The organism is Dictyoglomus sp. DH (assembly GCF_055181375.1).
In genome coordinates this window covers 230,686-346,028 of record NZ_CM143706.1, presented here as the reverse complement: position 1 = coordinate 346,028, position 115,343 = coordinate 230,686, and the positions used below count along the sequence as shown (strand labels likewise).

At 31.8% G+C, this 115,343-nt stretch carries 99 protein-coding genes and 1 pseudogene (2 of these 100 only partly in view); 34 read left to right on the top strand and 66 right to left on the bottom strand.

The features are described 5' to 3' along the window. Positions 1-2 carry a 2-nt sliver of a carbohydrate ABC transporter permease gene (locus ACY3JJ_RS01580; RefSeq protein ID WP_463083046.1) on the top strand. It extends 889 nt beyond the left edge of the window, so a 2-nt sliver of its 891-nt coding sequence is all that appears in the window; its start codon lies off the left edge, out of view; only part of the stop codon is in view: it crosses the left edge, with 2 bases visible at positions 1-2. Positions 3-82: 80 nt separating this feature from the next. Further along, the gene (locus ACY3JJ_RS01575) at positions 83-1,783 is read left to right on the top strand and encodes an ABC transporter substrate-binding protein (protein ID WP_463092059.1); all 1,701 of its coding nucleotides are present in this window, start codon (positions 83-85) and stop codon (positions 1,781-1,783) included. Positions 1,784-1,820: 37 nt separating this feature from the next. On the opposite strand, the gene ACY3JJ_RS01570 is transcribed toward ACY3JJ_RS01575, so the two are convergent. Both ACY3JJ_RS01570 and purC read right to left on the bottom strand, forming a co-directional pair. Then, a complete protein-coding gene (locus ACY3JJ_RS01570; RefSeq protein ID WP_463083044.1) occupies positions 1,821-2,465 on the bottom strand; it encodes an MgtC/SapB family protein in 645 nt (214 codons plus the stop codon). A gap of 604 nt (positions 2,466-3,069) precedes the next feature. Then, positions 3,070-4,089: a phosphoribosylaminoimidazolesuccinocarboxamide synthase gene (gene purC / locus ACY3JJ_RS01565; RefSeq protein ID WP_463092058.1), complete on the bottom strand. Its 1,020-nt coding sequence runs from the start codon at positions 4,087-4,089 to the stop codon at positions 3,070-3,072. Between the two features lie 220 nt (positions 4,090-4,309). On the opposite strand from purC, the gene ACY3JJ_RS01560 reads away from it, so the two are divergent. Both ACY3JJ_RS01560 and ACY3JJ_RS01555 read left to right on the top strand, forming a co-directional pair. Beyond that, positions 4,310-5,668, top strand: a complete 1,359-nt coding sequence (locus tag ACY3JJ_RS01560) for a TrkH family potassium uptake protein (RefSeq protein ID WP_463092057.1) — start codon at positions 4,310-4,312, stop codon at positions 5,666-5,668. 3 nt (positions 5,669-5,671) lie between these two features. Then, positions 5,672-6,373: a potassium channel family protein gene (locus ACY3JJ_RS01555; RefSeq protein WP_463092056.1), complete on the top strand. Its 702-nt coding sequence runs from the start codon at positions 5,672-5,674 to the stop codon at positions 6,371-6,373. A 50-nt stretch (positions 6,374-6,423) separates the two neighbouring features. On the opposite strand, the gene ACY3JJ_RS01550 is transcribed toward ACY3JJ_RS01555, so the two are convergent. Next, positions 6,424-7,548: an oxygen-binding di-iron domain-containing protein gene (locus ACY3JJ_RS01550; protein ID WP_463092055.1), complete on the bottom strand. Its 1,125-nt coding sequence runs from the start codon at positions 7,546-7,548 to the stop codon at positions 6,424-6,426. Positions 7,549-7,730: 182 nt separating this feature from the next. On the opposite strand from ACY3JJ_RS01550, the gene ACY3JJ_RS01545 reads away from it, so the two are divergent. Continuing rightward, positions 7,731-8,717, top strand: a complete 987-nt coding sequence (locus tag ACY3JJ_RS01545; protein WP_463092054.1) for an acetylxylan esterase — start codon at positions 7,731-7,733, stop codon at positions 8,715-8,717. Here the strand turns inward: ACY3JJ_RS01545 and ACY3JJ_RS01540 are convergent. The 10 genes from ACY3JJ_RS01540 to ACY3JJ_RS01495 all read right to left on the bottom strand — a co-directional run bounded on the left by ACY3JJ_RS01540 (position 8,714) and on the right by ACY3JJ_RS01495 (position 19,433). After that, positions 8,714-9,583 carry a deoxyribonuclease IV gene (locus ACY3JJ_RS01540; protein WP_463092053.1) on the bottom strand — a complete coding sequence of 290 codons (870 nt, stop codon included), beginning with the start codon at positions 9,581-9,583 and terminating at the stop codon, positions 8,714-8,716. The genes ACY3JJ_RS01545 and ACY3JJ_RS01540 overlap by 4 nt on opposite strands. 2 nt (positions 9,584-9,585) lie before the next feature. Beyond that, positions 9,586-10,521 carry a thiamine pyrophosphate-dependent enzyme gene (locus ACY3JJ_RS01535; protein WP_463092052.1) on the bottom strand — a complete coding sequence of 312 codons (936 nt, stop codon included), beginning with the start codon at positions 10,519-10,521 and terminating at the stop codon, positions 9,586-9,588. 12 nt (positions 10,522-10,533) lie between these two features. Beyond that, a complete protein-coding gene (locus ACY3JJ_RS01530) occupies positions 10,534-11,721 on the bottom strand; it encodes a transketolase C-terminal domain-containing protein (RefSeq protein WP_463092051.1) in 1,188 nt (395 codons plus the stop codon). A 13-nt stretch (positions 11,722-11,734) separates the two neighbouring features. Continuing rightward, positions 11,735-12,013, bottom strand: a complete 279-nt coding sequence (locus tag ACY3JJ_RS01525) for a 4Fe-4S binding protein (protein ID WP_463092050.1) — start codon at positions 12,011-12,013, stop codon at positions 11,735-11,737. After that, complete coding sequence (locus ACY3JJ_RS01520; RefSeq protein ID WP_463083034.1) at positions 12,010-12,582, bottom strand: 2-oxoacid:acceptor oxidoreductase family protein; 573 nt, start codon at positions 12,580-12,582, stop codon at positions 12,010-12,012. The genes ACY3JJ_RS01525 and ACY3JJ_RS01520 overlap by 4 nt, the downstream gene beginning before the upstream one ends. 17 nt (positions 12,583-12,599) lie before the next feature. Then, on the bottom strand, positions 12,600-13,208 hold the full coding sequence (recR, locus tag ACY3JJ_RS01515; RefSeq protein ID WP_463092049.1) for a recombination mediator RecR: 609 nt from the start codon (positions 13,206-13,208) through the stop codon (positions 12,600-12,602). Between the two features lie 3 nt (positions 13,209-13,211). Then, entirely contained in the window at positions 13,212-13,529 is a 318-nt protein-coding gene (locus ACY3JJ_RS01510) for a YbaB/EbfC family nucleoid-associated protein (RefSeq protein ID WP_463092048.1), read from the bottom strand. Positions 13,530-13,539: 10 nt separating this feature from the next. After that, a complete protein-coding gene (gene dnaX / locus ACY3JJ_RS01505; protein ID WP_463092047.1) occupies positions 13,540-15,090 on the bottom strand; it encodes a DNA polymerase III subunit gamma/tau in 1,551 nt (516 codons plus the stop codon). Position 15,091: 1 nt separating this feature from the next. Next, positions 15,092-16,972: a methionine--tRNA ligase gene (metG, locus tag ACY3JJ_RS01500; protein ID WP_463092046.1), complete on the bottom strand. Its 1,881-nt coding sequence runs from the start codon at positions 16,970-16,972 to the stop codon at positions 15,092-15,094. Positions 16,973-17,042: 70 nt separating this feature from the next. Then, entirely contained in the window at positions 17,043-19,433 is a 2,391-nt protein-coding gene (locus ACY3JJ_RS01495) for a hypothetical protein (RefSeq protein ID WP_463092045.1), read from the bottom strand. 58 nt (positions 19,434-19,491) lie between these two features. Here ACY3JJ_RS01495 and ACY3JJ_RS01490 point away from each other — a divergent pair, with 58 nt between their 5' ends. After that, positions 19,492-20,019: a PAS domain S-box protein gene (locus ACY3JJ_RS01490; protein WP_463092044.1), complete on the top strand. Its 528-nt coding sequence runs from the start codon at positions 19,492-19,494 to the stop codon at positions 20,017-20,019. A gap of 66 nt (positions 20,020-20,085) precedes the next feature. Further along, complete coding sequence (locus ACY3JJ_RS01485; RefSeq protein WP_463092043.1) at positions 20,086-20,808, top strand: HD-GYP domain-containing protein; 723 nt, start codon at positions 20,086-20,088, stop codon at positions 20,806-20,808. On the opposite strand, the gene ACY3JJ_RS01480 is transcribed toward ACY3JJ_RS01485, so the two are convergent. Continuing rightward, positions 20,795-21,706, bottom strand: coding sequence for a response regulator (locus tag ACY3JJ_RS01480; protein WP_463092042.1), 912 nt, complete (start codon positions 21,704-21,706; stop codon positions 20,795-20,797). The two genes, ACY3JJ_RS01485 and ACY3JJ_RS01480, sit on opposite strands and share 14 nt — an antisense overlap. A 152-nt stretch (positions 21,707-21,858) precedes the next feature. Here ACY3JJ_RS01480 and ACY3JJ_RS01475 point away from each other — a divergent pair, with 152 nt between their 5' ends. Further along, on the top strand, positions 21,859-23,010 hold the full coding sequence (locus tag ACY3JJ_RS01475; protein ID WP_463092041.1) for a glycoside hydrolase family 18 protein: 1,152 nt from the start codon (positions 21,859-21,861) through the stop codon (positions 23,008-23,010). 1 nt (position 23,011) lies between these two features. Here the strand turns inward: ACY3JJ_RS01475 and ACY3JJ_RS01470 are convergent, their stop codons facing one another. From ACY3JJ_RS01470 to ACY3JJ_RS01385, 18 genes are all read right to left on the bottom strand, one after another. Continuing rightward, on the bottom strand, positions 23,012-24,019 hold the full coding sequence (locus tag ACY3JJ_RS01470) for a spore photoproduct lyase family protein (RefSeq protein ID WP_463092040.1): 1,008 nt from the start codon (positions 24,017-24,019) through the stop codon (positions 23,012-23,014). Then, on the bottom strand, positions 23,988-24,818 hold the full coding sequence (locus ACY3JJ_RS01465; RefSeq protein WP_463092039.1) for a 5'-methylthioadenosine/S-adenosylhomocysteine nucleosidase family protein: 831 nt from the start codon (positions 24,816-24,818) through the stop codon (positions 23,988-23,990). Before ACY3JJ_RS01465 ends, ACY3JJ_RS01470 begins: the two co-directional genes overlap by 32 nt. A gap of 54 nt (positions 24,819-24,872) precedes the next feature. Next, positions 24,873-26,924: a beta-galactosidase gene (locus ACY3JJ_RS01460; protein WP_463092038.1), complete on the bottom strand. Its 2,052-nt coding sequence runs from the start codon at positions 26,922-26,924 to the stop codon at positions 24,873-24,875. A 53-nt stretch (positions 26,925-26,977) separates the two neighbouring features. Next, positions 26,978-28,840, bottom strand: a complete 1,863-nt coding sequence (locus tag ACY3JJ_RS01455) for a polysaccharide deacetylase family protein (RefSeq protein ID WP_463092037.1) — start codon at positions 28,838-28,840, stop codon at positions 26,978-26,980. Continuing rightward, positions 28,837-29,697, bottom strand: coding sequence for a bactofilin family protein (locus tag ACY3JJ_RS01450; RefSeq protein ID WP_463092036.1), 861 nt, complete (start codon positions 29,695-29,697; stop codon positions 28,837-28,839). Before ACY3JJ_RS01450 ends, ACY3JJ_RS01455 begins: the two co-directional genes overlap by 4 nt. Further along, positions 29,582-30,739: a glycosyltransferase family 2 protein gene (locus ACY3JJ_RS01445; protein ID WP_463092035.1), complete on the bottom strand. Its 1,158-nt coding sequence runs from the start codon at positions 30,737-30,739 to the stop codon at positions 29,582-29,584. Before ACY3JJ_RS01445 ends, ACY3JJ_RS01450 begins: the two co-directional genes overlap by 116 nt. A 41-nt stretch (positions 30,740-30,780) precedes the next feature. Continuing rightward, the gene (locus ACY3JJ_RS01440; protein WP_463092034.1) at positions 30,781-31,563 is read right to left on the bottom strand and encodes a hypothetical protein; all 783 of its coding nucleotides are present in this window, start codon (positions 31,561-31,563) and stop codon (positions 30,781-30,783) included. Positions 31,564-31,657: 94 nt separating this feature from the next. Further along, positions 31,658-32,056, bottom strand: a complete 399-nt coding sequence (locus ACY3JJ_RS01435; RefSeq protein WP_463092033.1) for a DUF1284 domain-containing protein — start codon at positions 32,054-32,056, stop codon at positions 31,658-31,660. A 26-nt stretch (positions 32,057-32,082) separates the two neighbouring features. Next, a complete protein-coding gene (pabB, locus tag ACY3JJ_RS01430) occupies positions 32,083-34,023 on the bottom strand; it encodes an aminodeoxychorismate synthase component I (RefSeq protein ID WP_463092032.1) in 1,941 nt (646 codons plus the stop codon). Between the two features lie 57 nt (positions 34,024-34,080). Continuing rightward, on the bottom strand, positions 34,081-35,382 hold the full coding sequence (locus ACY3JJ_RS01425) for a UDP-glucose dehydrogenase family protein (RefSeq protein WP_463092031.1): 1,302 nt from the start codon (positions 35,380-35,382) through the stop codon (positions 34,081-34,083). 9 nt (positions 35,383-35,391) lie between these two features. Then, complete coding sequence (locus ACY3JJ_RS01420) at positions 35,392-37,674, bottom strand: flippase-like domain-containing protein (protein WP_463092030.1); 2,283 nt, start codon at positions 37,672-37,674, stop codon at positions 35,392-35,394. Further along, positions 37,643-39,253: a prenyltransferase/squalene oxidase repeat-containing protein gene (locus tag ACY3JJ_RS01415; RefSeq protein WP_463092029.1), complete on the bottom strand. Its 1,611-nt coding sequence runs from the start codon at positions 39,251-39,253 to the stop codon at positions 37,643-37,645. The genes ACY3JJ_RS01420 and ACY3JJ_RS01415 overlap by 32 nt, the downstream gene beginning before the upstream one ends. Continuing rightward, a complete protein-coding gene (locus tag ACY3JJ_RS01410) occupies positions 39,246-40,187 on the bottom strand; it encodes a glycosyltransferase family 2 protein (protein WP_463092028.1) in 942 nt (313 codons plus the stop codon). The genes ACY3JJ_RS01415 and ACY3JJ_RS01410 overlap by 8 nt, the downstream gene beginning before the upstream one ends. Positions 40,188-40,250: 63 nt before the next feature. Further along, complete coding sequence (gene ugpE / locus ACY3JJ_RS01405; protein WP_463092027.1) at positions 40,251-41,114, bottom strand: sn-glycerol-3-phosphate ABC transporter permease UgpE; 864 nt, start codon at positions 41,112-41,114, stop codon at positions 40,251-40,253. Between the two features lie 28 nt (positions 41,115-41,142). After that, positions 41,143-42,030: a sn-glycerol-3-phosphate ABC transporter permease UgpA gene (gene ugpA, locus ACY3JJ_RS01400; protein ID WP_463092026.1), complete on the bottom strand. Its 888-nt coding sequence runs from the start codon at positions 42,028-42,030 to the stop codon at positions 41,143-41,145. 61 nt (positions 42,031-42,091) lie between these two features. Next, complete coding sequence (gene ugpB / locus ACY3JJ_RS01395) at positions 42,092-43,423, bottom strand: sn-glycerol-3-phosphate ABC transporter substrate-binding protein UgpB (RefSeq protein WP_463092025.1); 1,332 nt, start codon at positions 43,421-43,423, stop codon at positions 42,092-42,094. Between the two features lie 173 nt (positions 43,424-43,596). Then, positions 43,597-45,318 (bottom strand): hypothetical protein, encoded by a 1,722-nt coding sequence (locus ACY3JJ_RS01390; RefSeq protein ID WP_463092024.1) that lies wholly within the window; start codon positions 45,316-45,318, stop codon positions 43,597-43,599. 165 nt (positions 45,319-45,483) lie between these two features. Continuing rightward, positions 45,484-46,095, bottom strand: coding sequence for a hypothetical protein (locus ACY3JJ_RS01385; RefSeq protein WP_463092023.1), 612 nt, complete (start codon positions 46,093-46,095; stop codon positions 45,484-45,486). A gap of 91 nt (positions 46,096-46,186) precedes the next feature. On the opposite strand from ACY3JJ_RS01385, the gene ACY3JJ_RS01380 reads away from it, so the two are divergent. From ACY3JJ_RS01380 to ACY3JJ_RS01355, 6 genes are all read left to right on the top strand, one after another. After that, positions 46,187-49,507 carry a helicase-related protein gene (locus ACY3JJ_RS01380; RefSeq protein ID WP_463092022.1) on the top strand — a complete coding sequence of 1,107 codons (3,321 nt, stop codon included), beginning with the start codon at positions 46,187-46,189 and terminating at the stop codon, positions 49,505-49,507. 16 nt (positions 49,508-49,523) lie between these two features. Continuing rightward, a complete protein-coding gene (locus ACY3JJ_RS01375; RefSeq protein ID WP_463092021.1) occupies positions 49,524-51,020 on the top strand; it encodes a DUF1156 domain-containing protein in 1,497 nt (498 codons plus the stop codon). A 65-nt stretch (positions 51,021-51,085) separates the two neighbouring features. After that, complete coding sequence (locus ACY3JJ_RS01370) at positions 51,086-51,307, top strand: nucleotidyltransferase family protein (protein WP_463092020.1); 222 nt, start codon at positions 51,086-51,088, stop codon at positions 51,305-51,307. A 51-nt stretch (positions 51,308-51,358) separates the two neighbouring features. Continuing rightward, complete coding sequence (locus ACY3JJ_RS01365; RefSeq protein WP_463092019.1) at positions 51,359-52,600, top strand: hypothetical protein; 1,242 nt, start codon at positions 51,359-51,361, stop codon at positions 52,598-52,600. A gap of 17 nt (positions 52,601-52,617) precedes the next feature. Then, a complete protein-coding gene (locus tag ACY3JJ_RS01360; RefSeq protein ID WP_463092018.1) occupies positions 52,618-55,164 on the top strand; it encodes a DUF499 domain-containing protein in 2,547 nt (848 codons plus the stop codon). A gap of 351 nt (positions 55,165-55,515) precedes the next feature. Next, positions 55,516-56,700, top strand: coding sequence for a hypothetical protein (locus ACY3JJ_RS01355; RefSeq protein ID WP_463092017.1), 1,185 nt, complete (start codon positions 55,516-55,518; stop codon positions 56,698-56,700). A gap of 52 nt (positions 56,701-56,752) precedes the next feature. Here ACY3JJ_RS01355 and ACY3JJ_RS01350 read toward each other — a convergent pair whose 3' ends face one another. From ACY3JJ_RS01350 to ACY3JJ_RS01320, 7 genes are all read right to left on the bottom strand, one after another. Beyond that, positions 56,753-57,301 carry a DOMON domain-containing protein gene (locus ACY3JJ_RS01350; protein WP_463092016.1) on the bottom strand — a complete coding sequence of 183 codons (549 nt, stop codon included), beginning with the start codon at positions 57,299-57,301 and terminating at the stop codon, positions 56,753-56,755. 92 nt (positions 57,302-57,393) lie between these two features. Next, positions 57,394-58,053 carry a hypothetical protein gene (locus tag ACY3JJ_RS01345; protein WP_463092015.1) on the bottom strand — a complete coding sequence of 220 codons (660 nt, stop codon included), beginning with the start codon at positions 58,051-58,053 and terminating at the stop codon, positions 57,394-57,396. 16 nt (positions 58,054-58,069) lie between these two features. After that, positions 58,070-59,428 (bottom strand): hypothetical protein, encoded by a 1,359-nt coding sequence (locus ACY3JJ_RS01340; RefSeq protein ID WP_463092014.1) that lies wholly within the window; start codon positions 59,426-59,428, stop codon positions 58,070-58,072. Positions 59,429-59,505: 77 nt separating this feature from the next. Next, a complete protein-coding gene (locus tag ACY3JJ_RS01335) occupies positions 59,506-61,041 on the bottom strand; it encodes a hypothetical protein (RefSeq protein WP_463092013.1) in 1,536 nt (511 codons plus the stop codon). A gap of 158 nt (positions 61,042-61,199) precedes the next feature. Further along, a complete protein-coding gene (locus ACY3JJ_RS01330) occupies positions 61,200-62,483 on the bottom strand; it encodes a Y-family DNA polymerase (RefSeq protein ID WP_463092012.1) in 1,284 nt (427 codons plus the stop codon). After that, positions 62,480-62,926 (bottom strand): LexA family protein, encoded by a 447-nt coding sequence (locus tag ACY3JJ_RS01325; protein WP_463092011.1) that lies wholly within the window; start codon positions 62,924-62,926, stop codon positions 62,480-62,482. The genes ACY3JJ_RS01330 and ACY3JJ_RS01325 overlap by 4 nt, the downstream gene beginning before the upstream one ends. Positions 62,927-62,941: 15 nt before the next feature. After that, positions 62,942-63,274, bottom strand: a complete 333-nt coding sequence (locus tag ACY3JJ_RS01320) for a cupin domain-containing protein (protein ID WP_463082999.1) — start codon at positions 63,272-63,274, stop codon at positions 62,942-62,944. A gap of 142 nt (positions 63,275-63,416) precedes the next feature. Here ACY3JJ_RS01320 and ACY3JJ_RS01315 point away from each other — a divergent pair, with 142 nt between their 5' ends. From ACY3JJ_RS01315 to ACY3JJ_RS01295, 5 genes and pseudogenes are all read left to right on the top strand, one after another. Continuing rightward, positions 63,417-64,532 (top strand): iron ABC transporter substrate-binding protein, encoded by a 1,116-nt coding sequence (locus tag ACY3JJ_RS01315; RefSeq protein ID WP_463092010.1) that lies wholly within the window; start codon positions 63,417-63,419, stop codon positions 64,530-64,532. Positions 64,533-64,536: 4 nt separating this feature from the next. After that, a complete protein-coding gene (locus ACY3JJ_RS01310) occupies positions 64,537-65,559 on the top strand; it encodes a FecCD family ABC transporter permease (RefSeq protein WP_463092009.1) in 1,023 nt (340 codons plus the stop codon). Then, positions 65,556-66,308 carry an ABC transporter ATP-binding protein gene (locus ACY3JJ_RS01305; protein WP_463092008.1) on the top strand — a complete coding sequence of 251 codons (753 nt, stop codon included), beginning with the start codon at positions 65,556-65,558 and terminating at the stop codon, positions 66,306-66,308. Before ACY3JJ_RS01310 ends, ACY3JJ_RS01305 begins: the two co-directional genes overlap by 4 nt. Positions 66,309-66,318: 10 nt before the next feature. Next, positions 66,319-66,708, top strand: a pseudogene (gene tsaA / locus ACY3JJ_RS01300) (tRNA (N6-threonylcarbamoyladenosine(37)-N6)-methyltransferase TrmO); the annotation flags it as partial. Positions 66,709-66,735: 27 nt separating this feature from the next. Continuing rightward, positions 66,736-67,275 (top strand): FmdE family protein, encoded by a 540-nt coding sequence (locus ACY3JJ_RS01295; RefSeq protein ID WP_463092612.1) that lies wholly within the window; start codon positions 66,736-66,738, stop codon positions 67,273-67,275. 22 nt (positions 67,276-67,297) lie between these two features. On the opposite strand, the gene hepT is transcribed toward ACY3JJ_RS01295, so the two are convergent. Together hepT and ACY3JJ_RS01285 are read right to left on the bottom strand one after the other, a co-directional pair. Next, a complete protein-coding gene (gene hepT, locus ACY3JJ_RS01290) occupies positions 67,298-68,149 on the bottom strand; it encodes a type VII toxin-antitoxin system HepT family RNase toxin (protein WP_463092007.1) in 852 nt (283 codons plus the stop codon). A 41-nt stretch (positions 68,150-68,190) separates the two neighbouring features. Continuing rightward, positions 68,191-69,258, bottom strand: coding sequence for an alpha/beta hydrolase family protein (locus ACY3JJ_RS01285; protein WP_463092006.1), 1,068 nt, complete (start codon positions 69,256-69,258; stop codon positions 68,191-68,193). Between the two features lie 568 nt (positions 69,259-69,826). On the opposite strand from ACY3JJ_RS01285, the gene ACY3JJ_RS01280 reads away from it, so the two are divergent. The 4 genes from ACY3JJ_RS01280 to ACY3JJ_RS01265 all read left to right on the top strand — a co-directional run bounded on the left by ACY3JJ_RS01280 (position 69,827) and on the right by ACY3JJ_RS01265 (position 73,829). Beyond that, the gene (locus ACY3JJ_RS01280) at positions 69,827-70,930 is read left to right on the top strand and encodes a glycoside hydrolase family 172 protein (protein WP_463092005.1); all 1,104 of its coding nucleotides are present in this window, start codon (positions 69,827-69,829) and stop codon (positions 70,928-70,930) included. Between the two features lie 207 nt (positions 70,931-71,137). Beyond that, positions 71,138-71,761, top strand: a complete 624-nt coding sequence (locus tag ACY3JJ_RS01275; RefSeq protein ID WP_463092004.1) for a hypothetical protein — start codon at positions 71,138-71,140, stop codon at positions 71,759-71,761. Between the two features lie 37 nt (positions 71,762-71,798). Further along, complete coding sequence (locus tag ACY3JJ_RS01270) at positions 71,799-73,061, top strand: PHP domain-containing protein (protein WP_463092003.1); 1,263 nt, start codon at positions 71,799-71,801, stop codon at positions 73,059-73,061. Between the two features lie 48 nt (positions 73,062-73,109). Continuing rightward, on the top strand, positions 73,110-73,829 hold the full coding sequence (locus ACY3JJ_RS01265; protein ID WP_463092002.1) for an SIMPL domain-containing protein: 720 nt from the start codon (positions 73,110-73,112) through the stop codon (positions 73,827-73,829). Between the two features lie 2 nt (positions 73,830-73,831). Here ACY3JJ_RS01265 and ACY3JJ_RS01260 read toward each other — a convergent pair whose 3' ends face one another. From ACY3JJ_RS01260 to ACY3JJ_RS01230, 7 genes are all read right to left on the bottom strand, one after another. Beyond that, entirely contained in the window at positions 73,832-76,498 is a 2,667-nt protein-coding gene (locus ACY3JJ_RS01260) for a VWA domain-containing protein (protein ID WP_463092001.1), read from the bottom strand. Next, a complete protein-coding gene (locus tag ACY3JJ_RS01255; protein WP_463092000.1) occupies positions 76,495-78,168 on the bottom strand; it encodes a vWA domain-containing protein in 1,674 nt (557 codons plus the stop codon). Before ACY3JJ_RS01255 ends, ACY3JJ_RS01260 begins: the two co-directional genes overlap by 4 nt. Next, positions 78,165-79,034 carry a DUF58 domain-containing protein gene (locus ACY3JJ_RS01250; RefSeq protein ID WP_463082985.1) on the bottom strand — a complete coding sequence of 290 codons (870 nt, stop codon included), beginning with the start codon at positions 79,032-79,034 and terminating at the stop codon, positions 78,165-78,167. The genes ACY3JJ_RS01255 and ACY3JJ_RS01250 overlap by 4 nt, the downstream gene beginning before the upstream one ends. A gap of 2 nt (positions 79,035-79,036) precedes the next feature. Further along, complete coding sequence (locus tag ACY3JJ_RS01245; RefSeq protein ID WP_463091999.1) at positions 79,037-80,011, bottom strand: AAA family ATPase; 975 nt, start codon at positions 80,009-80,011, stop codon at positions 79,037-79,039. Positions 80,012-80,026: 15 nt separating this feature from the next. After that, positions 80,027-81,151, bottom strand: a complete 1,125-nt coding sequence (locus ACY3JJ_RS01240; RefSeq protein ID WP_463091998.1) for a hypothetical protein — start codon at positions 81,149-81,151, stop codon at positions 80,027-80,029. A gap of 120 nt (positions 81,152-81,271) precedes the next feature. Continuing rightward, the gene (locus ACY3JJ_RS01235) at positions 81,272-82,012 is read right to left on the bottom strand and encodes a hypothetical protein (RefSeq protein ID WP_463091997.1); all 741 of its coding nucleotides are present in this window, start codon (positions 82,010-82,012) and stop codon (positions 81,272-81,274) included. 9 nt (positions 82,013-82,021) lie between these two features. Beyond that, positions 82,022-83,530: a hypothetical protein gene (locus tag ACY3JJ_RS01230; protein ID WP_463091996.1), complete on the bottom strand. Its 1,509-nt coding sequence runs from the start codon at positions 83,528-83,530 to the stop codon at positions 82,022-82,024. A 39-nt stretch (positions 83,531-83,569) separates the two neighbouring features. Between ACY3JJ_RS01230 and ACY3JJ_RS01225 the strand changes: the two genes are divergently transcribed. From ACY3JJ_RS01225 to ACY3JJ_RS01215, 3 genes are read left to right on the top strand one after another with little or no spacing between them, the layout of a single operon-like run. After that, a complete protein-coding gene (locus ACY3JJ_RS01225) occupies positions 83,570-84,421 on the top strand; it encodes a DMT family transporter (RefSeq protein ID WP_463091995.1) in 852 nt (283 codons plus the stop codon). 4 nt (positions 84,422-84,425) lie between these two features. Continuing rightward, positions 84,426-85,496 carry an alanine/ornithine racemase family PLP-dependent enzyme gene (locus ACY3JJ_RS01220; RefSeq protein ID WP_463091994.1) on the top strand — a complete coding sequence of 357 codons (1,071 nt, stop codon included), beginning with the start codon at positions 84,426-84,428 and terminating at the stop codon, positions 85,494-85,496. Between the two features lie 17 nt (positions 85,497-85,513). Beyond that, entirely contained in the window at positions 85,514-86,827 is a 1,314-nt protein-coding gene (locus ACY3JJ_RS01215) for a cyclic 2,3-diphosphoglycerate synthase (RefSeq protein WP_463091993.1), read from the top strand. On the opposite strand, the gene ACY3JJ_RS01210 is transcribed toward ACY3JJ_RS01215, so the two are convergent. Then, positions 86,824-89,115, bottom strand: a complete 2,292-nt coding sequence (locus ACY3JJ_RS01210) for an HD domain-containing phosphohydrolase (RefSeq protein ID WP_463091992.1) — start codon at positions 89,113-89,115, stop codon at positions 86,824-86,826. The two genes, ACY3JJ_RS01215 and ACY3JJ_RS01210, sit on opposite strands and share 4 nt — an antisense overlap. 64 nt (positions 89,116-89,179) lie before the next feature. After that, positions 89,180-89,320, bottom strand: coding sequence for a hypothetical protein (locus ACY3JJ_RS01205; RefSeq protein ID WP_463091991.1), 141 nt, complete (start codon positions 89,318-89,320; stop codon positions 89,180-89,182). A gap of 181 nt (positions 89,321-89,501) precedes the next feature. Here ACY3JJ_RS01205 and ACY3JJ_RS01200 point away from each other — a divergent pair, with 181 nt between their 5' ends. Genes ACY3JJ_RS01200 through nagA form a run of 3 tightly spaced genes read left to right on the top strand, consistent with a single transcriptional unit; the run spans position 89,502 to position 93,057 of the window. Next, on the top strand, positions 89,502-91,148 hold the full coding sequence (locus ACY3JJ_RS01200) for a hypothetical protein (protein ID WP_463091990.1): 1,647 nt from the start codon (positions 89,502-89,504) through the stop codon (positions 91,146-91,148). A gap of 33 nt (positions 91,149-91,181) precedes the next feature. Further along, positions 91,182-91,904, top strand: coding sequence for a sugar isomerase domain-containing protein (locus ACY3JJ_RS01195; protein ID WP_463091989.1), 723 nt, complete (start codon positions 91,182-91,184; stop codon positions 91,902-91,904). A gap of 1 nt (position 91,905) precedes the next feature. Next, positions 91,906-93,057, top strand: coding sequence for an N-acetylglucosamine-6-phosphate deacetylase (gene nagA, locus ACY3JJ_RS01190; RefSeq protein WP_463091988.1), 1,152 nt, complete (start codon positions 91,906-91,908; stop codon positions 93,055-93,057). Here nagA and ACY3JJ_RS01185 read toward each other — a convergent pair. The 9 genes from ACY3JJ_RS01185 to ACY3JJ_RS01145 all read right to left on the bottom strand — a co-directional run bounded on the left by ACY3JJ_RS01185 (position 93,054) and on the right by ACY3JJ_RS01145 (position 104,920). Next, positions 93,054-94,760, bottom strand: a complete 1,707-nt coding sequence (locus tag ACY3JJ_RS01185) for a beta-N-acetylhexosaminidase (protein WP_463091987.1) — start codon at positions 94,758-94,760, stop codon at positions 93,054-93,056. The two genes, nagA and ACY3JJ_RS01185, sit on opposite strands and share 4 nt — an antisense overlap. A 13-nt stretch (positions 94,761-94,773) precedes the next feature. Beyond that, positions 94,774-95,178 carry a hypothetical protein gene (locus tag ACY3JJ_RS01180; RefSeq protein WP_463091986.1) on the bottom strand — a complete coding sequence of 135 codons (405 nt, stop codon included), beginning with the start codon at positions 95,176-95,178 and terminating at the stop codon, positions 94,774-94,776. Between the two features lie 31 nt (positions 95,179-95,209). Further along, positions 95,210-97,459 (bottom strand): glycoside hydrolase family 3 C-terminal domain-containing protein, encoded by a 2,250-nt coding sequence (locus tag ACY3JJ_RS01175; protein WP_463091985.1) that lies wholly within the window; start codon positions 97,457-97,459, stop codon positions 95,210-95,212. Between the two features lie 149 nt (positions 97,460-97,608). Next, positions 97,609-98,433, bottom strand: a complete 825-nt coding sequence (locus ACY3JJ_RS01170) for an ABC transporter ATP-binding protein (protein ID WP_463091984.1) — start codon at positions 98,431-98,433, stop codon at positions 97,609-97,611. 11 nt (positions 98,434-98,444) lie between these two features. Beyond that, positions 98,445-99,440, bottom strand: coding sequence for an ABC transporter ATP-binding protein (locus tag ACY3JJ_RS01165; RefSeq protein WP_463091983.1), 996 nt, complete (start codon positions 99,438-99,440; stop codon positions 98,445-98,447). 5 nt (positions 99,441-99,445) lie between these two features. Next, the gene (locus ACY3JJ_RS01160) at positions 99,446-100,288 is read right to left on the bottom strand and encodes an ABC transporter permease (protein WP_463091982.1); all 843 of its coding nucleotides are present in this window, start codon (positions 100,286-100,288) and stop codon (positions 99,446-99,448) included. A 1-nt stretch (position 100,289) separates the two neighbouring features. Beyond that, positions 100,290-101,321: an ABC transporter permease gene (locus ACY3JJ_RS01155; protein ID WP_463091981.1), complete on the bottom strand. Its 1,032-nt coding sequence runs from the start codon at positions 101,319-101,321 to the stop codon at positions 100,290-100,292. Positions 101,322-101,468: 147 nt separating this feature from the next. Then, a complete protein-coding gene (locus ACY3JJ_RS01150) occupies positions 101,469-103,298 on the bottom strand; it encodes an ABC transporter substrate-binding protein (protein WP_463091980.1) in 1,830 nt (609 codons plus the stop codon). A gap of 161 nt (positions 103,299-103,459) precedes the next feature. After that, entirely contained in the window at positions 103,460-104,920 is a 1,461-nt protein-coding gene (locus tag ACY3JJ_RS01145) for a hypothetical protein (protein ID WP_463091979.1), read from the bottom strand. Between the two features lie 126 nt (positions 104,921-105,046). Here ACY3JJ_RS01145 and ACY3JJ_RS01140 point away from each other — a divergent pair, with 126 nt between their 5' ends. Beyond that, complete coding sequence (locus ACY3JJ_RS01140) at positions 105,047-106,201, top strand: NADP-dependent isocitrate dehydrogenase (protein ID WP_463092611.1); 1,155 nt, start codon at positions 105,047-105,049, stop codon at positions 106,199-106,201. Here the strand turns inward: ACY3JJ_RS01140 and ACY3JJ_RS01135 are convergent. Genes ACY3JJ_RS01135 through ACY3JJ_RS01115 form a run of 5 tightly spaced genes read right to left on the bottom strand, consistent with a single transcriptional unit; the run spans position 106,190 to position 110,165 of the window. Beyond that, a complete protein-coding gene (locus ACY3JJ_RS01135; protein WP_463091978.1) occupies positions 106,190-106,831 on the bottom strand; it encodes an HAD family hydrolase in 642 nt (213 codons plus the stop codon). The two genes, ACY3JJ_RS01140 and ACY3JJ_RS01135, sit on opposite strands and share 12 nt — an antisense overlap. A gap of 3 nt (positions 106,832-106,834) precedes the next feature. Next, the gene (locus ACY3JJ_RS01130; RefSeq protein WP_463091977.1) at positions 106,835-108,232 is read right to left on the bottom strand and encodes a bifunctional diguanylate cyclase/phosphohydrolase; all 1,398 of its coding nucleotides are present in this window, start codon (positions 108,230-108,232) and stop codon (positions 106,835-106,837) included. Positions 108,233-108,235: 3 nt separating this feature from the next. Further along, entirely contained in the window at positions 108,236-109,057 is an 822-nt protein-coding gene (locus tag ACY3JJ_RS01125) for a ParB/RepB/Spo0J family partition protein (protein ID WP_463091976.1), read from the bottom strand. Beyond that, complete coding sequence (locus ACY3JJ_RS01120; protein WP_463091975.1) at positions 109,047-109,823, bottom strand: ParA family protein; 777 nt, start codon at positions 109,821-109,823, stop codon at positions 109,047-109,049. Before ACY3JJ_RS01120 ends, ACY3JJ_RS01125 begins: the two co-directional genes overlap by 11 nt. 36 nt (positions 109,824-109,859) lie before the next feature. Next, the gene (locus ACY3JJ_RS01115) at positions 109,860-110,165 is read right to left on the bottom strand and encodes a ferritin family protein (RefSeq protein WP_463091974.1); all 306 of its coding nucleotides are present in this window, start codon (positions 110,163-110,165) and stop codon (positions 109,860-109,862) included. 217 nt (positions 110,166-110,382) lie between these two features. Between ACY3JJ_RS01115 and pstS the strand changes: the two genes are divergently transcribed. From pstS to ACY3JJ_RS01100, 3 genes are all read left to right on the top strand, one after another. Then, complete coding sequence (gene pstS / locus ACY3JJ_RS01110; RefSeq protein WP_463091973.1) at positions 110,383-111,408, top strand: phosphate ABC transporter substrate-binding protein PstS; 1,026 nt, start codon at positions 110,383-110,385, stop codon at positions 111,406-111,408. Between the two features lie 84 nt (positions 111,409-111,492). Then, the gene (gene sfsA / locus ACY3JJ_RS01105) at positions 111,493-112,149 is read left to right on the top strand and encodes a DNA/RNA nuclease SfsA (protein WP_463091972.1); all 657 of its coding nucleotides are present in this window, start codon (positions 111,493-111,495) and stop codon (positions 112,147-112,149) included. Beyond that, on the top strand, positions 112,136-112,771 hold the full coding sequence (locus tag ACY3JJ_RS01100; protein ID WP_463091971.1) for an N-glycosylase/DNA lyase: 636 nt from the start codon (positions 112,136-112,138) through the stop codon (positions 112,769-112,771). Before sfsA ends, ACY3JJ_RS01100 begins: the two co-directional genes overlap by 14 nt. 1 nt (position 112,772) lies before the next feature. Here the strand turns inward: ACY3JJ_RS01100 and ACY3JJ_RS01095 are convergent, their stop codons facing one another. Beyond that, on the bottom strand, positions 112,773-113,741 hold the full coding sequence (locus ACY3JJ_RS01095) for a glycerophosphodiester phosphodiesterase (protein ID WP_463091970.1): 969 nt from the start codon (positions 113,739-113,741) through the stop codon (positions 112,773-112,775). Continuing rightward, the gene (locus ACY3JJ_RS01090; RefSeq protein WP_463091969.1) at positions 113,722-114,978 is read right to left on the bottom strand and encodes an SLC45 family MFS transporter; all 1,257 of its coding nucleotides are present in this window, start codon (positions 114,976-114,978) and stop codon (positions 113,722-113,724) included. The genes ACY3JJ_RS01095 and ACY3JJ_RS01090 overlap by 20 nt, the downstream gene beginning before the upstream one ends. Before the next feature lie 88 nt (positions 114,979-115,066). Between ACY3JJ_RS01090 and ACY3JJ_RS01085 the strand changes: the two genes are divergently transcribed. Then, positions 115,067-115,343 carry the start of a CehA/McbA family metallohydrolase gene (locus ACY3JJ_RS01085; RefSeq protein ID WP_463091968.1) on the top strand. Its footprint extends 1,160 nt past the window's final position, so 277 of the gene's 1,437 nt are visible here — the first part of the coding sequence; it begins with the start codon at positions 115,067-115,069; its stop codon lies off the right edge, out of view.

The following is a 115,343-nucleotide window of genomic DNA, read 5'->3' as shown; positions in this document are numbered from 1 at the left end:
AAGAAAGGAGGTGTTTAAAAAGAGTAATTTACAATTAAAAAATACTCTATGAAAATTAACTCTAAAGGGGGGAAAGAATTTTATGAGGAGGACAGAAAAATTATTAGGATGGTTTTTTGCTATAGTATTAGTAATTAGCCTCATTTTCAGTGTAAGCATAAGAGAAGTAAATGCTCAAGCAAAATTATTTAAGCCCATGAATCCTACACCCGAAGCAAATAAGCCTATAACATTTAAAGTATATATAGGAGAAGTTAATCCCAATGATGACCAATTCAAAAGTCCAGTAGCCCAAAAGATAAAGGAACTCACTGGTGTAACCTTAGATATAGAATACGCACCTAACCAGGCTGCTGTAAGAGAAAAAATACAAATTATGGCAGCAAGCGGAGATTATCCAGATTTAATATATGCTAAAGGAGATCTTTCTCTTTTGAAGGATGCAGGAGCATTAATACCCCTTGATGATTTAATAGAAAAGTACGCCCCAAATATTAAAAAAGCTTATGGGGAAAACTTAAAGAGATTAAAATGGAGTAAGGAAGATCCTCATATTTACTGTCTTGGTTTAACCACAGATAATGACAGAACTCTTGATGTAAATGGTGGGTTCATGCTTCAACACAGAGTAGTTATGGAACTTGGATATCCGAGAATTAGAACTCTAAAAGATTTTGAGAATGCAATAAAAACATATTACAAAAAACATCCAACTACAGACGGACTTCCAACTATACCACTTACCTTATGTGCTGATGATTGGAGAACAGTAATAAGTGTAACAAATCCAGCATTTCAAGCTACGGGAGCTCCTGATGATGGAGAATTATATGTAGATCCTAAAACTTTAAAATGTACTTTCCATTATAAGAGAGCTATAGAGAAGGAATATTTTAGATGGCTAAATCATATGTGGAATGAAGGTCTATTAGACAAAGAAACATTCATACAAAAAGAAGATACTTATAAGGCAAAAATAGCAAGTGGAAGAGTTTTAGCACTAATTGATGCAGGATGGGCAGTAGGAGAACCATTTACAGCTTTAAGAAGATCAGGAAAATATGAATATATGTATGGATATTATCCTGTTACTGTAAGCGAGAGAATAAAACAGGCTCCACCTGATGTAAGAGTTGGATACACCGGTGGATGGGGTATAGCTATCACTAAAAGCTGTAAAGATCCTGTAAGAGCTATAAAATTTCTTGATTGGCTATGTACAGAAGATGCTAATATTTTGAGGCAATGGGGAATAGAAGGAGTACATCATACATATGTAAATGGAAAGAGACAATTCCTACCCGATGTGGATCAAGCAAGAAGAACAGATCCCTACTTCGGAAGAAAGACTGGAATAGGAGTATATGTATATCCATGGCCAAGACTTCCTAATTACTATATTGATTCTACAGGAAATCCAGTAGTTCCTGATACCACAAAAGAAGATATAAGAAAGAATTATACAGAAGTAGAAAAGAAAGTTCTTGCAGCATATAAGGTAGAAATATGGAAAGATCTATTCCCAAAAGCTGACGAATATCCTGTAAAAACATGGGGATATCTATGGATGTATCCAACACCAGATGAAGATATGAGAGCCATTGGAAATAAGCTCTTCGATTATGTAATTAAAAATATTCCAAAGGTAGTAATGGCACCTAAAAAAGATTTTGATAAAGTATGGGTTGAATTCTTAAAAGGCTTAGATGATTTAGGAGCAAAGAAATATGAAGAATATAAAACAAAACAAATAAGAGAAATGGTCGAATTTTGGAAGAAATAAAATAATGAAGGGGAGGGACTTTTTGTCTCTCCCCTTTCTAAATGATATCTATTTCTTTTACTGAGGATAATTTTGAAAGCTTTTCTACAATCTCTTCCATTTTAATCTTAGATGGCAATCTCAAAATTAAATTTAATTCTGCTATATTTTCATTTATAGAGTTTAAACCTATTTGTTTTATATTAACCTTAAGTTCCCCAAGAATAGTTCCAATTTCTCCTATAACCCCTGGCTTATCTTCTATTTTACATTTTAATATTAAATCTCTATGGGAACCTATAAATACTTTCTCAAGTTTTGTTGCTAATATGAGAACAGCTAATATAAACAAAGTAGTAAAAAAAGCAGGAAAATAAAGTCCTGCACCAACAGCCATACCTATACCTGAGACAGCCCATATACTTGCTGCTGTTGTTAAACCTTTTACAGAATGTTCATTTCTTAAAATAGTACCTGCACCTATAAAACCTATACCAGTAACCACCTGAGCAGCTATACGAGTTGGATCAGTATTTGGAAAAGCATAAGCTGAAACAATCATAAAAAGAGTAGCTCCCAGAGAAACCAGAATATGTGTTCTAAATCCAGCTGGTTTCTCTTCCTTTTCCCTTTCCCATCCTATTATGCCAGATAGTATTAAAGAAAAAATAAGTCTTTTTATAATCTCAAATTCCTGGATCATATTAAAAATTATATCATACTTTTAAAATAAATCGTTTTTCTCTGAAACTTTTTTATAGATATGAAAATTTTATTCTTTTATATGATCTATTAAAATAACTCGTGTTACTTATAGTAGTATTAAAACTTTTTTATATTATTGCATAAATTCAAAAAATAAGTTATAATTTTTTTGAAAGAAACAAAGCCCAGTCAGAATTTCCTTTCTCAAAGAGAGCCCCCTAATTAGGGGGCTTTTTTACATCATCGTGATTTTATCCACAGCCTACTGTAACAAATACAAAGGATGTTTTAAAAAATAAAAAACCTTGTTGTAGTAGTTAGGGGTGTGGATATTGTGGATAAGTTATAAGGAGTTAAGAAATGTATGTTTTTTGGCTGTGGATAAGTTTTCCAAAGTTTTCCACATAATCCACAATTAACATTCTATCCACAAAGTTATCCACAGATTTATAAAGTTATCCACAGAGTTATCCACAACCTATCCACAAAGTTATCCACAGTTGTGGATAAAGTTAGGACAATAAAAGATGGAACTCTTTAAAAAGTGGTTATGTTATAAAGTTTACAAACATTTAAAAGGGGACTTTGTGGAAATTAAGTAGCTACTGAAGAAGTTCTTGGAGTCGATTTAAAAGATCCTTCATAGGGGGAGCATCAAACCATTCTCTTTGGGTTATTTCGTTAGCATAAGCTTTGTATATAGAGGATATAAGGTCTTTAAGTTCTATTGGAAGATGAGGTGGGGATCCTACCATACTTTTCCAATTAAATCTGTCTTTCTTTTTTGCTTCTTCTATTTCCTTATACCATTCAGTTTTTCTGTAATATATTCTTGCTATTTCCTTACTTATAGGTATTCCATTATATGTAAATCTGCATTCATCGAGGGTTCCTAAGGCATCTACTACCATGAAATTTCTCTCTGCATCAAAAGCATATTCAAATTTTCCATCCTCATTTATTAAGTTTATTTTTTCTGCCTCATGGGTTATAAGATCATCTATAAAAAGGGTAATATTTATAAGTTTTTCAAATTCTTCCATAGTGAGTCCACTTATTTTTTGAGCTTCTTCTTTTGATAGATATCTATCATTTACCTCTAATTTTGTGGAAAAGTCTACTATTGGTTTTTCAAGTTTTTCTCCTGGGTTTGGTATCTTGTTAAGTCCAAGATCTTCAATTTTTAAACTTCCATCTTTTAATCTTCTAAATACAGAAGAACCTTCTGGAAGGGAGTTTCTATATATAACCTCTAAGGGAATGAGAAAATTATTTTTAAGGCTTTGGAAAATAGAATAGTCATAAATATTATCTTTTAATTCAGGTTTCACTGCTCTTACCATTTTAAATTCAAGAATATTGGATGGATTTTTTAGCTCAGAAAGGGATTTTACTTTATTCTCTTCTACTACTCCTATATAATGGGTTTTAATTCCCAGATTTTCTAGTTTTTCAAAGAAAAAAGATGTGACTATACATATAGCTTTACCCTTATCTTCTATGAGGTCTGGCATTTCTCCATAATCAAATACAGAATATCTATCAGAAAAGATGAATCTACCTCTACCAAGGGAATTTTCAGATGGATTCTCCAAAATTATTAAATCCTTTACACTGCCCATAAATCTCAAAACCTCTTTTAAGAGTTTTATTTTGTTTAATTATAAATATTATGTTCTTAAGTTTCAATTAAAAATGTGTTAAATTAATAACCTTATATGATATCTATATCATGGCTTCTAATTGATTTTATAAATTTGACTCATAAATGCTTTAGATATAGAATACTTAGATGTTAAGAAAAAGATTTATTTGAAAAGAGGTGTATTTTTTCTAGCTTTTATGATTGATGGTGAAATTGTTTCTAAAAAAAGAGGGTTAAATCCTGCTTTATTTTTGATTTTAAGTTTTGGAGCAGTAATTCTTGCAGGTACATTACTTTTAATGTTACCATTGTCTTCTGCAGAAGGTAAGTTTACTGATTTTCTTACTGCCTTATTCACAGCAACATCTGCTACTTGTGTAACAGGACTTGTAGTTGTTGATACAGGTACTTATTGGTCCCATTTTGGCCACTTAGTGATTCTTCTCTTAATTCAAATAGGTGGGTTAAGTTATGCTGTAATTGCAACAGGCATGATGCTTCTTTTAAATAGAAAGATACAACTTAAAGAAAGATTGTTTTTGCAGTATTCGTTAAATACTACGTCTCTTAGAGGAATTGTTTCTTTTTTAAAAAGTGTACTTATTATAGTATTTATATTTGAGTTATTGGGAGCTATTTCTTTGTTTTTTGTCTTTATTAAAGATCATTCTTTCTTAAAGAGCTTAAAATTTGCCATATTTCATTCAGTTTCTGCTTTTTGTAATGCAGGCTTTGATCTTTTAGGGGGTTTTAAAAGTTTTACAGGGTATGTTTCTAATTCTCATTTAGTTTTTACAATAACATCTCTTATTGTAATTGGAGGTATAGGCTTTATTGTCATTTACGATTTTATCCAGAAATTTACTAAAAGGAAGCTACATCTTTCTCTGCATAGTAAGATGGCAATTATTACAACAGTATTTTTAATTATTATAGGTACTATCTTTATCTTTATGCTTGAATATAATAATCCAAAGACATTGAAACCTTTAAATCTATGGTCAAAGTTTTTAGCGTCCTTTTTTCAATCTGTTACCCCAAGAACAGCTGGTTTTAGTACTTTGGATATTGGAAAATTAAACCCTTCTACTCTTCTTTTTTTGATAGTTCTTATGTTTATTGGTGCATCTCCAGGTGGAACAGGTGGTGGTATAAAGACAGTAACTTTTTTAGTTCTTTGGTTGAGTGTAGTAGCAGTAATTTTAGAAAGGAAAAATCTTCACTTTAAAGATAGAACTATTACTTGGGATAATGTGAAAAGAGCTTACACTGTATTTTTACTGTCCATTACTCTTGTAATTTTAGGATGGTTTATTCTTCTTATAACAGAGCGGTTTCCTCCTCTTTCCATCCTATTTGAAGTAGTATCTGCTTTTGGTACTGTGGGGCTTTCTACAGGTATAACTCCTTATCTTTCTCCTTTTGCTAAATTGGCTATTATTTTTATCATGTTTTTAGGAAGAGTTGGTACTGTTACTGCAGGTATGGCAATTTTGGTTCCTGTATCAAAGAGATCTCATATTGAGTACCCAACTGAGGAGGTGAGTATAGGTTAATTTATGAAGTCTTTAGCTTATAGTCTAAAGAAAGTAGGTCTTGATAAGACAAAGCTCACAAGTTTTGCAGTGATAGGTTTAGGAAGGTTTGGAGTATCAGTGGCTTTAACCCTTGAAAGAATGGGATATTCGGTGATAGCTATAGATAAAGATGAAAGTAAGGTTGAGGAAATCAAAGATTATGTGTCTTTTGCAAGGGTTTTAGACTCAACAAACATAAATGCTTTAAGAGAGGCTGGAGTACAAAATGTAGATGTGGCCATAGTTGCTATAGCTCATGATGTGGAATCAAGCGTACTTACAGCTCTTTTGGTTAAAGAACTTGGTGTGCAATTTGTTATTGCAAGGGCTATAAGTGAGCCACATGAAAAGATTCTTGAGAAGATTGGTGTGGATTTTATTGTATATCCTGAGAGGGATATGGGAATAAGACTTGCACAAAGGTTGGTGGCTCCAAACATTATTGATTATATGGATTTTTCTGCTGATATTAAGATTTTTGAGATAGAGCCTCCTGAATCAATCATAGGAAAGGCAGTTGAAGAATTGGACTTGAGACGTAAATATAATTTATCAATTTTTGCTATTCAAAGAGAAGGTAGAGTTATAGGGAATATAAGTCCAACTGATAAGATTCAGAGGGGAGATATATTGTATATTATCGGCACTTTTGAAGATATGAATGCCTTTTTGCAGAAGGTGTAGAAAAATATGAATGTTATGCCCTCCAAATAAAATTGGAGGGCTGGTATTTTTTATTTTCTTATTAAATTAAAAATTTTTCTGAAATTGTCTATAAAGGATCTTCTATTTTCTTGTAATAATTCTTCTGGGACCTCTAAATCGTATTTATTGAATGTTGCAATGGATTGAAGTCTTATATCTTCTTTTTCTTTATCGGAGAGATCTTCAGTAAATAAATCATATATAAACACAAATGCCGTGGCTGCAGGTACATAAATCTCTGAAATTACTCCATTTTCTATTCTTATTATCTCTGGAAAGTTAGACATTTGCATACTTATCTTGTTTAATTTATTTATTACTGCGTTTTCTCCATATTTAATCTTTGCGTAGTCCAGCATATCATTAAAGACTCTCATGTAGAATTCTTTTTCTCTTTTTTCTTTATTTATATAATCTAATCCAACCTCAATATCATTTAATCTTTTTAAAAACTCTGTTATTAATTCTCCTTTTATAATGTCGCCGTGTTGAGGAAGGATAAGTTCGGGAAGAGGATCTAACCTTCCAATTTGATCTATGGCAAGCTTTAAGGCTTCCTTTGTGGGCATATAAACTTCATGGAAAAGCTTAATACCAATCCACGAATCTTTATCTGCATATATTCCATCAGTTTTTTTTGTAGAGGCTCCCCCAAGAAGATCTCCTGTAAAAAGAACTTTTAGTTTAGGATAATATACTGCGTAAGCACCTCTAAAGTGACAAAATGGGGTAGGAATAAATTGAAGACAGTCATCAGTATCTTTACTAAACTTTAATTTTCTATTGGGAAGTATTTCAATAGGTTGAAACCTATCAGGATCAATATTGTATCCACTTACAAGTCTCCATGTATCCTGAGAAGTAAGGTATAATGCTTTTCCGGAGAGATCAAGAAGAGCAGGAACAGAAGATGTAAGATCTGGATCTTGATGATTTGTATAAATGATGTCGATGTTTTCTACCCCTATTAGATCGTCAACAGCTTTTACGAAATCTTTAAAACATCTTAAAGGTAGAGGATCAAAAAGGATATTTAATTTTGCCTTTTCATCCACAGGGCATGTTAAAAGATAACTATTAAAGTTAAAGAAGATATTTGGATTTTTAATAAGATATAATCCTTCTTTTATCTCATATGTTCTGATAGCTACCATTTTGCTTTCCCTCCTTGGATTACTTAATTATATATAATTATAATTATAATAATAACGTATGAAAACAGCAATAAGAAAGATTCTTTGCAGATGGATTTAGATTATATGATTTAACAAACGCTATTACCATCTTTTTTATAAGGTAGTATAATTATTTACAAAAACTATTGAGGAGGTGTTTTATGGCGCTTTTTGATTTGCCACTTTCAGAGCTTTGGAAATATTTACCTGAAAGGGAAGAGCCGGAAGATTTTGATGATTTTTGGAAGGAGACCCTTGAAGAATCAAGAAAATATTCTTTAGATCCTGTTTTTGAGAAGATAGATTTTGGGCTTGAACTGGTGGAGACATATGATGTTACTTTTTCTGGCTATAAGGGTCAGAGAATAAAAGGATGGCTTATCGTGCCAAAGGATAGGAAAGATAAGCTTCCTGGTATTGTGGAATATATTGGATATGGTGGTGGAAGAAGTTTTGCTTATGATTTTCTTTTGTGGGCTAATATGGGAATTGCCCACTTAGTAATGGATACAAGAGGTCAAGGAAGTTCTTGGAGTCCTGGAGATACTCCTGATTATGATGATGAACCTTTTTATCCAGAATATCCTGGATTTATGACAAGGGGTATTTTAGACCCAAAGAAATATTATTATAGAAGGGTATTTACAGATGCAGTAAGGGCAGTGGAAACTTTACTATCCTTTCCTCAGGTAGATAAAGATAGGGTTGGTATTACAGGAGGAAGTCAAGGAGGAGGTATAACTCTTGCTGTTGCTGGACTTTCTACCTATATTGGAATAGATCTAAAGATTGCTATGCCTGATGTACCTTTCTTATGCCATTATAGAAGAGCGGTAGAAATTACCGATGGATATCCCTATCAAGAGATAGTGCAATATTTGAAGACTCATAGAGATCATGTAGATCAAGTATTTAAAACTCTTTCCTATTTTGATGGGGTGAATTTTTCGGCAAGGGCAAAGGCTAAAGCCCTCTTTTCTGTAGGTCTTATGGATATGATATGTCCACCATCTACTGTTTTTGCAGCCTATAATCACTACAAAGGAGAAAAGGATATTAGGATTTATCCTTTTAATGGTCATGAAGGTGGAGGTACCTTCCATACTTATGAGAAGATGAAATTTGTGAAGAAATATTTGATAGGTTAGTCGGAATTTTCAAGTATTTTTCTTATTATATGTAAATTATAGAGGTCTGCCATGGGAGAGTCCTTAGGAGTTTCAAGTATTAAAGGAATTCTTCTTATGGTTTCAATTTTTAATAGATTTTGGAAGGCAGTAACTCCCATGGCACCTTTTCCTATATGGGCGTGTTGATCCCTTCTTGAGCCAAGGGGAAAATGGGAATCATTAATATGGATTAAAACTAATTTTTCTTGAGGTATCTTTTCAAAGAAATTATAAAAGGTTTCTCTACATACTCTCTCATTTTTGAGATTATATCCAGCTGCAAAAAGATGACATGTATCAAGACAGAAATAAATATCAGGAAATTCTTCATATACAGAGATTAAATCTTCTATTGTAGATCCCCATCCGTCTCCTTCTCCTGCACTGTTTTCCATAATGAGTTTTGCCCTTTTAACTCCGTCAGTTTCAAAGATTCTTTCTAAGGCTTTTAAGAAATTTTTTTTAGCTACTTCTTTTCCCATTTTTTTACTGCTTCCTGCATGTATAACTACTCCTTCCCATTCCATTTCTTCGGCAATTTTTAATTCTTCTTTTACCTTTTTTATAGATAGATTCCATACTTTTTCATCGGAGGATGCTATATTAACTACGTAGGGTGCATGGATGAATATGCTTGAAAAAGGAAAGGTGGGAAGTTTTTCGTTATTAGGTCTGTAGCTCCTTGGATTTCCAGAAAATATTTGAGCGGTATTTATCTTTAATAGTTTTATATCTTCCAAAATAGCTCTATCGCCTCGGAATAGATGTACTCCCAGTTTATAATCTATATTCTTTTTTATGGGGATGGCACCTCTCCTATAGGAGAGGTGCCTATTCTTATCCATGACTATTTATTTGTAACTTCCTCAAGTCTGAGGAGTCTATTCCATTCTTCTTCTATATCCTTTTTAAGGGCTTCCAATATGTGGGCGTTTTCTGGCTTTAAGAGATGGGCAAATCTTCCTTGTACCTTGATATATTCTTCAATGGGTTTAAATCCTTTTGCAGGTTTGTAATTTATTTTGTATTTTCCATCTTCTACTTCATAAAGGAACCAAGCTCCAGTTTCTACTGCAAGTCTTGATATGCTTATAGCAGAGTTATCTGGTGTTCTCCATCCTCTGGGACATGTGGAGTATATGTTTAAGAAGGCAGGACCATCTGTATTTACAGCCTTTCTTACTTTTTCCATCAGATCTCTCCAGTGGCTTGGGGATGCTTGTGCCACATATCTTGCACCATTAGCTACCATCATTTCAGTAAGATTTTTTCTCTTTTGAGGTTTACCAGGAATAACTCTTCCAGCTGGAGAGGTTGTGGTAAAGGCTCCTCTTGGGGTTGCACCAGATCTTTGTATACCTGTATTCATATAAGCTTCATTGTTGTAGCATATATATACTGCCCTGTGGCCTCTTTCAATGGCACCAGAAAGGGCTTGAATCCCTATATCATAGGTACCACCATCACCTGAGAAGCTTAAAAATCTTATCTCTCTATTTATTTCTCCCTTTTTCTTTAAAGCTCTATAAGCTGCCTCAACTCCTGATATAGTAGCAGCAGCATTTTCAAAAGCGCTGTGGATCCATGGCACATTCCAAGACGTAAATGGGAATATGGTAGTTGCAACCTCAAGACAGCCTGTGGCATTTGCTACCACCACTGGCTCGTCTATGGCATTTAATACCATTCTTACAATAATACTGGCACCACAGCCTGCACATAATCTATGTCCACTTACTAACCTCTCTTCTTTTAATGCTAATTCTCTAAGATTTATTGCCATTTTTAGCACCTCCTATTCTCTTACTCCGATATAGGTAAGAGGATTTGGCTTACCCTTCTTACCTATCTCCATAAGTTCTTCAAATATCTTTTCTATATGGTTTGTGGTGATGTCTCTTCCACCAAGACCATATACATAGGCTTGGGCTATTGGTCTCTTATCGAAATGATACATGGCAGATGTGATCTCATGATAGAGAGGTCCTCCAAAGGATCCTGGTACCATGCTTCTATCAAGGATTCCTACTACTTTTACATCCTTTAATGCATTGACAATGTCCTCGGTGGGGAATGGTCTAAAAACTCTTATTTTAAGAAGACCTACAGGAAGACCTTTTTCTCTAAGGCTATCTACTACTTCTCTTGCTGTACCTACTGTAGAACTCATAGCTACTATAACATATTCAGCTCCATCCATTTTGTATTTTTCAATCACATCATAGTATCTTCCTGTAAGATCTCCATATTCTTTTCCTACCTTTTTGATAATGGGGAGAGAATTTTCAATAGCATATGCTTGGGCTACTTTAAACTCAAAGTAGGAGTCAGTAAGAGCAAGGGGTCCAACAGAGATAGGATTATCTACGTCAAGTAGATTATATTTTGGCCTATATTTTCCAACAAAATTTCTAACCACTTCATCATCAAGAAGCTCAATGGTTTCTACGGAATGACTTGTGATAAAACCATCATATCCTACCATTACAGGTAATCTTACATTTTCATTTTCTGCAATCTTTACTGCTTGGAATATATTGTCATATATTTCTTGTACATTTTCAGAGAAGATTTGTATCCATCCGGAATCTCTTGCTCCCATAGCATCGCTGTGATCACCATGAATGTTGATAGGAGCAGATAAAGCTCTGTTTGCAACTGTCATTATGATAGGTAGCCTTAAGGATGCCGCTATATAAAGCATCTCCCACATAAGAGCTAGACCCTGAGCTGCTGTAGATGTCATAACTCTTGCTCCAGCAGCAGATGCTCCAATACAGGCACTCATAGCACTATGTTCGCTTTCCACAGGTACAAATTCGGTATCTACTTCTCCATTGGCTACATATTCAGAAAATTTTTGTACCACCTCAGTAGATGGAGTTATAGGATAAGCAGCTACTACGTCAGGATTTATTTGTTTAAAAGCTAATGCTGCTGCCTCATTTCCCTCTATAGCAATTTTTCTAACTTGGGTTTTCATCTTCTTCCCTCCTTTACTTTTCTTCTTCTTTCATGGTTATGGCTTTTACAGGGCATTCTGCTGCACAGACTCCACAGCCTTTACAATAATCATAATCAATGTATACTTTTTGTCCATCAAATTTTACTGCAGAATCAGGGCAGAAAAGCCAGCAAAACATACATGTAGTACATTTACTGTAATCTATTTCTGGTTTAAAGGTTCTCCAATCTCCCGTTTTATACTCTTTAGATGTAGATGCTGGAAGGATTGGACCCGAATTAACTAATTCTTTCCATCCTGGAAGTTTCATTCTCCTTTTACCTCCTCGTAAGCTCTTTTTATAGCTTGAAGGTTACCCTCGATAACCTCGGGTTTAAATTTCCCTTCAAATTTCTTTTTCAATTGATCGAGTACATCTTCTAAGGAGATTATTGGAACTACTCTTATAAGGGCTCCAAGCATTGGGGTATTTGGTATTGGCCTTCCAATAGTTTGAAGAGCTATACCAGTAGCATCTACGGTATAGATTTTCCTATCTGAGATTCCAAGATCTTTTCTAACCTCCTTAGGATCTTGAGTGGTATTTACAATGATGATCCCATCAGAAGGTAGCCCTTCTAATACATTTACTTTTCCTATTAGACTTTTATCAAGAACTACCACTACGTCTGGATTGTATACTTGGCTGTGTATTCTTATAGGTTTATCACTTATTCTTGTATAGGCCTTCATAGGTGCTCCGGTTCTTTCTGGACCATATTCAGGGAAGGCTTGTATAAATTTTCCAGCCTCCATGGCTGTTTCAGCAAGGAGATAGGAAGCGGTCTTTGCTCCTTGCCCTGCTCTAGCATGCCAGCGAACTTCTAACATATCCTTCATACTTCAACCTCCTTTTTTTAAAAATTTATTTTCAGTTCCTGTCTTCCATCTATAGCATGGATTAAGGTAATTTCATCAGCAAAATCAAGCTCTGTTCCTGCAGGAAGTCCATGGGCAAGACGAGTAACTTTTATTTTATAAGGGATTAAAAGACGAGCTATATAAAGGGCAGTTGCTTCTCCTTCTGGGGTAGAGTCAGTAGCTAGTATTACTTCCTCTATATTTCCCTTTTTAACCTTTTCTATTAGTTCGTTTATTCTTAAATCTTCTGGAAATACCCCATCAAGGGGAGATATAAGTCCTCCAAGGACATGGTAGACTCCCTCAAAATGGGATGTCTTTTCTATGGCCCATACATCTTTTGGGTCTGCAACTACACAGATGATAGATTGTTCTCTATTAGGGTTGGAGCATATTTCACAGGGATCTTTTTCGGTGAGGTTATAACATATGGAGCAATATTTTGTTTGTTTTTTAACCCTTAAGATGGTGTTTGCTAAATGCTCTACATTCTCTTGGGGTTGTTTTATAAGGTAAAAAGCTATCCTTTGAGCTGACTTAGGCCCAATACCAGGTATCTTTTTTAGCTCATCAATGAGCTGTTCGAATAAGCTTTTTTCAGGCATAGTTTAGAAAAGTCCAGGAGGTAAAGGAAGTCCATCAGTAAGACTTCCCATTTTTTCAGCTGCTTTTTCCTTTGCCTTTGTAAGAGCATCCCTTAAGGCAGCTGTTATAAGATCCTCCAATACATCTACCTCCTCCTTATTAACTACTTCTGGATCTATTTTTACTTCTTTTACTTCTTCCTTTGCAGTCATTACTATTTTTACTACTCCACCACCTGCTGTACCTTCCACCAGAGTCTGACCAAGTTCCTCATCAATTTTTGCCATTTTTTCTTGTATCTTTTTAAGTTGTTTCATGGCTTCAAATGGATTTCCTTTCACTCTATCCCTCCTATTCTAAGGTTTTTCCCTTAAAGAAGTTTCTTATCTCCTCAGTAGAAAGGTTCTCTTCTTTCTTACTGGAAATTTTTGGATTGTCTAAAATTAGATCATCTTCCATGGTAATAAATTTTACAGGAATCTGTACCCCATAAACCTCTCTTATTTTTTCTTCTACTACACTTCTATTTGGTCTTTCTTCTAATCTCTCTTTAAGGAATGATAATGTTTTAGGAAGGCCAAGAACTAATCTTCCTTCCTCATCAATTCCTACAATTCTTGCCTCTCTAAGCATGGCTTCTAAGGATACTTTTTTCTTCTTTACTCTTTCTAATACAGTTGTCCATTTATCCTTGACAACCTCTATATCTATACCTTTTTCTTCTGATTTCTTTTCTTCTTTTACTGGTTCTTGCTTTTTAACTTCTACCTTCTTTTCTTCTTTCTCCGATGGCGTTTCTAAAATTACTTCTCCTCCTTCTGGTTTTATGAAGAGAGGAATTAGAAGCATTTCCATAACTAAGGGGGCGTTGGTAAGGTCTCTAAGTCTATTTTCTAAGATAAGAAGCTGATCAATTATTTCTTGTAATCTTTTTATGGTATATAGTTTCGTTTCCTCTATAAGTTCATCATACTCTTCTTGAGTAAGGGAGAGAAGATTTCCAACTCTTGAATCTGCCTTAAGGAGAAGTAGATTTCTGAAGTGTTGTAATAGATCTCTTGCAAATTGTTGTGGGTTTTTACCCATCTGGAATATCTGTTGAAGAAGACTATATCCTTCTGCTAAGTTATATTCTCCAAGGGCTTTCGCAAAAGTATAAGTAAATTCATAGGTGGGAAGGCCAAGAAGGTTTCTTGCAAGTTCTTCATTGATCTCTTGATCTCCATATACCAAGAGTTGCTCAAGAAGGCTAATGGAATCTCTTAAAGAGCCTTGACCTTGCAATGCAATTAGTTTTAATGCTCCTTCTGTTATCTTAGCCCCTTCTTTCTCTGCAATTTTGGCTAATTGTTTCACTATCTCATCCCTTGTTAGTCTTCTAAAGTCAAATCTTTGACATCGGGAAAGAATAGTTAAAGGTACCTTTTGTGGCTCGGTAGTTGCCATGATGAATACTACATGATCTGGAGGTTCTTCCAATATCTTTAATAAAGCGTTGAAGGCTTCATTTGTTAACATGTGGACTTCGTCTATGATATATACCTTATATCTATCCCTTACAGGTAAGAGTCTTGCTTTCTCTCTGATATCCCTTATCTCATCTATTCCACGGTTAGAGGCAGCATCTATTTCAATTACATCTATGCTTCTTCCTTCTGCAATTTCCATACAAGAGGCACACTTTAAACATGGAGTTGGTGTTGGACCTTCTGCACAATTAAGAGATTTTGCTAAGATTCTTGCAATAGTAGTCTTTCCTGTACCTCTTGGACCTGCAAAGAGGTAGGCATGACCTATATGGTTATACTTAAGGCTATTTTGTAATGTTATTACTATATGCTCTTGGCCTACAACTTCTTCAAAGGTTTGAGGCCTATATTTTCTGTATAATGCTAATGGCATCTTAACTCACCTTCGATCCTGGGTCTACCTCCTTTTCAGGAGTAAGTATAGCAAGGCGCCCCTTCGAATCCTTGGCTGCAAGAAGCATACCTTGAGATTCGTATCCTCTTATTTTGGCTGGCTGTAGATTATACACTACAATGATTTCCTTTCCTACCATATCTTCAGGTTTGTAATGTTCTGCAATTCCTGCTACTATTTGTCTCTTTTCATCTCCTAAATCAATCTCTAAAAGAAGCAATTTATCGCTATTTTCGACCTTTCTTGCTGATAATACTTTAGCTACCCTAAGATCTATCTTTTTGAATTCCTCAATAGGGATCTTTGGCTCTTCTTTAACTTCTTCTTTAGCCTCATTTTCTTTTCTTTCTACCCTTGGGAATAATATCTTTCCTTTATTTAATTTTTGTCCTACTGGAATCTTAACATCCTTAATAAGGTCCCAAGAAAATTGTGGATCTTGATATCCTAACTGCTCTTGTATTTTAACAGCTGAATCAGGTATAAAGGCATAAAGGAGAATAGATATTCTTCTCAGAGTTTCTAGAAGAGTATAGATTACGGTATTTAATCTTTCTTTATTGGATGTTAAGTTCCAAGGAGCCTGTTGATCTATATATCTGTTGGCATCTTGAATAACTTCCCAAATACAACTAAGGGCAGATGAGGGGTTGAATTTTTCCATTTCATCTTCTACTCTTTTTGCCATTTCTTCTGTTTTTTCCAATAAGGCTTTATCTTCTTCCTTCATTTCTGAAGGATTTGGTACTTTCCCTTCGCTATATTTTTCTGCCACTGTGAGCACCCTATTTAAGAGATTACCAAGATCATTGGCAAGATCTGAAGTATATCTTCTGTGGAAAGCTTCATCACTATATTCCCCATCTAATCCTAAGGGGACTTCTCTAAGTAAGAAGTATCTTAAGGCATCTACTCCATAAATATTAATTAATTCATGAGGATCTACTTTGTTTCCTTTTGATTTTGATATTTTTCCACCCTTTATGGTCCAGAATCCATGAGCAAGGACAGTTTTTGGCAATGGAATATTTAGAGCCATGAGGATGGCAGGCCATATGATAGCATGGAATCTTAAAATATCTTTGCCTATAAGATGTACATCTGCAGGCCAATATCTTCTAAATTTTGTTTCATCATCACTTAAATATCCAAGTGCACTTATATAATTTACCAGTGCATCAAACCATACATATACTGTATGCTTTGGATCAAAGGGTACAGGTATTCCCCATTTTACCGTAGTTCTTGTAGCACTTATGTCTTTTAATCCACTCTTTATAAAGCTTATTACTTCATTTTTCCTTGACTCAGGGTACACAAATTCTGGATGTTCCTCAATGTATTTTAAAAGGGCAGGGCCAAACTCAGATAGTTTAAAGTAGTAGGTTTCTTCTTCTAAAAATTCCACAGGTCTTCCACAATTGGGACAATTACCATCGTGGAGTTCCTCTTTTTGATAGAATGTTTCACAGGGGGTGCAATACCATCCTGCATAGGTACCTTTGTAGAGATATCCATTGTCATATAACTTTTGAAAGATCTTTTGTACTACTTCTTCATGTCTTTTCTGGGTTGTTCTTATAAAATCATCATTTGTTATTCCAATTTTTTTCCATGTATCCAAGAATTTCTGAGACATCATATCTACATATTCTTGAGGAGAATAGCCTTTTTCTTGGGCGGTTCTTGCTAATTTTTGGCCATGCTCATCAAGGCCGGTTAAGAAAAATACGTCATAATCTTTTAGCCTATAAAATCGGGCAAAGGTATCTGCAACAATAGTAGTATATACAGTCCCAATGTGAGGTTCAGAATTTGAATAATATATGGGAGTTGTTATATAGAATTTATTCTTTTTCAAGGTCTTTCGCTCCTTTCATTCCTATAAATTCCTTGATAATAATACTACTTACAAAAATGTATGTCAAATTTTAAAAATTTATAGTACCTTTTACACCTATCTGATAAATAGAAAGAAATTGGTCATTTAATATATTATATACATATTTTATGTAAAAAATATTATCTTTTAGCTTAGAAGGAGAATAGGAAAAGGATAGAGTATATTTATTGGCAGAATTACTATAACCTTCATGGGAAAGTGAAAATTCATTCTTTCCTTCAAAATAATTAAAGGATATAGATACACTTTGTAGGTTTGTTCTGTAAAGACTAAGGTTATAGGATGCTGATTTCCAGTTTTGAGATATACTTCCCTTTAATTCCCATGTGTTAGATTTTCTCTTTAGATTTAGATTATAACCTATATTTTGAAAATAGTCATTGGAATAGTCATTTCTGTAGTAATCAATGCCTAAATTGGCTTCGTAAGGTGCAAGGTATAGTTTCAAAGTAATATTTGAGGATAAAATTCTTCTACCTTCTATTTCATTGTAATAGAGGCCAAAGTATAAAGAGGAAGGATTGAAGTAATAAGTAGCATTTAGAGAAATATTATTTTTTATTTTCCCAAGGTAAGTACTTCCTGTAATATTTATCCAAAGGGAGGGAAGAATCATGCCGTAAGTGGAAAGTGAAAGTACTTTATCTTCCTTTAGATCTTTTAGGATTTTTTGATAAGACAAAGAGAGAGAAAGGTTTTGGAATTTTAGCTTTAGGCTAAAAGTATCAGTTTTTGTAATACTTTTGAAAGGAATATAGGCCTTATAATTCACAGATATGGTGAGGCCGGAGGGTGGAGGATTTTTCCCATTTTCATCCTCAAATAATATATTTAATAGATTTTCCTCTATGGTGTAGCTTACGGTATAGGTTTCATAAGTACCGTCTGGGAGATAGTAGGTAAAGGTCCCATTATTTTCCACATAGACATTATTTATATAAATAGATAGATCTTGAACAGGTACATAATTGAGTTCAAAAACTGAATTGTATCCATCGGTGATAAAATTTTGGGTAATATTTATTGGAGAGGAGGGATTTAAATTTATATTTTCTTTGTAGATTTCTCCAAAACCTATTTCCCATGATCTGTTTGATATGGTGATTCCTGCATTTTGCTGGTTTTCTTCTAAAATAGAGCCAGATGAATTTATATTTTTCTTAGATACGGATATATAAAGCTGGGTGTTGTCCGTTTTTGGTTGAAAACTGTAAGAATAGGTACTTGCTATATAGTTTTGGGAGATTTCTTTTTGATATCCAAGATTTAAAAAGGCTTTTGTATATGTAAAAAATATTCCATTGGTAATATTGTCCTTTTCCTTTTTATAAGATAAAAGGATATTAGAAGAATATATATTCCATTTTGCACTACTTATAATTTTTTCTCCATCTTTTCCTTTAGAGAAGTTAAAAAGAAGATCTATGAAAGAGGGATTTAATTTTAAATTTAAAGAATAGATTTTTTCTCCTGAAGTAAGATTTAGGTTTCCTAATACTTGAGGTATATATGGATAATTTTTATCTCCAAATAGGTATTCAAAGTTTATATTCAATATTGGTAGTGTTAACGAATATTTTATATAATCTGCATATCCAGAATAAATCTCGTCTAAGAAGGAAAAAGCTCTTCTTATTTCTAAGGATTGGAAATTCTTTTTAAATATAATATTCCCTTCTAAAAATCTTCTATTAGTTTTAGTATTTGTATCTTGTAGATTTATAAAATTCATGCCAATAAGACTATAAGATAGACTAAATCCAAAAAGGGTATATATCTCTTGAAATCCTGAGACCTCATATTCTATAAGCAATTCATCATCTTGGGATATAGGGAAGCTAAAATATAAAATCCCATATGTATAGTCTATAATATAATCTGTATTTCTTTCTAAGGATTTTCCATTTAAAAAGACTCTTTCTTTATTTGGTACAAGAAAGAAGTCTCCTATAAAATAGGGACCCTCTATATTGTTGCCATTGAGCTTTACTACTTTCTTTTTACTTTCAATCTGTGAGATGATAAAGATTGCGTTTAATAGATTGTTTTTGTAATTCAGTAAAATCCCATTAAAAGTTTTATTATAAAGGTTGAGTGGAGAGATGGATATTAGTAGATTGTTGCTGAAGTATATATTAAAATTTTCTGTGTTCAATGAAAGATTTATTTTTTCCATGGGGTAAGAAATATAGTTAAAGGATAAGGATAGGTTGGGCAGAGAATAATTTAGTGTGAATTGAGAGTTTTGTATAAGATAAAGACCCTCTGTAATATCTGAAGAGTAATTTAGAGAGCTATTACCTGAAAAATAGGAGTAATAAAGATTTAAATTTAGGTTTCCTCTAAAATCTATACTTTGAGGAAAGACTACTTCCCATAATATGGTAATAAAAATTACAAAAAAAATTATTCTTTTCATAATTTAATATCATTATACTATGATATAATATCCTTTGTAGGGATAAGGAGATTTTTTTATGATTGATAGTTTGGAATTTGAATTTTCTATTTTGATAACAGATTTACACAGTAAAATCCTTGATTGCAATAAAGCTTTTGAAGGATTATCAGGCTATCGTAAAGAAAAATTGAGGGGTTTAGATATAGAGGAGATTATCAAGGAAAATACTCTTTTAACTAGAAGTAGAAAAGAAATAAATATACATTATAATATATTTCCTCTCGTAAATGAAAATATTGTTATCTACATAATATATGATATTGAGAGAATAAAAGAAATATGTGAAGAAAATCTTTTTATATTCCAGGATGCTCCTATTCCAATTATCGAATTTGATATAGAGGAATTAATGAATTATTTAAATTCTTTAAGGAGAGTTGTAGGAGAGAATATTGAAACCTACTTTATTACATATCCGGAGGCCATATTTGATTTTATACGTAAACTAAAAGTTATAAAAGTAAATAATTTTTTTGAAAAGAATTATTTAGGTTTTTCTTTTGAAAATTTCAAGGAAAATTTTTTTAATTACTTTACTCTGTAAAGTCTTGAGATTGTAAAAAGTAATATTATTAGAGCTTATAATGGAGATAAGAAATTCGATTTTGAATTGGAAATTATTGATCCAAATTATAAAATTAAAACTTTAAGATGCATGGTTTCTATATTGGAACAAAAGAAGGCAATAGTCTATATTATAGATATTACAGAATATAGATTTCTTGAAAAAGAATTAAAAAATTCAATTGTTAAGTTGGAGCGTTTCTCCAATCAGATAATAAATACTTTATCATCAGTTATAGAAAATAAGGATTCTTATACTGCTAATCATCAAAGAAGGGTAGCAGATCTTTCTAAAAGAATAGCTCAAGAGATGGGGTTTTCAAAGGAAAAGATAAATGCAATTTACATAGGGGCTCTACTTCATGATATTGGTAAAATTGCAATTCCTGGAGAAATATTAAATAGACCAGGAAAACTTACTCCTATTGAGTTTGAGATTGTGAAGACTCATCCTTTTAAGGGATACAATATCCTAAAAAATATAGATTTTCCTCCGGAGGTTTTAGATATTGTGTATCACCATCATGAAAGGCTTGATGGTACAGGTTATCCTGATGGATTAAAGAATGGAGATATAAGTCTGGAAGTGGGTATAGTATCAGTGGCAGATGTAGTAGAAGCTATTTCCTCACATAGGCCTTATCGCCCTTCTCTTGGAATTGATGCTGCCCTTTCGGAGATAGAAAAGTGGAAAGGTATAAAGTATCATGAAGAAGTGGTAGATATTTGTATAAGGCTATTTAGAGAAAAGGGTTTTAACTTTTCTTAATAACAAGCTGTAAAGAAGGTATTTCTTTATATGTTATATAGGTGGCGATAATTTCAAATTCTTCTTCTCTTGATGGTAATTTCCCTCTTAGATTGAAGCTTTTATTTTCATGATTTTGGCCAAGAAGTGCCTTAAATTTGGCAGCATAAAGGGGAGTGAAGGATAAAAGATCAGTAAATTTCTTTCCTATAAGCTCTTCTTTTTTCATATTGAAAAAGGATAATGCATAAGAATTAGCAGATATAATCTCTTCATTATCCTTTTTAATGACTATAATAGGTGCAGGAATTCCTTCAATAAGAATATCATATTCATTTTCTTTTTCTTTAATCTTTGTTATTTCATTGCTTAATTTATCTATTGTATTTTTTAGTTCTTTTATTTCTAAACTTTCTTCATATTTTTTCTCATAGACTGATAAAAGTAAATTTAATATTTGGATTTGGGATGTATTTAATCGGTATCTTTTACTAAAAAGAGTAAACTCTATGGTTGGTTCAATAATTCCAATTTTTCTTAGTTCTTTCAAAGATAACAGATATTGGAGAGTAGAGATAAGATAATTAGCATTATAGGGCTTCATTATAAAGCCATCTGCTCCAACTTTTATCCCTTCCACAATATCCTTGGGATCAGATAGGGAGGTAATGAGAATAAAAATTATATCTTTTGTATTTTCACTTTGCTTAACAATTTGGCAAAGCTGGAAGCCATTAAGCTCTGGCATTATTACATCGGATATTATGGCTTTTGGAGAGTGATTTTTAAGAATTTCTAAGGCTTCCTTTCCGTTTAAAGCAACTAAAGAAGAATATCCATATTCGCTGAGAATTTTTCTCAAATACTCTGCTTGAGCAGGTGAATCTTCAACTATTAATATATCTTTTCCTTCCTCCATATTGTCAATATAAGTTTACATGGTATTTTTATTTATATTTTAATTAATGTTATTAAAATCTCAATAGGATTTTTTGTATTTAGTTAATATAGTTGACTATATCTACCTAAAAATTATATAATATTAATTAAAAAAAATAGGGGGGATTTTAAATGAGAAGATTAATTTGTTTGCTATCCACGATATTTCTTATTTTGTTCCTTTTTAATTCTTCTTTTCCAAAAGATGGCTATTTTTTAGTAGGAACCTATATTAGGACATGGCCCTTGGGAGATACAGAGGAAGAAATAAGTAAGGGAATATATTGGAAGGGAGATGATTTAAACCTTAAGGGAGTTGATGAGTTAATCATTGCTTTTGGGTTGATAAGGAATGGTTCTGAGATATTTATACCTGATGTGGAGATGGGTTTTGATTTAAAATCAGAGGTAAAGAAATTAAGGGAAAGATATAAAGATTTAAAGATAATAATTTCGGTAGGTGGATGGGGAGCAGAAGGATTTTCAGATATGGCTAATGATCCTAAATTAAGAGCTGAGTTTTGTACTAATGCTAAGAAAATGATCTTGGATTATGGTTTTGATGGTATTGATATCGATTGGGAATATCCTGTAGGTCCTGATTGGGGTCTTCCTATAAAAACAAGACCTGAAGATAGGGAAAATTATGTGATTTTACTTAAGGAATTAAGAGATATGCTTTCAAATCTTTCAGAGACTACTGGTAAAAATTATACTCTATCGGTTGCAGTACCTGCTTCTCCATGGTTTTTACAAAAAAATGATGTGGTAGCAGTTTCTAAGATAGTAGATCATTTAAAGGTCATGAGTTATGACTATTATGGATCTTGGAGCTCTACTACAGGTCATCATGCAAATCTTTATAACAATCCAAAGGATCCTGCTTGGGGAGGATGGAGTACTGATCAAGCATTAAAGCTTTACTTAAATGTGGTACCATCGGAAAAGATATGGGTAGGTGTACCTTTCTATGGAAGAGGCTGGAAAGGAGTTAAGAATGAGAATAATGGATTGTTTCAACCATATAAAGAGAGTATAGATGCAATTTCTTGGGATAAGATAAAGGAGCTAATGGGTAGTGGAAAGTTTAAGAGATATTGGGATGATGTAGCTAAGGCTCCATATCTCTTTGATGGAGATACCTTTATTACCTATATGGATAAGGAAGCATTGGATTATGTGGTAGATTATGTAAGGAGATATAAACTTGGTGGAATTTTTGCATGGGAATATGCTCATGATATGAAAGGAGAGCTTTTAGAATATATATCTTCTAAGAAATGATTTAGATAGTAAATATTTTTTCCTTAGGAATGTATAAAGATATGTTCTCAATTAAGAAGTTAATAAGTTCCCTTTTTAGGTCATGAGGATAGGTATAGGCGTTGTCACCCTCTTCGTAGGGGAAGAGGGTGACCTCATTTATAAAGATTTTTTTCATCCTTTTGAAATAATCTTTTGGGATTCTGAAAACTCCTACAGATAGATCATAGATCTTAGATGGATCAATTTCTTGAAATATTTTTTTCACAAATCTTTTATATATTTCCTTATAATCTTCCACATAAATAAGAGGATCAAAATTTAGTCTTACTGTCCAATGGTGATCTATAGCCTTTTTTATAGCTTTTATTCTAAGATCTAATGATGGTGTCTTTTCATATTTTTTAATAATCTCATCAGGAAGCAATGTCCAGGATAGGATTACATTATCCCTTGGCTTTAGTTCTTCCCAAATTTTGAATTTGCAAGATTTAGTCCTTACTTCAATGATTAAGTCCTTCTTATTCTCTGCATAATTTAAGAACATGCTAAAGAATGGAACTATGTTTTCAAGGGCTAAAAGGTCTGTGTTATAGGATATGGAAAGATAAATAGGATGATCTTTTAGGATTTTGTCTATTTCTTTAAAGTAATCTTCTATGTTTACAAATACCACTATATAGGCTGAAGGATACATTCCTTTTAAGAAGCAATAATCACAGCTAAAGATGCAGTTGAGGACTAATGTGGTATAGTAAAAATAGTATTGTCCAAAATTGGGACATAAAGTTGAACCTGGATATATAAATTCCCTTCTTTTCTTTGCTAATATTAATTTTCTACTTAACTCTTGAATTTTGTAATTTTGGTTTGATCTTGAAAATACTTCTTTATAGTTATCAATCTCTATAGTTATTGATTTGGGAAATCTATTTAGGATTTTTTCGGTTATAGGATGAAGTAGAACCTCTTTTTCTACATATATATGGGAAAATGTTTTAAGGGGAGAGAAGCTTTTTAATTCTTTCAAAGTATCCTTTCCTCTCCTTTTTTGAAGAAACTTTTATATGAAGAAAATCAAAGATCTCTTTAGGAATATCACCTTTTCTTATTATATAGCCCTTTAAATATTTCTCTAATTCATGGGTCATGGAGAATGTAAGATTTAAGCTGTTCCTTAGCTTTTCTACTATATCCTTTATATTCTCTTCTTCAAAGGGTAATTTTTCGTATTCGTTTAGTTCTGATAAAGAGTATATAAATTTTTCTATCTTAGGGATATGATTGTAAATAAGATTGGAAATATCTTCCTTTTTAATTTTTTCGTAATCTAAGAAGTCATATACAATTTTTATACAATGGGTATTATGAGGAGGCAAAAAGAAGGATGCTGACTCGAAGAATCCAGCACCTTCCATATCTACAATGTCCCCTTCTATTTTCTCTTCCATATCTTTTTTTACAGGTGTCATAAAACTTTCAAGGATGCCTTCCTTCATATCATGATTTACGATAATATCTGGATAGAAGGCTCTTTTTGTGTAATGATTTATGATTTTATGGCATAAAATAATATCACCTTTTTGGAAATTTCTATTCCTTGCTCCACATATTCCTAAATTTATAGCTATATCCTTTTCTTGTGCAGAAAACTTTGTCAATAAATAGGTAGTGCCTATAGAAGATTTTATCATTCCTTCCCTCGTTAAAATAAGAAAGACTTGATTCTTAGAAAATGTTTCAAATTTTGATGATGGAATTTTTTTTAATTTAAAATATTCTATTAATGGTTTTGCTTCAGTATGAAAGGCTATAACAAAAAATATCATAATTTGGTCTTTCCTGGAGGGAGAAAATTATTTCTTCCCCCTCCCTATATATTTTTATTCCTCAAGGATTAGTACTTCTCTTGGAGGTATCTCTACTTCTCCTTCATATATTTTTCCAGAGATAAGGTCCTTTTTCCTATTTCCAATATTTATTCTTTTTGCTTCTTCTGTATGATTTAATACAAAGGTAAATACTTTGTTATTTTTTACCCTTTGAGTAATTTCAACTCCATAAGGTACATCTTTGAATAATGGCTCTATTTTATGGATTTTAGATATATATTTTATTAGGTCTTTTAAAAATTCATGGGACACAAAGGATCCCACATAGTAAGCATATCCATCTCCATATTTATTTACAGTGATCACTGGTTGACCTTTATAATAGTCCTTTGTATATACACCTATAGTCTTTGCTGTTTCCTTTTCTAAATGGATTACATCAAATACTAAGTTACATTCATAGGCTTCTTTTGAGAATTCCTTTTTGAATTCATCTGTTATTCGAATCTCATTCTTCATTTCAGGTGGTAAGGCATCAAATTCCTCTACCCATATTCCAAGGAGATCTCTTAATGGAGCGGGATATCCTCCCAAGTATACTAAGTCATTTTCATCTACTAATCCGCTTAATGTAGTAGTTACAAATATTCCACCTTTTCTAACGTATTCTTTTATTTTCTCAGAAGTTTCCTTCTTTACCATATAAAGGAGAGGTGCTATTACTAACTTATACTTTTCAAAATTGTCCTCAATTCCAATAACATCTACTCCCATGTGATTTTCAAAAAGGGCTCTGAAGTAACTTTCTACGCCTCCTACATAGTTTATTGCTGTACTTGGACCTTGAGAGTTTTCAAGAGCCCACCAATTTTCCCAATCAAAAATAACTGCTGTCTGAGATTTTACTTTGCTACCTAAAAGGGTATCCCCTAAGTTTTCTAATTCTTCTCCCAACTGTTTAACTTCTTGAAAGATTCTTGTGTTTTCATGTCCTGCATGTGAGATAACAGCTCCATGGAATTTTTCAGGTCCTCCTCTTGATTGCCTTAATTGGAAGAACATAACTGTATCTGCTCCTTGAGCGACAGCTTGGTAGCTTTGAAGTCTCATTACCTTTGGCCTTTTTATATAACAGTAAGGTTGCCAATTAGTTTGACTGGGAGTTTGTTCCATTAGCATAAAAGGTTCTCCTTGTTTTAGGCCTCTCATTAGAGAGTGCCTAAAAGCAATACTAATATAATCATCGGTTAGGTAAGGATAACTGTCCCATGAAACTATATCCATATGCTTTGCCCATTCAAAATAGTTGAGGGGTTTAAAAGTACCCATGAGATTTGTAGTTATAGGTATATTAGGATTGTATTTTTTTAATATATTGTATTCATTTAGATAGCATTCCAAGATACTTTCAGACATAAATCTATAATAATCAAGTACCATGCTTTGAGCTACAGTTGAAAGCTTTCCTGTCCACCAGTGATGAAACATTACGCTTCTTAATGTGGGAGCTGTAATCTCATTCCAATCATAAATTGTTTGACTCCAAAAAGTAGTATACCATCGCTTGTTTAACTCTTCTAATGTACCATATTTTCTTTTTAGCCAATCTCTAAACTCCTTTATACAATTTTCACAGTAACAGTATGTTCCATATTCGTTGGCAATATGCCAAACTAAAACCGCAGGATGATTGGCATACCTTTCTGCCAGTTTTTCTACCAATTTTCCCGAAAAATACCTATATATTTTGCTATTGGGACAAAAGTTTACTCTTCCTCCATGTACCCTCTTATCTCCATTTATGTCCACAGGAAGAATCTCTGGATACTTTACAGACATCCAATGGGGTTGAGAGGCAGTAGATGTGGCAAGACATATATAGATTCCATTTTTCCATAGGTTATCAATTATCTCGTCTAACATGGAGAAATTATAGGTATCTTCTGAAGGTTGTAAAATGGCCCAAGAAAATACGTTTACTGTAGCAATATTGATATGGGCTAATTTGAAAAGTCTAATATCTTCTTTCCAAACTTCTTTGTCCCATTGCTCAGGATTATAGTCTCCTCCATACCATATGTAAGGCAACTTAGGGTTTATCATAAAAGACTACCTCCCACACTATTATTTTATTAACTCTTTTATTCAATAATAATCTAATCTTGGTGATTAAGTAAAGATCTATTATTTTTAAAATAAAACTGAAAACTTAATTTTTTTTCTCGATATTGGTTGGTTATTGTGAGATAATAGTAATCGTTATCTTCGCTTGAAGTTATACCTGGAGGCAGTTCTTTTATTATGAAATTTTTAGGAATAGCAAGGGTTATGCCTTCTAAACTCTCATTATTTGATAAGGTTATTTTACCATCCGAAAAGTTTATATCAAATTTTGTGTTTAAAAATCTTAATATGAACTTAACGTAATACGACATTGGTTTTACATATATAATTCCTTTATTTTTTAGATATTCTACATAATCTAAAAATTCTTTTAAGGCTCGAGGATATAATGGAATATCGTAAGGATGAGAATAAATAAGTCTTATAGAGCGATTTCTAATCACATAATCTAAGAGTGAAAAAAGCCATTTTTTGACTTCTTCTTCTTTAACTCCACCATTTTTAATCTCTAAAAATGAGGCGTATTTTCCAAGAGAAGAGATAGGGAAGGCAATAACCTTATTGGAGACTAATTTCCCATTGATGAATGTACGATTGGGGGAAGATCCATTATCTCCTGTGTAATAATAACATGTAATCCCAAGTTTTTCTAAAACCTTAGTAGCTAAAGGTTGGGGATGAACACCATTTGGAGCAGAATATTCTGTAATTTTGTATCCTGTTATACTTTCCAAGCATTTGTTGTTTCTTAATATATATTCATAAATTTCTTTTTCTCCAAATACTCCCTTTGTTATGTTATTAGAGAAGAAATTATGAGCCCAGCCTCCATGAGATCCTATTATTCCAAAGGGAAGTAATTTTTGTACATATTCTTTTCCTTTCCCACAGGCATCAAATCCTAAATTATCTCCTGGCTTATCCCTAAAATCTCCAGCTGTAATGTGAATAGAATATTCAATAGCTTTTCTTAAATATCTATTTTGTAGCATATATGGGATACTTTTCCAATCAATATTAGCATCTACGTGCCAGTTTATTACAATGCCCCCCTTTCCATAAGGGGAATTTATTAAGTGAGGAATTTGGGCTATTTTGAAAAGAAAAACTCTAAGTAGAGTTCTAAGAGGAAAATCGTCAGCGTATGCCTTAAGATATCCTAAGGGAAGATTTATATAAATTAATTTGCCTTTTCCATAATTTTTTAAAATAATTCCTGGATATTTTTTACCATCATTGGAAATTATCGAAGCGTATATATTTTTATTATTAAAATTTTCCTTTATATCAATTCTTGATACTGGATAATTCAACTCTCCATAAGCATAGCCTCCTAATAGATGGTTGTTTATTAATTTCCAATAAGGAATTTCTAAGAAGTCTTGATTGTTTTTTTTATCTATCTGTAGGTGTCCAATTGTAAAGCAGTCATCTTTATATTTTTTATAGGTGATGTAGTTTATGTCTAAAATTTCTGAAAATAAGCCTTCATCAAGATACGCGTTTTTCATATTTTTTATTCCCACATCATATGCTAAAAATACATTACCTCCCATCTTTAAGTACTTTTCTATCCATCCTTTTGCTTCTTTTGGAAGATACTGATTTATTCCGTCGGGAAATATGATGACATTTTTGTATTTTATTATGTTTTCGGGTTTTAAAGTAATGAGATTAAAGATATTAACTTCTCTATAAATTACGCCTTCTTCCTCTAAAACTTTTTTGTATGCCTCCATTATGTATGGATATTCTTTTAAAGAATTACTGTATACAATTAATACTCCAAAATCTCTTTTGTTTATTGAGTAGATCTCTAAAAAATTTTTAAAAGAAAAGGAGAGAAAAAGGATGATTAAAAGGCCAATTAGTAAAAAGTAGATGTATTTTCTCAATTTACAATTCCCTCACCTTCCGTCATCATAAAGCCATATACTTTTATCCTTCCTTTAATATATATTCCCTTTTTAGCTATGATAGATTTTATTTTTCCTTCTTCTCCAATTTTAGCCTTGTCTTCTAATATTATCTTTCCTTGGGAAAAGACATTTCCCTTTATATGTACATTTTCTCCTATAAAAATATCCTTTTCTCCAAATACATTTCCATCAATTTCAATATTCCCTTTTATAGTAAGATTGTCATAAGTCTTTATATTTCCTTTTATATAAGCTTCTTTTTCTTTCTCATTTTCTTCAATAGAGGAATGAGTATAGATTTCTTTGGCAAAAACCCTTTTAAATTTACATCTTTTTCCTAGTTTAATCTTTCCCTTGGATGTAGTGCTTACACCTAAATCACAATTTTCATTTACAAATATATCTTTTTCTGCGTCAAGCCATCTTATTATTTTTGTGTTTTTACCTAAGTGTATTTCACCTTCACATGCCATTGCTCGTATTTGATTATTATCACCTATATAGGCATTTCCTTTTGTATAAACTTCTTTTTTGAAAGTTACATTTTCCTTTGATTTTAAATTACCAAGTATATATAGAATTTTATCGACTACGGCATGGGATTCTATAAATCCGATATGATCAACCTTTACTTCTTCTTCGTTGAATTCTAATGTTCCTGTTCCTTCAAGAGCTTTTTGTATGTCTTCAAGTTTTATTTTTTCATTTATTTTCTTTTTAAAGGATTCTGAAAAGTATCTTGGATTTTTTGAATAATAGAAATGAGTACCACATATTGAAAAAGAAATTGAAAATAAGGAGAGGTAATAAAAATATTCTATATGTAACTCCATCAAGAATAGCACCTAATCCTATTTCATAAAAAGGAGCGAAATTTCCATATGTATTATATGCTGAAATAAAGAGTAAAAAACTGCTACTTAAAATCTGCATTTCTCCTAATAAAAATAGGATAATAGAATCTACAAGTCCCAATAAGAATAATGCTGGAACTAAATATACACAAAGTAGAAAAACTCCGTCTATTTTTTCTCTCAAAGATAAATAAGGAGATTTTATTAGAGGAATTAAATATCTGAACATAACTTGATTATGTCCTCGAGACCACCTTCTTATTTGTTTTGCTCTTGCATACCATGTTTCTGGTGCTTCTTCATAACATTCAGCCCTGTTCATATAGCAAACCTTTACTCCATTTATGTAAGCTTTTATTGTGAGTTCTGTATCTTCAGCAAGAACTTTAGGATTAAATCCTCCTAACTTTAGAATCAATTCTTTTCTGAAACCACCTACTGTTCCTCCATATTGAGGTATAAGTTTTAGATTATATCTTGCTTGTTGATCTACTTGATATCCCCCAATCCTTTCAAGATCGAAAAGTCTTGTGAGAAGATTTCTGGAGATGTTTAAAGGGATTACTCTTCCCATGACTATTCCTACTTCTGGATCTAAAAAGGCTGTTGTAAGATCTCTTATAATTCCTCTTGGAGGGATATAATCTGCATCAAAAACAATAATTATTTCTCCATTTGCTATTTGTAATGCATCGTTAAGGGCTGAAGGCTTTCCTCTTTTTTTAGATGAATCTCTATATAATGGTTTAATAAGGTTGGGGTATTTACTATGATAACTCTCTAATATTTTTTTTGTTCCATCAGATGAATTATCATCTATAGGTATAATCTCAAGTTTTTCTTGAGGATAATCAGCATTAAGAAGGGAGTTTAATATATTTTCTGCTACTTTTTCTTCATTATGCATCGGAATAAGTACACTTATTGAGGGTAAATCAGAGTCTATAATATCTTGATATCCAAGTCTCTGTTCTCCAAAGGCTCGATTTATAGTAAATATGAAGTGCCTTATTGCATACATAGTAATTATTGATATTAGGACTATCGAGTATATCTTTAGTATTAGTATACCCATTTCCAATTTTCTTTAATTTTCTGTAGCTTATTTGCTATAATTCCTGAATAAAAGGAGTAAAATCCGACAATATATGTAAAATCTATAAAAGGTCCAAGGGTAAAGTAAAGGGGAAGGGAAAAAATATAAGTAAATTTTAAGAGTAAGTTTATAAAAAAGGCATATCTAACAGTTCCAAAAATAATGCTGTAAAGAAAAGTAATAATAATAACTATAGATTTAACAATAGAGCTATGAGGTATTGGTGCTAATGCCATACCCGTTATTATAGGTATCATAAGCCAAATTCCGATTTGAGTATTCATGTATAGTTCTGAAAATGTTTTAATATCATATGGAAATCTTGAAGGAAAAAGAATAAAAAATATGGAAGAGATTAAAATTAAGAGGAATATAAATATGATCCAAAGTTGAATAGGTTTAGCTTTAATAAATTTTGAGACAAAGATCCCAAAGAAGGATAAAAAAAACATGAAAGTAGAGAAGATTAAAGAAGGGTATTTTCCTGCCATATCTAAAAGATAGATATTTTTAAAAATACTGTTTTCACTTTTTACTATTTTTATATCTTGAGGATGAGGTAAAGAGGATATTGTGAAGTCACACATGAAAAGTGTTATCTTGGGATAATAAGATAAAGTGATTATTTCGAGGGGTAAAACTATAAGAAGAAAGATAAGAATGATACTTTTTATTGTATAATTGAATTTTCTATATGATCGGTGATAGGGAATGAAGTACTCATTCTTTTCTATGTTAACTCTATTCATATTTTGAATTATACAACAATTTATTAAATATTTACAAGTGCTTTACTCTCAATATAGAAAACATTATTTTATGCTTGTGTAATATTTTATTTAATTATCTGAACAAGTTCTTTTGATAACATAAAGGAAACCAAGAGCAATTTTTACAAAAATTTTCAAAATTAGATCTTGTTAGTCTTTTAAAGATTAGTCTTTTTATGTCGAGAAAATTATATTTTTCCCTTATGGTCAAGTTTAGATAATTTATAATTTCTTTATCTTTCTTTTCTATCTCCTTAGGATAGCTTTCTCTTAAACACTTATTATTTTTCAAATATGGGCATTTATCACAAATACTATCCCTTTCCGCAACTAATATAAATAAAGAGTTTTCCTCTAATTTTTCTTTTATTTTCTTCATGTTTTCAATAAATTCTTCAGAGTATCCTTTACCTTCAAAATGTAATAAACAGATTAAATGATGGCCTCTTATCTTTATATCTTTGTCCTCCATATATTCCTCCTTAAGGTACATTTAAGTTAGGTTTTGTAAATTTTTACCTCTTTTATTCCAAAAACAGCATTTGTAATAAATAATTTTTCTGCTTTAAAAACTTCTTCTACATTTATCTTTTTCTCTTTAATTTTTTCCTTATTCTGTTCTATCAAAAACCTTTTAAATACACCGTTTAGTAATCCTGAGGATTTTGGAGGGGTATAGTAATGATTTCCTATTTTAATAAAAATATTTGCCCGTGATGTCTCTGTAACTTCACCATTCTTGTTAATAAATAATACATCAAAAAATCTTTCTGAGTATTTTTTATATTCTCTATTATAAATCCTACGGTTAGTAGTTTTATGATACAAGAAAACATTATTTTTATCTACAAAGTATTTGGAGAGAACAATATTTTCTATATTTTTAGAACAAAAGTTTCTTATATCATATGCAGTTTTTTGTATTTCCACATCACCATTTTTTGAGAGTAACAGTCTTATTCTGTAGGCTTGTTCTGTTAGATTTTCTCTTAATTTGTATAACTTAGATAAAATGTGCTCTTCCTCAAATTGAAAATCAAAATAAATAGCTGAATTCTTAAGCCTTTCTAAATGATATGTTAAGAGAAAATATCCTTGTTCAAAATTCTCTTTTGTGATATTTAGATTTAAATCGTAAAAATTTTTTATCTCATAATTAAAGTTAGCACAGTATAAAATTGTTTCAATTAATCTAAACTTTTGAACTTTTGCTACTAAAAACTTATACTTAAGTTTGCATTCAGCATATTCTTTTTGGGGGTCGGAATCTGCAACTATTCCACTTCCTATTCCTAACTCGCCTTTTCCATTTTTGTCTATCAACAAAGTTCTTATTGCCACATTGAATACTGCATCCTGATTTGGTTTTATAATTCCCACAGAACCCGTATAAACATACCTTGGTTCTGTTTCCAGTTCTTTTATTATTTGCATACTTCTAATTTTAGGTGCACCAGTTACAGAACCAGAAGGAAATAAGGAATGAAACAGTGTGTATAGATCGATATTTGGTTTTATTCTTGCTTCTATTGTAGAAGTCATCTGAAATAGGGTTTTATATTTTTCTATTTCAAGAAGTTTTTTTGCTTTTACTTCACCCAATAAAGAAATCTTTCCTAAATCATTTCTTAAAAGATCAACTATCATTATATTTTCTGCACGATCTTTAATACTTTTTTGTAATCTATGGGCTTGTATTTTATCTTCATAGATATCTTTACCTCGAGAAATTGTACCCTTCATTGGTTTGACAATAACGATATCACCAGTTTTTCTGAAGAATAGTTCTGGAGAGAAGGATAATATAGAAAAGTTGTCTGTTTTAATAAAGGCACAATATGAGACACTTTGGGTTTGTTTTAATTTATTGTATAATCCAAGAATTGAACCTGTAAAGTCAAACTTTAACTTTATTGTGTAGTTAATCTGATAAGTATCACCTGAAAAGATATAGTCCTTTATTTTCTTTATGTTTTCCACGTATTCTTTCTTGGAAATATTAAGACGTAGATTAGTTAATTTAAACCTTGGGTTTTTCTTATCAAGTTTTATAGGGGAAAAGTTATTTATTAAATCAACTCCTTCTTCAAAAACTCCGGTTTTATGATTATAGATTATTGGTCTTTCATAGACATAAAAAAAGGCTAATGGAAATTCAAGATTATATTCTACGTTGTCCTTATAATCCAAAAAATATCCAAGTTCATAGGATAAAAATCCTGCAAGATAAAAGCCTTCATTAAGTTTTTTCTCTAATTGTTCAAAAAATTCTCTTATATTTTGGGGTTTTGTTAGTACTAACTTTTCTTTTGGTGAGATAAAAATATATGAAAGAAAATTGTCTTCGTCAATTTTCAATGTTTCATATATGGCAAACTCTTTCTGGGTAAGGATGACTTTTTTTACAATATCTTCAAAACTGCACATTGTATAATACATAGAAATCCTTCAATTCTTTGTAGATTTTCTCTTTCAACTTTAGAATTTGAAATTTTTTTACTTTCTTCCCACTCCTTTGTATATAAATCCATACTTTTTAGCTTCTTTAGGATCTAATACATTTACTCCATCTATGATAATGGGTTTTCTCATAAGGCCTTTTAACTTTAAGAAATCAGCTTTTTTAAACTCATCCCATGCAGTAAGAATTAGTACTAAATCCGAATCTTTTGATGCTTCATATATATCGTTACAATATTCTACATCTTTTATCAATTTTTTTGCCTCTTCCATACCATGTGGGTCATAAGCTTTTATATTTGCTCCGTCATTCTTTAGTAAATTTATTATTTTTATAGAAAGAGAATTTCTCACATCATTGGTACCTGCTTTAAAGGTAAGCCCCCATATGGATATGGTGTAATCATATAAGAGATCAGAAAGTTGTTCTTTTACTTTATAAACTATATGCCTTACTTGATGTTCATTCTTTTCTAATATAGCTCTTAAGAAATCAGGTTCATAGCCACTTTTTTCTGCCATCTTAATGAGTCCCATAAGATCTTTACTAAGACAAGGGCCTCCAAATCCAATTCCTGGGCTTAAGTGTTCTCCTCCTATTCTTTTATCGTATTTCATTCCTTCTATAACCTCAAAGACATCAACATAGAATTTCTCACATATATTTGCTATCTCATTAATAAAAGATACCCTCATGGCGAGAAAGGCGTTGGAAGCATACTTAATTAAGATTGCAGTTATGGGAGTAGTTACTACTATTGGAGCTTGGAAGGGAGAAAATAACTCTTTTAAAGAGTTTATTACATAGTCTTTTTCTGCCCCAATAACTATTCTTGAAGGATTAAAAAAGTCATAAACTGCTTTTCCTTCTCTCAGAAATTCTGGCACTATTGCTAATTCATAATCATCTCCTTCCTTTTTACCTTCTTTACTAAAAATCTCTCTTATTTTGGATAATGTTCCTATTGGAATTGTGCTTTTTATAGCTATTATTTTTCTATTCTTTAGAAATTTACTTATGGATTTTGTCGAAGATATTACTTGAGATAGGTCTACTTCTCCATCATCCTTTGAAGGAGTATTTACACATATAAAGATAATTTCTGAGTTTTCTACTGTTTCTTGAAAGTTAGTAGTAAAGAAAATTCTTTTTTCTTTTATATTTCTATTCAAAAGTTCTTCTATTCCCTCTTCATGAATGGGAGAGATGCCTTTCTTTAAAAGATTTATTTTCTCATCATCTATATCCAAACATATTACTCTATTTCCTACTTCTGCAAGACCTAATGCTGTGACAAGGCCAATATATCCTGTTCCTATAATTCCGATATTTTTCATTTTTTCCTCCTAACTTTCATATATAAATATCACTACTTTATTAAAATCTATTTTGTTTTTATATTCAAATTTATTATCAAGCCATTCTTTTATTTTTAAAGTTCTTGGGTTTACATCGGATAAGATTAGAATAATCTTTTTATAATTCTTAACTTTTTGTTCTATATTTTCAGGAAAGAAAAAATCTGGACTCACGGGGATATATGGAAGCTTACCTCTATTGTAATATTCAAATGGTCTATAGTAAAAAGGCTCGCTAATTAATACTATATGATCTTCTTGTGCATTATCATGGAGATACCTTACCACCTCTCTCCATGGACGATTTAAATCAGATATATGTATGTAGTATGACATGTTTAGTAAGGAATATACTCCAATAATAGACAACATTACTAAGGTGATTATAAACGGATATTTTAATTTCTTAATTCCTCTTGCTATAAGGATAAAAAGGGCAGGTATAAAAGGAGAAAGATATCTACTGCTATAAAAACTTTTTCCAAAAGAGGAGATTGTAATTAAAGTTATAAAAGGTATAAAAAAATAAGAGACATTTAATAAAAAACCTTTTTTGTTTTCATAAGGTGGTAATAATCCCAAAATAATCAGTCCGAAAAATATTATGAATAAGAAGTAGTGCAAATTTAATCTTTCAAGGAAACCTCTTGCAAACCCGAAAAAGGCTTGATAAAAGGAGACACTAATAGTGTAGAGGGAAAGTTTTTGAGCCCCTTGATATAACTCTGGAGTACTTCTTGTGAAGATTACGTAAAGCCATGGAGAAAAGAAGAGTAATGTTATAAACTGTGTGATGATCCAATTTTTAAGATTCTTAAAGTTTTTTCTTTGGCATATGAACATATAGATATTTTCAGTTATTATCAAGAGACTTGAGAAAAAGTGAGTATAAAGTAAAAGAGAATTTATTATTAGGAGTTTGAAAAGGTTTCTCTTATTAAATTCTTTATTGGTTAAATCATGTATATAGTTTAAAGATAGAAGGGCTAAGAAAGTAAATAATGGATACATTCTTGCCTCTTGGGAAAAGTAAATTAAAAAAGGAGATAGAGCGAAAATAAGCGAAGAAATTAAGGCTGTAGTTTCATCATAGATTTTCTTAACTAACTTATATAAAAGGGGAATGCTTAAAACTCCCAAAATCATGGAAAGAGATCTTAAAGCTAATTCTGAATCACCAAATATGCATGTCCAAAAATAAACGAGTATAAAATGTAAGGGTGGATGAATTCCTGTTTGTAATCTGTTGAGAATAATGCCTAAAATTCCGCTTTGGGATACTTGGGCAGTTATAGCTTCATCAAGCCAAATACTTCTTTCTGTTATTTTATAAAATCTTAAAAGGAATCCTATGAGGGTAATTATAGGAATTAGACTGCTTTTTTTTATATCTTTGTTTAACTCTACCAATCCTATAATAGCAGGAATTGCTGTATTTATTAAGAATAACAAAAAGGCACTGTTAAAGGAGGCTGTTTGAGAAAGTCCTAATCTTCCTAAAATAAATACTGCTGTTCCTTCCCTAATACCTAATCCCCCAATTGTAATAGGGATAAGGTTTACAAGCATAACAATAGGGTAGCCAATAAAGGTGGATAAAAAAGAAAATTTTTCAAAGGAGTTTGCTAAAAAGTATACCTCTACTAATACGATAGTGTAGGATAATAGAGAAAGGAGAAAGTTTATAAGAAGGTTTTTCCTTTTTATTTTTAAAAATCCTTGTATAAAATCTGGAAATTTGTTGAAAGTAAATATGTTATTTATGTTTTTTATTGCTCTTTGATAAAAAATCACAAATAGAGAGAAAAGAATAAAGGCTCCTAAAAAGAAGGATATAAGTTTCCCAAAAAAAATATAAAAGCCTGCTAATGCAAGGATTAAAACTGCTAAAAGGTCAAAGGCTTTATCAAGTATTACTAAGCTTAAACCCTCCACTCTTTTTTCTTTGTCAATGTTTCCAACTCTTGCTATCTCTCCTACTCTTCCTGGAGTTATAAGCCCTATACTCATACCTATAAAATAGCTTTTTGCTGATTCTAAGATACAGATGTCTTTAGATATGTCTTTTAAGAGAAGATGCCATTTGATTATCTTAAAGAAGGTAAATAGAAAACCGAAAACTACAGCTAAAAATAAAGGTTTTATGTTTATGTAAACAAGTGATTTTACTATTTCCTTTGTAGGTATTTTCTTAAATATAAAGTAAAAAACAAGGGCGGTAATTATTAATTTTAAAATATTAATAAGTAAGTTTTTCTTTCCCTTCTCCATCGTACTCTCTTCTTATTTTAATAAATTTGTTATTCACTTCTAATATATGATAGCTAAAAGAATCTTTCAAATCTTGTATCTGGAAATATCTTGAGGAGGGTATGAATATGTATGGATTTTCTACTCCAATTCTTATCTTTTCTATTATGTAAGGTGAATTTATTTCTTCTTCAATAACAATTTTATCTTCCAGTACCTTTATTTTTCTCCTAATAAAAATAGGTCCTCCTTTTTTATAGGATATAAGCATTCTTCTTAGTATATTTTTGACCCAAAAGCTTACTTTTTTATTCCTTCCAATGGTTGTCTGGAATAATCTTAAAAGTATGTTTTTTAAGGGTGTCATTTTGTTAAAGGGAATTTTTAAAAGGTATCCTTCTGTAATATAACAATCTTGAGAAGATATTTTAGAGTTTGGGTTTAAGAAGGGTGAATAAATTTTGCCTTTGATATATACTATAGGTCCACTATCTTTTAGAGAAAAGTTTGTTTTTTTAAAATCTATCCTGAAGACACCTTGCTTTTTAAGATTTCCTACAATATAGAAATTTTCATTACTCTCTATAAATATACCGCTTTCTGGAAAATATTGGGAAAATTTTTCTTCATAAATAGGACTTTTTAATTCTCCATTATAGAAATTTTGGTGGGCTTGAATATAAGTGTAGCCTATATAAGCAAGATAACGATCATCCAAGTTAAAGGGGCCAATGCTTTTTTCTTCTTGTAGAGCTTTTCTCAAAGAATATAAGATTCTTCTTGCGGAATCATTCCATTTTGCTGAGTATTCTATTCCAGATGGGATTATATATTTTGTATTTCTGGAGGCATACTCACCTCCAAAAGAAAGATCGGGATGGGAGAAGTTAACTAAGAAATTAATGGCCTTTGTTATCATGTGTTGTACTTTTTCATCCCTTGTCTTCTCATGATATTTTGAAAGATAGTCTATAGCTAAGGATAGATATCCTATATCTGGACCTTGATATTCTGGAAACCATCCTTCTTCCTTTTGTATCTCTTCTAATTTTTTTAATTTTATTAATGCTCCTTTTTTAAATCTTTCATCCGATGTTAATAGATAAATATTATACAAGGCTATAATACTACCTGCTACTTGATTGGAAGCTGAAAAGTCTTCATGGGATAATAGAAATTCACCTGCCTTTTTTAAATGCTTTATTACTTTATCATTATCTAACTTCTCCTTTAAGATAATTAAAGTTTCTGATATGGCATATGTAGAAAACGCTGTAGCTACAAAGCTATGTTCATTAGGATACCATTCATCAAAAGATCCATCATTCCTTTGTATTTTGCACCAAAAGTCTATTCCACCTTTAATAAAAGATAGGATCTTGTTGTCTTGGAAGTAGATGTTTTCAGGGTCATTTAAATTATAAAGAAGAGCTAATGTTAATGCTGCTTCTTGAAATCTTGCACAAGCAAAATCAGTAATATTGTAATGCCAGAAATTTCTATCAAAACAACCAAAAGTTGGACTTTGTAAATTCTTATCCAGAAGTCCCAGGAGTCTTGGGATTTCAGGAAGAAGCTTTTTTAGATATATACTACTCAAACCCTGCTTCCTCTAAAATTAGATATTCTTTTTTTCTTCCATGGGTAAGATGACTTAGCATCTCGCCTATAAGTCCTATAGATAGAAATTGTATACCTACGATCATTAATAATACTCCAAGAGTTAGCAGAGGTCGTGTACCTATTTTTTCTCCTGTTACAAATTTGTATATTACTAAATATAGATTTATTAAGAAGCCAAATAAGAAAAACAATATTCCAGTACTCCCAAAAAAGTGCATAGGTCTTTTAAGGAATCTTGTTAGGAATATCACGGTTATCAAATCTAAGAATCCTTTGATTATTCTTTCCCATCCGTATTTTGATTTTCCGTATTTTCTTTCATGGTGGGTTACAGGAATCTCTGTAACACTGAATCCTTTGCTATAGGCTAATGCAGGAATATATCTATATAGTTCTCCATAAATTTCTAAATTTTCAATAACCTCTCTTCTGTAAGCTTTGTATCCACAGTTAAAATCGTGTATATTAACACCAGAAAAAAGACTTGCTAATTTATTAAAAATCTTTGATGGTAAGGTTTTTGTAATAGGGTCTTTTCTTTCCTTTTTCCAACCTGAAACTAAGTCGTAACCTTCCTTTATCTTTTCAATAAATCTGGGAATTTCTCTTGGATCATCTTGAAGATCTGCATCCATGGTAATAATGATATTACCTTTCGCTTTTTGAAAGCCAGCTGATAAAGCAGAAGCCTTTCCAAAATTTCTTCTGAATTTTATAATTTTCACCCTTTTATCCTCTTTATGAAGATCTTTTAAGATTTGGTAAGAATTATCTGTACTTCCATCATCAATAAAGATAATTTCAAAAGATAGATTTAAGAGGGTTGTATTCTCAATTATACCTCTGTATAGCTCTTTTAATGTACCTTCTTCATCCTTTACAGGTATTACAAAAGATACATCTATCTCCATGTATTTAATTATACTAAATATTAGGGTAATATTCTAACTAAATTTTGTTTTTAATTAACTCTCTTATTTTTCAGTTTCAGTTAGTCCTCTTATAAGTAACTTTTGCATAAATATCACAATAAGTGCTGGTATGAGTAGAGATATCATAGTACTTGCCATGACTATATTCCAGTCTACAGAAGTATCTGCTCCTCCTATCATTTTTACGATACCCATGACTATAGTTTGAAAATTAATATCTGTAGTTATAAGTAATGGCCATAAATATTGGTTCCATCCATATATAAAGAGTATAACAAATAAAGAAAATATGGTGGGAAGCATCAAAGGTATAACTAAGAAAACAAGGCAAGTTAAAGGACCAGCACCATCGATTTTAGCAGCTTCTAAAAGTTCCTTTGGAATATTCCTTAAGCCTTGGCGAAAAAGAAGGGTACCAGTGGCAGATACCATAAGAGGAACAGTTAATCCTGTAAAGGTGTTGATTAGTTTTAGATCAGAGACAACTTTATAAGTAGGTATAATACGCACTTCTAAAGGTAACATAAGGGTAATGAAGATTAACCAGAATATGAAACTACGGAATGGAAAATAAAAATACTCTATTGCATAGGCGGAAAGTAATGATAGAGCAATTTTCCCTATTGCTATAATAGAAGCCATAATTACTGAGTTTATTAACATTTTACGAACAGGTATGCTGATAATTCTTTCTCCTTTTCCTATATTCCATGCAGTATTGTAGTTTTCTAATAGATATTTTCCTGGAGTTAGAGGTAACTGGCCTCGAGATATAGTGGATGCATCGTGGGTTGAGGCAATAAAAGCTACATATACGGGAAAAGCTAAAAGTATAATACTTAATATAATTATAAAATAAGCAAACCAGTAACTTTTTATATGATTTAAATATGATTTCTTTTTCATAATGTATTTTTCCCCTTTAAATAAAGATTTAACCTTGATAAATAACCCTTTTGTCAAGATAACGAAATTGTAAGGCTGTTAAAATACTTACTAGTATTAGAAGAACAACAGATTGGGTGGCAGAACTGCTCAGGTTGAAATTAACTATTCCATCTACGTATACTTTGTAAGTTAATGTTTCAGTTGCTTTTCCGGGACCACCCTTAGTTAAAGCATCTATTATTCCAAAAGTATCAAAAAATGCGTATGTTAAATTCATTATTAATAAAAAGAAGGTAGTAGGAGATAAAAGAGGAAATATCAATTTCCAAAATATCTGTTTAGAGTTTGCCCCATCAATTTCAGCTGCTTCTATCATTGATTTTGGAATAGATTGAAGTCCAGAAAGAAAGAAGATAAAATTATAGCTTATCTGTTTCCATGTGGCTACTAATGTTATCAAAATAATGGCTTGTGTTCCATTTAAAATATAATTCCATTGAATTCCAAAATAAATTAGAATTTTTGTTATTAATCCGATAGAAGGTTGAAAAAGGAGTATCCATAATACTGCTGCTACAGATGAGGCTAAGGAATAAGGCCATATTAATAAGGTTCTAAATATTTTTTTAAAGTATATTGGTTTTTCTACCATTACTGCTAAAAGTAGGGAGATAGGAATAGAGATCAGTGTAACTATTAAGGAAAAGAGAATGGTAGTAGTAATAGATTGTATATAGTATTTATCTGAAAAAAGATTTACAAAGTTTGCTAAACCTACAAATTTGATTGAAAGTCCAAAAGGATCTGTTCTTACAAAGGCAAGATAGAGTGCTTGAAGAGAAGGCCATATAAAAAAGATTATAGTTATTAATAATTGGGGGGTTATTAGTATCAGGGGCAAGATCTTGTTTCGAAAAACAGGATGCGACTTCATTTAATTCCTCCTCATAAAATCAAAGTATAAAGGGGAGGATTTACCCTCCCCTTTACTTATTTCATTTTCCATATATTGCTTCAAATTCTCTAAGGATTTTATTTCCACGTATCAATATATTGTTTATTGCTTCCTTTACACTTTGCTGATTTTGAAAGGCTTTTTCCATTTCTTCATATATTACTATTCTAATAGCAGGTAAATTTCCTAATCTTAAACCTCTTGTATTCGCTGAGGGATTAGTTCTTGTAAGTTGAAGGATTGGTATCTCCATATAAGGATTTTCCTTATAAAATCCTTGAGATTTAGCATATTTATATCCTTCGAGAGTTACTGGTACATATCCAGTGTTTATGTGCCACCATGCATCATTTTCTGGTTTGGCAAGAAATTTAAAAAATTCAGCTACTCCTTTATATTGTTCTTTAGTTGCGTCTGGTCTTCGCATAACCCAGAGTGCAGCACCACCAATTATAGAATTCCACGGTTTCTTTATAAAATCATCATAGTAAGGAAGATAAGTCATTCCCCAATCAAATTTCGCATCTCTTTTGATAGAGGCATAGGTGGCTGAGGAGCCTATAAACATGGCTGCATCTCCTGAGATGAAAAGGCTGTCTGGTTGAGAATCTCTTCCTCCATATGTAAAGATACCTTCTCTTTGCCAATCTACTAAATTTTGCATATGTTTCACAAAAAGAGGATGATTAAGGGATAATTGTGCGTCTAAACCGAGAAAGCCATTGGCACGAGTTGCGAAAGGAATATTATGAATTGCTCCAAATTGTTCCAGTTGAGTCCAAGAAAACCATGAGGTGGTGAGAGCTATTTTAGATGCTCCTTTATTTTTTATTAGTAATGCAGTTTTCTTTACCTCTTCCCATGTTTTTGGGGGATTTTCAGGATTTAATCCAGCTTTACGGAACACATCTTTGTTATACCATAATACTGCTGTGGAGCTATTAAAGGGCATAGCAGCCATTTGTCCTGTAGAAAAGCTGTAATAGGATCTTACTGCAGGAAGATATATATGGCTATTTAAGCTAAGACCCACATCTTTAAATAGTTGATGTACTGGATAGATTGCATTTTCTGCTGCTATCATTGTTGCTGTACCTACTTCGAAAATTTGAACAATGTGGGGAGCCTTTCCAGCTCTAAAAGCAGCTATCGCTGCTGACATTGATTCTTGATATGATCCTTTGTAAATAGCATTTATGTAGTACTTATCTTGACTTGAATTAAATTTATTTACAAGGGTTATTAATTTGTCTCCAAGAGCTCCACTAAAAGAGTGCCAAAATTCTATTTCTATTTTTCCTTTGGGGGTTTGTGCGGTGGCAAAACTAAAGGTTATTAGGATTAATAAGAGACATACTAAGATTTTTTTCATTCCTTTCAATTTCCTCCTTTCTTAATTTTTTATGATTCCTAACCCTTTATATACTTTAGGGTGTGAGGTTTAAATTAAAATTAAGGTTTAATTAAGGATTAAAAATGGATGATTAAAAAAGAATTAAAAGTTTTCGAGGGGGGAATAACTCCCCCCCTAGAAATTTTAAATTTTTATTTTGCTGGAGCAGGCTGAAACTTTAAGCTTGATGAGAGAATGAATCTAAGTTGGTGATATCTTTCCCCCCAATAACTTGTATCACCTATAGTTGTTTTTTCTTCATCAATCTTACCATTTATTGTACCTGTAAAGGTATTATTTGTGGTGTCGAAAACAATATTGATTTCTTTGGGTTGACCTTTCGAAAGGTCTAAATTAGCAGTTAAATTTTTTAATTCTCCTAAGGAATAAATTTGTTGGACAGTAATCTTTATAGGTATTTGAGGGTTTTGACTACTTAAAGGTATTTTTATGTTCCATATAGAGTCTCTGGAAGATAAAATACCATTTCCGTCCATATCTACAAACTCTTTACTATATGTTTGAGCTCCCACATCTACTATTACTCTAAAGGAATTAGATTTTATGTTTAAATCTTCATTTCTTGCACTATAGGGAGTTAATCCTCTAATCTCTTTTATGGATAACCATAATTCTTTGTCTTTATACGCTGGTTCTTTTGAATTATATTCAAAAAGTTTTGTAGAGTATTTGAATCCATCCCATTCATAGATCTCTGCTTTAAACTTCTTTTTACCTACAAGGTAGTCTATTTGAACAAAGAAATATAAATTTCCAGATAAGGCATTTAATTCATTTTCACCTTTAGCAGAGATTTGGAAATAGGAGTTATAAACTGGATTCTGTAATATTAAGTTTAAATTACCATTTATATTAAGTTTGTCTTTAAGTAATGTTAATTCTCCGCCTACACCTGCACTTGCCACTTTATAATTTAATCCAATCTCTGCATAAGCACTGGTATCTACATATGGATTAATAAAACCACTACAATATAGAGGATCTAATACCGCTCCTAATTCTACACCTATTTTTCCTCTTAGTCCAAAAGATCCAGATACATTGAAAGGACCAACAGGACAGGTTATTGGAAAGCTCCAATCTACATTATATTCAGATTTATCCCTATATTTTACATTTGTCTTAAAAGATTCTTCAATCTTTTTTTCTCCCAGTATATAGACTCTTGTATAACCCTTTTGTGATGTATTGTTTTCTCCTGCACCTATATCAGTTTCCACCTTAATTAATTCTGCACTTTTTCCCAAAAGTCCAACTGTGGCATATGCAAAGGCGTTTGAATTTACTTTCTTCTCTTCTCCTATGAGTTTTAGCCCAGTCCCTACTTTTACATTAAAGTCTTCATTCCCTAATGGGAGTTCCCAAATTCTTTCCCAATTTAAATTTTTAAATTCCTTCTGGGGTTCTTCCTTTGTTTCTGGAGTATATGGGATCATTTCTTTAAATATTTTTCTTTGGAGCTCAAAATTTTGTTTTGGTATTACTATGCGTTGTATTAAAATTTCTTCTTCTGGATCTCTTAAAGAGTATCCATAGGAGTTTAATGTTTTCTCGATCTCATTGATCTCTTTTAAAAAATCCTCACCAGTAATTTTTTTCCCATTTGATAGAGTGATTATCTGACTTTTTTGGATCTTAAAAAAGGTATAATCAAAGGGTTTAAAAGTAATAGGTGGTTTCTTAATAATGATAATTTTAGAACTTTTGGCATCAAGTACTACTGGTGTAGTAAGTTTTACTGATATTTTGGGAATATTTTGAGGGACTTGTGGAACATTAAAGTTTTGAGCACTTACAACACTAATTGAGAGAATAAGCCATAGAAGAGTGATAATGAGAAATACTTTTTTCATTTTTTCCTCCTTAATTGTTGCTTGTTAAAAGTTGAGGAAGAATCGATGTAATGTTTCTGACTGAGGTTTTGATCCCCCCTCATCTTTTAACTATTAATATTTTAAATCATTTTTATAAATAAAGTAAGTGATGGGGATCACACGGGTAATTTTAAAAATAAATCATCAAAATTCATGAAGATAGGCATTAATTTTTATAACTTTACCTTTTGATATTTTAAATTCAACATTACAATATAGTGAGTCTTGATAGAAGATACTATCTATCTCTTTATCTTTATAATTTATAATTCCGAATTTTTCATATAATATGCCATTTTCAATCTTTGAAAAGTAATAAAGATACTCTTTATCATTTATTTTTGTAGGATTATATCTAAATCTATTTAGTACCTTTTTATAACTATCTTCAACTTGAATTCCTCTTGGTCCTTTTACTCCTCTTTTAGTAATCTCTACACAAAATATGTACCTTGCTAAATCATTATGCTTTTGAGCTGGTGCGAGCCATACTGTACCCCATGGATAATAAAGGTATTCTACGTAATCTTCATAAGTTTCCCAATACTCTCTTTTTGTATTAACAGGATTTCCAAATTTTTTTAAAAGTTCTTCTTTCTTAGAGGTAAACATTAAATTTTCTAAGATGGGCTCCTTAGCGAAGAAGGGTTCCTTATTGTTTCTAAAAATAAAGATCTCATCTTTATGGGTAAAGGTCCATATAAAGATAATTAAAATCCCTATGAAAAGTAATGGGAGAAAGTATATTTTTTTCATTTTTAAGGTAATATTGTTGAATCCTTTAAGTTTTTACTAGATATATTATAATAAAATAAAAAAGATTTAAAAGGGAAGGGATTTTTAATCTATGGAGGAGATAAAAAAGGGGGATATAATAGAAGGAAGATATTGGAATGAGCCTGTAGAAGTCATAGATGTGGAATATTTTGATGAGAGGATTCATATTTTAGGCAGGACAATAAAATCACCTTCACCCGTTGATGCCATAATTCCTAAATCAGATTTAAAAGATATAAATAAAATTTCTAATATATGGGATTTTTCTGGAAATCCTGAGTTTGTTAAGTTAAACCTTCAAGCTATAAGATTTAAATATGCAGATCTTTTTGAGCCTTTCTTAGCTGTAAATGTTTCAAAGATTGAGCCCCTTCCCTTCCAGCTTGATGCAGTATATAGAAATATCCTAAAACAACCAAGGATTAGATTTCTTATTGCTGATGACCCTGGTGCTGGAAAAACTATTATGGCTGGTTTAGTGATAAAGGAATTAAAGCTTAGAAGAATAATAAATAGAATATTGATAGTAGTACCCGGACATTTAATGGATCAGTGGAGAAGAGAGATGAAAGAAAAATTTGACGAAACATTTGAGGTGATAGATAGATCAATCTTTGATTCTACATATGGAGATAATCCTTTTAACAGGAAGAATCAGGTTATTACCTCTATTGATTTTGCAAAGCAAGATGAAATCTTATCAGCTTTGAGATATTCCACATGGGACCTTATAATTGTAGACGAAGCCCATAAGATGGCTGCATATAGATATAATGATAAGACTAAAAAAACCAAAAGATATAGGTTGGGTGAGGTATTATCAAAAATCTCTCCTCATTTCCTCTTTTTGAGTGCAACACCTCATAAGGGAGATCCTGAAAATTTTAGATTATTCTTAGATCTACTTAGACCAGGATATTTTTCCAGTAAAGAAATTTTAGAAGAATCTTTGAGGAACAATGATAATCCACTTTTTGTGAGAAGGTTAAAAGAACATTTAAGAGATTTCAATAATAAACCCATATTTACTAATAGGTATTCCATAACAGTTAAGTTTCCACTTTCAGATAAGGAAAAGGAACTTTATAATGAGCTTGTAAGATATGTAAGAGAGGAATATAACAAACAAACGGTTAATGATAATAAAAGAAATGTGGGATTTGCCCTTTTAGTACTTCAAAGAAGAATGGCATCAAGTGCTTATGCTTTATATAGATCCTTAGAAAGAAGAAAAAGGAGATTAGAGGAATTATTAAATGATGGAGATATTCAAGAAAAACTCTCTTTAGATATAGAAAGTATAGAAGAGATTGATGATATGGAAGAGGAAAATAGATGGGAAGAAGAAAAGAAATGGGAGACATTAACCTTTTCAAGGACAAAGGAAGAGTTAAGAGAAGAGATAAGAATTGTTGAAAAATTAATGACTATGGCGAAGGAAATATACGAAAGAGGCGAGGAGGTAAAGCTTAGCGAGCTTAAAAAAGCTATTGAAGAAGGATTTAATAAGATAAAAGAGACAGGTGGTCCAGAAAAAATATTAATATTCACTGAAGCAAAAGACACTTTGGAATATTTGGTGAAGAAAATATCAGAATGGGGTTATAAGGTAAATTTTATACATGGTGGGATGAAACTTGAGGATAGAATAGAGCAGGAAAAAATATTTAGGAATGAAACCCAAATAATGGTAGCAACAGAAGCAGCAGGTGAAGGTATTAACCTACAATTTTGTAATATAATGATCAACTATGATATTCCTTGGACTCCCATTCGACTGGAACAAAGAATGGGTAGAATTCACCGATTTGGTCAAAATAGGGATGTATATATATTTAATATGGTAGCTGAGGGTACCATAGAAGGTAGGATATTAGGTAAACTATTAGATAAATTGGAGGAAATAAAGAGTAAATTAGGGAGTGATAGGGTATATGATGTGATTGGAGATATCTTTGCTGGAAAGAATCTTTATCAATTGGTTATTGATGCTGTAGTTAAGATTAAGAGCATAGATGATATATATAAAGAGATAGAGATTATAGGAGATGATGAAGAGCTTAAAAGGATAAAGGAAGAGGTGCTTGCTGAATCTCTTGCTGTAAGAAATATTGATTTTACAGCCATAAAGGAAATGACTGAGCTTGCTGAAGAACAAAGGCTTGTGCCAGAATATGTGGAGGGATTTTTCAAACATGCCTTTGAAAAAGTAGGTGGAAAACTATCAATAAAGAAAGAGGGCATTTTATCAGTAGATTCTGTGCCTCATGAGTTGAGAAGGTTTAATAATGATGATAATTTTAAGAATGCATACGGAACAATTTCGACAAGTTATAGTAAGATAACCTTTGATAAAAAGATAGCATCAAGAGAGAATGCTGAGTTTGTTTCCTTTGGTCATCCTCTTTTTGAAGCTGTCCTCTCTTGGGTGATGAAACAGGGAGAAAAGGAATTAAGGAAAGGAGCTACCTTTTTAGATCCAGATGGAAGATATAATGGAATTATATACTTTGTAGAGGGAGAAGTAAGGGATGCAAAAGGTATTGCTGGCAAAAGAATCTTTGCTTTATATGATGATGGAAAGGAAATAAGAGAGGTGAATCCTAAGATAGTATGGGAACTTACTCCTTTTGAAAAAGTTGATGAAAATATAAATTTTGATGAAAAGAAAATAATTGGTTTTTCCCTAAATCTCATAGAAAAATATAAAGAGGAGCTTTTAAAGGAGAGAGAAAGACAAGCAGAAATAAAAAGAAAATATGGACTTAAATCTTTAAATGATCTTATCACAGAGCTTGATAATGAAATCATAGAATATGAAGATAGAAAAGCAAAGGGAGAAAAGGTTGATATTGTCATTAGTAATAAGGAAGATCAAAAGAAAAAATATCAAGAAGCAAAGAATAATTTAGAAAAGGAGATTGAGCAAGAGACATCTTTATCTTATACTAAGCCCAAAATTCTTACGGTCATACGTGTAATCTCTGGAAAAAGTAAAGATGAGATGGTAAGCGATGAAGAGATAGAGAGAATAGGGATGAAAGTAGCTATGGATTTTGAGAGAAAAGAGGGAAGGATTCCCGAGGATGTATCAAAGGAAAATTTAGGATATGATATCAAATCACGAGGGGAAAATGAGGTAAGGTATATTGAAGTTAAGGCAAGAGTTGATGAGGGATCAGTAGCCCTTACACCAAATGAATGGTACATGGCAAAAAGATTTGGGGATAAATATTATCTTTATGTGGTAGTGAATTGTGGAAAATCACCTGAGCTTTATATTATCAAAAATCCTTCGGCCACTATAAAGCCTGAGGAGAAAATAGAAGTGGTTAGATATATAGTAAGTCCTGAGGAATGGAAAGAGAAGGGAATAAGAATAAATAATTGAGGGAGGAATATGGATAATGAAGGAAGATAAAAGATTTATTGAGGTAACATTCCCTGTTAAAGAGGTAAGTGAAGAGTCATCCAAAGAAAAAAATATTAGACAAGGGCATATATCAACTTTACATATTTGGTGGGCAAGGCGTCCCTTAGCAAGCTCACGTGTTACATCTTATTCTGCATTAATCCCATATCCTAATGATCCAGTAAAAGAGGCGGAGATAAGGCAATTTATCATAAATTTTTCTAAATGGGAAAATTCTCTTAATAGACATTATATAAAAAGGGCAAGAGAGGAAATACTTTCTGCAAATAATGGGGTTCCACCAAAGGTTCTTGATCCCTTCTCAGGAGGAGGATCTATCCCCTTAGAAGCTTATAGGATTGGATGCGAAGTATATGCCAGTGAATATAATCCTGTGGCAACTTTAATATTAAAATGTACCTTGGAGTATCCTCAAAAGTATGGAAGAAAGAAAGTAAAAAGAAATAATGGGCTTTTGGAAGAGGAGATAGAGATAAATCCTCTTGTTGAAGACGTAAAAAAATGGGGAGAATGGGTACTTAATGAGGCAAAAAAGGAGATAGAAAGATTTTACCCCAAGGATGAAGATGGAAAAATTCCTGTTGGATATATTTGGGCAAGAACTATACTATGTCAAAATCCAAGTTGTGGGGTAGAAATCCCCCTTATGAGGCAATTTTGGCTTGCCAAAAAGGATAATAAAAAGATCTCTCTATATCCATATGTGGAGGGAAAAGAGGTTAAGTTTAAGATTGTTGGCGATGGATATGAAAAAATGCCAAAGGATTTTGATCCTGAAAAAGGCACTGTCTCAAGGGCTATAGTAGCATGCCCTGTATGTGGATCTACCATAGATGATGATACCACAAGAAAGCTATTTCAAAATGGAAAATCTGCTCAGAGAATGATAGCAGTAGTCCTATATAGTGGTAGAGGTGAAGGAAAGACATATAGATTGGCAACAGAAAAGGATATGGAAATTTTTAAAGAGGCAGAAAAATATTTGGAAGAAAAAAGAAGTAAATTAATGGAAGAATGGGGTGTAGATCCTGTACCGGATGAAAATATAGATCCTAACTCTGTGAAACCAAGAACAATGTGGCTTTATGGAATGACAAAATGGGGCGATCTTTTTAACTCTCGCCAAAAGCTGGCATTGATTACTTTTACGGAGAAGGTAAGAAAGGCATATGAAAAGATGATTGAAGAGGGATATGATGAAGAGTATGCGAAGGCAGTGGTGAGTTATTTGGGGCTATTTTTAAGTAGATTTTCTTCTTATCATTGTGTATTAACGCCATGGCAACCAGGATTTGAAAAAGTTCAAAGAGCTTTTTCAAGACAAGCTTTGGGTATGACATGGGACTATACTGAAATTAATCCTTTAAGTCATAGTGTGGGAGGGTGGAAATCCTTAATAGAGGATACGATAGAAACTCTCTCTCATCTTTCTCAGATCCCACCTGTAGAATTAGAAGAGGATGAAGGATGAAGAGCTTAGAGGAGATTAAAAAGATTCTCAGGGAACACAAAGAGTAGATAAGGGAAAAATACGGTGTGGTTATACTTGGAGTATTTGGTTCTTATACAAGGGGTCAGAAAAAAGAAACAAGTGATGTAGATATTCTTATTGAAATTGAGAGACCAATTGGGCTTAAATTTTTTGAGTTGTGGGATGAACTTGAAAAAATTCTTGGTTGTGAGGTTGACCTTGTGAGGGAAAAGCTTCTTAGAGAGGAAAGTAAAAGTGATATATTAAGGGAGCTTGAAAGGGTATGAAATGGAAATCTTCCCTGAAAAAATTTATGTTAAACTTTTGGAGGGAAAAGAATGAAAAAACTCTTGCTACCCAAAGTTATTCAAGCATCAGCCACAGAACTTCCCTATCCTGATAATTTCTTTGATGCTGTTTTTACTGATCCACCCTATTATGATAATATAAATTATTCTGAACTTTCAGACTTTTTCTATGTGTGGTTAAAAAGAAGTATAGGAGATTTATACCCAGATTTATTTTTAATCCCTTTGACACCTAAGAGTAAAGAAATAGTAGCAAATCCTATTAGACATGGAAGTTCAAATAATGCAAAGAAGTTTTTTGAGGAGAATCTTAAAAAGGCTTTTCAAGAGATATATAGAGTATTAAAGCCTAATGGAATCTGTGTGATTGTATATACTCATAAATCTACCTCAGGTTGGGAGACTTTGATAAACTCCCTTTTAGATTCTGGCCTTGTACCCTCCGCCTCTTGGCCTATAGATACCGAGATGAAGTCAAGGATTAATGCAAAAGAAACAGCATCTCTTGCATCCTCCATATATATAGTGGCAAGAAAAGCAAAAAAGGAAGGTATAGGATGGTTTCATGAGGTAAAAGAGGAGATCAAAAAATATGTATATAATAAATTGGATCATCTTTGGAAAGAAGGAGTAAGTGGGGCAGATTATTTCATATCCGCCATAGGTTCTGCCATAGAGATATTTGGAAGATATGAAAAGGTGATGGATATTAGTGGAGATGAGATAAGAGCAGATAGGTTGTTGGAGTATGTAAGAGAAGTTGTTACTGATTATGCCATTCATAAAATATTGCATGATGGAATTTCAGCTTATTTGTCATCCCTTACTAGATTTTATATTCTATGGCGATGGACCTACGGAGAAAGTAAGGTAGAATTTGATTCTGCAAGAAAACTTGCCCAAAGTGTAGGAATTGATATTGAGAAAGAATGGAATAAGGGATTCATAAAAAAGGAGAAGGAGTTTATAAAGGTATTGGGACCTCATGAAAGAAAGATAAGTGAGATAGAAGAGTCAAATGAACTCATAGATGTACTTCATTTAGTATTAAATTATTATAGTGAAGGAAAGAGAGAATTAATAAAGTCTGCATTAAGGAGAAAAGGTTTTGCTGATAAAGAATATTTCTATATTGTAGCTCAGGCAATTTCAGAGATGTTACCTAACGATAGCAAAGAAAAGAAGCTTCTTGATGGCTTCTTAGCAGGAAAAGAAAGCTTTAAGAAGGCTGAAGATAAACCAGAAATTAAACAGTTAGGGTTTGAAGGTTAAGGAAAGGGGGGAATAAAATGACATCATTACTTCCTTTTGTTCAGGTGGCAAGACCTCATCAAGATATATTAGAGGGAAGGTTTACCTTAGATGTATATGCTGCAGATCTTTGGAGAGTGTATAAAGGAAACGCACCTTCTGAATATGTTGATCCTGTTATTTTTTTCCAAAAAACCCATATGACCCATGGACTTAATGAACTCATTAAAGTAGTGGAAGAAAGATTAGAAGGAAAAGGTAGAAATTCAACTCTCCAGCTTCAAACTCCTTTTGGGGGTGGAAAAACCCATAGTTTAATTGCCTTATATCATAAGGCAAGAGAATGGGGGGCAAATGTAGTAGTATTAGAAGGTACAGCTTTCGATGCAAAGGATGTAAGATTATGGGAAGAGATGGAAAGACAACTTACAGGGAAAATAGAGATAACAAAAGGTGATACATCTTGCGGTAAGGAAAAGCTTATTGAAATTCTTCATAAAAATGAACCTGTGCTTGTTCTTATGGATGAAGTTCTTGCTTATTGTGTAAAATCTGCAGGGATAAATTTAGGAGAAACTACTTTATTAGAACAAACTATTGTGTTTTTCCATGAATTAACACAAGCAGTTGCATCCTTAGGAAGATCTATGCTTGTGGTTACCCTCCCATCAAGTGCTATGGAGCAATATGGGGAAAAGGGAGAGGAAATATTTCAGAGAGTATCAAAGATTTTTGGAAGAATGCAAGAGATTTTTACCCCTATAGCTGAGGAAGAGATAAGTAGCGTGATAAGGAAAAGGCTTTTTCAATGGATAGATGAGGATAAAGCAAAAATAGTTGTAAATGAGTATGTGGATTATTTGGAAAGGGAAAATCTTTTTAGCAAAAAGGAAGATTTGGAAAGTTATAGGAAAAAGTTTTTAAATAGTTATCCATTTAAGCCTGAAGTTATAGAGATACTTTATACAAGATGGGGTTCATATCCTAACTTCCAAAGAACAAGAGGTGTTTTGAGACTTCTTTCTCAAGTGGTTTATGACTTGAAGGATGAAAAGATTCCTTTTATTGGACTTGGAGATTTTAATTTGAAAAATGATAGGATTAGAAGAGAGCTTTTAGATCATATTGGGAATGAGTACGATAGCGTGATAGCTCATGATATAACCCTTGAGACGTCAGGAGCTAAGAAAGTAGATACAGAGATGGGATCATCTTATAGCCCATATAAATTAGGTACTAAGGTGGCAACATGTATTTTTATGACCTCATTTTCAGGGAGAAAGGATTCTACTTATAAAGGAATAAATATCAGAGAATTAAAGATATATACATCTCTTCCAGAAATTCAAAGTAGCGTAATAGATGATGTGATAAATAAATTAAGAGAAAAATTATTTTACCTTTCTGATGATGGCCTTTATTTTACCAATGAGCCTAATCTAAATCGTTTGGTTGTAATTACCAAGGAAAATATAACTTCTCAGGAAATAATAGAAGAAGAGAGAAAAATTATTGAGAGAGCAATTTCCAAGGATAAGAGTATATCTATCTATGTATTTCCACAATTTCCACGAGATATTCCTGATAATAAAAATATAAAGATTGTGATTACAAAAGATACAGATGAAAATAAATTTAGAGAATTTTTGGAAAAACTGGGAGAAACCCCAAGAGTATATAGAAATACATTAATATTTCTATATCCTGATGAAAGTTATAGGGTTTCTTTTCAGGACTACATAAAAACCAAGTTAGCATATGAGAAGATATATAAAGATATGAATATAAAACTTGATGAGAAGCGAAAAAAGGAAATAGAGAAAAAGCTTGAAAATTTAAAAGAGAAAGAATATGAAGAGCTAAGAAAATATTACAGAAAATTATATCTTCCTGATGGAAAAACAACTTATGATTTAGGTTTAGCAACCATAGGCAAAAATAGGTTGGATAAGGAAATCTTTGAGTTTTTAATAGGTAAAAGTATTATCCTGGAAAAGATAACCCCCAAGTATATAGAAGAGCGTTATCTTAAGGAAGAAGTTTCTACTAAAAATTTATTAGAGTCCTTTTATAGAACTCCCGGAAATCCAATACTTTTAAATGAAGATGTATTAAAAAATGCAATAATGGAAGGAGTAGAAAAGGGTATTTTTTACATAAAAAGAGAGGGAAAAATATATGATGAACTAACTTTTGAAGATGATGAGGTGCTAACAAAAGAAAGGCAAGATGTGCAAGTCAAGGAATCAGATACACCCCAAATAAAAGAAGAGGAGGAGGTTTATCCACCTAAACATCAGAGAGATGTAGAAGTAGAAAATCCTCCTTATGGGACATCTCTTTCTTCTTCAGAAACTTTAGTTAAAAAGTATAAGAAAATTTATTTAAGTTTTAATATAAAAAATAAAGGAAATTTTGCTTATATTTTCAGAGCATTGAACGAATTAAGCAAGAATTTTGATGATATAAATGTTCATATTGAAATAAGTTTGGAAAAAGGCGAGATTGAGGCTAAAGATTATGAAATTTTAAGGGAAGGTTTAGGGCAAATTAATGTAGAATTTGAAAAAGAAGAGACAGAATAATATTTCTTAAGATATTAATTACAAAATCGCCCATTTTTTATAGTTCAGGTATAATTTATGAAGAACAGACTTTAAAGCATTTTTTAATGAGGTATAAAAGCCCCTGATGCTAAGTAATTATTTATTATAGAATTACTAATTCTTAAATGGATGTGAATTTTAGCCTTGTTACAAAAACTACTAATACTGACCAATAGTTTATTTAATTGAATTTTTATTTTTTTTATTATAATATTATTAAGGAGAAAGAGAAGTAAATTTTTGCAAATTTGGCAGATCTTCTTCATAACACAATTTTACTCTTTTCTTCTCTTTTTTTCCTTCTATTTATAACAGAGGGGAGGGGTTTTCTTGAAAAATGTAAAAGTTTATCTCTTTATATTGCTCCTTTTATTTATTTCTGGATGTATGTCCTCAGGGACCAAACCACTCGAACCAATTGTTTGGCAAAAAGTATTTGGTGGTGATTACTATGATTTTGCCTTTTCTGTAGATGTTTCCAATGATGGTGGGTATATTGTTGCAGGTCAATCTTTTATTACTGGTTTAGGAAGTGAAGCGTATATTATTAAACTTGATGCAAATGGAAATAAATTATGGCAAAAATTTTATGGTGGTTCAGCTGATGACATTATTCGCTCTATTTTACAATTGGATGATGGATCATATATAGGTGTAGGGGAGACCTATTCTATGGGAGAGGGAAATGCTGATTTTTATGTTTTAAAACTCAAACAAGATGGAGATGCAGATTGGGTAAAAACTTTTGGTGGAATTAATGCTGATGTTGCAAACAGTATAGCTAAGTTAAATGATGGGTATATATTGGCGGGATATACTACTTCCTTTGAAGCTGGAGGTAGTGATTTTTATATTTTAAGGCTTAATAGTCAAGGAGAAGTAACATGGTCAAAGACTTATGGTAGTACTCAACCTGAGTGTGCAAATAGTGTTAAGCCTACCAGCGATGGAGGGTTTATTGTTGTTGGACATGTAAATAAAGGTAGTAACGACTATGATTTATATATATTGAAGCTTAAGGAAGATGGAGAAGAAGAATGGCATTTAGTTCATGGAGATACTGGAGATGATAGAGCTTTTGATGTGGTAGAGGTAGAGGCAGGAAAGTATGTTGTTTGCGGATATAGTAATTCAAAAGAAGGGGGAGATTATGATATCTATTTATTGGAAGTATTAGAAAATAGGAATATAGCTTGGGAAAGAAAAATTGGAGGAAATAACAATGATAAAGCTTATTCCATAGTAAAAACTGGTGATGGGGGATTTATTTTGGCAGGAGAGACTTCTCAGGAAAGCTTTAAAGATGTATATGTGGTAAAGGTTGATAGTAATGGTATAAAGGAATGGGATAAAAAATATGGGGGACCTTCGAATGATGAAGCAAGGTGTATAAGGACTACACCCGATGGTGGATATATAGTGGCAGGTGCTACAGCGTCCTTTGGACCAAGTGCATATAATTTTTATGTGTTAAAGCTTGATAAAGATGGAAATACAGGAGCTAATCCTCAGTAGTTAAGAATTATAGTTAAGGGGGGCTAAAAAGCCCCCTTTTCGTATTTTTATTTTAGTAGTTTAATTCGCCATATCCTCTTTTCATATGCATAGAGCTTGGATCATCAGAGCTTCCTAAAGCCCAAACGATAAGTAATTTCCCAGATTTTGGAAATTCTTTATCGTATTTGTCCCCTGTTATTAGTTTTCTTTTAAATTCAATATAGGTGTATTCATTATCCTCAGTACCTGCATATTCTAATATATTATTTTTACCACCTAACTTTTCATCTAAGCTATGTGCAGAATGTTTGTCAGGAGCATAATAATCTAATACTTTTACCTCTTTATCTGTAACGTATCCTATTATATAATCTGCATTTCCAGCTTTTACTGTTGGTGCTATTCCAAGAGCTACATAGCCTTTTGTTCTTCCAATCATTAGGATGTAAACCTCATCTCCAACAATTTTCCAAAAAATTCTAAAATCGCCATTGGAAAGATTAATATAGTTATTGTATTCATTGGAAGAAAGTTTACCATCTATTTTGGGGGCTTGTTGAGAATAAGTTAAAGTAAAGATAGTTAAGGCTAATAAAACTGATATTAATATTTTTTTCATAGCTCCACCTCCTTGTGGTTTATAATTATTTTCAATTTAATTTTATCATCCTCTACTAAAAAAGTACAAATTAAAATTTTTTAATATTTATTTTATTTTACAATTAATGATACATTATCAACTGCCCCTACAAAGTCCCAACCACTTCCACCAATAATAATCTCTTTTAGATATGGATGGGATGTTATATTATCGTATGTTTCAGCTTCTTCCATTAGATCTGCCTCAAAGTGATAAAAATCTCCACTTTCTATTTCTGTTACATTATTTTCTGGATAATTTATTGTGCTTCCTTTCAATATAAAACATTTTTTATATACATATTCCTCATTGTTTTCGTTTACAAATATTAATGCAATTTGGGCTGGATATTCTCCTCCTGCCCATCCATCAGAATCTAATTCTTGAAAGGAAATTAATATATCAAAGGATAATTTTAAACTTTTTTTATCTCTTAAATCGAAGTTTCCTAAGGATTGTTTAATTCCTACAAATCCTCCATCAGCTTCTGAATTTTTTCTTACCCACATAAAGTAGTCAACATATATTTGTGCTTCATAGTAGTTAATCTCTTTTATATTTATTAATATTATTTCCCATGGTGTAAGTTCGTTAAAATTACCATTTGGGATTAGTTCTAAGCCTTCAACTTCCTCTTCTATAAATTCTTCTATTTCCTCTTGGGCAATTGAAAAGCCTATGTTTAAAAAAATTATGAGAATTAAGGATAAAATAAATTTGAACTTTTTCATTTTATCCTCCTTCTTATTAAAAATTTTTAAGTAGGTATTTTTCCTTTTCTGTTTTTAACACCCAATCGGTCAATATGAAGAGATCAAAGTATGTGTTGGTTAATTTTTTGGAAAGTAACTTTATTTCTTTCCAAGCATTTTTATACTCCTTGGGTACATCAGTTCTGCTTGATTCTCTTTGGGCTATTCTATAGGCTTTGAGGACAATGTAGATCAAAGGTAAGCCTTCACTATCACTTATATTATCGTTTAGGAATTTGGGATTGTTTCTAAAGCCAGCTTTATAATAGATGTTTTTTTGTTCTTGTAGAGCATTTAGCAATGATAATTTATTTCCTTGTAGTCTTGCGGTTTTTTCTTGATTTATTAAATTTACTAAGGCTTGATATTGGGAGTAGGAGATAGAATATAATGAATTGGCTATGTTTTGGTAATTCTCAATAGTAGATTTTGCTTCTTGAGCATTTTGTATAGATAATGGTACTTTTTCCCATAATATGCTTTTGGTCCATTGTACGTATTGTACTGCCATAAAACCAGCACTTAAAACATCTCCATAAGCTGCTCCTAATTCTCCTAAAGCAGTTTTTTGAATTTCATAGATAACACTTGCAAGTTCTATTGTATTATCAATTATCCAATCATTTATAAGATCTAAAAAAGAGGATGGGAGATAGGCATCTGCTATTCCAGAAAGAATACTGTTTAAGGCTACATTGGTATAAACTTCATTTGGTTTTATATTCTTTATAGATTGGAATATTCCATTATAACCAAAGATGCTTTCTATACCTTGTTTCAATCTTATATCTGCCACACTATTAGCATAGTTCTTCCAATCATTTTCCGAATATAATCCAAAGATATCTAAGTCGCACCAAGGAGGAGATTCTACTTTTCGCCATCTTCTTACTTCTGCCATATGGGGTAGTTTTATAATCAGATCATTTTCCGGACAATTTACTCCACCTACAGATCTATTTTCTACAAAATGGATCTCAATTATTTTTCCATAATATTTGGAGGGGATATAGAAGATTTTGAAATTACAGCTATTCAAGTTTGTTGATGGGATATATTGATTAGCAATTAACTTTACGACACTGCCCTCCCCTTTTGCTTGTTGCGTTTGTTCATTATAGGTATAGAACTCAATATAACAGGAATTTGATTTTGAGGTCATATAAGAGAAATAGTTATTTTTATTTGAATCACAGTAAAATCTTACATAATCTCCATCATGACACAAAATTCCAGCTTGATAAGGATAGGTTATTCCAGCAAAGGTTAATTCTGAAAAATTTTTTCCAATAGAAATAGTTAGTAGAATTATGGTAATTAGGAAAATATGAAGGAAGTTAAATCTATTTTTCATATTTCTATCTCCTTTTTTATTGATTTTTTATTAAAGTTCCCATAGTTATTACCAAAATAGAAGAATGCACTTTTTCTTTATTGTGATTTAAAAATAATATTATAGTTCAATATTTTTACTCCTCTTCCCCTAAGAGGATCATTATTTTGAGATTCTGCAATATATGGAGCATGGTGATAAAAATCTACTTCGCAAACAGATTCTGCAGCACCTAAACAAACTGCTCTTGCCTTTCCTTCTATGTATGCATATATACAGTAAGTAGTGTTTCCTTTTAGACGTATATTTCTAAAATCCACTCTATAGGTTCCATTTACACATTCTGCTGCATCAACAGATTGAGTAGCCACTTGTAAAAGGGTTACTAATGCGTCATAACCAGGTACAAAATATCCTCCTACACCTCCATATATGGTATAAACTGTGGATTGTAAAAACTCTAACCAATCCTGAGAGGCTTTTTGCCATACTATTGCAGAATATCCAGGTTTATTTTGGAAATTATATGGATCTGGCCATTCCACAATTCCTACACCAACTCTCCCCAAATATTGAGTATCACTTGCACCTAAAGGAATTGCATAATCGATTTTTGCAATTAATCCTTTAACATCTACTGTTATACGTAGATTACAATTGTAAAAATTGTTATCAGGAGCATTAATTTGAATTTTTCTGTAAGTTAGTACTCTTAAATGAGAAGTAACATCACTTGCAGGTAACTTTGCATAAGCATAAACCCATGCTTTTAAGTATCCGTTGTCAATAGTATAATCATAGTTCCCAAAGGAGATGTCAGGTCCATATCCACTTCCAATTTCTGTATAATTTAACTGAGAGGGTAAAGTAACTTGAGTAGGCAATCCAGCAAATCCAAGCCATTGTACCCAAATATTTTGGGCTGGTGTTCCATCGTGCTTTATAAGGGAAAGTAAAAAGCCATCCTTTCTGTTATTTACAGCACCAGCAATTACTCCAGGTTGTGCGGATAATACATATGCAGGGTCTTGTGAGAAAGGAGGTGAGAAACTAATGTTTGCACCATGGCTTAGGAGTTTAACTTCTCCTTTAAATCCATTTAACTGAGTATCCGGGACGATAGCGCCCCAAAGGAGCCATGCATTCTTTACTGGATTTCCATTACTATCAATAAGGTAGAGGTCAAAACCAGTTGGGGAGTTGTTCATTGCACCAGAGATTAAAGCATTACCACCTATTTGGGCATTTGTAACAATTACAGGATAATCTGGAAGATTGAATGATATATGTTGTCCATGGCTTGCGATAATTATACCACCTACCATTTTGAGGGATGGATTAGGTATAAATGCAATCCACTGTACCCATGCTGATGATACTCTATTTCCTGCATCATCTCTTAGGGATATCTTAAACTTATCTTTTTCCACATCTACGGCACAACTTGATACAGCTTTTCCTCCTACTTGGGCTGAGGTTAATACAACTGGGATATCTGGGAATGTGAAGTTATAGTTTATAGTCTGACCATCTCTTGCAAATAAAACTCCATATTGTGGTGATAATATAGCGGAGGAAGAGGAAAAGAATATAATGGAAAAAGTTAGGAGAGACAAAAGGATAATTTTTTTCATTTTTACCCCCCTCTAATACTTAATTATTAAAGAGTTATAATTTATAAAACTTATTTAGGGTGTGATTTATAAATCATAACTCTTTAATAATTATTTTAAATCAAAAAACTAATTTTTTGAAGTGATCCATATCACATTTCTTAAATTATTTAAACCTTTTAAGCTCTAACAATGGGTAGCTCGTTCCAAGATGTAGTAAATCTTCTGGATTTTCTTCTCTGCCTCATCCTCCATTTTTGATTTTCAGAAGGAATACCATTTATTGCTGGGAAGATAGTGTTTCTTCTATATTTTTTGTTTATCTCATCTAATGCCTTCATAAGTTCTTCGTCTTTGCTTTTTGGGTATGGAGTATAGAAAAAGTTTAATTGAATCTCTTTTTCCTGAGTAAGTCCCATTAGTATAACTCCTGCTTTTTTATACTTTATTCCCTCTTTATATATTTTTCTTAATCCTAAAAGGGCATAGCTAATCAATTCCATAGTATTTGCTGTAGGTCTTTCTAAAGGTATGGTAATCTCATTGAAATATTGAGGGGTATCTTTGAAGGGGTTTGAAAGAAGGAATATTTGGATATAATTAGCAAGAGCTTTTTGTTTTCTAAGTTTTTCTGAGGATATAGTAATAAAGTTTGATATAGCAATCTCGAGATCTTCAATATTTTCAATATCGCTTCCAAAGGATCTGGATGTAATAATGGATTTTCTGGGAGGTGGCATATCTTCAAAGGGTATACAGGATATGCCTCTCAATTCCCATACAAGTCTTAATCCTATTATAGTAAGAAATTTTCTAATGAAACTATCGGGAAGATTTTTTAGTTTATAGGCGTTGTCTATTCCTTTACTTTTTAAAAATTCTGCATACCTTTTACCAATTCCCCATATGTCTTCTACGGGAAAATTTTTTAATATCTCATCTGGGTCTTTCACATCCAGAAAATTAAATACCTTTTCATTCTTATCTTTTTTAGCAATTTTGAGGGCTATTTTGGCTAAGACCTTTGTGGGACCTATCCCTATGCTAACTGGTATTCCTATCCATTTTAATATGGTTTTTCTTATCTTTTTTCCTATGGATGTGTAATCTTTGTTTTCTTCATATGGAAACATTAAAAATGCTTCATCTATAGAGTAGATCTCTATATCAGGAGAAAATAATGATAAAGTGTTCATTACTCTTTTTGAGATATCTCCATATAAGGTGAAATTGGCTGAGAAAACTTGTACATCATATTTTTTTATTAGATCTTCGCATTTGAAAATAGGAACTCCTATTTCAATACCAATATCTTTTGCCTCTTGGGATCTGGAGATTACACATCCATCATTATTAGAAAGTACAACTACTGGTTTTCCCCAAGTTTTTGGGTTAAATATCCTTTCACAGGAGGCATAAAAGGAATCACAATCTACAATGAAAAATATATTTTTAGGTTTCATAATTTGTGAATTACGTATGTGGCGACACCCCAAATTATCAGATTGCTTTCTTCGCTTCCCACTTCTATAGGTTTATATTTGGAGTTTTCAGGGTAAAGATATATCTTTTTATTTTTTATAATCAATCTTTTTACAGTAAGTTCTCCATCTATAACTGCAATGACTATATCGTTATTTTGTGGTTCTAAAGCTCTATCTACAATTAAAATATCTCCATCGTGAATTCCTGCATTTATCATAGAGTTTCCAGAGACTTTGACAAAAAAAGTGGCTGATGGATGTTTTATAAGTAGTTCATTGAGATCTAAATATTTTTCTATATAGTCTTCTGCTGGTGAGGGAAATCCTGCGGGAACTTTTGATATGAATAAAGGAAGTTTTATTTCTTTCTCTTTTTTGTATTTATAAATCCCTTCAATATTTTCTCCTTTTTTGATGGACATAATAGTTCTCCGTTATTATTTTGTATATTTATCTTCTGGGATATATGGTACCTTTATAAATACTGCAAGAAAATCTTCTGAAGGGTTGATAATATTGTGTTCCTCATTTGCCTCAACTCTTACAGCATCCCCTTGAGTTATTTCAAATTTATTTTCATCTACAATCATCTCTGCCTTCCCAGAGAGTACATAAAATATTTCTTCCACTTCCTTATGGTAATGAGCTCCTAATTCTTTTCCGGGCGTTATTTTTAATATCCCCCACTCTAATTTAGGCCCTCTCATTAAATATTTGGGGCCCCAATCTCCAAACCTAAATTCTTTCTCCCTCTCATTTACCTTTTCCACTATTATCTTCCCCCTCTTTCCTAATCTTTATATCAATTATAACTTAACTTCTTATAGTTTTTGTAGGTCTTTTTGTTTAAGATTGTCTGTTTTTGTGTTATAATTTTTCAAAAAAGTGCTACTTAAAATGGAGGAGGTAAAGATGGCAAGGAAGAAACTATGTTTTGTGAAATATATTGCTTTACTGATTTTAATAGTATTTTTCCTTCTTGATTTTACCTTTTCCCAAAGTAAATCAAGGGTAGAAATTACAGATCTTTTAGGGAGAAAGGTAGAGATAAATAAACCTGTAAAAAGGGTAGTTGCCATTGGACCTGGAGCTTTGAGGTTAGTGAGTTATGTGGATCAGTTTAGTCGAATTGTGGGAGTAGAGAATATAGATAAAAAATACACAATAGGACGTAGTTATAATATGGCCTTTAGTGATATTATTGAAAGACTTCCAATAATAGGGCAAGGAGGACCTGATACGTCTCCTGATCCTGAAAAGATTATCTCTGTAAATCCTGACGTAATTTTTGCAATCCAGCTTTTAGATAAAGATGGAGCAGATAAACTTCAGAGTAGGACAAAGATTCCTGTGGTAGTATTAAGTTATGGAACTCTTGGGACCTTTGAAGAGGATTTACTCAAATCCTTAGAACTTATAGGCAAGATTTTAGATAAAGAGCCAAGAGCAAAAGCTCTTATCTCCTTTATAAAAAATACTCAAAGAAGTTTTATATTAAGGACAAAGTATATTAGGGATACAAACAGGCCCAGTGTTTATGTAGGTGCTTTAGGATTTAAGGGGGCAAGAGGTATCGAGAGTACACAAGGTTTCTTTCCTCTTTTTACTCCTCTTTACATAAAGAATGTAGCCGATTCTACTGGTAAGAAGGGAAGTATTTTTATTGAGAAGGAGAAACTTCTTTTATGGGATCCTGATATTATCTTTGTGGACATTGGAAATCTATATTTAGTTAAGGAAGATTTTAGTAAAAATCCTGATTTTTATAAAGCTTTAAAGGCATATAAGAATCAAAAAATATATGGTATTTTGCCTTATAACAATTACAATACCAATATTGATACTGCCCTTTGTGATATGTATTATATTGCAAAGGTAGTTTATCCTAAGGAATTTAAAGATATAGATCCTGTTGAAAAGGCAAATGAGATATATACTTTCTTCTTTGGAGATAGAGGAAGAAATATTTATAAAGAAATGGAAAAAGCCTATGGTGGGTTTAGAAAAGTAAACCTGGAAGAAGAATAAGAATATGGAAAGAAAAGATTTAATTCAAGAATATAAGTTATACATAAATAGAAAGATATGGATAATTCTTTTTATAGCTTTTGGGATGCTTTTTATTTCCTTTTATGCTCTTAATGCGGGGTCCTATAGTATCTCTCTTAAGGATGTGATAAGGACTATTTTGGGAAGAGGGGATGAAAGGTTAAGAATTATAATTTGGGATATAAGGATACCAAGGATTATTGGGACTATTGTAGCTGGAATAGGTCTTTCTTTAGCAGGATGTATTTCCCAAAATATATTGAGAAATCCCTTAGCCTCTCCTTTTACCTTAGGAATATCTCAAGGGGCAGCTTTTGGTGCTACATTGGCCATAACTATGATAAGTAAAAATATACCTTATCTTGTTCCTCTCTTCGCCTTTTGGGGCTCTATGTTAGCAACTTTTGTTATTATTATTCTTTCCATAAACTATAGGGTAACTCCTGAAGCTATGGTGCTTTCTGGTGTTGCTTTGGGGTCTCTTTTCTCTGCCCTAACTACAATTTTGCAATATTTTGCTGATGAAGTGAAAATAGCTACTGTGGTTTTTTGGACCTTTGGAGATTTAGGGAGAATCTCTTGGAGAGAGCTTACTATAATGACTATTTCTGTATTTCTTAGCTTTATATATTTTATGTATAAAAGATGGGATTATAATACTTTGGAAAGTGGAGAGGAAACGGCAAAGAGCTTAGGTATAAATGTGGAAAGGGAAAGAATTATTAGTATGCTTATTTCCTCTTTTATCTCTGCTGTAGTGACAGCCTCTTGTGGAGTTATTGGATTTATTGGCTTAATTTCTCCCCATATAATGAGAAGATTTTTGGGAAGTGATTATAGATTTTTAATTCCGGCTTCGGGTATTTCTGGAGGGGTCTTACTTCTTCTTTCTGACACTCTGGCAAGAACTATTATATCACCAATTGTTCTTCCTGTTGGAGCTATTACTTCTTTCCTTGGTGCTCCTTTCTTTTTATATCTTCTTTCTAAGAGGTATAGAAGATGATTCTTGAGGTTGAGAATATTAGGTTTAGTTATAAGAGCGTACCTGTTCTTAAAAATATATCTTTTAAAGTAGAAAAGGGAGAGATTCTATGTATTTTAGGGAATAATGGGGCAGGAAAATCTACCCTTTTAAAGTGTATAAACAGAATTTTAAAGCCTAAAGAAGGAGCCATATATTTAGACAAGAAGGATTTGAGCAGTATAAAAAGAAGGGATCTTGCAAAAATTATAGGTTATGTTTCTCAAAGGTATGATTTTACAAGTTTAACAGTATTTGATGCTATCCTTTTAGGAAGGCGTCCTTATATTAAATGGGATGTAAGTCAAAGAGATATGGAAATTGTAAGTAATATAATAGAAAGATTAAATTTGGAAGATTTGGCCTTGAGAAATATTAATGAAATATCAGGGGGAGAGCTTCAAAAGGTTATCATTGCGAGAGCTCTTGCTCAGGAACCTAAGATTTTACTCTTGGATGAACCAACAAATAATTTGGATTTAAAGAATCAGATAGAGGTGCTCAGTATAGTGAGAGAGCATGTTAAAACTCAAGATATATTAGCTATTATAGTGCTTCATGATTTAAATCTGGCTTTTAGATTTTCAGATAAATTCATATTTTTGAAAAACGGTACTATATTTTCATATGGAGATATAAATTCGATTAATGAGGAAGTGATAAAAGAGGTTTATGGAATACCTGTAATTTTAGAAAAGGTAAGAGGTATTCCTATAGTAATACCTATGTAGTAAGGGAGGGATTCTTACGGAATTAAAACCTATCGGAATAATTCATAGTCCGTATAAAGAAAAGGGTCCTATTCAGGGAAGATGGGCAGATCCTGTAGAAGAATCTATTATTGAGGTATTTCCTGAATATATAGATGCAATTCAGAATCTTCAAGATTTGAGACATATTATTGTTTTGTATTGGTGTGATAGGGCAAGAAGAGATGTATTAAAAACAGTAACTCCATGGGGACCTGAAGAAAAAGGAGTTTTTGCTACCAGATCTCCTTCAAGGCCAAATCCAATTGCTTTTTGTGTTGTGGATCTTGTGAGAATCGAAGGGAATAATTTAGTTGTTAAAGGTTTAGATGCCTTGGATAAAAGTCCTCTTTTAGATATTAAGCCTTATGTATATGATCTTGATGCTATAAAAAGGCCAAGAAGAAAAATCTTTTTTAACGATCTTCTTTGGGATGAATGTGTATCTTTTCATGGTCATTCATGTCCTGGACTTGCTATAGGTTATAGAGCAGCAGAAGCTGCTATTAAAAAGCTTAATTTGACTTTTTCAGAGGATGAAGAGGTGGTATGTATAACGGAGAATAATGCTTGTGGAGTGGATGCAATACAGTATATAATTGGGTGCACTTTTGGTAAAGGAAATCTTATTTTTAAGGATAAAGGAAAACAAGCATTTACCTTTTTTAGAAGGGATACTAATGAGGGAGTAAGAATAGTTTTTAAAGGAGGAAAAAGAGCAGAAGATAGAAATGAATGGACAAGGTATATTCTTACATCATCTTTAGAAGAACTTTTTGATTTTAAGCCTCCTAAGGATCCTATTCCTAAGAGAGCAAGAATATACCCTTCTATAAAATGTGAGATATGTGGGGAGATGGCAAGCGAAAGAAGTATAAGAATAAAAGAAGGAAAAATGGTTTGTTTAGATTGTTTTGAGGATTTAAGTAGCTTAGAGGGCTCACGGTAGAATACATTTGCCTTGCTATATATTACTTATTAGATAGCCAAAGAATTATACTATCCTTAAATTTTAAAAAATCAATTAATTCTTTCCTAAGAATATTAACCATTACTTCTGGAGAAATTTTATCATAGTTGTGAACAATGATATTTCTGAATTTAGCCATTTTTTCCAAATTTTTGAAAAGTGCACTATCAATAACTCTATTTTCATATAGAATTTTAAAGGTTTCACTATAGCTTGAAGGAACCCTCCATTTTTCATCAGAAATTATATGATTAGCTATGTCTATGCAAATTTCTATAAGAATTTGAAGAGTTCTCTTTACAATTCTTTGAATTTTCCAATCTTTCTCATAATTCTCAATGGATATATCTTTGAATTCTTCTAACTCTTGAAGATGCTCTTCAATTTCTGATAATTTTCTTAAAATCAGCTCTCTATCTACACCAATTCCAAATCTCCTATAAAGAACTGCCTTCTCTTTAATAGAGAAGTCAAAATACTTTCTTAAAGTTAAAGATTCAAAAGAATATCTAAAATTTGGATCTTTATCTACCAATACTTGTTTATTCTGTATAATTCTTGCCTTTAAAGGTAAGGGAGCAGTATTTAATACCACTAAATCAATTTCTTCTGTATTTAATACTTCTGATAAAGAGGTTAAAAGCTCTAATTTTATATCAAAAATGTCCTCCTCACCTTTAACATCTTTAAGATATACTGCTATATCCACATCACAAATAGGGGTGATTCTCCCTTTTGCTAATCCTCCAAAAAGATAGGCATAGATTACCTTTGGATTCTCATCAAGAATCTTTTGAGCTTTTGGGATTAACCCCATTATATTTTCTGGAATGGGTTTATTTCCTAATCTCATATTTTTAGTTTAACATGATTTAAAAGGGAAATAAAAATTTGTTAATGATATACTTTTGCCAATTCTACTGCTTTATCAAAAAATCTGACCATCTGGTCCATTATATCTTGATCAATCTCATTTAGCAATTTACGATCAATACTTTTCTTAAACTTATCCAGTACATCCTCAGGTATTTTCTTATAGCCACCATATTTTCTTGTTAATTCCTCAAATTCTTTGCTTTTTTGTTTATAGTATCTTATAGCATTGTCTGATAAATAAACAATATGTCCTTTATTATCATATAGTTGTAAAGTAACATTTGGTTTATTTAAAATTTTGCATGCTTCGTAAATACTAACCTTTAATTTTACAGTGTCATCATCTTTACTATTCATAATCAAAATAGGTATTGTACTTTTCTTTATTCCATCAATTGCAGTTATGCTTGCAAGTTTCCCAAATCTTATTCTGTCAAATAAATTTATATAGAATGAAATGACATTTCCTACTATTCCATAAGAATCCATCAAAAAACTTTTTATCATTTCATATGGAGAATTGAATCCAGAACATGAAACTACACCTGCAATCCTATGGGGATTTGATAGCACTGTACAGACAGCATAACCACCCCAACTAAGCCCAATAAGCAATATAGGAATATTTTTAAAAACATCCTTCTCTTCTATAAATTTTAATGCATAATCAAGATCAATAACTGCTTGGGGAATGCCAATTTTAGATTCTCCTTCACTTTCGCCACAGCCAGTATTGTTAAATCCAAAAACATAATATCCTCTATTTGTAAAATAATTTATTTCGTTTATAAAATCAATATGAGACTGATCAAACCCATGAGAAATCACTATTATTCCTTTCCTTGCCTTATCATCTTTCTTCCAGTAGATATATCCTTTTAAAATTTGACCTTTGTTTGACTTAAATTGCACACTTTTATAAGTTAAATCAGGGTAATTTTTTATAATAGAATAAACCTTATCATCTTTTGGTGTGTTCCTCTTAAAGAAATTAGCCATTGAAATTGCTGTTCCTATTCCAAAAACGATAAAAAGTATTAGAGAAATTAAAAACAATATAGTCATAATTTTTATTAATATTTTCATTTTTACCTCTTATCAAAATATTTTAATAGTGAATTGATGAAAATTTTTATATAAGAATACTAATATAATTTTTTATATAAAGTCAAGTATTTAGCAGAATTCCAAATATGTATGGACATAAATAACAGTTATAAATAATTTAATCTGTCCTCACCATTCTTAGAATATCAAATAAAAAAGGAGCAAGGAGAAAAATCACTGCTCCCAATTTGTTATTTACTTAATATCAATTTTCTTTTTCAAAGACTCATGAGGAAATATTTTATCAAAAAAATTCATCTGCTACACCAATATTATCTATTGCAATGGATTAAATTGTTATAGTTACAGATACTGTTTTTTTATTTTTAGGGGAAATAATTGAAACTTGTGGGGTTGTGTATTGAAAAGAAGATGGGGAAAGTTATGAATTTTTGATTGTCTTTATTTGAAAATTTCCAGAAAGGGGTAGCACTTATTATAGATCAGTACGAATTGTCTGATTCTCTAATCAGTATTTAATCTTTTACCCCTCTTTATCTACATGGTAAACTATCTTAATAAATTTAAAGAATTTAGGGGGATGAATATGGAATATGCATATACATCTTTAAGGTCTCTAATGTTTCAGAGAAATATTAAGAGAAGGAGAATATCGAGCTATGATAAAAGTGGAGGGAATAGGGATTTTATACAGATAAAGGCAGGAGAAAGTAAGGTTTTAGCAGATATAGAAGGTACCGGGGCAATAGTTCATATTTGGATGACTTTTAGGTCAAATGAGAAGCATTTTTTGAGATTAGGGATTTTAAGAATGTGGTGGGATGATGAGGAAAATCCAAGTGTTGAGGTTCCTATAGGAGACTTTTTTGGGGGTGGTCATTGTAAGACTGAGAATTTTGTTTCTTTACCAATACAGATGAGTCCAGAAAATGGTAAAGGATTTAACTTATGGTTTCCTATGCCCTTTAAAAAGAGAGCTTTAATTTCTATAGAAAATCAGAATTTTTCTCAAGATTTAATTGTATATTTTTATATTGATTATGAATTGTGGCCAGAATTTCCAGAGAATACATTATATTTTCATTCCCAATGGAGAAGAGAGATTGCAAAAAGTAAAAGTGAAGAAGATATAGTAAAGGAGATAATTTCAGGACCGGAATCTGCATTTGGTATAAGCTCAGGTTTTATAATGAATGATGTTTTTCAATTTGGGGGTGAAAATAGAACTGGTGAGAGTAATTATGTAATATTAGAGGCAGAAGGTAAAGGGCATTATGTGGGATGCTTTTTGTTTATACATAATAGGAGAGAAGTGGATTTATTCAATTGGTATGGAGAGGGAGATGATATGATATTCATTGATGGTGAAAAATGGCCACCATCATTACATGGCACAGGTACTGAAGATTATTTTAATATGGCATGGTGTCCTACTCAAAAGTATTCTGCTCCTTACCATGGTTTGATATTACCAGGTGAGAATAATTGGAAAGGATATATTACTCTTTATAGGTTCCATATAGAGGATCCAATTTATTTTGAGAAGTCTATAAAGGTAACCATAGAAAAGGGACATAACAATAATAGATATGATGATTATTCCTCTACCGCCTTTTGGTATCAAACTGAGCCTCATTTACCTTTTCCTAAATTACCTGATCCTATAATGAGAATACCTTTCTCAGATTGATTATGGGAGTTTAAAATGTCCCTGAAAGGGAATAAGCGTAGAAAATCCTTTATTAACAGAATATTTATAACTTTTATGGTTTTTTCTTCTATCTTATTTTTATTCATAAGTATTTATTTTTATATAAATTATGGGGACAAGGAAGAAGAGCTTTCTGTTTTATTTATTATTTTGTTTTTGGCATCTTTTATTGGAGGTATAGTTTACATGCCGGTGCATCTTGAGTTTTTAAAGTATAAAGAATATAATTTATGCACTGCTATTTCTAATTATTTGTTAATGCTTATTGAGAGTACTATAATCTTTTATGGCTTTTCTCTAAGTAAGACAAATCTTGGATGGTATACCCAGTGGTTTGTTGTTGCTCTTTATATATTTTTGGGTATTCATTTTTTCTCATATCCTAAGTCTTTTAAAAGGTCATTAATGGCGGTAATGCCATATATTGTTTTTATTTTATTAAATCTAAAAGATATGGATGGAAAGATCAGCTCATTAATTTTTTTGATATCTAAGGAAGGATATATCTTTTCTCTTGCTCTTTTATTTTCTGGCTTTTTAATGTTTTTTATTCCTTGGTTAAGGTTGAGAATAATTAATGCCGAAAAGAATATTCTGGTAATTTTTAAGGTTTATAGTCTTTTATATTCCCTTTTTATTTTAATTCCTGGTTTATGGTTTCTTGTTTCAGGATTGAGAAATTACTTTAATAATAGTAATCTTTATTCGAATATTATAAGTATTGTTTATTTTGTTTATATATTGGTGGAAAAGATTAAGAGTCTGACCAAGGAATTTTTGTTTTTTATTACCTTAAAAGATGATGATTAAAAGTAAGTGATGAAATTGTTAGAAAGGAGTATATGAAATGATAAGTCTTGATAATTATTTTAAAATTTATCCAAAGGTAGTAAGAGCAAATACAAAATCGATTATAACTTTAGAACCTAAATTTTCCCATTGGAAAATACCCGAACTTGAAGTTAAAGTTTTCCATTCTTCTGTTAGTTATAATAGTAGACAAGAATACAGGAATCTTAAGGTAAAGCGTGATAGGAATAGGCTTTATATAGAAGGTTTCTTTGAAGAGGAACAAGAATATGTGATCTATATAGATATAAGCAATAAAAATTTTTCTTTTTCAATATATTCGGTAAATGATGATCTTTTAATGAGAATACCCTATAAAGGTGATTTGCATATCCATACCTATTATTCTGATGGATTAGAATCTCCTTCCTATGTGGCAAGTTCTTGTAGAAGAATAGGTTTAGATTTTGTAGCTATTACAGATCATGGTAAATATTTTCCTTCTATTGAGGCTATTGATACTTTTAAAGATTTAGATTTGGGATTTAAAATATTTCCTGGAGAAGAGGTCCATCCTCCCAATAATCCCTTACATATTGTAAACTTTGGAGGAAAGTTTAGTATAAATGAATTATTTGAAAGAGAAAGAGAAAAATATAATCGGGAGGTCTGGGAGATAGAGGAAAAGTTAAAATTAGAAATACCAGATATTCCTGAAAGATATCAATTAGCATCCTCTATATGGTCTTTTAATAAAATAAGAGAAGCAGAAGGACTTGGTATTTTATGTCATCCATTCTGGAGAATTAAAGAGGGCTATTATATTTCAGAAAGACTCCTTCATCTCTTATATGAAAAGAGGGTTTTTGATGCTGTGGAGATAGTGGGAGGATATCATATTTCTGAATTATCCTCTAATAATCTTCAAATGGTTTACCATTATGAAAAAAGTAAGGGTGAAAATATTCCTGTAGTTGGAGTTACAGATGCTCATGGGTGTGATACTGGAAGTCTTTTTGGTTGGTATTATACAGTAGTTTTTTCACCAAGTTTGGAATTAAAGGATATTATAGAAAGTATAAAACTTGGATATAGTGTAGGAGTGGAGGCTATTCCAGGGAGAGAAACTAGGGTTTATGGAAGTTCAAGATTGGTACTCTTTACCCTCTTTTTAATTAAAGAAGTTTTTCCTATTCATGATAGGATATGTCAGGAAGAAGGAAATTTTATGATCAGGCATATGATGGGAAAAAGTTATGAGGATGAAAACTGTTATAAAAAAGATCTGGATGAATTTTATAGTTCTATAATAAGAATATGATGAATATATTTGGTATAATAAACTAAATTTTTAATTGGGGGAAGTGGTATGAAGAATAATAATATTTTGTGGGCATTAATATTGGGAATAAGTATAATCATAAGTGCTTCTATTTTATCCTATACCTTTTTTAGGATAAGGTCTTTAGATAATACTTTAACGGTTACAGGTTCTGCAAGAAAAAGGATTACATCAGATATAGTGAAATGGGTAGGTGTTTTTACAAGAACTGTACCTGCTGATTCACTTAATAAAGGATATCAACAGATGAGTAGAGATTTAAATTTGGTTTTAGAATTTTTGAAAAAGAATGGCATAGATACAAATACTGTTATCATATCTCCAGTATACCTTGAACAACCTTGGCTTTATAGTGATAGGCAATATTCAAGGGATTCCATTTTAAGACAAACGGTAGAGGTGCAATCTAATGATATTAAAAAAATAACAGAGCTTGCTAAGAATTTTCGAGAGTTAACTGATAAAGGTGTAGTCTTCTCAACCCAGTCCTTAGAGTATTATTATTCTAAACTTCCAGAGTTAAGAATTAATCTTCTTTCTGAAGCAATGCAGGATGCTAAAAATAGGGCGGAAAAGATTGCAGAAAGTACTGGACAAAAAGTAGGTCCAATTAAATCTGTGCATATGGGGGCTGTACAAGTCTTGGCTCCAAACTCTACAGAGATAAGCGATTATGGGACTTACAATACCTCAACAATTGAAAAAGAAGTTATGGTGGCAGTAATTGCTACCTTTTACCTTAGGTAGTTTTACTTTTTCTCTTTTTTCCTTCTCTCTTCTTCTTTGAGATGGGCTATAAACATACGGGCTCTCATCTCCAAGGATACTGTTTCCAACATGGATGGAGATGGACTCCCTTTGAATTCTTCTAATATCTTCTTTTCTACTTCTTTGTACCATTCCTGATCTTCTATTATTTTTATTTTTCCAAGGAGGTTTAAGATTATCTCCTTTATCTCTTTTAATCTTCTAAAGAAAAGTTCTAAAAGGAAAAGTATAAGGGAAGTTATAAGTAATATGGGAAGAAGATTTTTTCTTTCTGCATCTTTGTAGGATATTCTACGAAATACTTCTGATGGATTTGAAAGGATCTTTCCAGATGTAAAAGAAAGAATTTTTTGGGCTAAATTATTATTGAATTTTTTTGAAGAAAATTCAGGAGAGTTCCCAAACATCCATGGAATATTTGTAATAATTTTTTCTTTTTCATAAATAGTAATTTGATATTTTCCTAATCTATCAATAGGGAAGGTACCCTCATAATTTCCTGCTGATTTTTGTATCATATTTCCTGAGAATTCTCTTCCTTCCATATCAATAACTTTATATTTTAAATCTGCAAAGTTTATATAATTTCCCTTTTTATCAGTATAGATTAAGTTTATAATTCCCTTTCCTCTTTCTTCCCTTATGCTTATCTGAACCTCTGAAATCTGATGAGGAATAGATTCTCTTAACATCTGACTAAAAAAGCTTCCTAACTTATCCCAAGTAAGCCATTCTCTTCCCCAATATGGTTTTAAAGCAGATGTGAAGGCTATAACCTGTCCTAAACCAAACTGTCCTTTTGCTAAGATGGGGTCTCCTTCAGGAGATGATAACAAGACTGGGTAAGGATATCTAGAAGAAGTTAATACATATCCTTCAAGAGGTGGAAATTCTTCCTTTTCTTCTAAATTGGCTTGGGGTAAAAATCTTTTTTCTACTATATTAGATCTTAATAATGCCTTAGTTTCTGAAAGGAGAAGTTGGGGGAGGTTTCGGATATTCCATGTATGATAGAATCTTCCATTTCCCCAACTGGCTATATCTTTTAATAGTGGGATATTTGCATCTTCTCCTATTCCAATAGTGGAAACTGTGATGTTATTTTTTGCAAGTTCTCTTACAAGATTATAAAAATCTCCTCCTTCAGTTTGACCATCAGTGATAGCTATAATATGTTTACTCTTTAATGGTACCCGTAGAAGGGCTTCGCCTGCGGATTTTAAGGGAGGATATAAAGCTGTACCTCCTCCTGGTGATATCTTATATACAAGGGAGGATGCCTTTTCTTTATCTGAAAGAGGTCCTAAAGGTACGATCCATTGGTAGGAGTGATCAAATGCAATAAGGCCAAAATAGTCTTTTTCTTCTAAAAGGTCTATTACAAGTTGAGATGATTCTTTAGCAAGTTCTATTTTTGCTTCTCCTCCTGAGTAGCTTCCCATACTTCCTGAAGCATCAAGTACTATTACAATAGCTACGTTGCTTTTTTTAAGAATCTGTTCTGGTTTTAGGGTGACAGGAAGAATATCTTCCAAAGGAGTACCATGATAGTTTCCAGCAGAAAAACTTTTATCTCCTCCAAGAATGAGTAAGGTGCCTCCTTTTTCCGTTACGTATCTTTTTATAATGTCCATTTTATCTAAAGAAATGTCACTGGCGGGTACATTATCTATTATTACTGCTTGGTAGTTATCAATTAGTGATATTTTTTCATATTTAGGATAATCAAAATCTATATCCCAACCTTGATTAATGAGAGCTTGAGGAAAGATGGGATAAAAGCCCCTACCTACAAGATAAAGAATCTTGGGTTTGCCTTGCACATATACATAAGAAGAGTAAATATTATTTTCTTTGTAGGTATCATCTGAAGACAATACTTCAGCTTCTATTTCTTTTAAACCTGTCTTGTATGATGTTAATGAGAATGAGAATATATTATCTTCTTTAAGATCCTTTAGCTCATAAGTGTATAGGTTTCCTTCAAATCTTATTCTTAATTTGGCGTTTTTTACTCCATAACTTTTAAGTCTTATTATTGCAGGGAAAACCTGTCCTAAATGTACCATTTCTGGATTTTGAATCTTTTCTATACCTATCTCTTTATAGAAAGATGTATTTAGGGGAAAGATATCAATCTGTATTTTTTCCTCTTTTAATTTCCTGAGAATATTTTCTATATTTCCTGCATTTTCTTGTAGATCACTTAGTAATATAATTCTTGCTGGTGTATCTTTGCTTTTTAATCCAAGTACAGTATTTACCGCATCTTCTATGTTTGTAAAATATGGATTCTTTATCCCAGTAAGTGAGGATATATCTATGTTCTCTGAAAGATCATGTTCCACATTTGTATCTCCGCCAAAAGATACTATACCTACCCTATCATAGGATTTTTTATACCTTAGTGATTCTTTTATGAAGCTTATTGCTTTTTCTCTTTCCCAAGATGGTATACTGGCAGATTGGTCTAAAAGGAAAAATACATTTGTTCTATCAGAAAAAGATACAATCTGAAAGCCTGATAGTGCAAAGATGATAAGCAATATTTCTAGGGATCTTAATAGAGATCTTTTTCCGTATCTTTTAATGATTATATATATTATAGGGATAAGTATTAAAAAGATGGGATTTTCAAAAGATATCATGAATAGTATTTTCCTCCTTGATAAAAGAAAATCTCCATTATAAGAAGAAGAAAGACTAAGAATATTAAAGGTTTGGAGAGATCTATTTGTATAAAGCCTTTATCTTCCTTCTTATCTTTTTCTTTTTCTATTTCTATATTTATTTTTTTTGATATATCCGACTCTTTTTGTGAAAATATGTTTACTGCATAAAGATATCCATTATATTCTTTAAATCCTGGAGAATCCATATAATTATCGCATCTTTTTTGAGGATCATAAGAAAGATAATATCTTAATAAGTTGTATATGAAAATGGGGAAGGAATCACTATATATAAAAGATGAGGATAATAGGTCAAAGGATAATACTATACCTTTTGAATTATCTTTTTCATAAATATAGGCTACTGGTCCCTTATCAGAATATATAATGGGTTTTAAATTTTCATCTTTAAAAGTATAAGCATTATTAATAACTATTCCATAAAGTTGTAAAAATCTTGTGATAGGATGCTCTTCCCAGCTTAATATCTTAACTTTTCCTATATTTTCTATATTCTGTTGGTTAATTCCTGGATATCCACCAATGAATAGAAAATTTCCAGATATATCTCTATAAGGGATTAATCCATCAAAGATGTAAAAGTTATAATTTTTTAGGTCTACGTTTATAAAATCTCTTTTGACATCGATTTTTAGATTAGGTATTGACCTTAATGCTTTCTCTAAGAATGGATTTCCAAGGGTGATAAGCAAAACCTTTGGAGAAAAGGTTGGTATATAAAAGAAGGCTTTATTATCTTCTTGAAGGTAATCTCTCACATCTATTTCTCCTACTATTTTCCCTATGATTTTAGTAATCTCACTTTTTACTACTTTTATTTCCTTGGGTTCCATTCTTATTTTTTCTTCCTTTAATTTATTGTTGTCTTGTATTATCCTTAAATTAAATTCTTGAGGTTTATGTGAAAAATTCCCAATTTTTAAAAATATCTCATATATATATTCATTTTTGGGAAATATTCTTCCATCTAATATTCCTATATTAAAGCTTTCTCTTCCAATAATATGAAAAAAATATTGGTTTATAGAATCTTTTGGAATAGAGATAGGATCGCTTCCGTCAGTAAAGATATGAATTTCATGAGAGATTCCTTTGGATATACTTTCTGCCTTTCTAATACTTTCCTCTAAATTTCCTTCACCAAGAAAGACTTTTTCTTTCTCTAATTCCTTTTCTATTTCTCTTCCATTCTTATTTAAGATAATTTCTGGTTTTTCCTTTGCTATTATAATCTTTATGTTAAAGGGATTTCTTTTGATAAGTTTTATAATCTCTGATTTTGCTTTTTGAAATCTGGATGGTAATATGTCCCTTGATGCCATACTGGCAGAGGAATCTAAGATGATTATTGTGGGTTTTGATCCTATTCTGGGAAGACTAAGTATAGGTTTTGATAGAGATAATACAAGGAAAAAGAGGATAAGAAGCTGAAATAGTAAAAGTAGATTTTTAGGAAGCTTCTTAAACCATCTTCCTAAATTTTTCTCTTCAATGGTCTTTTCCCAAAGTATTAAGCTTGGTACTTTTATCTTTAGTCTTTTTGGTTTTACTAAGTAAAGGATTATAATGATAGCTTCTAAAAATAATAGGAATAGGAAGGATGGATTAAGAAATTTTATATTCATTTAAGCCATCCTCCCATCCTTAAGTATCTAAAAAGTAGATCTTCCACCGGGATAACGGTGGATGTTCTCATATATTCTGCATTAGTTTTTAAAGCGAAATTTTCTATATCTTTTAGGAATTTATCTAAAGTCTTTTTGTAATTTTCTATTAGGGACTTATCCAAATATAGATTGATTATTTCATTGGTTTCGCTATCAATTAACTGGAGATTTCCTTCATATGGAGGAGATATTTCCTCTTCTGAGATCACATGAATTAAATATACTGGAAGTTTTTTGTATCTTGCATATAAGATTCCATCTTTATAGGGTGAAAGAAAATCTGATATTACCATTAAAATAGCTCTTCTTTTAAGAGATGAGACATATTTTTTTATGACTTCATTTAAATTTGTTTTTCCTTGAGCCTCTAATTTATTAAGCTGATCTAATAATTTGAATATATTTTCTCTTTTCCTCTCTAAGGAGATGATTCCTTTTATATCATCTTGGAAGTATGTGACGGTGACTTTTTCCCAGGCTGAAAGGCTTAAATAACTGAAGGCTAAGGCTAATTTTTTCCCATAGAAGAATTTGGTTGGAATTCCAAAGTCCATGGATAAGGAGCTATCAAGTAGAATATGTACTTCTAAGTCTTCCTCTTCTTCAAAGAGTTTTACAAGAAATTTTTCAAAACGAGCGTATATATTCCAATCCAAATACCTAAGTTCATCTCCTATTTGATAAGTTCGGTAATCTGAAAACTCTGTGCCTTTTCCTGTTTTGGGACTTTTCCTTTCCCCCACATTACTTATTATCCTAATTTTTTTAACTGCTAATCTTAATTTCTCTATTTTTTCTAAAAATTCTGTATCTAATATTTCCATAGTTATTCTTTCACCTTCTCTAATATGTCTTCTATTATTTCATCTGTGGTTATTCCTTCAGCTTCTCCTTCAAAGCTCAATATTATTCTGTGCCTTAATGCAGGAATGGCTACCTTTTTGATATTTTTGAAACTTACGTTTGATTTACCTTCTATTAGGGCTAAAGCCTTTCCCCCAAGAATTAGAGCTTGGGCTCCTCTTGGACTTGCCCCATATCTTACATATTTTTTTACCTTTTCTGTAGCATGGGGGCTTTCGGGATGTGTCGCCAGTACAATCTTTACAGCATATTCTTTTACAGCTGTTGTTACAGGTACACTTCTTACAATTTTCTTTAATTCTTCTATGGTATTACCATCTGCTACTTTATTAACCTTAGGTGTATCAATATTTGTAGTTCTTTCAATAATCTCTATTAGTTCCTCTTGGGAGGGTGGGTTAAGAATAAGTTTGAAGAAGAATCTATCAAGTTGGGCTTCAGGTAATGGGTAAGTTCCTTCCATCTCAATAGGATTTTGGGTTGCCATTACGAAGAAGGGTTTTGGAAGGCTATATATTACTCCTCCAGATGTAACACTTCCTTCTTGCATAGCTTCTAATAAGGCAGATTGGGTTTTAGGTGTAGCTCTATTTATTTCATCTGCTAATACTATATTGGCAAAGATTGGACCTTCTTGGAATTTGAAATATTTTCTTCCGTTTTCATCCTCTAAAATGATGTTGGTACCAGTAATATCTGCAGGCATAAGGTCCGGAGTAAATTGAATACGAGAAAATTTCAAATCCAAAATTTCACTTAAGGTCCTTACAAGTAGAGTTTTTCCAATACCAGGTACTCCCTCTAAAAGTACATGTCCTCCTGAGAGAAGAGATATAATAGTAAAATTAATAATTTCATCATATCCAACGATTACTTTACTTATCTCCTTTTTGATTCTATCTACCACAGCTGTAAAATCTTGTATTGATAAAGTCAATTTGTTAAACCTCCTTTACTGAGAAAAATAGGTTTTTAAAATCTCTTTAAATTCTAAAGGGAGAATTCTTGAGGATACTGCTCTCTCCTTAGCATAAGAAGGATTGAAAGATAGGCTTTTATCTTGAGAAAGTCTTCTTCCTTCTAAGGTTGGTGCTTGAAATAAATAATTTTTGCCGAGTTCTTCAGATTGAGATGGTGGTACATAAATCTTCTCTCCTGTAAAGACTTTTCTTTGAGTTTCTTGACCAAGTTTATCTGGCCTTTCTTCTGTACCTGGTAAATTTCCTGATTTTGGATTTTTATCTACTTCTTTCCCACTCTCTGTAGGTGCTTGTAATGTTCTTTCTTGGTCTGATGAGGTTTCTCTACCCTTTATTTCTTCATTAAGAGCTTTTTCTTCTTGAGGAATATTTTTTTCATTGGATTCATAAGGATTAGCATAAGCATAGGAGCTTCCTGCCCCTTTAGAAGGAAGATTACTTATATTCTGATCTTTTCTTTCTTCTCCTTTTTCCTGAACATTATTTTTACTTGATGCATCCTTCTTCTCTTCTTTTTGGTTTTCATCCTTTGTGTTTTCTTTTTTGAGGGTATTTTTATCCAAGTTATATTGGGATAGAAATTCTTCTAAGGATTTTGGTTTTTCCATTTCTTTCAACTTCTCTCTATCAAACTCTTCTTGAGATATCTTTTCTTTTGGAATATTCTTCTTAGAAAGTTCTTCGTTAATAGCTAACTTTTCTTCAGGTATTCTACTGACTTTACTTTCTTGATTTTCTTTGTTTTCAAATATATGAGCAATACTTTTTGGCATATCCTTAGAGGTTATAAGATTTAGTATTAAAAGAAATACAAAAAGAAGGGACAGAAATTTTAAAAGATATGAGAGTTTAAATTTGTAAGCTTTTGATAAGTCTATTTTAGAAAGCTTTTCTTCTAATCTTTTTCTTAATCTTACCATAATTCCGTATGGATCATCATAATCTTTGTATTCCCAAAAAGTTATTAACTCTTCATCTAATGAGAAATGTTTATCTATCTGAAGTATTATCTGATAATAATTAGGTTTCTTCTTTTTTATAAAATATAAGTAAATTATAGGGAGTGGAAGAGAAAGTATAAAAAAGTTTGTTTTCATAGAGAGAAGGTTAAAAATAAGAATAGTGTTTAAAAAAATTAATATAGAAACAAAAAGGATATCAAGAAAGTGGTAGGAATTTACTTTATTTATAAGTTTTTCTATGTTATTAAAAAAATCTCATCTTTTATCAACTCCTTGATAATATTTTAACCTTTTTTCAGCGATAAGTATAGAGATTAAAAAAATAATTAAGTAAAAAATTATAACAATAGGAAGGTCTCTTGAGGGATGAAAATTTACCTTTAAATATAGGATATTTTCCGCCTTTACAAGCCATAGTATATTGTTTAAAGGAAATAAAGAGAAGGTTGATGGGAAAAGAAAGGGAAAGATTATAAATAGGATATAGGTGATCCAGTGGAGAAGCCAATTTATAGATGGGTTGGAAAAGGTTGACCAGAGAATTCCTAATCCCATAATAGGAAGGGAATCTACAAGAAGAAGAAAGTTAAGAACAATTATTTTTGATAATTCTAAGGAGAAACTTATCATTAAATTAAAGGGAAGAAGGATAAGAAGAAGGAAAATAAGATAAAAAAAGTTGGATAAAAATCTTCCCCATACTATTTCTCTTATTTTAAATGGGGAAAAACGGGCAAGGTTTATAATCTTGAATTCTCTTTCTGCAATGAGATTTCCTGAGAAGGTAAGAGATGAGAAGTAGGTTATGAACATAAAGTGAGCAATGGATAATATAAGAAAAAAGTCTGTTATAGAGTACTTATTTAGATCAAAGTATTTAGAGGGCCAAATTATAATAGTGATTAGTGTTATGATAAAGAAATAAGTATAGATAATTCTTAGGTACTTCTTATCAGAAATTTTTGCTTTGAAATCAATAAACCACCAAATTCTCATATATTTTTCTCATTCTTCCAAAGAAATTATAATTATCCCGTCTATGCTTTTTTGGGTTTTAATATTTAAAATTTTTACCTGATTTAGGGGCTCATCTATTCTTCCCCAAATTATTAATTTATCACCAGTAGGAGGTATTATCCTATATTTTTTTAAGAATTCATTTAAAATAGAGGGCTCTCTTAATCCGCTTTTCCAGATAATAAACTCTTTATATGTATTTTTTGGAATATTCCCTACATAATTTTCTTTATTTCCCTCCTTAAATACGCAATCTTTTATATTTATGGGAGAGTTGTTGGAGACCTCCAATATATATCTATCATTTAATTCCTTTATTTTAATTTCTATAGGAATAAAATGATAAGCTATGCCTTCTAAAAAGTATATTCTATTTCTTTCTAAGGATAAATTAGCTTTTTGATTATTGATATCTACCAATAGAGTAGTTTTGTTTTTTTGTGGCTGATAGTAGGCATTATAGAGAAGAAATATATTGGGGGGATATTCTATAGTGATATCTCTTTTGAAGGGAGAAAAGAGAGATATATGGATAAGGTTTTCTGCAACATATGTATTTTTATCAAGAAAGATAATATATTTTTCTCCGTAGGCTACGGCATCCTTGGTAAAGGATCGGTTTATTCCAAAACCTATTAATGATGAGAGAAAGATTATGAATAAGAAAGAGATAAGAGAGTATCTTTTCTGAAAAAGAAATCTTATCCAAAGAAAGATAAGGATAAAGTATAGAGATAAAAAGATAAGGATCTGCCATCTATCAGGATAAAGGAACATTTGGCCTTGTAATGTAGAAGGATCAGGTGTGTATAGGAAAGTGTTATGAGGAATGCTTATAGTATAAGGTGTGGGTTTTATAGATTTGGAAAGTTTATTTATTTCATCGTTAAATAAGACCCTTTTTGTAAATATCTTTGCCATTATTAAAGAATTTTTTATAGAGTTTGAAAAGGAGTTAAATAAATTCCTATCTATAATTATTAAATCATAGTTATCATAGGCTTTATAATTGATGGGTAAAAGCTTCTCATCATATACTCTTACTATTCTTGCTTTTTCAAAGAAATCTATCTTTGGTATTTCTCTTCCTATTATTAATATAAGAGGTAAGGTTATTCTTTCTAATGAAAAATCTATTTTCTCTTCTTTGATAATCTTATTATCTATTAAAACCCTAACTCTTACAGGATAGCGAAAGTCTATAGGTGGAAGAAGTAACTCAAACCTTTTTTGAGAAAGAGGTGGTACTTCTACTTCTTTCCTATATATGGATTCACAGTATCCAGCATAACGAAGTCCTTGAGTATATATTACCTCTAAAATAAGTTTTACCTTATTTCCTTCATTATAAATCTCAACAAATAGAGGTAGGAATCTGTCTATTCTCCATTCGGAATTTATTCCTAAGGAAAAATCTATCTTAATATCTTGGGCATATAAGATATTTATGAGGATTATAATTAATATAAAAAATTTTATAAAGATCTTCTTTTTCATTCTATTTAAATTATACAATCTTATAGTAAAATATTCATTATGATGGCCTATATATTTTTGCTTGGAAGAATTATTCTTTTAGGTTATGAAAAAATTGTAGTTAAGAAGGTAGGAACAGATAGTAATAGTATAGTTACATCTTTTTTATTTTTTGGTATTGCTGTTTTATTTTTACTTCCCTTCGCCATTATCAATCCTTCTTTTGATTTATCCACTCTTAAATATGGCATCCTTAGTGGATTCATATATTCCATCTCCTTTGTGTTATACGTTAAATCTCTTTCCATTGGTGAGGCTTCTCTTGTTGGACCATTATACAATTTCAATGTTTTCTTTCTTCTTATTCTTACAAGTATATTTTTAAGGGAGCCTTTTACTATCTCTAAAGTTATAGGTCTTTCCTTATTAGTATATGGGGCCTCATTTTTAAACCGCCAAGAAAATCTATATAAATCTCTCTATGGGCTCTTTAAAAGAATGGATACCCTTTTTATGATAGGAAGTTCTTTTCTTATTGCTATAGGAAGGACTATTGATGGATTTGTGGTTGGTAAAATAGATCCTCTTTTTTATTGCTTCTTCTTATATTTTGTTATTAGTATATATCAGTTTTTCTATATACTTATTAGAAAAGAAGTAAAGGAAGTATTTAAGCTCTTAAAAGAAAAGACTTTATTGGTAAGCATAGCTGCGGCTATTAATGCTTACTCTTATATGTTTCTTCTTATTGCTTTCAGAAGTATAGATGTAAGTATTGCTGAACCACTTTCTATGTTAAGCATGTTAGTTACTTTATTCCTTGCTAAAAACATCTTTAAGGAAGATATAAGAAAGAGAATAATAGGGGTTATAATAATGATTTTAGGAGCATGGATTTTGAATTGGAGGTAATTTTATGAATATATGTTCTCCTCTTTTAGAGATTAATTTGAAGGCTATTTATCATAATGCTAAATTAATCGTAGAAAAAGGAATAGAAATGGGAATATATATAGATGGAGTTACAAAGGTCTCATTAGGGGATCCTAAAATAGCAGATATTCTTGTGAAGGCTGGGGTAAGAGGACTTTCTGATTCTCGAATTGAGAGTATAAAAAGAATGAAGGAAGAGGTGGAAGCAGAGTATACTCTTATTAGGCTTCCTTGCTTCTCTCAAGTAGAGGAAGAGGTAAAGTATGCAGATGTTTCTTTAAATTCTGAGATTATTACTTTAAGGGCTTTAGATGAGGCTTCAGAAAGATTAGGAAAAAGGCATAAGGTAATAATTATGGTAGAGATGGGGGATATTAGAGAAGGAATATGGGAAAAAGATGAACTAATAATGGTGATAAAGGAAGTTCTTAGGATGAAGAATTTAGAACTCTATGGCCTGGGTACTAATTTTACATGTTTTGGTGGAGTAGTACCTACTGTAGAGACTTATTGGGAATTTATAGATTTAGTGGAAAAAATTGAAAAAACTTTTTCTATAAATTTGCCTCTTATATCTGCTGGAAATTCCAGTAGTATTCCTCTTCTTTTTGAAGGGAAAATTCCTAAAAAAATAAATCATCTGAGAATTGGTGAAGGAATTATGCTGGGGAAGGACACTGCTTTTAGAAATCCTATTCCAGGGGCTCGTCTTGATACCTTTAGATTTATAGGGGAGATCTTAGAGATAAAGGAAAAGCCATCAGTACCATGGGGAATTATAAATGAGGATGCTTTTGGGCATAAACCATCTTTTGTGGATAAAGGGATAAGGAGAAGAGCTCTTTTGAATTTTGGAAGACAAGACATTGATCCTCAAGGAATTATTCCTGAAATTCCAGGTATTGAAGTATTAGGTGCTACATCAGATTATACAGTAGTGGATATAGGAGATTGTGAGCTTAAAGTGGGAGATAATTTAAGCTTCTTTTTAAATTATTCTGCTCTTCTTCAAGCCTTTACATCTCCTTATGTAAAGAAGGTATATAAAGATTAAATTTGGGGGGTGCTTTTATGAGAAGAAGAGTAATTATAATGGGGGCAGGTGGGAGAGACTTTCATAATTTTAACGTCTGTTTTAAGGATAATCCTGATTATGAGGTGGTAGCTTTTACTGCTACCCAGATTCCTGGTATAGAAGGAAGAATATATCCACCTGAACTTGCTGGAGAACTTTATCCCAATGGTATTCCTATTGTTAGTGAGAACAGATTGGAAGAAATTATTAAGGAATATAATGTGGATGAAGTAGTTTTTTCGTATAGTGATGTATCTCATGAGTATGTGATGCAGAGAGCAAGTCTTGTATTATCTCTTTCTGCAGATTTTAAAATTCTTGGAACAGAGACCATGTTAAAAAGTGAAAAGCCAGTTATAGCTATTTGTGCAGTAAGAACAGGATCAGGGAAAAGTCAAACCTCAAGATATGTGGTTAAAACTTTAAGAGAAAGAGGATTTAAAGTAGTAGTGGTAAGGCATCCTATGCCTTATGGTAATCTTTTAAAACAGAAAATACAAAGATTTGAAAAATTAGAGGATTTGGATAAATATGAGTGTACTATAGAGGAGAGAGAGGAATACGAGCCCCATCTTAAAGAGGGGGCTATTTTATATGCAGGAGTAGATTATAAAGAGATATTAAAGGAAATAGAAAAGGAAGCAGATATGATAGTTTGGGATGGAGGGAATAATGACTTTCCCTTTTATAAGCCTGATCTTTTTATCACTGTAGTTGATCCCTTTAGAGTGGGACATGAATTATCTTACTTTCCGGGGGAGATTAATGTATATCTTGCAGATGTTATAGTGATAAATAAGGTAGATACTGCTCCTTCTGAGAATATTAATAGGGTAATGGAGAATGTGAGAAAGAGAAATAAGAAGGCAAAGATTGTTTTAGCAAAATCACCCATAATATCCGAGAAGGAAGAAGATATTAAAGGAAAGAGAGTATTGGTTATAGAAGATGGACCTACTGTAACCCATGGAGAAATGCCATTTGGGGCAGGGTATATCTATGCAAAAGAAAGGGGAGCCATATTAATAGACCCAAGCCCTTATGCTGTGGGAAGTATAAAGGAAGCTTATGAAAAATATAAGCATATAGATAAGGTACTTCCAGCTTTAGGTTATAGTAGGGAACAGTTAAAAGAACTGGAGGAAACTATTAATAAGGTAGATTGCGATTATGTGATTATAGGAACTCCTGTAGAACTTAGGAGTGTAATAAATATAAGGCATAATACTATAAAGATCTATTATCATTACGAGGAAGCAGGAGTTCCAACCTTGAAAGAATTAATAGTAGATTTTGTAAGTAAGCTTTAGTTATTTATAACTTTATTTTCTTTTAAAATAAATTCTATAAAGTAATCTGCAAGTTCTGGATCAAATTGGGTACCTTTGCACCTTTTTATCTCCTGAATAGCTTCCTCAATAGTTAATTTTCTTTTGTATGGTCTAAAGGCAGTCATAGCTTGAAAGCTATCAGCTAATGTAATAATTCTTGATAAAAAGGGTATATCATTTCCTGATAATCCATCAGGATAACCCTTTCCATCCCATCTTTCATGGTGATGCCTTATTATTTTACTTATGTCTCTAAAGACTGATATATGGTGTAAAAGTTCTTCGCCCCATACAGGGTGCATTTTCATTATCATATATTCCTCATCAGAAAGTTTTCCAGGTTTTTTCAGAATAAAATCTGGCACTTTTATCTTTCCAATATCATGAAGATAGGCAGAATACTCTAATCTTCTCAGATCTTCCTCATTAAGAAGTAAACTTTTACCAAAATTTACTGTTATGTTACCTACTTCTTTTGAATGTCCTCCTGTATAAGGATCTCTTGCATCTACCATCTCTACAATGGTGATTAATGTTTCACGATGAAGTTTAAATATCTTTTTTTCCATTTCCTCATTATAAATATATGCAGAAATTAAAGGGGCAAATTTTTCTATAATGGAAAAGTCATCGTTAGTAAAAATTCTGTTTTCTCTTAGGCTATTTATGTTTATTACCCCAACTGGTTCATTCTTGTGTATTAGCGGATAACATATAGAGGATTTGATTTCAAAACGTGGTTCTATAATTTTAAATCTTTTATCTTTGTATACATCTTCTAATATTAAAGGTTCTCTGTGCTCTAAAACCCATCCTGCTATTCCCTCTCCTTCTTTTAGAACAGTATTCTTTATTACCTCATGAGGTATATTTATCCCAACTTTAATTTTCAGTATTTTATTTTCTTTATCATAAATCATTATTGATCCTGCATCAGCTTTAAGAATATGTAAGATTCTTTTTAAAAGGTTTTCTAAAAGAATATTTTCATCCTCTTTTTTGGAAAGTAGATTCATAATTTCATTTATCTCTTTTTCCCTATCTATCTTCTCTTTTATATATAACCTTGTTAATGCATTTTGAAATTCTTCCGACAAAAGATTGAAGTAAGTAATAGGATAAGGAATATTTTCTTCAATTATTAATACAGAATAAATATTTCCCTCTACCATAAAATATCTTCTATAACCTTCCATATTTTCTATGTCTTCAATTGTTAGTAAATATCCTTTTTCTTGGGGATAGGAGTAGGCAAGAAAAAATTCTCCATTTTTTCTCTTGTAATATTTGATATGGGAATTGGGAAAAAGTTCTTTTAATTTTTCAAAATATACTTTTTCTATATCATCTAAGTTTTTTTGAGCTATATCTTTGAGAAAAGTGTATGCTAAATTTATCTCTTGAGATCTCTTTTTTACTTCTCTCTTCAGATATTCTCTGCTTACTAAAATGCCGATTAATAGAAGGATAATTATAGTAATCATAAAAATTAAAGCATTAGATACTGCTTCTTTCTTTTTATATTCCAGCCTTAGTAATACTTCTTCCCCAAACCATTTAGTTAAAAGATTTCTATAATGTGTACTATTTAGTATCTCAGTTAAGCCTTTTTTAATCTCAGAATAATAAGGGCTTCCTTTAGGAAGGGCAATACCTGCAAAACTTGAAAAGAGTTTGTCTTGGAGTATTTTAAGTTGATCATTCCAATTATTTTTATTTATGATATATCTTGCCACGTAGTAATTAAGTACTCCAGCCTCAGCTTTTCTTTCTATCAAAGCTTGAAGAACAAGCTCAGAACTTTTAAAAGGAAGAATTTCTGTTATATCCTTTAAAAATATATGAGCCACATCTTGGTTTAAAACTGCAACTTTTTTATTTTTAAGATCTGCAAAGCTATGTATAGGTGAATCGGAAGGTATTATTATTACGCTGAAACTTTCTAAATATGTAATAAAATCATATTTTCTTTTTCTTTCATCGGTTACCCTCATAAACTCTATACCATCAACCTCTTTTCTGTCCAGAAGTTCTACTGCTTCATTCCATGGGACAAGAACTATATTTATCTTTTTATTAATTCTTTTTTCCAACTCCCTTAAGATATCCACAGCAAAACCTTGGGGTTTTCCTTGTGAGTCTATATATTCTATAGGTGGGTAGTGATAATCTCCTACAAATATAAGAGTATTTGTGTTCTCACCTTTTGCAGGAAAAAACATTAATAATAGAAGTATTATGATTTTTAGGATTAGAAATTTTTTCATGTAATAAGAAAAAGAAGGACCCTTTTGAGGGTCCCCCTCCCCCCTTCCAGATAATTTTTTTAGCTTACTCGTTGGAAAGATTTACTACAACCTCTACAGGTGGCTTAGAGGTATAGGTTTGGTTTTCACCTGGTGCTGGGTCAGCAAAAACAATATTAAATAATGATATAATCATTATTATTAAAATGGTTATTATTTTCTTCATTAACATATCCTCCTTTAAGATAACTTCTATTTTAACAATATATCTTTTTATTTGACAATCAAATATACTATTAATAAAGATTAAGATATTATCTACATTTTGAGATCCATGTTTCTATACTTTTTCTTATTTTTGATATTGCTGTATCTAATATTACTTTTTGATATAATAAAACAAAAATATGTATAAAAAGGTACATACTATCTCTTATATTTTATTTAAATATGGTAATTTTTCCAAACCCTTTTTAAATCTTATGTTAGAGGAAAAATTGCCAAAGGAGTGGTATTATTATTTTGTTGCTCAGAGATATAAGTGGTCTCAGGATTATGAACTGGCTCTACAATATGTGGAAAAAGCCCTGAAACTTTCCAAAGATAATTTAACCCTATATTATATTTTGCTTTCGGATAAAGTTAATTTTCTTAGGTTTCTTAAAGACAAAAATGCTGAATTTATATTAGAGGATATTAGGAAAAATTTTTCTAAAATTCCCATTCTTGCCAGGAAGATAATTGCACCTATCCTATATGATTATTATCTAAAAAGGTCCTACGAGGGAAGATCTGCTAAGATACGTTTTTGGAGTAAGGAATATCTTAAAGATCCATCTACTTATGTTTTTATTCTTTGGAATAGGGCAAACATGGAAGTAATGGAGAATAATATAAGATCAGCAATAAGGCTATATTTTGAAGGAGCAAAAACTGCTTTAAAAATTCCCCATCCTACAGGAATTTTATCTAATCTTAATAATGCTTCTTGGTATCTTAAAGATATACATCCTTGCTTTTCTCTTAACATATCTAAAAAGGCTTGTTATTATTTAGGCTGTTTTAGGGAGGATATGGAGGGAAGGTTTTATATTCTTGATACTTTGTTTGAGATACAAAAGATTGTAAGAGATGAAGATATATGGGAGACAGCGGAAATAATTTGTCTTTTATATGATGATCTTCCAGAAAAGGGAGGATGGGGAACAAAGGAGCATTATAAGAGTTTATTTGAGTTTTGTAATACTAAGAGAATTAATTTTGATATCTCAAGTTATGAAAATACAAAAGAGCTTAGGGGGTATCTAATTAATATTGGAAAAGATAAAAAATTGTGTGAGCTATCAGATATTTTGGGTATAAGTAAGCCTAATCTATCGAAAATATTAAAAGGATGGACTTTTAAGATAAGGTCAGAGACTATAAGAAATATAATTGAAAGGATAAATTTAAAAGTTGATTATGTAAATGATCCATATCCTATAGTAAATGAGTATGTAAAGTTAAAGATAATTATGGAATTTCTACAAAACAAAGAGAAGTTAAAGAGGATTTCAAAGGAAAAAAGGAAGATACTTTTTATAGTTACATATATGAGTTTAATTAAAAGGGATAGATATAAAGTCAATATTAATTTAAAAGAACTTTTTCTGCTTTTTATAAATGATATAGATCTTTTTATTCAAAAGGCTGAAAAAAATATGTTTATCATGTGGTTAACAAACAAGATTATTGGAAAATCTCATCCTCTTATGGAAGGGAGAAAAGATATTGCAGTTAAATTTTTCAAGGTTTTGCCTATAAATAAAAGAGAAAAGTTTATAGATTACTATTTAAATCTTAATGAGAAAGATAGAATCTTAATTGATGAATTTATAAGGAATTATGTGAGGTATGATAGGAAATGGGGTGTTTCTTTTTCTAAGGATATATTGAAAAATTTTATTCAAGAATTTAGATTAAAACCTCTTCCTACATTACTTTCTGTCTATTCTTTGGATAAGAAAACAAAAAGAAAAAGATTAGTAAATATACTTGATAAAATGGTGTTATAATAAAGTATCCTCTTTTATAAAGAGGGTGTTAATATGAAATATATAGATGCTTTGTCATTACTACTTGAGGAAATAAAAAAGGAAAAAGAATCTATTGAAAAATCAGCTATGAGAACAGCGGAAGCTATAAAAGGTGGTGGCATAATACATATACTTGGTTTTGGGCATTATAATATTTTATCCTTAGAGTTTTTCTTTAGGGCAGGAGTTTTTGCATGTATTAATCCTATATGGGATTTTTCCACTTCCTATATGGATGGGATATTAAAAGGTAATTTTTTAGAAAGGATTGAAGGATATGGAAGGGTATTAATAAATAATCATAAATTGTCTTCTGAGGATATTCTGTATATTATATCCTATACTGGTAGAGATTTGATTGCTATTGATTCTGCATTGGAGGCAAAGAAAAGAGAAGTTTATACAATAGGTCTTATAAACAAGGAAAATTCTAATATCCCTTCTAAACATTCTTCCAAGAAAAGTTTAAAAGATATATGTGATCTTGTAATTTTTATACCAGGACCTTCTGACGATCTTCTTCTATCTTTAGAGAAAGATAAAAAGATAAAAACTTCACCAGTTTCTACTATTATTTCCTCTATCATTTTACATGAGATCTTTTATGAGACTGCTTGTATTTTAGAGAGAATGGATATTATTCCTCCTTTGTTTAGATGTAGTATTGATAGTAGGGAGAATGATATAAATCAGAAGCTTATTAAAATCTATAAAGATAAAATAAAGGAGTTTTAACATGAAAAAGAGAGTTTTTATTGGAGAGGTTATATTGAAGGATAGGATTTTACAAAAAGGAATGGTTGTGATTGAAGAGGATAAAATTTCTTATGTGGGAGAAAGAAAGGAAGTAGACAAAGATAGTGAGGTTTTTTATTTAGAAGATTTCTTTATATCACCAGGATTTATTGATATTCATATTCATGGATCTTATGGAAGAGATTTTCTTAATTCTTCTTTTAATGATATGGAGGAAATTTCTTATTTCCTTGCATCAAAAGGGGTAACTTCTTGTCTTCCTACTCTTGCTACCTCTTCTCTTCCTGAAATGAAAAAGGCAATTTATGAGATAGAAAAGTATATTTCATCTAATGTCATAAAAGGAACGAAATTTATAGGAATCCATTTAGAGGGACCTTTTTTAAATCCTGATTATAAAGGAGCTCAGAGAGAAGATGCTATTTTGAAACCAGATTTAAATAGTCTTAATGAACTTCTTTCTCCCCATGTAAAGCTTATTACATTAGCCCCTGAATTAGAAGGAGCTTTGGATCTTATTTCATATCTATCAAAAAAAAGAGTAATAATATCAGCTGGACATACATCTGCCCTTTCTCAAGATGTGGAGAGGGCTATAAGTTTGGGACTCTCTCATGTTACCCATCTTTTTAATGGTATGAGGCCTCTTCATCACCGTGAGCCTGGGATTATAGGGGTTGCATTAGTAGATGATAGATTGTCAGTGGAGATAATAGCTGATGGATATCATCTTTCAGATCATATACTTAAATTGGTAACCAAGATAAAACCAAGGGATAAAGTAGTTTTAATAACTGATGCAATTATGGCTGCTGGACTTTCCAATGGAGAATATAGTTTGGCAGGACAAAGGGTTTTAGTGAGGGATGGAAAGGCAACACTTGAATCAGGTTCCTTAGCTGGTAGCACTTTAACCATGAATAAAGCAATTAAAAATATGGTAGAAAAAGAAATTGTTAATTTGGTAGATGCTGTTTATATGGCTTCCCTTTCTCCCGCTAAGGTAATAGGTATAGATAAAAGAAAGGGAAGCCTTGAAGTATCAAAGGATGCAGATCTTGCCGTATTGGATGAATCTTTTAATGTAAAACTTACTATGGTAGAAGGTCATATTATTTACAATGCTCTTTAGTATATATTAAGATCTGCCCTACCTCCTGCCCCATATATTTTTATAATGACCTTTTCTAAGTTTGCTTTCTTCCTTTCAGAAAGCCAAAGATCTGTGTATTTCTTTCCAAAGGCTATATATTCGGAAAAACTTAGATTTCCATTAAGTCTATTGATGGCTATTTTTAGCATATTCTTCATAAGGGAAAGATCTTCTGGTAAAGCTATAGACTCCATTTTGTTTAATACATTGCTATATATCTTAAGGAGTTCTTCTTTATTGGATAAAAGTGAAGAAATGCCTAAATAGTAATCTGCCCAAAAATCTCCAGTATTTTTTAGCTCTGGTTTAAATTCTGTGTTATATCTATATAATGTATCTCCAAGAAATACATGTTTTATAGTTTCTGCTACTGAATTTTGTCCTAATAATTTTCTTATTTCTATTAATTCATCTTTTTCTTTAAATAATGCCTTATATTTTTCTTCCCAATTTTCCTTTCCTTCCGCAATCTCCATAGTAGCAAGTATTAAAGGATCTAAATATGAATATAGGCACTCTGCACCATCATCTCCCCATGCTGTAAGAAGAAATCCTGGAAGGTTTTCTTTTTTGGCTTGTCTTAAGAAATTTGTAATATTAGTTAAAGCAATATCAAAATTTGGATAAAACCTTCCCCAGTTGGAAACCCCAGGAGAGGCTATTTCTTTTTCCTTTCTCTTGCCGAACATATTTATCTTCTTCTCAAAATGTTCTTCAGAGAGATGGGTATAATCCCAATTAGCAATAACTGTTTCATCCCATATATTACTTTCAAGAACTATCTTCCATCTTTCCTTTTCTTCCTCTCTCAAATACATTCCCGTGAGCATGTCTCCCCAAACCATTGGTATCTTTCCACTTTCCTTTACTTGATAGATTAGATTCTTATGATGCATCTCAAAAAGTTCAGGTCCTTGAAATATACCTGTTTTATCGAGACTTCTTCCTCTTCCAAGAGCCCATGTTTCATCTCCACCAATATGGATATATTGGGATGGGAAGAATTCTATTACTTCGGAAAGAAGTTTATAGGTAAAATTTCTGGCTTCTTCGTTTGAAACATCTAAACATCCTTCTTCAGGTCTATGCCATTCACTATATTTCATAAATTCAGGTAGAATAAGAATATTTTCCATATGTCCACAAAGCTCTAAGGATGGAAAAACTTCTATTCCTAAGTTCTTACTATAGTCTATAATTTCCCTCAATTCTTCTTCAGCAAGTCTTCCCCTTAGAGCTCCTATTTGGGGAAAGCTTTTCCAAGGGAAAAGATCTTCAAAGTATATGGCAAAGAAATTGTATTTTAATAAATATAGTAGTCTTAAAATTCTTTTGAATTCCTTAAGTAAAGGTACGCCGCCTCTCGCTATATCAAGATGATAACCTCGGAATTTAAATTTAAAATCTTCTTCCACATATATTTCTGGTAATTGATTTTTGTTTTGTAGTATTAACTGGATCAAAGTGGCAAAGCATATGTTTGTATCTCCCCATATTTCCACTTCTTTATCTTTAATGTTGATGCCTGTTCCATTTTTTTCTATTTTTTTAATCTTCCAACTTCCTTTTGGTATTTGAAATTCCTTAGAAAGAAATTCAGGAAAATTTTCAAATCCATCAAACTCAAACCATCTTTCTTTAAACTCTAATTTTTTGGGCTCTGGTACTATATGAATAATCATATTAAAATCCCCCTCAATGCTTTTTGTATTCTTTTACTTTCTCAATTAAGTTGTTAGCAAATTCTACATAAGGTTTAATATCTTTTTGATTTATAGATATTCCTATCTGTAAGTTTTTTCCATGAACAATAAGAAAAGTGGGTCTCCATAGTAAGTAAATTAATAGAGATATAAAAGAAAGGAAATAGAGTCTTCCTGCCAAAAAGGCAAGAAAGAGAAAAGAAAAGATTTTATCCCCTTTTTGAGTGATCTCAATTCCTTCTATTTCAGATAATAATAGATAGGTGTATCTTTCTTCAAAAAATACTTTCCTTTTTTCTATAAGAAGATCGTCATTTATATCTAAGACGCTCTCTCCTATAAGAAGATCTGAAGGAAGAGAGAGCCATATAGTGGCAGGTCTCCCTTTAATCTCCATGTTTTATCTCCCTTTTATTTTAATGTAAAATTTAAGAATTGAGTTCTTTTAGTAAATCATTTAACATTTCTTCTGTAAATTTACCACTACCAAAGTGTATTAATCCTCTCAAAGGCGTATATTTCATCATCTCTGCAAAATTCATTATACCCTCTTCAGTTGAGAATTGTGGAAATAGGCTTGCGAATTGTTTAAGTACATTTTGAAATTTTACGCTTGCCACAGGATCATCTAAGATATCACCAATGGTAGAATTAATATGATACTTTCTCTTAATTTGCTTTGTAGATTTCACAAATACTGTATCTTTGAGTACTATATCCCTGGATGATCTTCCTATTAGTATCTCAAATTCTCCTGTCTCTACATACCAGTCCTTTATCTCTACGTTATAGTAAGCAAAAGCTCTCTTATCAAGTTCAAAAGTGATTTCTTTTTCTTCCTTTGGCTCAAGCTCTACCTTTACAAATCCTTTTAATTCTTTATCTGGTCTTATTACACTACTTTTTACATCTCTTACATAAAGCTGTACTATCTCTTTACCTTTCATCTCTCCTGTATTCTTTACCTTTACCCTTACCCTTAATATTTCTTCATCAGTCATCTCTTTCTTGTCTAAAATTAGATCTGAATATTCAAAGGTGGTATAAGAGAGGCCATGTCCAAAGGGAAAGAGTACTTCCATCTCCTTCTTGTCATAGTATCTGTATCCTACAAAGATCCCTTCTCTATACTCTACCTTGTCTCCTTCCCCTGGGAAAAAGAGATAGGATGGATTGTCACTTAATTTCTTTGGGAAGGTTTCAGGAAGCTTTCCTGATGGACTTACAACTCCAAAAAGTACATCTGCCACTGCTCCTCCCCAGGCTTGTCCTCCTCTGTAGGTCTCAAGTATTGCCTTTACCTTATCTACCCATGGCATCTCTACTGGTGCTCCATTGCTGAGTACCACTACTACATTTTTGTTTATCTTTGCTATCTCCTCTATTAATCTGTTGTGATTCTCGGGCATCTTCATGTTAGGCCTGTCAAATCCTTCTGATTCGTATCTTTCAGGAAGTCCTGCAAAGATTACTACTATATCTGATTTCTTTGCTACCTCTTTTGCTTCTTCTATAAGGTTCTCATCTACCTCATCAGTCTCTATTTTGTACCCATCTGCATAAAGTATCTCTGCTTTTTCTTCCAAAAGTTTCTTTATCTCTTCTACGGCATCATCTACCATGGTTGGGTTTACGTGGGCACTTCCTCCTCCTTGTATTTGAGGTTTTCTTGCAAAGGCTCCTATTAAACCTATCCTTCCTTCTTTCTTTAATGGTAAGATCTTTTCTTCGTTCTTAAGAAGAACAAAGCATTCTCTTGCTACTTCTCTTGCAAGCTTATGATGAGCTTCTTTGTCATATGTGGCATTTTCCTTTTTATTCTCTATAGCTTTGAGGACAATTTTTAGTATTCTTTCTACTGCTTTGTCCAAAATCTCTTCTTTTAGTTCTCCTTTCTTTACTGCTTCTATGATCTTTTTGTCTCCCCAACCTCCATCATAAGGCATCTGTAAATCAAGTCCTGCTGATAGTCCTTTTACTCTGTCATTCACAGCTCCCCAGTCTGATACTACAAAGCCTTCAAATCCCCATTCTTCTCTCAATACCTTTGTTAAAAGAAATTCATTTTCAGAGGCATATACTCCATTTACTCGGTTGTAAGAGCACATTACTGTCCATGGTTTTGCCTCTTTTATTGCCTTCTCAAAACTGGCTAAGTAGATCTCTCTTAATGTTCTTTCATCTACTTCTGCACTTACTGTAAGTCTTCTATGTTCTTGGTTGTTAGCTGCAAAGTGTTTTATAGATGTTCCTACTCCTTCACTTTGTACTCCTTTTATGAAGTGTTTAGCCATCTCTGATGAGAGAAGAGGATCTTCAGAATAGTATTCAAAGTTTCTTCCACAAAGGGGAGATCTTTTTATATTTACTCCAGGTCCAAGTAGAATTTGTACATTTTCTGCCTGGCATTCTTCTCCAATAGCTTTTCCTACTCTCTCAATTAGGTCCCTATCCCAAGAGGCTGCAAGGCATGATGCTGGTGGAAAACAGGTGGCAGGTAGAGTCTTGCTGAACATGGTCTCTTCTTTTCTAAGTCCATGGGGACCATCAGACATTCTTATTGATGGTATGCCAAGTCTTTCAATGGGTTTTGTGTGCCAGAAATCAAGTCCAGAACATAAAGAGGCTTTTTCTTCAGGAGTCATCTGTGAGATAAGTTTTTTTATATCCCTCTCCATTTAATATACCTCCCTAACAAATTATATTGTATAAGTATATCATAAAAATTTCATAGTTATACTAATAAAAAATAATTAGTAGGTTATTTTATATAAGAGTGACTATTGTGAAGAATAAAAAAAATAAAAGGGGAGAGGCTTTCTCTCCCCTATGCTCTTTTTTCCAGTTCTCCAATATCTTCCCACTTCTTATATAGGGTTGGTATACTTCCAATTAGGTTCTTTGTATAATCGTGTTTTGGAGATGAAATTATTTCATCAGGTGTTCCTTCTTCTACTATTTCACCCTTATACATTATGAAGATTCTATTTGATATATAATAAGCAAGTCCCATGTCATGGGTAATAAATATAATAGAAGTTCCTGTTTCATCCCTTAATCTTTCAAAAAGTTTTATTATACCACCACGAGTTGATGCATCAATCATGGATACAGGTTCATCAGCTATAATTAATGATGGTCTTAAAATCCAGCATCTTGCAATCATTATTCTTTGTTTTTCTCCTCCTGAAAGCTGATGAGGATATTTTCCAAGAATGTTTTTGGGCTCTAAACCTACATGTACTAATGCTTCTTCGATTAGTTCCTTAGATCTTTCATTTTTGGGATCTATACCTATTAAATTTAAGGCTTGATGTAGTATTCTATCAATAGGATAAAATTGATTATAACTGGCAAAAGGGTCTTGGAATACTGCATGTACTTTTCTATAATAGTTTTTCTTGTCTTCTACTGTCTTTATATCTTTCCAAACATTTATACCATCTACAATAATATCTCCAGAGGTTGGTTTTTCAAGCCTTAGTATCATCTTTGCAGTAGTAGTTTTTCCAGAGCCGCTTTCTCCTACAAGAGATACTATCTCTCCTTTTTCTACTGTAAAATTGATACCTTTTACTGCATGTATATGTCTTCTTACAAAAAGACCCACTTCATATATTTTATTTAAATTTTTAACTTCTAAAATTGCCATTTTTTCTCACCTCATTTATTAAATAGAAAACATGCTACTTCTCTATTTGTATCTATCCTTATAAGAGGAGGCTCCTCTTTTTCACATATTGGCATTTTATTAGGACATCTGGTATTGAATCTGCAACCCATAGGTGGATTAGCAAGATCTGGGGGGGTACCTGGAATGAAAGATATACCGCGTTTCTTTACTTCTGGCTCTGGGGTTACAACTGACATAAGTAGACCCTTTGTGTAAGGATGTAGAGGTTCTTTTACTATGTCATCAGTAGGGCTATTTTCAACAATTTTTCCTGCATACATAACCACCATTCTTGTGGCAATCTGTCTTACAGTAGCAATATCATGGGTTATAAATACTATAGACTCTACGATTTCTCTTACTCTTAATTGTTCAAGGGTTTTCAATACTAATTTTTGATTTGCCACATCAAGGGCAGATGTAGGCTCATCACATATAAGAAGTCTTGGGTTTAAAAGGGTTGCAATTGCTATTACAGCTCTTTGCCTCATACCACCAGAAAGTTCAAAAGGATATCTATATATATCATTGGGGCTTATTCCCACATCTGTAAATCTTTGTTTAGCTCTTTCAACGATTTCTTCCTCATTTAAGGCTCTTTCAAAATGATCTTTTACCAAGTCAGAGATGAAATCTCTTATTTTTTTTGTTGGCATAAGGGCATTCATTGCTGCTTGAGGAATAATTGATGTTTCTCTTCCCCATATGATTTTTTGTAGTTCTTGTCTTGGCATATTATTTAACTCAAGAAAGTTTGCTCCCACATTTAATGTTACTTTTCCGTCAATAAAAGTTAATGGTTTTTTGATATTCATTATCATAACGTTTGATAGAGTAGATTTTCCAGAACCACTTTCACCTACGATTCCTACTGTTTCTCCTTTATAAACATTTAATGTTACTCCATCTACTGCCTTTACATAATATTCTCCTCTCGCATAGTATGCTTTTACATTATCTAAGCTTATTATTAATGTTCCTTTCATTTCTATCACCTCTCTCTTAGCTTTGGATTAAATACTTCATCCATTGCTGTGGTTATTATTAGAAGAGAGGAAGTAAGAAGAACTATGACAACACCAGGAGGGATAAACCACCACCATAATCCCCTTCTTACTGCTTCCATAAGTACTGCCCATTGTAGTACAACACCAAGGGTTACTCCCTTTGTTGGTCCTAAGCCAATTAAACTTAATCCTGCTTCACCTAAAATACCACCATTAATAAAGAGTATAAAAGCCATAAAGGTATAGGTAGCTATTGCAGGAATTAGGTCTTCAATTGCAAGTCTGAAGTCGCTATATCCAGCAAGTCTTGAAAGATATACATATTCTCTATTTATCAAACTCATAAGTTGAGCTCTAATTGCTCTTGCAAACCATGGCCATGTAAGAACTCCTAAGATTACTGCTATGACTTCTAAGCTTCTAATTCTTAGGTAACTTGCAATTAATATGGCAAGAAGAATGCTTGGTATGGTTAGTACAATATTTGTAAAGGACATTAAAAGCTCATCTACTATTCCACCTTTCATTGCTGAGAAGATTCCTATTAATAAACCTATGATCATTGAGATAATAGCAACTAAGAATCCGATATAGAGTGAAGATCTAGTACCATTTAGAAGTTTAGCTAATAGGTCTCCCCCATAAGTATCTGTTCCTAAGGGATAATCTTTACTTGGTGGTTGTTCTGGCATTCCTGCAAAGGAAGTGGGATCTTTGGGATAGACCACTGGTCCTATTAAAGCCATAAGAACTATTAATAGGAATATGGTCAATCCAACAATAAATTTGGGATTTTTAAATAAAGGTCTTATCATTTGTTTCCACATTTTAGCTTCCCTCTCCTTGTCCTAATCTTATTCTTGGATCTACAATGGCATAAACAAAATCAACAATAAAGTTGGCTAAATAAACAGCAACTATTAAGATTACAAATATAGACTGTATTAAGGGATAATCTAAGGTGCTCAATGCCCTAAATAGTATATATCCAGTACCGGGATAGTTGAAAATTAGCTCTGTAATTAAAGCACCGCCAAGGGCAGAACCTAAGTTTAAAGCAAGACCTGTTATTTGGGGTAAGAGTATATTTCTGAAAACGTATTTAAAAACTGTGGAATCTCTCATTCCTAAGTTTACAGCAAAAACGGTATAATCTGCATCAAGTTCATAAATAACAAGAAGTCTTGTACCAATGGCCCATCCCCCTATAGCTGCAATTACTATAGAGAGAAAAGGTAGTATATAGTGATGAAGAACATCTAATATAAATTTGATATTTAGACTTGGGATTATTCCTTGAGAATATCCTCCTTGGTTCGGAAATATATTTAGTTTTACTGCAAAAGTATAAATAAGTAACATACCTAACCAATAGTAAGGTATTTGGCTAATTACAAGAGAAGAATTTAGGACTATGTTATCTATCCATGTACCTCTCTTATTTCCGGCTACTGCTCCTAAGGTATTTCCAATTATCCAGGCTGTAAGGGTGGCTGGTATAAGTAAAAATAAAGTCCAAGGAATAAAAGGTGCTAATACATCAAGACATTTTTTAGGATAATAATGAATAGAGGTTCCAAGATTTCCTGTAAAAAGTCTTCCTATGAATCTTAAATATTGTATTATTATAGGTTTGTCTATATCAAATTCTTCCATAAGAGCTTTATGTACATTTGATACGGTTTCTGGATTGGCTGCACCCTGTACAGCTATACGTTGAAGAAGAGTGGCAAGGGGGTTTCCAGGGATTGCCCTTGGTAGTATGAAGATTATGGTTATGGCAACGAGATATGTTAGTACTAAGAAGAAAAGCCTTCTTCCTATATATTTTAAGAAAGGTTTTAAGGCTGATTTTGGCATTTATTTATAAGCCTCCTTTTATATTGTTGTGTTTACCTATTGCATTTTTTAACCAAAATATACCCCCCGGAATCTAATCCGGGGGGATATGATTCGTTATTAACCTTTAGGACCTTAGAGCATGATCCATTTTGCTTTCCTAAATTATTACTTGGCTTTTGCTAAGGCGTTAAGTATGTCGTTGGTTGGTATCAAGAGTCCACCTTTTGCTTTGAATTCTACCCATGCAGGGACTTTTGGTGTTTGACCTTTGGGTGCAATACCAAAGAGGACAGGAAGAGCATATCCACTCCATGGAGCAGCAGGGAACCACCATGGTTTTTCTGCATTAGGCCATCCTGTCCATACTGTTTCGTTGTATTCATACCAGTGAGCACCATAAAAGAGAGGTATAGCAGGAAGATCTCTGTAAATAATTCTTTGTATCTGGAAGAATAATGTTCTCCTAACCTTTGGATCAAGAGTTGCTGCAATCTTATCTAAGAGTTTTCCTACTTCTGGATTATTATATCTTTCAAAGTTACCATATTGATCCTGACCAAATGGCTTATAGAGAGCTGGATCAAGTACTAATCTGTAGACGTTCCATGGATGATCGAAGCCGGGGCCAGCAGACCATCCAAGTATGAAATCAAATGTTCCTTGTGTCCATCTTGTCCACCATACAGAGAAATCTGGGAATTCAGTCTTTACATCAAGTCCGATTGCTCTCATATTTGCTGCCATCATTTCACACATCATCATCCAGTCGGTCCAACCATTTGGAACTTGGATGGTGAAGGTACCCATTCTCTTTCCATCTGGGCTAATTCTTATTCCATCTTTTCCTTTCTTGTATCCTGCCTTATCAAGAATTTCATTTGCCTTCTTAAGATCAGTCTTAGGTTTTCCATCTGGAGAACCCCAGTAATATCTTGCATATGCATGATCAATGTATTCATGATATGCTTCAAAGTCATCTATTACCATTGATGGATGGGCTTGGTTACCGTAGCCAAAGTATGCTTTATCAAGCATTTCTTTGTATGGAATAGCGTAGGCAATAGCTTTCCTTACAGCAGGATCTTTAAGAAGTGGGTTGTAGTAGCTTATATAGAGTAAATCAAGTCCATCTGGCATGAAGTATGGTTTATCTTTGAACCATGTACCAATTGGGAGTTTCTTGGTTTTCCAGAGGGAGCTTACATCTGGTATAAATACTCCTGCCCAATCAGCATTTCCTTTCTCAAAGTCTAAGTTTGCAACTGCGTTATCTCTATAAATCACGTTGGCAATATATTTTGGTACAGGAAGTCCAAATACAGCTTTGCCCCACCAATCATCAATTCTTCCGTATACAACGATGTTAGGATCGGTGTAGAAGAGTTTATATGGTCCAGATACTACTTGTTTTGCTGGATCATCGTTTTGGAAGTCTTTTACAGCTTGAACGCCTTTCTTTAAAAGTGGTTCATATACGTGTTTAGGAACGATTCTTGTTGTTAATGCATAACCTAAAAAAGATGCATAATTTTGAGCATCTGGTCTCATTACAAATTCTACAGTTTTATTATCTATTGCTTTTACAGATTTAATGTAATCCCACCAACCATTACCAGGACCAAATCCTACTTCCTTTGTACAATTGAATGTAAATTCCACGTCTTGAGCAGTAATTGGTGTACCATCACTCCATTTTGCAATATCTCTAATCTTTACTCTTAATGTGGTTTTATTTACTGCTGTGAATGACTCAGCAATAACTGGTAACCATCCGTCTTTCATGTTGCTGTAGATAAAGAGTGGTAAGTACATGAAATGTTCTGTTCCATAGGTTGCTGAGGGTGCATATAAGCTATAAGTAGTTGCTGACCAAAGAGCTCCAACTGTATAAAGAGTCTCATTACGTGGTAAAGAAACTTGACCTAAGGTAGAAGGTACAAACAAGAGTGTTAAAAGTAAAACTGTTAAAAGTACCCCTAAAACCTTACCCCTCATCTTTACACCTCCTATATTTGGGGTAAATTATATCTTGAACCATGCTCTAAGGTCCCTTTGTGTTTAAAATAATATCATATAGAAACAATCTTGTAAAGGGGGTAATTTCATTTTGAAATTATTAAAAAATTTTAACAAAAATTGTAAGAAAAATACTAAAGTTAGAGTTGGGGTACTTCTATGAAATTTATTTTATTTTCTGAAATATACTTTATAAGGAAATAAAAAGGATTTTTAGGAATAATACCATTTATATCCTTCCAAAATATAAATATATTAGTACCATGATTAGGTACATTGAAAAAGGCTAAACAAGGTCTTCTATCCTTATTTTCCCATATTTCTACTGCTTTATTAATGGCATATCTGCTCATTTCTTGCATAAGATCTACTCCACATCCAACTGGTGGATAATTTTCTATATCTACTGGTACTTCTATGAATTCATCATTAAAAGAATGAATTTTATATCCTCTATGAAGATGAACAATTCCTCTTATAGGAGGCATGTATTTCCCTTTTTCATCATATGAATAACCATTTTCTACCTTTTTAATTTTTATCTTTTTATCATGTTCCCATAATGGTATAACAAATTCTTCTGCTTCTACAGAGGGTCCTAAAGTTTCTTCGCCTTCCTTTTTTATTACTCCAATTCTTCTTTCTTCTATAGGTATGACAAAAGCTATGTCCTTAGAGGTAAGATTACTCTTTATAGTGCCATATTTTCCTGAACATGTTACTGCAAAAACACCATTATATATATCAGGCTCATAAGCCATGAAAGCTCCCTCAGATTGCCTTGAGTAGTTAACTAATCTGGTAATGAATTTATATAATTTTTCGTCTTTTATTAGATTTTTTATCTCCACGGGAGAAGAAAGTAAGCCTTTTTCTCCTAAGAATTTGCCCAGTTCAATCACACTATTTAAAACTATTGATTTTTGCCATACTTCTTTTGGAATTTCTATATTTTCTATTTCTTTCCAACCACCCACCTCTTTACATGAACCAAAAACCATAAGTCTTTTGGCAATTTCATTTAAAGAAAGGGATGGATGTCCTCCTTCTAAGGTTCCTAAGATAATTTTGTTATCTTTTATTTTATTTTCTTTTATCGGAACTATTATATTTTTAAAGGCTCCTAATTTTGCCATAAGGAATCTTATAAAAAGCACCTTTGTGGAGGATTTAATATGATGAATGTCTATATTATCTTCCATGAATATCATATTTATAAAATTGGGATGAAGCTCTGGATAAATTTGTAGTTTTTCACAAATTTTTTTACCAATTTTTACAGCTAAGGGTTCTACCTCTGGGAGTTCCTCTCTTAAGAGGTTTATATCCTCTGTATTATTTTTGAGTACATTTTCTACTTTTTCATTTAGGCTAAGATAGACTGGATTAATTATTACTGCATAAGAGGAATTTATTGGTTGATGATATTTATCTTTATCCCAAATAATAACCTCGCAATTTGCTTTTTTAAATTCCTTTTCCAAAATTCTGTAAATATAATTTTTTTGATTTTCTATCTCTATTTTCTTCTCAGGTGTTAAGGGTGAGATAGATGTGATTTCATATATAAGAATAAGATAGGGTTTTTTAAACCACCACATGTACTTGCTCCCTTTCCCTTTCCTCTTGTATTATTTATATTATTATAATCCAAGATATTATTTTTAAGGAGGAATGATAAAGTGATAAAAGTAAAAAATCCAATTGTAGAACTTGATGGAGATGAAATGGCAAGAGTTATGTGGAAATGGATAAAAGAAGAGCTTATATTTCCTTATCTTGATATACCTATAATCTATTTTGATTTAGGAATTGAAAATCGAGATAGGACAGATGATATGGTAACTTTGGAATCTGCTAAGGCTATAAAAGAATATAAGGTAGGGGTAAAGTGCGCCACTATCACTCCCGATGATGAAAGAGTAAAAGAATATAATCTAAAAAGAGCTTGGAAAAGTCCAAATGCTACAATAAGAGCATATTTAGATGGTACTGTTTTTAGGAAACCTATTATTGTAAAAAATATTCCTCCTTTTGTTAAAACCTGGAAAAAGCCTGTTATTATTGGAAGACATGCATATGGAGATATCTATAATGCCTTTGAATACAAAGTGGAAGGTAATGTTTCTTTGGAAGTAAGTTTAAAAAATTCTGAGAACAAAAATTTCTCGGTTTATAATTTTGATGGTAAAGGAGTATTTATGGTTATGCATAATACAGAGAAGTCTATAAGAAGTTTTGCGAAATCGTGTATAAACTATGCTTTAAGCGAAAAAGTCGATTTATGGTTTTCAGCAAAAGATACTATATCAAAAATTTATCATGGGTTTTTTAAGGAAATATTTAGAGATGAGGTAGAAAAAAGAAAGAAAGAATTTGAAGATAGTGGTATAAGTTATAGATATTTTCTTATTGATGATGCAGTAGCCCAGTTAATAAAAAGTGAAGGTGGAATTTTGTGGGCTTGTATGAACTATGAGGGTGACGTAATGTCTGATATGATTGCTGCAGGGTTTGGAAGTCTTGGATTAATGACATCAGTTTTAGTATCTCCATCTGGAGAATATGAGTATGAGGCTGCTCATGGAACTGTAAGGAGACATTATTACGAGTATTTGAAGGGTAACAAGACATCTACTAATCCTACTGCTTCTATTTTTGCTTGGACCGGAGGTATAAGAAAAAGAGGAGAATTAGATGGAGATAATGATGTTATAGAATTTGCCGATAAGCTTGAAAAGGCAGTAATTATGACTATTGAAAGTGGAATAATGACAAAGGATCTTCAACCTCTTGCAGTACCACCTATCGAAAAATATGTGGATACTGAAACTTTTATAAAGAGTATTAAGGAGAATTTAGAGAGACTGTTAGCAAAGTAAATCCTTAAAAAAATATAAAATGTCATTTAAATCTTTAAAAATGAAATTAGGAGATGCCTCTTCTAATCTTTCTGGGTATACAAAGGAAGAATAAACTCCAATAGTTATTACTTTTAGTCTTTTTCCCATTAAAATGTCTTGAGGGGTATCTCCTATATATATAATCTCATAGGGAGATAATTTCATCTTTAGTAAAATCTTCTTTAAAGGCATAGGATCTGGTTTGGGTTTTTCTGAATCTTCCCAAAGAATCCATTCGTCTATAAATCTTTCAGGATGTAAATAGGGAGTTTCCGATTCAATATCTTTTCTTGTACTTGCAGTGACTACCCCCAATTTAAGGCCAAAATCTTTTAAGAAATAGAGTACTTCTTCCGCTTTCTCTCTCCACTTAACTAGAGAATAGTCAAAATATTTTTTCCAAAGCTCATCTACTTTTTCCCAATATTCTTTTGGTAAACCATGATTTTCATATATTTCATACCAATTAGGGGAAAAACTTTTTTTATATTCTTCTTCTTTTACCTCTATACCAAAAAGAGAAAAGATCTTTTTAATGGTTACAATACATGCTTCATAGGAATCTACTAATGTTCCGTCCCAGTCCCAAATTATCCCTTTAAGTTCCATAGTCTATATGATTGTTAAAAATACTTCAACTAAATTAGGATCAAATTGTGACCCTGCACATTTTTTAAGCTCTTCTATTGCTTCTTCTTTTGTTTTTGCTTTCTTATATGGTCTTCCTGAGGTCATTGCTTCATAGGCATCAATTATTGAAAAGATTCTTGATACAAGAGGAATTTCTTCTCTTTTTAATCCCCTTGGATATCCTTTACCATTCCACCACTCATGATGGGTAAGAATGTAGTCTGCAATTTTTGTTAATTCATATGATGCCTCTGCTATTCTGTATCCTACCTCAGGATGGGTTTTTATCTTTTTAAATTCTTCATTAGAAAGATAGGTATTCTTTTTTAAAATTTCAGAGGGTATAGTAATTTCTCCTATATCATGAAAATAGGAAAGAAGTATTAAATCTTCTCTCTCTATATCAGAAAGATAAAGTATATCAGACATTCTTATAACAAGTTCCTTTATTCTTTCCTCATGCACCTTGCTTTCGTAAGAATTTAACCAAAGTAATTCCTTTAAGGTTTGAAGCACTGTATCTCTAAATCCTTTTCCTTCTACTAATTTATTTCTATACATTCTATCTTCGGCTATTTTTATTATTTCATCTATTTTTTCATTCTCTGTTTCCTTTGTGGCATATCCTAAAGCAATACTTAATGGTATAGGAGTTTGATTAGTGTTTTTATTATGTTTTTCACAGTTTTGCTTTATTCTATCGCAGATTTTCTCTGCTATTTCTTTTGGTGTCTTAGGAAAGATTATTACGAATTCATCTCCACCCCATCGAGCAATAATATCTTCTTTTCTACACGATTTTCTTAAAACTTCCGCGATACTTATTAAAAGTTCATCTCCCTTTTCGTGTCCAAAGGCATCATTTACTAATTTTAGACCGTTTAAATCTCCCATCACGATACTTATAGGAAGCTGTCTTTTTGTATCTAATCTTTTCAATTCTTCTTCAAAAAAGGATCTATTATAAAGACCTGTAAGTTTATCATGGAATGTTAAATATTGAATTTCTTTTTCCATTCTCTTTTTCTCTGTTATTTCTTGTACTATCTCTACAACACCTACTATATCTTGATTTTCTTCATTTATTACAGGATACCCTTTTATATACCAGTATCTTCCATCGGGGGTTACCACTTCTCCTTCATCGGGTTCTTTTTTCTCCATTGCTTTTATTACCGGACAGTTAATGCATGGTTCTTTTCTTTGATGCCATAATTCATAACAATATTTATTTATCATATCTTCTTTTTGAAGTTGTAGGGATTCTGCTGCCGAAGAATTGGCAAAAAGAATCTTTAAATTTTTATCCAAAAGAATTACAAACTCCTTTAATGTATCAAGTATTAAATTTTCAAGAATCTTTCCATTTAGTTTTTTCATAATTTAATCCAGAAATAATTTAATGATATTTTCTAACTCCTCCATACTTTTGTACTCTATAGTAATTTTACCCTTGTTGGAGGATTTAGGTTGTATTTTCACCTTAGTACCTAAATGCCTTTGCAGTTTTTCTTCTAGTGATCTTATTTCGGGAAGATCTATATTTTCCTTTACTTTTTTCTTTTTTACCAAATCTTCTGTTTCTCTTACTGAAAGCTTTTCTTTTATAACCTTTTGTGCAAGGAGTTTTTGAATGTAGGGGTCATCTACTCCAAGAAGTGTTCTTGCATGGCCATAGGTAAGATTTCCCCTTCTTACCTCTTCTTGGATTTCTGGGGGAAGCTGTAAAAGCCTAAGAAAGTTTGCTACTTCAGATCTACTAATTGATAATCTCTCTGCTAATTCTTCTTGGGTCACATTAAAGGTTTCTATATAGTATTGAAATGCTTTTGCTTTTTCAATAGGATTTAGATCTTCTCTTTGAAGATTTTCTGTAAGTGCTATGTCCCATGCTGTTTGGTCATCGATATCTTTTATGATTACAGGTATTTCTTTTAGACCTGCTACTTTTGCGGCATGGTATCTTCTTTCACCAGCTATGATTTCATATAAATCATTTTTTGGCCTTACAAGAATAGGTTGTAAAAGTCCCACATTTTTTATCGAATCTATTAGTTCTTGTAATGTCTCAGGGTTAAGGGTCTCTCTTGGTTGTTTTGGGTTTGGAATAATTTTATCTATGGGAACAAATTCTATTCCTTCCCTTTCATTTTCACCAAGAAGCGCTTCTAATCCTCTTCCTAAACCCTTCTTTTTAAGAGACACGTTCTACCACCTCTTTGGCAAATTCTTTATAGGCTTCTGCCCCTGTAGAATCGGGGGCGTATTCAAATATGGAAAGGGAATAACTTGGTGCTTCACTTAAACGGACATTCCTTGGTATAAGGGTCTTGAACACTTTGTCTTTAAAATAATTATAGGCTTCTTCTACTACCTGCTGAGCAAGGGTAGTTCTTGAGTACATGGTAAGTACTACACCTAATATGTCTAAATCTTGATTTAAATTTTTCTTGATTATATTTATAGTCTTCAAAAGTTGGGATATTCCTTCTAAAGCATAATACTCACATTGAAGGGGTATTAATACAAAATCTGAAGCAACTAATGCATTAACAGTAAGAAGGCCAAGAGAGGGGGGTGAATCTATAATAATAAAATCAAAATTATCGGAGATTTTTTTCAACAAATCTTTTAATTTTAATTCTCTAAATAACATTGAAACCAGTTCAACCTCTGCCCCTGCCAGATCTATGTTAGAAGGTATTAGAAATAGCTTTTCTCTTATAGGATTTTTTCCATCCCTTAAAGGATATATAACTTTTTCTATAGGTACCTCTCCTATAAGGGCTGAATAAAGATTTGGTTTTTTATTTTTTAATGGAGAGATTCCACTAGTAGCATTTCCCTGAGGATCTCCATCCACAATAAGTACTTTTTTACCCATTTCTCCTAATGCATATCCCAAATTTATAACTGTAGTAGTTTTACCTACTCCTCCCTTTTGGTTAGCAACAGATATGATCTTACCCATTCTATCCCCTCAAAAGTGTTTCACGTGAAACATTTTTTACTCTTTTTCCTCTTTTATCATCTCTTCCACTTCTTCTTCGCCTTTTTTGTAGAATTCTTCTTCCTCTTTATGTAATTCTTTCAAAAGTCTTAAGAATTCACCAGCATGAACTTTTTCTTCATTGGCTATATTATAAAGGACCTTTTTAGCAAGTGGATCATCAGTAGCCTCTGCAATTTCCTCGTATAATTGGATAGCTTCATACTCTGCAGCAATGAATAATCTTATAGCTCTGATAAGTTCTTCCTTTGTAATTTTTCTTTCTAAGCCTAATACTGAAAATGGTGTACCAAATTCTGGCATTTTGCACGCTCCTTTCTAAAAATTTTTATTTATTATAGCACAAATTATCTTTAACAATTACTTAACCTTTTTTTATACAAATTTAACTGAAGATTAAATGGACTTTAAATTATAAAAAATAGAATCTATAATGGAAATAATTGGAAAGGGAGGTGATAATAGTTAAAAAATTAGATTTCTTTTTAGGAATATTAATTCTTAAAAGGGAGGGAAATTCATGAGAAAGGTTCTCATTTTAGTGTTTTTACTTCTTCTTTCTTCTATATCCTTAGGTCAAAGTATTCTTATAAACGGTGCGGGAGCAACTTTTCCCTATCCTCTTTATTCTCGCTGGTTTTATGAGTTTGAGAAGGAAACAGGCATTAAGATAAATTATCAATCTGTTGGAAGTGGGGCAGGTATTCAGCAAGTAAAAGCAAGAACAGTAGATTTTGGGGCATCAGATGCACCTCTTCCTGGAAAAGATCAGGAAGAAAATGGTTTAATAATGATACCTACTGTTATAGGTGCTGTTGTAATGATCTATAATTTACCTAATATAAATAACTTAGTACTCACAAGAGATCTCATAGCAGATATTTATCTTGGAAAAGTAAAGAACTGGGATGATCCCAAAATAAGAGCAGTAAATAAAGATTTAAATCTTCCAAATATACCTATTATTGTAGCAAGAAGATCTGATGGTAGTGGTACAACTGCTATTTTTACCAACTTTCTTTCTGCTGTGAGTTCGGAGTGGAAGGAAAAAGTAGGAGCGGGTACATCTGTTAACTGGCCTGTAGGAATAGGTGGAAAAGGTAACGAAGGAGTGGCAGGAATTGTTAAAAATACTATAGGGGCTATTGGATATGTAGAGCTTGCTTATGCAAAGCAAAATAATCTTCCTTATGCCAAAATAAGAAATAAATTTGGTAATGTGGTAGATGCAACTTTTGAGACTATAAAGAGTTCAGCAGCTTTCTTTAAGGTACCAGATGATTTTGCAGTATATATAGTAGATGCTCCTGGAAGAAATAGTTATCCTATTGCAGGTTATACTTTCTTATTGATCCCTAAGGAACAGAAAGATTTAGAAAAAGGAAAAGCTCTTATAAAATTTGTTAGATGGGCATATGAAAAGGGAGACAAATATGCTGAAGAACTCTTATATGTACCTCTACCTGATAATGTGAAAAGATTGGCCCTCAAGAAATTGGACCTTTTAACCTATCAGGGCAAAAAGATAGTAGATCTTTTGAATTAAATATAAATAATAAATAATAACCTGTTCTATTTTGGGAGAAAGGAAATATATTCCTTTCTCCCTTTTATGTTATAATTCATTAATATGAGACTTCCCCCTTTAGAATCAGCAGAAGTTATAAGAAGAGAAAAGAGATTCAGGTTATTTATAAAGTATGATGGAAAAGAAGTACTTTCATATCTTCCCAATCCTGGGAGACTTGAAAATATAATTTATCCTTCATCTGTGGTTTATATATCTAAGAAAGAAGGAGAAAAAAGAAAAACATCTTTTGAGGCTGTTCTTGGGGTAGAGAATGAAAATCTTGTTTCTTTAAATGCATCCTTAGCCAATCGTATATTTGAAGAAAATCTATATAGATTTCCTGTAAAGGTCAAGGAATTAAGAAGAGAGTTTACATATCATGGTAAAAGATATGATTTTCTAATAAATAATAAAATACTTGTAGAGGTAAAATCAGTTACATTAGTAAAAGATCATATAGGATTATTCCCAGATGCACCAACTGTGAGAGGAGCAAGGCATTTGGAATATATGGCGGATTGGATTTTTGAAAAATGGGTAGTGTTTGTGGTACAAAGGGAAGATGCTAAGTTAGTAAAACCAAATAAAGATCTTGATATGGATTTCTTTCTATCAGCTAAACTTTTAAAGGAAAGAGGAGGAATATTTTTCGCCTTTACTTGTAATATAGATCTTGATGAGATAAGTTTTAAGGAATTTATAGATGTGGAAGTATAGATCAGCAGTAGAAAAGATAAAAAGTATAGAAGAAGAGGCTTATCCTCTTGTTGAGAAAAGAATAAAGGAATTTGAAAATTTAGGAAAATATGGAACTGAACTTGATCTTTTTTCAGAGCTTTCCTTTTGTGTACTTACTGCCAATTGGTCTGCTCAAGGAGGTATAAAGGCCCAAAATTATATAGGAAAATTAAACTTTGCAAGACTTTCAGAAAATGAGTTAGCAGAGAAGTTAAAAGAAGTAGGCCATAGATATCCTTTAATGAGAGCTCGGTATATTGTGGAAAATCGTAAGCTTATTGGAAGCTTAAGAGATCTTTTTAATCTACCTGAGAAAGAAGCAAGAAGGATTTTGGTAAAAGAGGCAAAAGGAATAGGTTGGAAGGAAGCAAGTCATTTTTTAAGAAATATTGGCAAATTGGATGTGGCAATTCTTGACAAACACATTTTGAGATTTCTTTTTAATGAAGGAATAATCAGGGAGATTCCAAAAGCTTGGACAGAAAAAAGGTACGAAGAAATAGAAATGAAATTTAAAGAGCTCTCCTTTTTACTCAATAAAGTCTCAGGAGAGTTGGATCTCTATATATGGTACCTATTAAAGGGGAGAGTAGATAAATAATCTATACTAAGAAATTTCTTATATCTTTCAAGGTAAATATTACTTCACCTACTTCTCTTACCCGAATCTTTATCTTTGGATTTTCTTCTATTGCTTCTATCTCAAAATTGACCCTTTCTCCTATATTCCATACAAAAGGTATTTCTTTATTTATCTTTATATTTCCACCTTCTATACTTAGTTCCTCTATATGTAGGGGAATAATATAGTTAACTGCTTCAAAACTTATTAGTTTGTTTCCTTTTTTAACAGTATCCTTATCAATCATTTGAAGAAAATAGGATAAATATGGACTGTTAAATACCATTTCTTTCCCTCCTTTAATACCTTCTAAAATTCTGTCAGGAAAATCTGTTATGATAGCGAAGGTATCTCGTTCTTTAAAATATTTTGCTTTTTCTTCATCATTTACAGTCCAAGGTATGGTAACCTTAAAGTAATTCCTGTAATCATCTGTAACATAGTTGTAATTTGGTTTTAAAAAATCTGCAATTTGGAAATACTTTTCTAATTCTTCAGATCTTGGTTCATGCACATAAAGAAGTCCTATTTTTACATTTTCCTGAAGCTTTAAAGCGTAAAGTCCCTTGTGCCAAAAAGAAGATATCACATAATTTTCTAAGGAAAAATTCTTAACCATTTTGTATGTATCTATAAAATCCTCAGGGTTTTTTACTTCTATATCTACAAATTTGTTTTTACTTTTAACAAAATCTAATACCTCTGATAGGGTTGGTATCTTTTCTCCTTGAATATTTATCCTTTTTATGTTTTCAAAGCTTGTTCTTCTTATGTTTAGATCTATTCCTGTAAGTCTTTTAAGATTTTCGTCATGAGAGATTACAAGAATTCCATCTTCTGTTTTTTGTACATCAAGTTCTATACCGTCTGCTATTTTTAATGCTTCTTCAAAAGCCCTCATAGTATTTTCTGGATAATATGCACAGCCCCTATGTCCTAAAATTAACATCTGCTTTTTTCTCCTTTACTTCTAAAATCGAGATTAGGGCAAGTATGGCAAAAAAGGCAGAAAAAGGAAATATGATAAATCGCGTTTTAAATATATCGGCTAAAAAGCCAGCTAATGGGGGAGAAATAATACTAGCAAGTTGGGAAGAAAAATAATAAAAACCGGTATAGGTACCCTGAAGTTGTAAAGAAGCAAAATCTAAAACCATAGGTAGAGAGTTTATATTTATTAATGCCCAAGATATTCCTCCAATTATAAAGAGATATCTTATTATATTCATGTTTTTCAAAATAATCAGTCCCATTAAGGTTACAATCATGCCCAATATCCCCAAAAGAATAGCCTTTTTTCTACCAATCTTTTTGCCAATGAAACCTGATGGAATGGAAAATATCATAAAGGATAAGGATAAAATTCCCAAATTTGTTTTGGCAAGGGTTTCTCCTACAGATGGGTCAAAACCAGATTCTAATGCCATATACACAGAATAGAAGGTTTCTATTGCATTAAAACTTATAAACCAGAATAAAATAGCTATTAGTAAAAATATAAGATTTTTATCCCCTATATTTAGAAGGTTTTTAAAGGATTCATTCCAGGAGACCTTTTCTGAAGATTTTAAAACTATGGAATCTTTATGTTCTTTTACAAAGATAAGTAAGATTAAAACAGCTATAATCTGTATAATTCCAACGATAAGGAAACCTAAGGAGCGATTTTCAGCGGATATTCTCCCAACAAAAAAGTAGGCAATAAGAGCTCCTAATCCCCCCATAAAATTTATAATCCCATTGGCAGGAGATCTTTCCTCAGGAGGTACCAGATCAGGCATTAAAGATATTACAGGACCTCTTCCTATTCCTTGTGCAATATTCATTAAGAAAATTACAAGAATGGTCAGAAGCAAGGAAGCGGTATTTATTCCCCATACAAGAGGAATCCAAGGAATTAGGGCAAATAATATAGCTCCTAATGGAAGAGAGCTTATAATATATGGCATCCTTTTACCAATTTTAGTAACGGTTCTATCGGATAATGCCCCTATTAATGGTATAAGTAAGACAGCAAGAATATTATCAAGATTCATTATCCATCCTACAACAAAGCTTGAAAGCTTATAGGTTTTCTGAAGTATGATGGGAATGTCAGAGTTATAAATAGCCCATAGGAGAGAAATGGATAGGAATCCAAAACCAAGAAGAAAAATTTTAAAATAACTCATCTCTTTATTACTCATTAATTACCTCCCATCTCTCAATATAAAGTATTTTAACATAAAAGTATTTAAGGTATAATACCATTCATAAAGGGGGATATATGAGGGTATGAGTAATGAATTTCATTTTAATATAGAGCTTTATCCTGAAGACTCTAAGAAGCTTATCCCTATAGATATAGAAATCCCTGATGGAATAAGAGAGATTGTAATAAAAGGAATTTTAGAACCAGAAAGTATATCCTATGAGGAATCTAAAAGGCCTATTATTGATGCTCTTAAGAAATATGTATCACAAGGATTTGAACCATTAGATGTAAAGAATAATCAGATTTTAGAAAAAATATGGAGAGAGTTTTCTCCTTTAAAGAACATAGTTAATTTGA

Excerpts from the sequence above, each read along its gene's own strand:
- ACY3JJ_RS01140 (WP_463092611.1), top strand. The coding sequence starts at position 105,047 with ATGGCAAGAGTTATGTGGAAATGGATAAAAGAAGAGCTTATATTTCCT.
- ugpA (WP_463092026.1), bottom strand. The coding sequence starts at position 42,030 with ATGAAGTCGCATCCTGTTTTTCGAAACAAGATCTTGCCCCTGATACTA.
- ACY3JJ_RS01495 (WP_463092045.1), bottom strand. The coding sequence starts at position 19,433 with ATGAAAAGAATAATTTTTTTTGTAATTTTTATTACCATATTATGGGAA.
- ACY3JJ_RS01155 (WP_463091981.1), bottom strand. The coding sequence starts at position 101,321 with ATGCCAAAATCAGCCTTAAAACCTTTCTTAAAATATATAGGAAGAAGG.
- ACY3JJ_RS01095 (WP_463091970.1), bottom strand. The coding sequence starts at position 113,741 with ATGTTAATTTTAGGACATAGGGGCTGTGCATATTATCCAGAAAATACT.
- ACY3JJ_RS01315 (WP_463092010.1), top strand. The coding sequence starts at position 63,417 with ATGGCAAGGAAGAAACTATGTTTTGTGAAATATATTGCTTTACTGATT.
- ACY3JJ_RS01550 (WP_463092055.1), bottom strand. The coding sequence starts at position 7,548 with ATGGTAGCTATCAGAACATATGAGATAAAAGAAGGATTATATCTTATT.
- dnaX (WP_463092047.1), bottom strand. The coding sequence starts at position 15,090 with ATGCCATTAGCATTATACAGAAAATATAGGCCTCAAACCTTTGAAGAA.
- ACY3JJ_RS01160 (WP_463091982.1), bottom strand. The coding sequence starts at position 100,288 with ATGTGGAAACAAATGATAAGACCTTTATTTAAAAATCCCAAATTTATT.
- ACY3JJ_RS01385 (WP_463092023.1), bottom strand. The coding sequence starts at position 46,095 with ATGAAAAAAATATACTTTCTCCCATTACTTTTCATAGGGATTTTAATT.
- ugpE (WP_463092027.1), bottom strand. The coding sequence starts at position 41,114 with ATGAAAAAGAAATCATATTTAAATCATATAAAAAGTTACTGGTTTGCT.
- ACY3JJ_RS01165 (WP_463091983.1), bottom strand. The coding sequence starts at position 99,440 with ATGAAAGGAACATTAATAATAAGCTTAGATAATGTAAAAGCATACTAT.
- ACY3JJ_RS01520 (WP_463083034.1), bottom strand. The coding sequence starts at position 12,582 with ATGAAGGATATGTTAGAAGTTCGCTGGCATGCTAGAGCAGGGCAAGGA.
- ACY3JJ_RS01390 (WP_463092024.1), bottom strand. The coding sequence starts at position 45,318 with ATGAAAAAAGTATTTCTCATTATCACTCTTCTATGGCTTATTCTCTCA.
- ACY3JJ_RS01195 (WP_463091989.1), top strand. The coding sequence starts at position 91,182 with ATGAAATATATAGATGCTTTGTCATTACTACTTGAGGAAATAAAAAAG.
- recR (WP_463092049.1), bottom strand. The coding sequence starts at position 13,208 with ATGCCTGAAAAAAGCTTATTCGAACAGCTCATTGATGAGCTAAAAAAG.
- ACY3JJ_RS01535 (WP_463092052.1), bottom strand. The coding sequence starts at position 10,521 with ATGGCAATAAATCTTAGAGAATTAGCATTAAAAGAAGAGAGGTTAGTA.
- ACY3JJ_RS01375 (WP_463092021.1), top strand. The coding sequence starts at position 49,524 with ATGAAGGAAGATAAAAGATTTATTGAGGTAACATTCCCTGTTAAAGAG.
- ACY3JJ_RS01475 (WP_463092041.1), top strand. The coding sequence starts at position 21,859 with ATGAGAAGATTAATTTGTTTGCTATCCACGATATTTCTTATTTTGTTC.
- ACY3JJ_RS01255 (WP_463092000.1), bottom strand. The coding sequence starts at position 78,168 with ATGAATATAAAATTTCTTAATCCATCCTTCCTATTCCTATTATTTTTA.
- ACY3JJ_RS01345 (WP_463092015.1), bottom strand. The coding sequence starts at position 58,053 with ATGAAAAAGTTCAAATTTATTTTATCCTTAATTCTCATAATTTTTTTA.
- ACY3JJ_RS01555 (WP_463092056.1), top strand. The coding sequence starts at position 5,672 with ATGAAGTCTTTAGCTTATAGTCTAAAGAAAGTAGGTCTTGATAAGACA.
- ACY3JJ_RS01135 (WP_463091978.1), bottom strand. The coding sequence starts at position 106,831 with ATGGAACTTAAAGGGATAATTTGGGACTGGGACGGAACATTAGTAGAT.
- ACY3JJ_RS01465 (WP_463092039.1), bottom strand. The coding sequence starts at position 24,818 with ATGATATTTTTTGTTATAGCCTTTCATACTGAAGCAAAACCATTAATA.
- ACY3JJ_RS01460 (WP_463092038.1), bottom strand. The coding sequence starts at position 26,924 with ATGATAAACCCTAAGTTGCCTTACATATGGTATGGAGGAGACTATAAT.
- ACY3JJ_RS01145 (WP_463091979.1), bottom strand. The coding sequence starts at position 104,920 with ATGTGGTGGTTTAAAAAACCCTATCTTATTCTTATATATGAAATCACA.
- ACY3JJ_RS01540 (WP_463092053.1), bottom strand. The coding sequence starts at position 9,583 with ATGGATAAGAATAGGCACCTCTCCTATAGGAGAGGTGCCATCCCCATA.
- ACY3JJ_RS01480 (WP_463092042.1), bottom strand. The coding sequence starts at position 21,706 with ATGGAGGAAGGAAAAGATATATTAATAGTTGAAGATTCACCTGCTCAA.
- ACY3JJ_RS01530 (WP_463092051.1), bottom strand. The coding sequence starts at position 11,721 with ATGAAAACCCAAGTTAGAAAAATTGCTATAGAGGGAAATGAGGCAGCA.
- ACY3JJ_RS01185 (WP_463091987.1), bottom strand. The coding sequence starts at position 94,760 with ATGATTATTCATATAGTACCAGAGCCCAAAAAATTAGAGTTTAAAGAA.
- ACY3JJ_RS01325 (WP_463092011.1), bottom strand. The coding sequence starts at position 62,926 with ATGTCCATCAAAAAAGGAGAAAATATTGAAGGGATTTATAAATACAAA.
- ACY3JJ_RS01260 (WP_463092001.1), bottom strand. The coding sequence starts at position 76,498 with ATGATATCTTTTGAAAATCCCATCTTTTTAATACTTATCCCTATAATA.
- ACY3JJ_RS01445 (WP_463092035.1), bottom strand. The coding sequence starts at position 30,739 with ATGTATGCAATAAGGCACTTCATATTTACTATAAATCGAGCCTTTGGA.
- pstS (WP_463091973.1), top strand. The coding sequence starts at position 110,383 with ATGAGAAAGGTTCTCATTTTAGTGTTTTTACTTCTTCTTTCTTCTATA.
- ACY3JJ_RS01310 (WP_463092009.1), top strand. The coding sequence starts at position 64,537 with ATGGAAAGAAAAGATTTAATTCAAGAATATAAGTTATACATAAATAGA.
- ACY3JJ_RS01380 (WP_463092022.1), top strand. The coding sequence starts at position 46,187 with ATGGAGGAGATAAAAAAGGGGGATATAATAGAAGGAAGATATTGGAAT.
- ACY3JJ_RS01270 (WP_463092003.1), top strand. The coding sequence starts at position 71,799 with ATGATAAGTCTTGATAATTATTTTAAAATTTATCCAAAGGTAGTAAGA.
- ACY3JJ_RS01225 (WP_463091995.1), top strand. The coding sequence starts at position 83,570 with ATGATGGCCTATATATTTTTGCTTGGAAGAATTATTCTTTTAGGTTAT.
- ACY3JJ_RS01525 (WP_463092050.1), bottom strand. The coding sequence starts at position 12,013 with ATGAAACTTCCAGGATGGAAAGAATTAGTTAATTCGGGTCCAATCCTT.
- ugpB (WP_463092025.1), bottom strand. The coding sequence starts at position 43,423 with ATGAAAAAAATCTTAGTATGTCTCTTATTAATCCTAATAACCTTTAGT.
- ACY3JJ_RS01575 (WP_463092059.1), top strand. The coding sequence starts at position 83 with ATGAGGAGGACAGAAAAATTATTAGGATGGTTTTTTGCTATAGTATTA.
- ACY3JJ_RS01350 (WP_463092016.1), bottom strand. The coding sequence starts at position 57,301 with ATGAAAAAAATATTAATATCAGTTTTATTAGCCTTAACTATCTTTACT.
- ACY3JJ_RS01410 (WP_463092028.1), bottom strand. The coding sequence starts at position 40,187 with ATGGAGATAGATGTATCTTTTGTAATACCTGTAAAGGATGAAGAAGGT.
- ACY3JJ_RS01435 (WP_463092033.1), bottom strand. The coding sequence starts at position 32,056 with ATGGAGGACAAAGATATAAAGATAAGAGGCCATCATTTAATCTGTTTA.
- ACY3JJ_RS01545 (WP_463092054.1), top strand. The coding sequence starts at position 7,731 with ATGGCGCTTTTTGATTTGCCACTTTCAGAGCTTTGGAAATATTTACCT.
- ACY3JJ_RS01215 (WP_463091993.1), top strand. The coding sequence starts at position 85,514 with ATGAGAAGAAGAGTAATTATAATGGGGGCAGGTGGGAGAGACTTTCAT.
- pabB (WP_463092032.1), bottom strand. The coding sequence starts at position 34,023 with ATGTATTATACAATGTGCAGTTTTGAAGATATTGTAAAAAAAGTCATC.
- ACY3JJ_RS01180 (WP_463091986.1), bottom strand. The coding sequence starts at position 95,178 with ATGGAGATTAAAGGGAGACCTGCCACTATATGGCTCTCTCTTCCTTCA.
- ACY3JJ_RS01440 (WP_463092034.1), bottom strand. The coding sequence starts at position 31,563 with ATGAATAGAGTTAACATAGAAAAGAATGAGTACTTCATTCCCTATCAC.
- ACY3JJ_RS01210 (WP_463091992.1), bottom strand. The coding sequence starts at position 89,115 with ATGAAAAAATTTCTAATCCTAAAAATCATAATACTTCTATTATTAATG.
- ACY3JJ_RS01490 (WP_463092044.1), top strand. The coding sequence starts at position 19,492 with ATGATTGATAGTTTGGAATTTGAATTTTCTATTTTGATAACAGATTTA.
- ACY3JJ_RS01220 (WP_463091994.1), top strand. The coding sequence starts at position 84,426 with ATGAATATATGTTCTCCTCTTTTAGAGATTAATTTGAAGGCTATTTAT.
- ACY3JJ_RS01150 (WP_463091980.1), bottom strand. The coding sequence starts at position 103,298 with ATGAGGGGTAAGGTTTTAGGGGTACTTTTAACAGTTTTACTTTTAACA.
- ACY3JJ_RS01330 (WP_463092012.1), bottom strand. The coding sequence starts at position 62,483 with ATGAAACCTAAAAATATATTTTTCATTGTAGATTGTGATTCCTTTTAT.
- ACY3JJ_RS01425 (WP_463092031.1), bottom strand. The coding sequence starts at position 35,382 with ATGAAAAATATCGGAATTATAGGAACAGGATATATTGGCCTTGTCACA.
- ACY3JJ_RS01560 (WP_463092057.1), top strand. The coding sequence starts at position 4,310 with ATGATTGATGGTGAAATTGTTTCTAAAAAAAGAGGGTTAAATCCTGCT.
- ACY3JJ_RS01230 (WP_463091996.1), bottom strand. The coding sequence starts at position 83,530 with ATGAAAAAGAAGATCTTTATAAAATTTTTTATATTAATTATAATCCTC.
- purC (WP_463092058.1), bottom strand. The coding sequence starts at position 4,089 with ATGGGCAGTGTAAAGGATTTAATAATTTTGGAGAATCCATCTGAAAAT.
- ACY3JJ_RS01175 (WP_463091985.1), bottom strand. The coding sequence starts at position 97,459 with ATGGAGAGGGATATAAAAAAACTTATCTCACAGATGACTCCTGAAGAA.
- ACY3JJ_RS01100 (WP_463091971.1), top strand. The coding sequence starts at position 112,136 with ATGTGGAAGTATAGATCAGCAGTAGAAAAGATAAAAAGTATAGAAGAA.
- hepT (WP_463092007.1), bottom strand. The coding sequence starts at position 68,149 with ATGAGATTAGGAAATAAACCCATTCCAGAAAATATAATGGGGTTAATC.
- ACY3JJ_RS01335 (WP_463092013.1), bottom strand. The coding sequence starts at position 61,041 with ATGAAAAAAATTATCCTTTTGTCTCTCCTAACTTTTTCCATTATATTC.
- ACY3JJ_RS01305 (WP_463092008.1), top strand. The coding sequence starts at position 65,556 with ATGATTCTTGAGGTTGAGAATATTAGGTTTAGTTATAAGAGCGTACCT.
- ACY3JJ_RS01420 (WP_463092030.1), bottom strand. The coding sequence starts at position 37,674 with ATGGAGAAGGGAAAGAAAAACTTACTTATTAATATTTTAAAATTAATA.
- ACY3JJ_RS01365 (WP_463092019.1), top strand. The coding sequence starts at position 51,359 with ATGAAAAAACTCTTGCTACCCAAAGTTATTCAAGCATCAGCCACAGAA.
- ACY3JJ_RS01170 (WP_463091984.1), bottom strand. The coding sequence starts at position 98,433 with ATGGCAATTTTAGAAGTTAAAAATTTAAATAAAATATATGAAGTGGGT.
- ACY3JJ_RS01285 (WP_463092006.1), bottom strand. The coding sequence starts at position 69,258 with ATGAAAATATTAATAAAAATTATGACTATATTGTTTTTAATTTCTCTA.
- ACY3JJ_RS01250 (WP_463082985.1), bottom strand. The coding sequence starts at position 79,034 with ATGGAAATATTAGATACAGAATTTTTAGAAAAAATAGAGAAATTAAGA.
- nagA (WP_463091988.1), top strand. The coding sequence starts at position 91,906 with ATGAAAAAGAGAGTTTTTATTGGAGAGGTTATATTGAAGGATAGGATT.
- ACY3JJ_RS01570 (WP_463083044.1), bottom strand. The coding sequence starts at position 2,465 with ATGATCCAGGAATTTGAGATTATAAAAAGACTTATTTTTTCTTTAATA.
- ACY3JJ_RS01120 (WP_463091975.1), bottom strand. The coding sequence starts at position 109,823 with ATGGGTAAGATCATATCTGTTGCTAACCAAAAGGGAGGAGTAGGTAAA.
- ACY3JJ_RS01340 (WP_463092014.1), bottom strand. The coding sequence starts at position 59,428 with ATGAAAAATAGATTTAACTTCCTTCATATTTTCCTAATTACCATAATT.
- ACY3JJ_RS01280 (WP_463092005.1), top strand. The coding sequence starts at position 69,827 with ATGGAATATGCATATACATCTTTAAGGTCTCTAATGTTTCAGAGAAAT.
- sfsA (WP_463091972.1), top strand. The coding sequence starts at position 111,493 with ATGAGACTTCCCCCTTTAGAATCAGCAGAAGTTATAAGAAGAGAAAAG.
- ACY3JJ_RS01200 (WP_463091990.1), top strand. The coding sequence starts at position 89,502 with ATGTATAAAAAGGTACATACTATCTCTTATATTTTATTTAAATATGGT.
- ACY3JJ_RS01235 (WP_463091997.1), bottom strand. The coding sequence starts at position 82,012 with ATGAGAATTTGGTGGTTTATTGATTTCAAAGCAAAAATTTCTGATAAG.
- ACY3JJ_RS01265 (WP_463092002.1), top strand. The coding sequence starts at position 73,110 with ATGAAGAATAATAATATTTTGTGGGCATTAATATTGGGAATAAGTATA.
- ACY3JJ_RS01130 (WP_463091977.1), bottom strand. The coding sequence starts at position 108,232 with ATGAAAAAACTAAATGGAAAGATTCTTGAAAATTTAATACTTGATACA.
- ACY3JJ_RS01275 (WP_463092004.1), top strand. The coding sequence starts at position 71,138 with ATGCCGGTGCATCTTGAGTTTTTAAAGTATAAAGAATATAATTTATGC.
- ACY3JJ_RS01115 (WP_463091974.1), bottom strand. The coding sequence starts at position 110,165 with ATGCCAGAATTTGGTACACCATTTTCAGTATTAGGCTTAGAAAGAAAA.
- ACY3JJ_RS01450 (WP_463092036.1), bottom strand. The coding sequence starts at position 29,697 with ATGGAGTTACATATAGAATATTTTTATTACCTCTCCTTATTTTCAATT.
- ACY3JJ_RS01360 (WP_463092018.1), top strand. The coding sequence starts at position 52,618 with ATGACATCATTACTTCCTTTTGTTCAGGTGGCAAGACCTCATCAAGAT.
- ACY3JJ_RS01205 (WP_463091991.1), bottom strand. The coding sequence starts at position 89,320 with ATGAAGAAAATAATAACCATTTTAATAATAATGATTATATCATTATTT.
- ACY3JJ_RS01240 (WP_463091998.1), bottom strand. The coding sequence starts at position 81,151 with ATGAAAACAAACTTTTTTATACTTTCTCTTCCACTCCCTATAATTTAC.
- ACY3JJ_RS01090 (WP_463091969.1), bottom strand. The coding sequence starts at position 114,978 with ATGAGTAATAAAGAGATGAGTTATTTTAAAATTTTTCTTCTTGGTTTT.